Below are 115,343 nucleotides of genomic sequence, written 5' to 3'. Positions count from 1 at the left end.
CCGCCGCGCCGTGGTCGAAGTTGTCGGCGTTGAAGTCGTCGACCCCGACGCCGTTGCCGCCCGCGCCGATAAACGGGTTGGTATAGGTGTCTTTGTCGAAAATGGCCTTGATGGTGGTCATGTTCTGGTAGGCGAAGTTACGCCCCACCACCCCTTCGCCGGTCTCCGGATTGTACGGTTTGCCGATCCCGGAGAGCAGCATCAGGTGCACGTTGTGGAACTGGAAGGCGCCGATAATCACCAGGTCCGCCGGCTGTTCCATTTCGCGCCCCTGGCCGTCGACGTAGGTCACGCCGGTGGCGCGGGATTTGTCGTCGGTCAGGTTGACCTTCAGCACGTTGGCGTTGGTCCGCAGCTCAAAGCGTTTTTCCTGGCGCAGCGCCGGCAGGATGTTCACGTTCGGCGAGGCTTTGGAGTACATGTAGCAGGCGTAGCCGCTGCAGAAACCGCAGAAGTTGCACGGGCCCATCTGCGCGCCGTAGGGGTTGGTATAGGAGTCGGAAGTGTTGGCCGACGGCAGGTTATAGGGGTGATACCCCACTTCCAGCGCCGCTTTTTCAAACAGCTGCGCCGACCAGGTGTTTTTCTGCGCCGGCAGCGGGAAGTCGTCTGAGCGGTCCGGGGCGAAGGCGTTGCCGCCGCGGCCTTTGCCGACCACCTTGCCTTTGATCGACCAGGCGGTCCCTGAGGTGCCGAACACTTTTTCCGCTTTATCGAAGAACGGCTCCAGCTCGTCGTAGGTGACACCGAAATCCTGGATGATCATATCCTGGGGAATGAAGTTTTTGCCGTAGCGTTCTTCATAGTGGCTGCGCATCCGCAGTTCGATGGGATCGACGCGGAAATGGACGCCGGACCAGTGCAGCCCGGCCCCGCCCACGCCGGTACCCGGCAGGAAGGCCGCCAGCTGGCGATACGGCACCGCCTGCTGGCTGGTGTTATGCCGGATGGTGACAGTGCTTTTCGACAGATCCTGGAACAGCTTGCGGCGGATGTTGTAGGTCAGCTCGTCAATCACCTGCGGATAGGCGCCATCCGGCCAGGTGTCGCGCATCGGGCCGCGCTCCAGCGCGACGACGTTGAGCCCGGCTTCGGTCAGCTCTTTGGCCATGATCGCCCCAACCCAGCCGAAGCCGACGATCGCGACATCGGTTTTTTTCAATACGGTGGCCATGATTACGCCCTCTCCCCATTAATTGATACCGGCGGGAAGGGGTAGCGTTCGCCCCGTTCAACCCAGTCCATAAAGTCGGCGCGCGCGCCGGGAAAATTAATCAGCGTCCAGCCGACCATGCCTTTATTGCCGCCATGGATCGGGTCGCTGAAGAACCCTTCGCGGGTGTTCTGTAGCAGATAGGTGAAGAACAGCGAGGCCGGCAGCTGTTTGAACTCGGCTTTGCCGGATTCCCACAGGCCGAGCGCCTCGTCCTGCTGCTCGCTGCTCAGTTCAGCGAAGGTTTTATGATATTTGTCCTGGCACCACGCCTCGGCATCAGCGATCCCGAGGTTATAGATCTGTTTAGGCACCAGCGGCAGCTGATAACCCATCTCTTTCGGCACGTCGGGGTTGAAGGGCCCCTGCATATACCAGATGGAGCCGGTGGCGTAGGGGGTATTGAGCTGGCGATCGATAAACTCCGGGACGCCGGCCTCTTTGGCGCCGGGACCGAGTTCATCCGCCGGGATTAAGCGAGCGACGGCGGCGTTGATAAACACCCACTCACGATCGTTGAAGAACTGCGGCTTCCAGTCGCTGGCCGCCGCCGTGTTCCCGGAAGCAGGCTCAGACGCGGGGGCCGCCTGCGCGGTCGCGCTGGTGGCCACGCCAATGGCCCCTGCTCCCGCGCCGCCGATCACCACCGTCGGGATCAGCGCCATCGATTTCACCAGGAAATCACGCCTGGAATTGTTGGTTTTCTCGCTCGACATCATCACATTCCTGTCATTGAAAATTACTGTTTTTGTCGCAGACAAACCCAGTGAATGTCGTGCTGGAACCGATACCATTGCGCTTTCAAACCGCTTAGCGTCTGGCCCGGCCCGGCAAGTCGGATAAAACATCGCCAGAGGCGATATCATTTATAGGGTTATCGTTTGGATAGTAGACGATTCTCAACGAAACGCGGGAAATCGGAGAGAAATTCACCGGAATGTCATCGTGAGAAGGGTGCTGCCATAACCTTGAGGCGGTAAACCAGCGGCATTCACACCGCGCTGAGCTTACCCATGCGCCATAAAAGAGTGACTTGTATCACAAATGTTATTTTTTGTTTATGGTACATGGCAGATTAAACGTCTGTAAATACTCGTATTAGGAATAATTAAACATTTTGAGCTGTTAAAAAAGTTAATAACCGTTGTTAACTATTTTGCATCTATTTCCCGGCTAACGCGTTCAGCTGGCGATCCCCATCCACAGGAGAAGAGAAGATATGTTCGATCATGTGAAATTCGGCGCTAGCGACTATGCCGCCAGCAAAACGTTCTTTTTACAGGCCCTGGCCCCGCTTGGCGTAACGCTGGTTGGCGAAGGCGAGCCGACCTACGGCGCAGAGCTGGCCGGCAGCGGCGATGTTTCTCTATGCCTCTATCAAAGTGCGGAAAAACCAGCGCCGCTGCACATTGCCTTTCGCGCCGACAGCCGCGAGCAGGTCGATGCCTTCTGGCAGGCGGCGCTGGCCGCCGGAGGAAAGGACAACGGCGCGCCGGGGGTACGGCCAAACTACCACGCCAGTTACTACGCCGCCTTTGTGATTGCGCCAGACGGACACAATATTGAAGCCGTGTGCCATCTGGCGGGGTAAGCCGAGCGGAAAAAAATTCCCACGTCCGTGGGAAACGCTGAAGGTATGGATGTCTCGGATTCAGCTGACCGACTCAATGAGGGCGGACAACAGTCCGGTGAAGTGGGTATGTGACTCAATGACATAATCCGAGGAGACTTTATCGCGGATTTCGAAACGGTCATCTGTGAAGCTGTAGACAATCACGGACATGCCCTCTTCACCAATCACTACTTTGTCATTGAGGTTCGGATCGACATAGATTTCGTTAATACGCGTATCAAAGTTTCGAACAAAGATATTCGACCATGCAGGTTCACCGTTCTCTGCCTGCACCAGGCTGTACAATGTCATGCCATTGTACTCACCCCCATCCATAATATTGAACATATCCGCGTAGTCCGGCCGACTAATCAATAGTCGTTGAATATCCTCATAGACCCTTCTTTTCTTGTCCTCCCATTCAACAGGCGCGACTTTGTGCATTAAATCTGCCATGACATCTGGGTCTACAGGGTCGGCTACGGGATAATTACCTTCCACCATCAGCGACTTCAGGTTACCAATCGTGAAATAGCGCTTTAGCTGGGCGGGGAATAAAACTGGCATTGCGATTGTTTTTCCTTTCTCGTCGCAAAACTCGACCAGATAGCCAGTTGTTGGCGTATTAAAAACCATAACAATCGTACCAAGCGTTCCTTTTACCAGCCCTTCATTCGGTAAATCCTCACCTAAAACCACAACGTCTAATTCGGCTCTTTTCATTTTAATTTCCTTATCAAACGAAAACAGGCCCCACACGTGTGGTGAAGACCCGAACAGGGAACCGGAGAGTTTTTCTTTTTTAGACACACCCCCACACACGTGGGGAAGACAGTCCATATACTCTGACAAAACCATGCTTAACAGAAACACCCCCACGCATGTGGGGAAGACGATGTCATCACGCTAAATGATGTCCCGCTGCAGGAAACACCCCCACGCATGTGGGGAAGACACCAGCATATTGTGTTTAGCGGCGTATTAAAACACCAGATTTACGATAATTGCACTCCGCAGGGTTTCCGCATCAGCATCAACCTTTATCAAACGAAAAAGTATGTCCCCATATCACCACCGTCGACTTGCTGCTGACCTGGGCCGGCCTACCCTACTGGCCTGCCCGATCCATAGCCAGGCGCCAAACGCTTTTGTCATCCCCAGAATATAGCGCGACGTCTTGACGTTTGCCTTCCGTGGCTTCGCGTAGTTACCGCTGCGGAAAAATCCACACATCCTCCGCCGGGAGCGTCAGATGGCAGTGTTCGGCATCGCGCAGCGCCGTTCCGTAGGCGCGCAGCGGAAAGTCGTCGCCTTCGGTACGGAACAGGTACTCCCAGCGGTCGCCGAGGTACATGCTGGTCAGCAGCGGGAGCTGGAGGCTATTATCCTGCGCTGCGCCGTCGAGACGCAGGCGCTCGACGCGGATCACCGCCGTCGCCGGCTGGCCAACGCTGACCCCCTCGCCCGCTCGACCCCACAGCGTCCAGCTGGCGCCTTCAACCCTCGCACGACCGTTTTCCAGCGCCGTCACCTTACCGTGCAGACGGTTATTGCTGCCCATAAACTCGGCGGCGAACAGCGTCGCCGGGCTGCCGTACATCTCCTGCGGCGTCCCCTGCTGCTCAATGACGCCATTGTTCAGCAGCAGAATACGATCGGAGATGGCCATTGCTTCATTCTGATCGTGGGTGACCATCAGCGCCGACAGGCCCAGCTTGATGATCAGCTCGCGCAGAAACACCCGCGCCTCTTCGCGCAGTTTGGCGTCAAGGTTGGAGAGCGGTTCATCCAGCAGGATCACCGGCGGGTTGTAGACCAGCGCCCGGCCGATGGCCACCCGCTGCTGCTGGCCACCGGAGAGCTGGTGCGGATGGCGGTTGCCGAGGTGCCCCAGCCCCAGTTGATCCAGTACGCGCTGCACCCGCTCTTTTATCTCCCCCGCAGCCACTTTACGCAGCTTCAGCGGATAGGCCACGTTGTGGAACACCGTTTTGTGCGGCCACAGGGCATAGGACTGAAAGACCAGGCCCAGGTTACGCTCTTCGGCCGGGATCTCGCTGCGCGGCGTGCCGTCGTACACCGTGCGGTTGCCGATGGCGATCCGTCCGCTCGTCGGTTTTTCCAGCCCGGCCACCGCCCGCAGTAGCGTGGTTTTGCCGCTTCCCGAAGGCCCCAGCAGCGACACCACCTCTCCCCGGCCAAGCGTCATGGAAACCCCCTTCAGCACCGGGTTGTCGCCATAGGTGAGATGCAGATTTTCTACCGATAACTCAATCATGTAATTTCACTCCAAAGCGCAGGGCGATACCAAGGCCAATCACCACCAGCAGAATATTGATAAAGGAGAGCGCCGCGACGATATCGATGGCCCCCGCCGCCCACAGCGACACCAGCATCGAGCCGATGGTTTCGGTACCCGGCGACAGCAGATAGACGCCGGTGGAATACTCACGCTCAAAGATAAGGAACATCAGCAGCCAGGAGCCAATCAGCCCATAGCGCGACAGCGGGACAGTCACGTGGCGGGTGATCTGCCCCCGGGAAGCGCCGGTGCTGCGCGCCGCCTCCTCCAGCTCCGGGCCCACCTGCAGCAGCGTCGAAGAGATGAGCCGCAGGCCGTAAGCCATCCATACCACGGTGTAGGCCAGCCAGACGCTGAAGATAGTGTTGCGCAGGGCACGCAGTTGCACGATAAGGTGTTCGCGCAGCCAGTCGGCCACCGGCAGCGCCGAGAGCCAGCCGTGCTTCAGCGACTGATCGAGCCACATCGGCACAAACAGGAACACCCACAGGAAGGCCAGCCCGGCCAGCAGCCCCGGCACCGCACGCGGGACCAGCACGCTGTAGTCGAGAAAGCGGGTGACGTTGTCCGCTTTGCGGTGCATGGCGATGCCGACAAACAGATAGCAGATCACCGCCAGCGCGCCGCCGACGATGCCGATAGCCATCGAGTTGACGATTGCCCGCAGCAGGTTGGGCTGCTGCCAGATATTGTGGAACGTCGCCAGCGACAGCTCATCCCACAGCGACACCCCGACGCCCCAGTTGGAGATAAAGGCGCGCAGCGCCACGCCGAGCAGCGGCACGCCGATGGTCACCGTCAGCCAGGCCACCACCACCGCCCCGGCCACCCAGCGCCATTTGCCCAGCGGCAGCGCCCGCGCCTGCGACGCCTTGCCCTTCATGGTGACAAAGCGGTTGGCGGTGCGCATCAGTCGCCGCTGGAGCATCACCAGCGGGATGGTAATGCAGATCAGCACCACCGCCACCGCCGCCATCAGATGGTAGGAGGGGGTGCCGAGCTTGTTGGTCAGCTTATAAAGATAGGTCGCCAGCACCATGTTGCCCTCGGGGTCGCCCAGCACCAGCATCAGACCGAAAACCTCCAGACCGAGGAAGAAGAGCAGCACGCAGGCGTAAAGGATGGATGGCCGCACCATCGGCAGACTCACCGAGGTCATCACCTGCAGCGGGGTAGCGCCGACGGTGCGCGCCGCCTCTTCCACGTCGGAACCGACGCTGCGCAGCGCCGAAGAGATATAGAGATAGGCGTGCGGAACGTGGGTTAAGCCGGCGATGACCACAATGCTGAACATCGAGTAGATATTCCACGGCACAAAGCCGATCAGCTGCTGCGCCCACTGGGAAAAGAAGCCTACCGGCCCGGCGGCCACCACGTAGCCAAAGCCCAGCACCATCGGCGAGACGAAGATCGGCACCAGGATCAGCGGCTCAATGATCCGCCGGCCGGGTAAATCGGTGCGCACCATCAGAAACGCCAAAATACCGCCCAGCGGAATGGCAATAATCACCAGGCCAAAGGCCAGAATAAAACCTGACCTTAATGCCAGATAAAAATCCGGGTCGGTAAAAATAAAGGCGAACGCTTCCAGACTCCACGATTTGGAGCGGGAAAAGAATGGCGCGGAGAGAAAACTCTGCACCACAATAAATAACAGTGGGACATAAATCACCAGCGCCGTGATGCACACCACCACGCCGCGCGGCAGCCCCTGCCACTTTCTGAGTAATACATTCATGGTTCATCCCTTTGGTCAGGAGAAAAAACCCGCCGGGTGTGAATAAGGGGCATCGGCGATGCCCCGAAGGAGGATTATTTCGCGGCGGCGCTGCGCCATTGTTTAATAAACTGCAGACGTTTTTGCGGCTGTAAATAATCGAGCAGCGTTTCGTTGACCGGGATCGGTTTTAACGCTTTGCCCAACAGCGCGGTCATACCATCGATATCATTTTTACCTTCAATATCGCGACGAATAGAGGGAATATCCGCCTGGCTGGCGAGGATCTGCTGGCCTTTTTCCGACAAGACATAGTCGAGCCACAATTTTGCCGCATTGGGATGTTCGCTCTCCTGGCTAATAAACGAGACGCGGGAGAGCACCAGCACGTAATCTTTCGGATAGGCAATGCCTAAAGAGGGATCGTTTTTCGCCCGTGCTTCGGCATAGGAGCCAAGGATGTTATAGCCGATCAGGTTTTCACCAGAGGAGACGCGCTCCATCATCGTGCCGGTGGAAGACTGCACCGTCAGGCCGCCTTTGGCGATATTCGCCAGGTCGGTAAAATAGTTCGCGTCGGCCTGGCTGTCCTGCACCGCCAGCATAAAGCCGAGGCCCGATTTTTCGATGTCGTAGGTGGTGACTTTGCCTTTAAATTTATCGGCCTGGCTGGCGATCAGTTTTGCCAGCGCGGTATGCGAATCCGGAACCTCATTCTGCGGGATCAGCCTTTTGTTATAAATAAACACCACCGGCTCGTAGGTGGTGCCATAGGCTTTCTGCTGCCAGACCGCCCAGTCGGGTAATTGCTTCACCTCCGGCGAGGCATATTGTTCCGCGTATTCGGTAGCTAATTTCAGCGCGGTATCCATCGACGAGCTCCACACCACGTCCCCGCTGCCGCCCCCGGCGGCCTGCTCGCTGATATAACGGTTATACAGCTCGGTGCTGTTCATGTCGTTATATTCGACTTTTACACCCGGATATTGCGCTTCAAATCCTTTAATTAAAGGCCCGGCCGCTTTGGTATCGGTGGTGGAATAAATAACCACCTTGCCCTCTTTTACGGCGGCATCCACCGTTTTTTGATAATCCGCGGGATAGCCCGCAGGCACCTCCGCCCAGGCGGCACAGGCGAAAACGGCCGTCAGTGAAACCACTAAACCACTTATTTTCTTATACATGATACCAACCTTTAATCATCAATTAATAAACACAAATTTAACATATAGTGGTATCAGCTCCCCTTGCAACGCCGGGGATGGCTTTTTTCTGGCTTTTGTGACACTGGCAGAATTTAAAAATGTGGTGTTTATGGCGTTAATTAAAACGCGATCCCGGCCCCGTTTTTTATCGCCTGTCGCCTGACGCAGACGCAGACGCAGTGACATTCCGCCGGGAGATGCCGCCCTTGACCTTCTGCGCCGGGCGGCGCAGCATAAAACGGCAAACATAACAAAATAACAACAGACTACAGGAGAGAATCAGTGCCTACAGGACACCGCTTTCTGGCGACGGATCTGCATCAGTTTGTCGTCTCACTGTTTACCCATCTCGGCAGTACCCAGGGGAAGCCACCCTCGTCGCAGACCATCTGATCGCCGCCAATCTTGCCGGGCATGACTCCCACGGCGTCGGGATGATCCCAAGCTACGTGAAATCCCACGCCGGTGGTTTTCTGCAGCTCAACCGCCACGCCACGGTGACCAAAGACGCCGGCGCCGTGGTCACCCTCGACGGCAACGCCGGCTTCGGCCAGGTGGTCGCCCACGAAGCGATGCAGTTAGGCATTGAAAAGGCGAAGCAGCATGGTATGGCGGCAATCGCCCTGCGCAATGCGCATCACGTCGGGCGCATCGGCTACTGGGCCGAGCAGTGCGCCGCCGCCGGGCTGATCTCCATCCACTTCGTCAGCGTGATTGGCGACCCGATGGTCGCCCCGTTCCGCGGGAAGGACAGCCGCTTCGGCACTAACCCGCTGTGCGTGGTGTTCCCCCGCGAGGGCCATCCGCCGCTGCTGCTGGACTACGCCACCAGCGCCATCGCCTTTGGTAAAACCCGCGTCGCCTGGCATAAAGGCGAAGCCGTGGCCCCCGGCTGCCTGATCGACGCCAAAGGGCTCCCCACCACCGACCCGGCGGTGATGCAGACTTCGCCGCTGGGCGCCCTGCTCACCTTCGCCCAGCACAAAGGCTATGCCCTGGCGACGCTGTGCGAAGTGCTCGGCGGTGCGCTCTCCGGGGGGCAAACCACCCATCAGGAGAGCCTGCAGACCAGCGTCGACGCCATCTTTAACTGCATGACCACGGTGATCCTGAGCCCGGACGCGTTCGATGCCCCGGACAGCCAGGCGCAGACGGAGGCCTTTATCGCATGGTGCAAGCAGTCGCCGCACGATGCCGATGCCCCGGTGCTGGCGCCCGGCGAATGGGAGGCCGCCAACCGCGAAGCGCGGCTGGCGCAGGGGATCCCGCTGGATGCCGGCAGCTGGCATGCTATCTGCGCCGCCGCGCGCGACGTCGGCCTGAGCGAATCGCACTTCGACCGCTGCCGCCCTCTCGCCTAGCCACGTTTACCCCCGCAGAGCGTCTGACGTCGGCGCTCTGCGTCATCGTCATTAGTGACGAGGTCACGTTCCCGTCATCACACCATTTTAATTTTCACATGTAAATCAATAAATTAAATTCTGGCACAAGACCTGCATAGCGCAGCAGGCCTGCGTCTGCATCACGACCAGGCGTTACCGCGATCGTTGCCCGTCGGGCCCGGCGCGACAGCGATCCTCTGTTCACTGTTAACAGGTCTGTTACTGATGAAAAAAATCACGAGCGTGTGCCCCTACTGCGGGGCGGGTTGCAAACTTAAACTGGTTGTCGACAACAATAAAATCATTCGCGCGGAAGCCGCCGACGGCGTCACCAACCAGAACCAGCTGTGTCTGAAAGGCTATTACGGCTGGGATTTTCTGAACGATACGCAGCTCCTGACGCCCCGTCTCAAACAACCGATGATCCGCTACCAGAAAGGCGGCGCCTTCACGCCGGTCAGCTGGCAGGAGGCGATTCGCTATACCGCCAGCAAGCTCAGGGAGATCAAAGAGAAGCATGGCCCGCGCGCCATCATGACCACCGGCTCCTCGCGCGGCACCGGCAACGAAACCAACTATGTGATGCAAAAGTTCGCCCGCGCGGTGCTGAACACCAATAACGTCGACTGCTGCGCCCGCGTCTGCCACGGCCCCTCTGTCGCCGGGCTGCAGCAGGCGCTGGGCAACGGGGCGATGAGCAACTCGATCAGCGACATCGAAAACTCGAAATGCCTGCTGGTCTTTGGCTACAACTGCGCCGACTCCCATCCAATCGTCGCCCGCCGGGTGATCAAAGCCCGGGAAAACGGCGCCAAAATCATCGTCTGCGATCCGCGGCGCATTGAAACCGCGCGCATTGCCGACCGTCATCTGCAGCTCAACAACGGCAGCAACATGGCGCTGGTGAATGCCTTCGGCTATGTACTGCTGGAGGAGGAGCTGTACAACAAAGCCTATGTCGAACGCTATACCGAAGGGCTGGATGCTTACCGCGAAGCGGTGAAGGATTATGCCCCGGAAGCGGTGGAAGCGATTGTCGGGGTCAGCGCGCAGGCGATCCGTGAGGCGATGCGCATCTTCGCCGCCGCCCCTTCCGCCACTATTATGTGGGGCATGGGCGTCACCCAGTTTGGCCAGGCGGTGGACGTGGTGCGCGGTCTGGCAAGCCTGGCGCTGCTCACCGGCAACCTGGGGCGGGCGAACGTCGGCGTGGGCCCGGTCCGCGGGCAAAACAACGTGCAGGGCGCCTGCGATATGGGCGTGCTGCCGAACCTGTTCCCGGGTTATCAGGAGGTCACCGACCCCGCCGTGCGGGAGAAATTCGCCGCCGCCTGGGGTGTCGACCCGGCGCTGATGGATGACCAGGTCGGCACCCGCATCACCGAGGTGCCGCATAAAGCGCTGACTGGCGAGATCAAAGCCTACTACATCATGGGTGAAGATCCGCTGCAGACTGAAGCCGACCTCGGCCTGGTGCGCAAAGGCATCGAGGCGCTGGACTTTGTGGTGGTGCAGGACATCTTCATGACCAAAACGGCGGAAATTGCCGATGTCCTGCTGCCGGCCACCTCCTGGGGCGAGCACGGCGGCGTATTCACCTGCGCCGACCGTGGGTTCCAGCGGTTTGAACAGGCGATCCCTCCGGCGGGGAATGTGAAGCGCGACTGGGAGATCATTAGCCTGCTGGCCAGCGAAATGGGTTATCCGATGCACTATGAGAACAACCAGCAGATCTGGGACGAGATGCGCGAACTCTGCCCGCTGTTCTACGGCGTGACCTGGGAGAAAATGGGCGATATGGGCCATGTCCAGTGGCCATGCCCGACCCTCGACCACCCCGGCACGCCGTGGCTGTATAAAGACAACCGCTTCGATACCCCATCGGGCAAAGGACAGCTGTTCGCCACCGCCTGGCGCGCGCCGGCGGAGCGCCCGGATGACGAGTGGCCGCTGGTGCTCTGCACCGTGCGGGAGGTGGGGCATTACTCCTGCCGCTCAATGACCGGCAACTGTGCCGCGCTGCAGTCGCTGGCCGACGAGCCGGGACGGGTGCAGATGAATCCGTTGGATGCGCAACGACTGGGGATCGCTGACAAACAGCTGGTGTGGGTCAGCTCCCGACGCGGGAAGGTGATCACCCGCGCCGACCTCAGCGATCGCATCAATCCGGGGGCGGTCTATATGACCTATCAGTGGTGGGTGGGCGCCTGCAATGAGCTGACCCAGGATAACCTCGATCCGATCTCCAAAACACCGGAAACCAAATACTGTGCGGTGAAAGTGGAAGCGATAGCCGACCAGCAATGGGCGGAGCGCTACGCCTGGACGGCCTACAGCGATATGAAGGCGCGACTGAAAGCCGCCGCCGACGTCTGACCTCAGGGAGCGCGCCGCGCTCCCTCTGCCGCTGCCGGTGGGTTACGCCGCCGGCAGCTGTTTCTCCACCAGCGCCACCCACATGGCCACCCCGGGACTAATCAGCGCATCGTTAAAGTCATAGCTGGCGTTATGTAGCGGCTTCGACGGGGTTTCGCCGTCGGTGCCTATCCAGAAATAGGCTCCCGGACAGACCTCCAGCATGCAGGCAAAATCTTCGGAGGCCATCGACGGCGCCTGGTTCCAGCGCACGGCTTCCGCGCCGAGGGTGGCGACGGCCACCTCGCGCACCTGCTGCGCCTGCTGCGCATGGTTTTTGGTCACCGGATAGCCCGGGAACCAGCTAATCTCACCCTGCACATCGGACACCTGCGGCTGGGTCGCCACATAGCTTTCGATAAGCTCACGCACGCGGGCGCGAACGCGATTGCTCAGACAGCGGAAGGTACCGCGCAGCACCACGGTGTCCGGCAGGACGTTGATCGCCTCGCCGCCGTTTATCTGGGTGATACTGACCACCGCGGAATCCTGCGGCGACAGGCGGCGGGAAGGAATGGTCTGCAGCGCCATAATCAGCTGCGCCGCCGCGACGATCGGATCGGCCCCGCTCTCCGGCATCGCCGCATGACAGCTCTTTCCGCGCAGGGTGATCTCGAAGGCGTCCAGCGAGGCCATCATCGCGCCATCGCTGAGCGCCACTTCACCAAGGGGGATCCCCGGCCAGTTATGCAGCGCGTAGATGGCGTCCATCGGGAAGCGCTCGAACAACCCCTCTTCCACCATTTTGCGCGCGCCGCCGAGGTTCTCTTCCGCCGGCTGGAAGACAAAGTGGACGGTGCCGCTGAACTGGCGGGTCTGCGCCAGATGGGCGGCCGCCGCCAGCAGCATCGCGGTGTGACCATCGTGGCCGCAGGCGTGCATCACCCCGGGACGGCGCGAGCGATAGCTGACGCTCCCCAGCTCGGTGATCGGCAGGGCGTCCATATCGGCGCGCAGGCCGATGACCGGCCCGGGACCGTTTTCCAGCGTCGCCACGACGCCGGTGCCGGCCAGCCCGCGGTGTACCTGCAGCCCAAACGAGGCCAGCAGCTCCGCAACGCGGCGCGAGGTCTCCTGCTCCTGATATCCGAGCTCAGGCGCGGCGTGAAATTCACGTCGCCAGCCAACGGCTTCGGCGATCAGTGACGGCGATACGGCCATGTATTACTCCTTTCCTGCATAGCGTAATGCTGAATAATCGGTCATGCGTCGCGTTTTTTCCCCGTCGCTCACCGACGTCGGGTCGCTGCCGCTCCCTCCGTTATATCCTGTCGTTAACACGCTGACAACGTCACGAAATGCGGCGGCGGCGCGGCGTACAGCCCTGTCGCCGCCCGGCGGTCCTTTTTTGGTAGTGATTTCAACGGTGACAACGGCCAGGCGATTAATTATTATGCAACTCAGGACGGCAATTTGCCGAAGGATCCACTACTGACCTCTCCTTCATCGGAAATAAAATGTTTAACCCAGACCAGAATCGTCTTGCCCCCACGCTGGCGATGATCATGGCCGCGTCGCTCGTGGGATTTATCACCGGCTATACGGTGCCGTTAATCAGTCTTGAGCTGGCGCAGCAGCAGATCGCGCCGCTGTACGTCGGCCTGCTGGCCGCCCTGCCGCCCGCCGGCATGATGATCTCCTCTTTCCTCTCTCCTGCGCTGTGCCGGCGCGTTGAAATGGGCGTGCTGCTGAGCGGCAGTCTGATCCTGCTGGCGCTGGCGACCATCGCCTCATGCATGACCACCGATATGACGCTGCTTTTGCTGCCGCGCCTGCTGACCGGCCTGGCCTCCGGGGTCATTATCGTGCTGGGCGAAAGCTGGATCACCGGCGGCGCGGCGGGCAGCCAGCGCGCCACCCTCACCGGCATCTACGCCTCGGCCTTTACCGGCTGCCAACTGGCCGGGCCGTTACTGATCTCCGTCGGCCCCGCCTGGCAGGCCTCGGCGCTGATGGCGATCGTCGCGGTCACCGCCGTCTGCCTGCTGATGCTGCGCCATCTGCCCACTGGCACCCGCGAAAGCCTCGGGGAGCGCGCCAGCTGGCGCAGCCTCGGCGCTTTCCTGCCGGTACTGGCCTCCGGGGTGTTCTGCTTCGCCTTCTTCGACGCCAGCATCCTCGCCCTGCTGCCGCTGTACGGCATGGACAAAGGGCTGAATGAAGGGATGGCGGTGCTGCTGGTCACCGTGGTGCTCACCGGGGATGCGATGTTCCAGACCCCGCTCGGCTGGCTGGCCGACCGGGTCGGCATTCGCCGCGTGCATCTGTCCTGCGCGGTAGTCTTCAGTCTGTCGCTGCTGGCCCTGCCGCTGATGCTCGGCTCGCGCATTCAGCTGATGGCCATTTGCCTGCTGCTGGGCGCCGCCGCGGGCGCGCTTTATACCCTGTCGCTGGTGCGGGCGGGGAAAACCTTCAATGGGCAGAAGCTGATTATGATTAACGCCCTGTTCGGCTTTTTCTGGTCCGCCGGCAGCGTCGCCGGGCCGGTAGTCAGCGGCATGCTGATCGGCATCACCGGTTACGATGGCCTGATCGTCACCCTGGTGGCCAGCGGCGTGCTGTTCCTGTTGATTCAATGTCTATGCAAAAACGAGAAAACCCTGCTTGCCAGTGAGCAGGAAGAGGAGATGGACGAGGCGACGGAGTCCGCACGGTAGTTTTGAGGGTGGGTGCGATGGAACGATGGTGTCAATCGAACATGTTGTAGAGCTGCATGCCCTCACCCTGCGCCAGGGAGAAGGTGCTCTGGTCACCGACCGCAGTATGCCGACGGGGTTGCCAGAGTCTGCGAAAGAGAGCGGAATTCGCCGTGAATACGGTAACAAGCTTGTCGGTAAAAAGATCCCCAACGAGCCTTTGAGTACAGCCGTTTTTGATACCATCACTTACCTCTTAGACAAGAGGTAAGATTTTTCTGGCCTTCTCAACGTCGTCCACGTATGGAGTAGTCAACGGTACCTTGCAAATTATGTCAGGTCGGTCATTTCCTGCCTTACCGTCGCAACTCTAGCATGGTATATCAATCGTTTACTGCTGTTGGGGCGGTGTGCAGAGCCACTGCACACTAAAATACCTCATGCATCGATAACAATATCACTCGCCGGTACAGACTGGCAGGCAAGGCACAGGCCGTCGTCGGAAACTGTTTGTTCGGTGAATGAACCAATAGCGCCTTCTATCACTCTCACAGCGCAGCATTCGCACTGTCCGGCCCGGCACCCACCGGCCATAGGGATCTGGTGTTTTTCCCCCAGCTCCAGCAATGTCCCTGCTGCCGGCGTCCACAGCACCGTCACTCCTGAACGTGCAAAAACTACCTTGTAGCTGTCTTTAAGCGAGGTAATACGTGGCACAGGAGGGGCAAACATTTCTTTAAAGATATCAAAGGCAAATACGCCCCGCTCCCGTAGCCCCCCCTCAAGCGCAGAGACCATCGGACCCGGGCCGCAGAGATAAAAACGCGCACGATTGCTAACCAATTTTTCATCAATAAGCGCAGCGGTGATCATTCCAGTATGCTGATAACTCTTCCCCTGTTCGTCACCAGGTCTCGGATTATCGTAGACATTAACGATGTTAAGCCTCGGAAGTCGTTGTGACAATATCTCAAGTTGTTTCCGGAAAGCGTGGCTCTGGCTGTTGCGGTTACCATAGTATAACCACAGCTCTGGTCCTTCGTGAGTCATGTCCAGCGAGCTTAGATAACTGATGAACGGTGTGATACCTATCCCTCCGGCGATCATTACTACCGGAGCAACGCTGTTGGTTGGGATCACAAAACTGCCATCAGGGGCTGTCAAAGCGACTTCATCACCAACCTGCAGATTTTGATGAATAAAAGACGACATCTCTCCCTGTTGCTGGTGCTTCACTGAGACGGTAAAACATGCTTTGCGCCCAGGCGCGTTACTTAGGGTGTATGCACGGCACATGCTCTCGGGTTTGCCCTTCGGAAAGACCCGCAGGATAACTGCCTGACCAGCCTGCCAGTCCGGCAATTGCGCCCCGTCCACCGGGATAAAACTGACGCTGCGTACATCCGGCGTTTCCTGAACGATATCGCTGACTATAAACCGGCGCTCCCCTTTCCAGGCCAGTGCATCAGCCACCTTACGTACCGAGCAACGCATTGCTCTGAGGGGAACGGAGCCACTTATCCTGTCCACAGCCATATAGTTAATCAGCAGATTATAATTGCTGCTTTCTTCACCTTTTATCGGAAGCTCAGGTTTATTCAAATCAGGACACCCTTGCCACCAACCATATTCAGCGATCACCACGTCGTCATGAATGGCGTTGTCAATTTTGGCTCTGAAACGACCCCGACCAGCAGGGGTAATGATTTCAATCCAGTCTCTATTATCGATATCTGCATTGTCAGCTACTGCCCTGCTGACAATGGCCGTTGGATCCGGTGATTTTCGACGCAGGCTGACCAGGCTACGATGCTGGCTGTGACAAAATAGAGCGTTCTTCATGGTAGTCAGGCGCAGCGGGAAGGCATCCTGATTTGGTGATTCCTCAATATACTGCGGTACCGGCGAATACCCGTGCCGCAGCAAGCGCTCGCTGTAAATTTCTACCTTACCGGTCTCGGTGGCAAAGCCGCGTGGTTTATTGTCCGGACCATCACGCAGGGCATATTTTTTCTCATGATTGACGATATGCGTGGTGATCCCGCCGGGATGTGCACGGAGCATTTCCAATGTGAGGCCGGAGGGCTTAAGGATATGATTAAATCCCGCATCCGTATCGCCGCAAAAGAAATCGTCCCCCATTCCCATTTTACACGCCAGACGAAACACTATCTCGTAATCGGCCAGGGAACCCCCTCGAGGCGTTACCAGTTGCGGACGTAGCTGAATATGAGCATCGGCACGTTCTGAGATTTCAAAACCGATTTTCAGCGCTTCGTGCTCCCAGAGAGTGCTGGCGGGCAACAGGATATCGGCGAAGCTTGATGTAGGGGTAATAAAATGGTCACAGTGAACATGAAACTCAAGCTGCTTCAGTGCGGCGATAGCGGTATCCACATTACCATGGGCAGACAGCATGTTTGAACCAAAGCAGACCAGCCCCCTTACTTTGTAAGGTTTATGTTCCAGGATGGCACGATGTAAATCGGCTGTCGTGACATAACCACTTGCCGGCGGACCCAGTGGACGTTCGCTGAGTCCAAGCGCTTTTTGTCGCTGTGATTCAGGCAATAACGATAACGGATTAACGGCATTGAACGGAGGTTTCGCATAAATTCGGTTGCTGCCGCGGGTATCGAACGCCCCGGTCAGTGCGTACAGGATGGCAATAGCTCGCTCTGTTTGCGTGGCGTTCTGGCTCTGAGCAATCCCTACCCAGGCGTGGTACGCAATGCGTGATGAACGCCGAATTAACGCCATGGCAGCCTGTTGTTTTTTTATAGAGACACCGGTCACTGTCGCCACATGTTCAAGGGTGTATCCGGCAACCGCCTGACGCAAAACCTCCAGTGCCGGGGTACATACCGCCGTTTCACCGTTAGCAAGAGGCAGCGAATAGCGCCCTACCAACGAGGCTCGCTGATAAAAAACCTCATCACCCGCCACTGCATCTGTACAACAACGCGCTATGTTATCCACGCTGTCCCAAAGTAAATAATGGTTGGTTACAGCATCTGAAGTAATGTCCCGCTCACGTAGCAGCCGTCCCGAGTCTTCATTAACCAGCAGAGGCGCATCGGTCCAGGTCCTGACAAACGCCTCGTTATACCCCTCTTCCAGCAACTGACGTATAAACCCCATGGCAAGCACTGCGTCAGTACCTGGGTTGATGTTAAGCCAGACATCAGCGTCGCGAGCAAATTCTGTGTGCCGAGGGTCAATAACCAGCATTCTGGCACCTTTCTTACGCCCTTCACCAATGGCGCTGGCCTGTGCCAGCCATGTGGCGGCCGGATTGTTACCCCACAACATAATCAGTTCCGCATTACTGTAATCGGCAGTCGGCGTTATGCAGCCAAAAGTGAAAGTGTGAGCGGTATCTTTATGCCAGTTACATACTTCAGTGCTGTAGCAGGTATTAGGGCTGCCGTAGTGGCGCACAAAACGTTCAATCCACTCCACACTGTCGATAATTGGGGTCCCACTAGGCGTGGTTACCCCAAACGCTACCGATTCTGCACCACTTTCCGTTTTAAACTGCGTTAGCTTTTCAGCAATCTCTGTCAGAGCCTTATCCCAGGAAATACGTTTCCAGCCGGGATCCGCAGCCCCTTTCTCTCGCGTCCGGCGCAATGGCCATAGAACCCGGGCTTCGCTATAAATCAGTTCCGGGGCCGCTTTACCTTTCAGACAAACCGCGCCTCCAGTAGGGTGATCTTCATCAGGGCAAACAGATACCAGCCGTCCGTCAATGATTTCATTTAAGGTTCCACAACGCGAACGACAGAGCGCACAATACCCTGGGACAAAATGTTCAGACATGCCAATTACCTTTGTATTTGAGTCAACAGCCGGGTAGCCAGGTACAGACATTTGAAATCGTTCTCTGGCAAGGTAGAGCTGTTTCTCCGGAAGTTAAAGTTAATTAATAAATGAATAAATAACGTGCCCATAATGAGCGAAAAAAATAGTCGTTATCAGAAGTTACACTGAACCGATGAATTAATGCCCCCACGACCGGAGAGAAAGCGCCGTCCAGCTTTATGTATTTTCTGTAGTTCTTTCTCTTGTTATCAATCCATTTTTATTGCTTACTACGCAGTTATTCTCTTCTCCTTACCATCGCTATCTTTCCCGGGCACATAGTCCTTGTATTCTCCAACTCTGTCGGAGGAGATTTACCGATAAATAAGACATTCACTCTTAATAAGGTCCAGAATAGAAGTCATCTCTACCAATGATAGCTAATCCCGGTATCCAGCTTGTCCGCGCAATCCACCCCCGCCGCCCTGTCTCGCGCAGTGTTAAATTTATAGTCGACGAAAACCTGCATATTCTTATTAAAATAGTAGCTGAACCCTAGCTCTTCATAATCGAGAATTTGAGTTCGTCTGCCAGCAACTGTTTGAGTCAGTCGAGTATAACTGATATCCGGCTGGAATTTGTTGGTCAACATATATTTTGCCAGTGCTTCATAACTTATGGATGATGTATTGTTATCCCGAACCTGAGGATTGATGGCGTTGTTACTTTGAGTCATCACTGTTGCCAGATACAGTTTTCTGCTGTTGTAGTTTAGCCCTTCCGCGAAGGTGCGGATGTTCTTCTGATAACCTGCATTCTGTTGCTGGTAAAAGGTCGTTGCGGAAGAGGAAGCTGAAAATAGCGCACTTAATTCTGGTGTGAAGTACCAGATCAGAGAAGCGCCATAACCATTGCCATTTTGCTGCTTTATAGTTCGATAGTCATTATTACCCTTAAACTGATACTGCAACGCCATCTTTAATGGATGCTGGAAAAGTGTTATTTCTTTACGCCATGTCATCAGATTAAGAGCACGGCCACGCATAAAGTTGTCGATGTAGTTATAGGACATCTCCCGAAAGAAAGGTGAGCGATCAGTCAACGAAGTCACATCGTACAATACGCCCCAATTGCGGCCAATATCCAGACTTCCCCAGTCGGGATTATCAATACCTATAAATGCCAGTCGAGTGGCGTTTCTGCTGGCATCTGATGCACTCACCGTATATTCCCATTGGGCGTAAGCTTGCCAGCGTCTGGCGAGATCTTTTTTTCCGGTTAACCCAAAGTAGAGATAGCTCCGATCACCATCGTCTTTTACAGTATTGCTGGTAAAACGTCTGGCGATAATTGTGCCGTAAAAATCGAGTTTTTTTCCATCCTGGTTCATAAGGTTAACCGCCAGTACACCTGGTGAGAAAAGTAGTGACAACGCGACAAGACAGTAGCGTGAAAATTGCAATGTCATGATAAATGCCCCAAAAGATGCCTCGGCATCTGAATAGTTGTAGGGAGAAAAATTTACCGGGACATATGCTCAGTGCTTCCTTCCAGTAAAATGTGAGGATATTGTTATGCTGAAACTGTTTGTTTATGACTAAAGTAGCTAACAACGCCGTTAGTAATGGCGGAAGCAATTTTGTGGCGAAATGCAGTAGTGCCCAATAATCTCTCCTCTTCCGGGTTAGTAATAAATGATGTCTCTACCAGGACAGAAGGAATGTAAGGAGATTTAAGAACAACAAAAGCAGCTTGTTCTGTCTGGTTTGAATGCATATGGTGAACTGGTGAGATGTGACGAACAATATGTGAGCCCAGCAGCAGGCTCTCTTTAATTGTCTCTGTCTGTTCAAGATCGAAAATTATCTTGTCCAGATATCTATCTTTATGGATGACGCTCTTACCGGCAACATCATCTGCAGCGTTCTCACTTTTAGACAAGTATTTGGCCATTGCACTACTAGCGCCCCGAGTTGAAAGAGCAAATACAGAGGCGCCGTGAGCCGCTGGGCTAGTGAACCCATCGGCATGGATGGACATAAACAGCGAGGCGTTATGCGCATGAGCAATCTGTACACGCTCATAAAGCGGAATGAACGTATCGTCTGATCGGGTCAGCACCCCCTCAATACCGTATCCTTTTAACAGATTTTTGACATTATTGGCTATTTCCAGCACAACATGTTTTTCCAGTGCCCCCTGATGACCCACGGCACCAGAATCAATACCGCCGTGCCCAGGATCGATCATTACCGTATATTTGCCACGGCCATGTGTTAGGGCTCCCGAATGAGGACTAATAATTGATGAGCGAGATTGTGCATAAGTAAACGGGCTAATGAGCGTATTTGCTGCGAGGGTGGCTAAGCTCGCAAGAAGTAGTTTCCGCCGGGTAATTTCGTAATCCAATGTAATAACCTCATACTGTAAATTTAAGTTATGTTATAACGTAACATTAAGCTCTAAATCGAGGTTTTGTATGTTATATACTGTTGCAGTAGGTTACTTTGTGTTTCCTGTACTCCAGTGAGCGACAGGCAGACAAAAGCTGCAATAAAACCTCAGAAAACAATATGCTGCTTGCGGAAACATCCTGATACACACCCTTTCAAAAGATAATCATTCTCATTTAATGAAGTTATGTTATAACATAATAAATCATTATAAACCCGCTCAGCAGGTCATGATGACCCCATTATTCAATGACGCTTCCTGGGGAGGAATTATGTCTACCGAACTCATTAAAGAAGAAAAACTAAATATTGGTGCCGTGTTAGCAGTTTCACTCAGTACTGTTATAGCAATGTTGGATAGTACGATAGCTAATGTTGCATTACCGGTTATTGCTAAAGATTTTGCCGTTTCCGAATCGTCGTCCATCTTGATCATTAATGCTTATCAGTTTGCAGTGATCGCCTCTCTGCTGGTATTTGCAGCTCTGGGGAGAAAAGTGGGTAACAAGCGCATTTTCATTATGGGGACCATCCTTTTTGCTTTCTCATCGCTGGGCTGTGCTCTCTCTGAGACGCTGAATATGTTGACTGTTTTTCGTGTCGTTCAGGGTTTTGGCGCAGCTGCAATTTTGAGCGTAAACGCGGCACTGATAAAAGATATCTATCCGGCCAGGCTATTAGGCCGCGGATTGGGGATAAATGTCATGGTCGTATCCGTTTCCGCAGCTGCCGGGCCTTCAATAGCCTCTGCAATCCTGTCCATCGCGAACTGGAATTGGTTATTTACAATTAACGTACCCATTGCCTGTATTGCCCTTGTACTGTGCATAGTATCACTGAAACCCAGGCAACGAATGGAAGCTCGGTTTGATAAAGCAGGAGGTGTTCTGGTCTTCCTGACGTTTATTTCGTTCTCGACGATGATGTTAGGCTTAACCAAAAATAATCTGATTGAAGTTGTCTTGAGTGCGATAATACTTATCATTCTGGCATTCATTCTGTATAGGGATCAGCGAAAAAAACAGGATTCGGCTTTGATTCCGGTGGCTATGTTCCGCAGTAAAACCTTTTCCTTGTCATTGTTGATGTCAATGCTGTCATACAGCACGCAACTGCTGGCATTTGTCTCTTTGCCTTTCTATTTCCACAATGTGTTACACCGCAGCGTGATTGAAATAGGTATGCTCTTAACAGCATGGCCACTGGCAACGATGTTGACGTCACTGATATCGGGTGATCTTATAAAAAAACATGATCCCAACCTGGTGGCGCTCTCAGGGTTATCATTATTGCTGGCAGGAACACTACTAATGACATGGCTGCCTGCGGCACCTACAAATTTACAGATCCTTTGGCGAGTAGCAATTTGCGGTTTTGGTTTTGGTCTGTTTCAGGCTCCTAATAATTATCTCATTATGACTTCAGTTTCCCATGAGAATAGCAGTATTGCTAGTGGGCTGTTAGGCAGTTCGCGTCTGGTAGGGCAAATCATTGGTTCGGCATTGGTAGCCATATTCATCAATATTTATGCGAGCCAAGGTACTTCGATTAGTTTGTTCGCTGGGGCATTATTCTCGTTACTGTCTCTGACTGTCAGTTACTTTCGTTATAAATCTGAAAATCAAACTCAAAATTTCAATAAAAAAATTGTATGAGGTTCCCTTTGAAAATCAAATCAATTATGACAGTGTTGTTACTCATGATTTTTTCGGTACTCTCTGGCTGTTCAACCTATAATCCAGTCAGTCTACAAAAGAAAAGCATTGCGCCGGAAACAAATTACTATGAAGTTCACCCTGCGATATATGTCGGCGATCAGCTTAAATATGGTTTACTGAACGGAGAGCATGGCGAACTGACCGTAGCGAAAATTGAACCAACCCGCATAACGGGCGTTAACGGAAAAGTTCTCCCTTTTTCAGAATTAGCATTTCTGGAACGGAAGGAAATTTCAACAGGTAAAACTGCTGCATTAGTCGGGGGTGGAGTAGCAGCGACAACGGTAGTTTTATTTTTAGCCGGTGTCACCATCATTGGTATAGGTACTGCGGCCGCTCTAACCTCATAAACGGAAATTTTAATCTACCGAGGCATTAAATATGGGAAACAATAGAGTTCTATTTGTATCATTTTTATCCATCATGCTTATTTTCCCTGTAGCGGGTTATGCTAAGAGTACATTGCAGGATCAAACAGGAACACGTGCAGAGAACGTCGCGAAGGCACCTGCGTTGAAATTTAACCGTATTGTCATTACCGGTAACTGTCCTTTTGGCGTCATCATGGCAAATAACCTGGCTTATAAGCATGTTGTGGGCGTAGGTCCATGGGCATTTTTGCACTCTAATATGAAAATCCTTAAAGATATGAAGCCGGATATCGCTCGTATCACAACAAACTTTATTAATAAAGACTATGTGGTTAATATGGAATCTTTACTGAATCTGAAGCCAGATATCATTTATTATTATGGTAAAAGTCAGGATGATAATCTTGAGCGAGCTGGTGTCCCTACAGTTAATCTTGATGAAGGTGGTGATACAAAATTCGAACCTGTTGAAACACAGGTCTACTGGGAGAATATGTATAATCAGACTTTGGGGCTTCCGCCAAGCCACAAATTTGCCGATGCCTGGAAGGCAACGCTCGCTATAGCGCAGCCTTATGTAAATAAGATTAAAGGACAGCATATTCGTGCACTTTATCTTGAACAAAGTGATGGCAAGCAACTTAAGGTAAGTGGGCCAAAAACCTATGGTGATACTTATCTCAAAATGGCAGGAATGGACAATGTTGCCAGTAACCTGGTTGTGAAAGGTGATGCCGGGAGATATATCGCTGTTTCGATGGAGCAAATCATTGAATGGAATCCTGATATTATCTTCGTTGTATTTGGTAGCGCTAAAGACATTCTTGACAATAAAAATCCCGGTCAGGACTGGCGTAATGTGAAGGCGTTCAAGAATAAAATGATCTTTTCCACACCGGTGGGGATACACAACTGGGGCGGGTTGACAGCCGAAACTGCTTTATTACCTTTATATATGATTAATAAATTCAACCCCAATTACATTAGTGACGAGAAAATGAAGGAATTTACACGTTTGCATTATAAAAAGATGTTTAACTATGCGATCCCTGATGCATTACTTGATGATGAGCTCAGCCAACATTAAATGTTGTGTTCAATAAAACAAATATTTCGGGATGACGATGCATGCAGAACAAAAAATACTTATTGGTAATGACAGTGTTGTTGGTATTACTCATTATTATATCAATTTCTTCACTTTTCATCGGACGCTATACGTTATCTTTTAGTGATATGCTAAGAGAATTAGTACACTATGATGGCAAGTACGGTCTGAGTACCGGACTTGCTGTTATTTCCAATCTCCGGTTGCCAAGAATAATTGCTGTCATGATGGTTGGAGCCGGGCTATCGGTAGCGGGATGTACCTATCAGGCTGTACTACGCAATGCGCTGGCGAGTCCGGATGTACTTGGCACATCTTCGGCGGCGGCGTTCGGTGCTGCTTTAGGAATTTTGCTCGGCCTCCCCTTGCAGTTAAGCGCGTTTTCTTCGTTCATGTTTGGCGTTGTTAGCCTGTTTTGCGTTATGGGCCTTTGCCATCTCAAAAAAAATCACAGCGAACTAACCACTATTCTATCAGGTATTATTGTTGCTTCTGTATTCATGTCTTTTGTTTCAATTATTAAATACGTGGCCGATCCACAGGATCAATTACCAGCCATCGTATTCTGGTTAATGGGGAGTTTTGCTTCGCTGGTTAAAGGGCAAGTATATGAATTAATACCTCTGTTTGTGATTTGCTACCTGATAATCTACAGGCTCAGATGGAAAATGAATGTTTTATCACTCGGCGATGACGATGCCAGAATTGCCGGAATGAAACCGCAATCGCTAAAGGCCACATTGTTAATCACCGCCTCAATTCTGGTCGCCGCATCCGTCACGATTGCCGGTGTGGTTGGCTGGGTCGGTCTGGTGATCCCGCATCTGGTCCGGACGCTTGTCGGCTATAACCATGGAAAGCTTATCCCTGCATCTGCATTATGTGGAGCTCTGTTTTTACTGGTCATCGACAACCTGGCCAGAACAGTGACCTACGCAGAAATCCCAATTGGCATTCTGACTGCGCTAATTGGTGCTCCTCTATTTGCCGTACTCTTCATTATGAGTAATCGCTATGATCGAAGTAAATAATCTCACGTTTGCATTCAAAGGACGTAGCCCTACATTTGAAAACATCAGTTTCTCTTTGCCGGAGGGGGAAATACTGTGCATTCTGGGCCCGAACGGTGTGGGAAAAACCACGTTGCTTAAAACGATAACGGGACTGTACCAACCCTTAAGCGGCACATGCCATATCGGAGGAATAGACGGTAGAAAGGCCCGTCTGGCACATGTACCGCAGGCAAGGCACATTCAATTTTCCTATAGTGTACTTGATTTTGTTTCATTTGGACGTCCGTTATGCGGTGGTATATTACCCTCTCCCGGAAGCAAGGACCTTGAACAATCTGCACAGATGTTGGCCGATCTTGGTGTTTCATATCTTGAGTCTAAAAACATTAACCAGATTAGCGGCGGTGAACTGCAAATGTGCTATATCGCCAGAGCACTGGTTTCTGAACCAGACATCGTGGTACTTGATGAGCCTGAATCCAATCTGGATTTCAATAACCAGGCACGTATTATTAAGTTATTGCAACAACTATCGCGAGAGAAGAATGTCACTATCATTCTTAACACGCATTTTATAAATCATGCAAACAGTATTGCGGACAAATGTTTGTTGATGAAGAGAAAGGAGTATTTTTTTGGTAATAAAGAGGTGGTTCTCCAGGAGGAGCGTCTTGGTGAATATTTCAATGTCCCCGTAAAACGGTGCTATTTTGAGCATAGAGGTGTGCAAGAGGAGTCATTTGTGATTGCATTATAAATGACAGATAGTGAACCTTAAGAATAACCGTTCTATTACCTCGTTATCATTTTCAGGAATGTTGTTTAACTATGTTTTATATTTTTACATCCACACAAACTCAAACGCAACTGAAACCATTTCAATCAATGGTAGTTTTAAATTGGCTTCAAAAAGATCGCCTTTGTAATAAACAATAGTAACCAATAATATTATTAACTTACGTAATTATTTCAAGGAGCCATGAAATTTAAATTTATTACACTACCTGGCGTTCTAACGACCGGCCCGATTCATTAGCCGAGGTTATCTAATAAATTATTTAACCACCCTTTTATTATCTCTTGATAATATTCCACAAACAATAACATTGAGGTTAAATTATGAAACATAAAATTCTTTTTTATCTGATGCCGGTTATGTTAATACCGGGTGCTGTAAATGCAGCGGAAATCTATAACAAAGACGGAAATAAATTAGATATTTACGGTAAAATTGCCGGCTTACACTACGTCTCTAAAGATAAAAATGCTGATGGCGATCAATCATACGTTCGTAGTGGCTTTAAGGGCGAAACGCAGATCAATAATCAAATCACGGGTTACGGCCAGTGGGAATACAACATTCAGGCAAACAACACCGAGAGTGCCAGCAATCAATCATGGACTCGTCTGGCTTTCGCCGGCCTGAACTTTGGTGACGCCGGATCGTTTGACTATGGACGGAATATTGGCGTGGTCTACGATATAACCTCCTGGACTGACGTCCTTCCCGAGTTCGGCAGTGACGGTAGTAACGGAACCTATGATTCCGATAATTTCATGCAATCCCGTGCGAATGGACTAGCTACATACCGGAATAGTGATTTCTTTGGGCTGATCGATGGTCTTAATTTTGCTCTGCAATATCAGGGAAAAAATGGTAGCACTAGCGGCGAAGATGCTACCAATAATGGTCGGGGAGTACTCAGTCAGAACGGTAACGGATTCGGTACTTCCGTCACCTATGATATCGGAGATGGTTTTAGCGCAGGTGTCGCCTACTCTCATTCCAGACGTACTGATGCTCAGAACAAGCTAGCTGTTGGACGCGGCGATGACGCTGAAACTTATACGGGCGGGCTGAAGTACAATGCGAACAGAGTCTATCTTGCTACACAGTTCACGCAAACCTATAATGCCACTCAGCTGAGGGGGAATGGCGGACAGGATTCCATTAGCGGTTTTGCTAACAAAGCGCAGAACCTGGAAATGGTTGCTCAGTATCAGTTTGACTCGGGCCTGCAACCCTCCATCGCGTACTTACAATCTAAAGGGAAAGATATTGAAGGTTTCGGGGATCAGGATTTATTGAAGTATATAGATGTTGGTACGACATATAACATCAATAAAAATATCTCGACTTATGTTGACTATAAAATAAACCTTCTTAAGGACAACGACTTTACACAACGCGCCGGAATATCAACAGATAACATTGTTGCCGTCGGATTAGCATACCAGTTTTGACACTCTTATCACCCAGTTCAACCTCTTATAGGTTATTATAGGGGTTCGAAAAAGGATAAAAAATGAGAACGCAGAAAAAATGTCTTGCATATGTCTCTATTGTGGTTGATGACTACGATGAGGCTATCGAGTATTACACAGAAAAACTTGGGTTCATGCTTATAGAGGATACACCTCAACCGGGCAAGCGCTGGGTTGTCATTTCACCAAACCCAGAAAGCGATTGTCATTTGTTATTATCAAAAGCATCTAACGAAACGCAGCAGGCCTTTATTGGCAATCAGTGTGGTGGGCGTGTTTTTCTGTTTCTACAAACCGATGATTTTTGGCGGGATTACAACTCAATGAAGGCTGCTGGCGTACATTTCAGTGAAGAGCCGAGAGAAGAAGAATATGGTACCGTAGTGGTCTTTGAAGATCTATACGGTACTCGTTGGGACTTACTGCAAAAAACCTGACAGTAGTCATTCCCAGGCATGGATATTCTCCATGCCTGATCCAAACTTCTACCAGTCGTAGCCAAGGCTGACCGACTCTTCTTCTTTCTCACCGGTGTAGGGGTTGAACTTCGTGGTACCGCTAATACTTATTTTCCCACTTTTCGTCGTATAGGTTTCTTCCTGATAACCCCCGCCGAACATCGATTTCTTTTGCGTGAACTCAGGATAGTTGGCCTTTTCATCATGCCACTTAAGCTGCTTCTCTTTGTATTCAGCAGCAGATGAAGATACTGTACTCGCAGGCTCCGGGCCGCTATAACCATAACGACCGGCAGGAAGTTCGGCCATTGCGTTAACTGCAATAGCAACCAAAATAAAGGGGATGAAAATAGTGAGTGTATATTTTGTAGTATTATGCATATCCGCTTGCCTACCAGAAGACGATAGAATAATCACACAGGATTAATATTGTTATTTACCAACCGAAGCGAGCGACGCTATCAGTACTATTGTCTGTGCGTCCTCTTTCCTGAAGTCGTTGTATACATTGCTGTCTTAAGTATTCTTTTTTCTGCTCTTTACTCATATGACAGATTTTGTTGAGACCATAGGAGGATGCCAAACTATTATATGGATAAACACCATTGCGCTTTCTCATGGTTTCGGAGCAACAGGTCCGGACATCATCAGAATTGCAAGCTGTCAACACAAACAGCGGAATAACCAAAAATCCATTTCTTAAAACTATCAACACCGAAAATCCTTGTCTATTAAGCAATTTATTACGTAAAACCCGTTCTTTCCATTCTCGTTTTTACGATAGTAACACCGCAGAGAGATGATAACAATAATCATTACCATTTTATCACCTCTGCAGATGAGAGGTCTGAACAGTTTACCCTGTTAAAAGGTCATTATTATGTTGAGTCTGACAGCCACTGCTATTCACTATCGCTTTTGATTAAAACCTGGCTTCGTCGCGGCTATTTTCACTACCTCTTCTTCACCCAAGCCCCTTTACCCTTCGATGTCTCCGTTTGTGATCGCCATTCTGATAGCTTCTGCAGTCGCCGCAAGACCTAATCGCTGCCGGGCTGATCGAAGATGGTTTTCGACCGTACGGCGGGAAATTCTCAGCATCGCTGCGATGTCAGCCTGTCTCCGACCGGTTGCAGTCCATGCAAGTACCTCATGCTCATGTCTCGAAAGCGTTCCGCCATTGTGCCCACGAACAAGTCCCATCATTCTGCGCAAACGATAGAAAACCGTAACAGCAACCAGTGGGATCCCTGGTTGCTCCTCTGAGGAGCTGTCGACCTTCTCACCGCCAAAGCTTACCGCCCCCTCCAGCCCCGTGCAGGCCAATCACCGGGGTTTGTAAACCGTGGACGCCACTTTCCTGTGGTTTACGCACAACTCGATACAACTCGCCTGTTTGTTCTGAAAACTTGCTCCAGTAAAATGCTCATCAGTTTCTAATACATGTTGGGTCATCGGGCAACGGCGCATATATGTCTGTTCATCGACGGTTCCACCGTTGTTAAACCAGTCCCCTTCGACCCAGAAAATTCTGTCAATCATGACCACGTGATATGCAGAAGCAGAATAAAAAACATCGCGGCTCTAGCCTAATCATCTCGCAAATTGGCATACGGCAACCTGTATCTCCAGCAGGCTGTTGCTATTTTCGATAGTGATTGCCGTACGAACTGCATTATTTTCCAGCATGTCGTAGTTCTTTACTGACTTCGCTTAATAAAGCTTTCGCGGCAAGTTGACCTAACGCGTTACCGGCCAGCGGGCTATCGCCGGTCAGCATTTTCCTATCCTGACATGTAGCACCGCTGATATCCGTGTTAACTATCTCAAAACCTATCCTTTTTAGCTGCTCGCCAAATTTCCAGGTCAGGTGGCCTGGCATATACCCAATCTCAGGTGTCTGCGCATCCAGTGTATCCGGGAAAGCGCAAATCTTATACCCAGCAAACAGATCGCTACGTTCAACTGAGAGAAATGCAGCTGGGCCATGACAAAGCGAAATGATGAATTTATCGTGGGCGATGGCCCACTCGAGAAGATTTTTCACTTCGATACTAGCAGGAAGTCCGATAAGTGCGCCATGGCCACCGGGAATAAATATGCCAAGATAATCCGAATTGTCCCCCAGTTCAGTGCTGAGGACATCTGCGAGTTTCAGCGGTGATTTAAAGTGCTGATGGTATTTAGAAAACAGCCCCGTAACTTCAATATCCTCAGTTGGCATGGCCCAATACTCGAACTTTACCGGGTTACCGGATAGAGTGGCAATATCGAAACTAAAGCCTGCTTTATCGAGATGATACATGGGCAACAGCGTTTCTACCGGATGGTTTCCCGTGGAGAAGAAACTCCCGTTATCCATTTGCAAATAGCGCTCGTCGGTACATAACATCAGGATCTTCCAACGTCCCCCTGTGTAAGGTGAAGGATAATTGGCGTCGCTAAGATTTGATCGAGCTGATGTAAACTGGCTTAGTGAGTACGGTGAAGGGAAAAAAGCATCATATTCAGCCGGGTCCGCTGTCGGATGTTTGTCATTGGAGGTAGTTGCAGTCATGATATTCTCCTGAGATTAATGATATAGCCTTGTCACTATAGAATGATCAGATTACATGTAAATAAGGGATTTCCCTCAGGTATACGGCGAAATGCTATTTAAGGCAACCATTAACTCATTGTTTAACATTACACTTAGTATTGTTACCTATGGAAATAGATATCAATACTGCTTGTCGTGCTTAGCTCATCCATGAGCCGTATCCGCTCTCCCTAAATTATGCGCATGCGGCGATCCGCTCATTGAGCGTGGTGCTTATCTTCTCAACCAGCGATGAAATACTTTCCTTGGTTCTCTGATTGCGTTTGATATCAATGTCAAAAGTATCTGTGATTGTACTGGGAACTCCCCCCAGTAGACATACCCGGTCCGAAAGCATCACGGCTTCTTCAACGCTGTGTGTCACCAGCAGCATCGAGCGTGTATTAATGACCCGCTCTTCCCATAATTCAATCAGATCCTGGCGAAGCTTATTGCCAGTGAAAATATCCAACGCAGAGAATGGTTCATCCATGAGTAAAAGATCCGGCTCAACTGCCAGTGCACGAGCAAACCCGACGCGCTGGCGCATCCCTCCTGAAAGCTCACGCGGGTAGGCTTTTTCATAGCCAGTCAGGCCAATCAAATCCAGCATATCCATTGTTCTTTTATCCACTTCATCAGACGAAAGCCCCTGCGCCTGAAGGCCAAATGCCACACTGTCAAAAACATTTAACCAAGGGAATAACGCAAATGACTGAAAGACCATGCTGGTATTTTTGCCGGGACCGTTGACAGGCAAATCGCAGCACACAATCGTGCCCAAATCAGGTTCGACCAGACCGGCAGCCATTCTCAACAACGTCGATTTACCTGAGCCGGAACGCCCGAGTAATGCAACAATCTCATTCTCTTTGACCTCAAGATTGATATGCTCCAACACCGTGATTTTTTGCTTCCGGTCTTTTTTATAAAATTTGGAGACATTCTTAACTTCCAATACCAAGTTTGAATTTTTCATATTATGTCCTGATAGCGAACTTTTAATTGTTAATCGAATTTGAAACGATTTTCTGCATAGCGATACAGGGGTTGCCAGACGAAAATAATGCACAGCAGCACCATCAAGCACATCGCCAGACATCCTAATGCTTCCTGCGGATTTTGCCCGGCATCGCTGGCGATAGAGATAAAGGCGCCCAGACCATACGTTTGTAGGGTAATTTTTCCCCAGTTTAATACCTCAGCAGCAATCGCAGTATTCCATGCCCCCCCGGCTGCCGAAATAACGCCTGTGACGATATAAGGGAAGACGGCCGGAAGCGTGAATTTAGTCCACCACAGCCATCCGCGAAGATGAAAAATTTTACTCGCCTCAACCATCTGGCTGGGGATCATTGATGTGCCAGCGATGACGTTAAACAGAACATACCATTGTGTACCGAGCATGATCATTGGGATGGTCCAGCTCCCCAAATTCTGGTGCCACGCCACAATCATAAAAGCAATCAACGGATAAAAGACGTTGGCAGGAACCGCAGCGAAAACCTGAATAATTGGCTGGAAAAAACGAACCAGACCGGGCCGTAGACCAATCCAGACACCAAGCGGCGTAAAGATAATGACGCTAAGTACCATGGCGGCAATGACCCGCCCCGCAGTTAACCCCATCCAGCCCGGAAGTGAAGTCAGATACTCCTTAGGAATAAACAACCACAGCTGATGACCGTAGTAAATGCAGCCAACTACGATTGCCAGATACCACAAGCTTGACCACAGCCAGTTCATTTGGCCCAGAATAGCAAACACGCGATGAAGCCGTAATCCATACCAGATTTTTGGTAATACAAACAACCAGATCCGGGAGAACTGTTTACAAACGTGCTCCAGCCCATGTCCAATCATTGAATGACTCAGACAGTGATAGAACCATGAACTGGGTACTTTTCTGTCACTCACATCCTCATATTTAAACTGATGAGCGTAGCGGACTAACGGGCGAAAGAGTAATTGGTCAAAGATGACGATATTAACGATAAGCGCCAATACCCCGCGAATAACACCAGGAACACTACCATCCTGAAGCGCAATACCGATATAAGAACCAACGCCAGGTAAATTTGTACTCCCATTACCTACTGTCAGCATCTCGGAAGCTATCAATGCAAACCAAGCCGCAGACTGCGATACCATCGTATTCCACAGTAATCCGGGAAATGAGTAGATAAACCCCAGCCGCCAGAATTTCTGCCATGGGTTATAGCGGAATGCATCCGCCGCTTCTACCAGTTCGTTAGGCACCACTCTTAGCGTCTGGTACAGCGTCAACATCATATTCCAGGCTTGCGCGGTAAACACGGCAAATATCGCTAAACCCTCAAGCCCCATAACACTATGTGGGTAAAGTCCCAGGAAAAAGGCGGTAGTGAAAGTCAGGAATCCTACTAACGGTACAGACTCCATAAAGTTGACAAAGGGCAAAATAACTCTTCTCATCGGTGCATATTTTGCTGCCAGAACCGCGAAGACAATTGAAAATAGCATTGAGTAAAAAAGCCCGATAACCAGGCGCATAGTGGTGCGCAGCGTATAATAAGGAAGAACATGATAATCCAGTCTAATCACAGGTAAATCACGCCCATTGAATACGCTATGCATCCCCTGCCAACCGTAGATAAATGAAGCAATACTTGCCATAAAAATGAAACAGACGACTACATCATTAAGCCATGAAGTTGTCTTACTTCTGTGTTCTGTCAATGAATACATAATAAGAGTCTCCGCTCATCAATTCACGCACAGAAAATACCATTCACTGGGCGCAAATGAATAATTTAAGATGGAATTTAAAACTCCAAACAGCCACAGAGGTACCCCGTTTTATCCGATCCTCTGTGGCGTATTATGAATTAAGGCAGCAGCGTATTTATATAATCTATAACAGCACGCTGTCTTTTTTTTGCTAATTTATGCAAGATACGACTAACGAGACTTTTCCTGCCCGGGAAGGTTTTATGAATGAAGAAAGGTGATGAATTCCGCGGTGGTTGGCAGACATTCGCCAACGCTGAAAAAGGAATAGTGCTATCAACATCAATTAAAAACATATAACGTTTGGTTGTGAGCAACATGCTACACCTCATCTAAGTGCATAAAATGAAAGGTCATTCTCGACAGTTTTAAGGCAACTGTAATGACTACCTCCATTGCATCCACCTAATTTCAATGCAGATAGTCAGCCTGTAGCTAGCCCTCTCGATGGAGGCTCATCAGAAATGTTGAGTGTCATATCATGTCTCCTCATGAAGATACTGGATTAATTAAGCGGTATCTGGATATTATTGATAAGCACACCGCACTACCTCAATGCTAATGTTATAGCGCAATCTCATGTTCCAGGTAAGATTGCTTCCCATCGGGACCGGCAAGCAGCGCCAGCAATTTTTCGCTAGTTTGCCTTGTTATTGATTGTAGAGTAACTGCTCAATGTCCGACTCCTGTTTTAAAGATGTCCTATTATAACTATGCATCCTCATTCGTAAATAAAAGAATCACTTCTGGTTATGAACTGTTTAGCTATGACAAAATAATAATCCATGTATCCAAATAATACGACATGTTCATTTTGATATATATATTTCCATTGTCACTGAATAATGGTTGTCGGCTAAATTTAATTACAGGGATAAACGTAATGACACATGATTTCATCGAATATCGAGGAGATAGAAAAGTTAGGTAAAGTTGAAAATAATCGCACAATATCTTACATGATCAGGCTTTATTGCCCGCGGAAACTATCATACTTTTATCCATCAAGGTATTTTAAAGAGGAAATTAACATGACGGATAAAATAAAGATTTCACGCCGGAACTTCTTGTTAGGATCTGGAGCCATTACGGCCGCAACCTTAGTCACCGCACCAGAAACATTAGCAAAGAATTTAGCGCCCTCCCCCGTAGCTGATAATCTCACCCACCAACAAGAGGAGGTATTATCCAAAAATTATCGTTATCATTTTAGTGGAAAGCTGCCTGATCAAATCCCCGAAGGCTACAATATTCTACTTATCACATCAGATCAGGAGCGTTATTTTGATCCATATCCGTTCCCCGTACCTGGACGTGAGCGCTTAATGGCATCAGGCACCACATTCACTAACCATCATATTTGCAGTAGTGTTTGTACGCCATCGCGCTCGGTGTTATATACCGGTTTACATATGCCAGAAACCAAAATGTTCGATAATCCTGGTTTCCCGTGGATGCCGGATAGCCTTGACCCTGAATTAGGCACCATTGGTAATATCATGAGTGACATGGGCTATTATCCTGCCTATAAAGGGAAATGGCACCTAAGTACTTTAATGGAAGATCCAGTAACCAAAAACACTGATGGAAGTACTGATCTCGGCATGATACCCAGGATCAAACTACATGAAATTATGGAAGGATATGGTTTTCACGACTATACCGGAATTGGTGACATTATTGGGCATAGCCATGGCGGTTATTTATACGATGAACTCACTGCTGCAGAAGCGATAAACTGGTTGAGAGATAAAGGTAGTGAAATGCAATCTAATAATAAGCCGTGGTTTCTGGCAGTCAACCTGGTTAACCCTCACGACACGATGTACATAGATACAGACAGTGACACCGATAAAAACCAATGGCACGGCGCTCTGATTCTCAACAGTAACTCTTCAACACCAAATAAAGCACCACAAAATACGATTTATCTGGACTCATGGCCCGAGGTTCCGCTCGCCCCCTCCAGACACCAGGCGTTCAGTGAGCATGGCAGACCACCAGCGCATCTTGAGTATCAACTATGTAATGGTTTAATGGTTGGAAATATTGCCGATCAGGATCGGCGCTGGCGAATTCTCCAGGATTACTATTTTAACTGCATTCGGGATAACGATACTCATTTGGTCAGGATCCTCGATGAACTAGATGCGTTAAATTTAACGAAAAATACTATCATTGTTTATACCGCCGATCATGGTGAGTTATGTGGCGCTCACCAGATGAACGGCAAAGGTACTTGTACCTATAAAGAGCAAGTTCATGTGCCAATGATAATCAGTCACCCTGCATTTCCTGGTGGCAGAAAATGTTCATCGCTCACTTCCCATGTAGATATCGCTCCCACCCTGGTTGGCTTGACGGGCAAAGCAAACAAAGCCAAAAGCCTTACACTGAAAAACCGTAAAGGATATGACTTTAGTACACTTTTATTTAATCCAGAATCATCTCCCATTGATGCTATAAGAAAAGGCATTTTATATTGCTACGACATGCTGTTATTTTCTGATGCGACCTATATTGGCAATATGTTTAAAATCATTAGAAATGAAACGTTAAGTAAAGAAGAAAAGCAACAACGTTTTTCTGTACTGTCCCCTGACCTCAGAAAAAGAGGTGGCGTCCGGATGATCTTCGATGGACGATATAAGTTTACACGCTATTTTTCATTACAGCAGCACCATACGCCTCAGACCCCGGATGCACTTTTTAGCCTTAATGATATTGAGTTATATGACTTGAAGACGGATCCCCATGAAATGAACAATCTGGCAAATAATCACCAAAACGTATCCCTAATTTTGAGCATGAACGAAAAATTGAATGCATTGTTCTCAAACGAAATCACAGGAAAAGACGACGGAAGCTGGATCCCTCCCCTTCATGGTATCCGCTGGGATCTCGATCCTGAAAGAGTTCGTCGTTTAATAAGAGATTAATTTTAATTGAGATGAAAACATCATGTATCGTCAATGTCATGTTATGGCTAAACCCGGTGGTGCGAAATGCAACATCGATTGTAAATATTGCTTCTATCATGAAAAGCAGTCGTTATATCCACAGCGTAAGCAGCACTGGAAAATGTCAGAAGAGACTCTGGAGGAGTATGTTAAGCAGCACATCGCGGCACAACACTCCCATCCGGTGACGTTCTCCTGGCAAGGCGGTGAGCCCTTGCTCTTAGGGCTTCCCTTTTTTAAGCGGGTTGTCGAACTCTGTCAGCGCTATGGTCAAGGGGTGAAGATAACGCACACGTTGCAGACCAACGGGATACTGCTTAACGAAGAGTGGGCAACCTTTCTCGCACAGCACCGTTTTATGGTTGGGCTCTCTGTTGATGGGCCCGAAACTCTCCACGATCGTTACCGCATCAGTCATTCGGGGAAAGGTAGCCATCGATTTGTGATGAAAGCATTATCGCTGCTGCATCGCTTCCAGGTCGATTTCAATACGCTGACGGTAGTGGGACACCATAATGTCGCCCACGCCGGTGAGGTCTATGAGTTTCTTAGGCATAGTGGTTCACGCTACATGCAATTCATTCCGCTGGTTGAACGAGTGAGTACAGAAGCAAACCCACGACTCAAATTGGTAACACCCGACGAACGGAAAGCGCGTCTGGCCCCATGGTCAGTACCTTCGAAGCAGTACGGCGAGTTTCTGAGTCAGGTATTTGACATCTGGATCCGCCGGGATATTGGCCAGATTGCGGTGCAAATGTTTGATGTCGCCATTGCGGCCTGGACTCGACAACCAGCCGTACTATGCGTTCATGCGGAGACCTGTGGACATGCTTTTGCATTAGAGGCGAATGGCGATCTGTACAATTGCGATCACTATGTCTATCCGCAACATCTTCTTGGTAATATCCATCATGATAGTATTGATGCAATCAATAACAGTGAAGCCGCCATGGCGTTTGGTCTGGCCAAAAAGTTAACCCTCACCGATGACTGCAAAGTCTGTCAGTTTCGCTTTGCCTGTCAGGGGGGCTGTCCAAAACATCGCTTTAGCCGGTCGTCATCAGGCACGGCAGGACATAATTATCTGTGCGCGGGTTATCAGCATTTTTTCAAGCATATTCAGCCCGTTATGAACCTGTGGGCTGCGTTGCTGGCTCGAGGCTGTCCCCCTGCGGCTCTGATACAGTATTTGCGCAAGCAGCATCGATTCTCACTTCGTCGAGCGCGGTAAAGAATTGCTGCAATAGTCGAGAGCGAGTTTCCTTGCGGTGGAACATCACCATTGGAATGGTGAGCGTTTCTATCAACGGTATATAGGCTATCCCGGGCATTGAAATCAAACGGGCTGAAGCCGGTGCCACGGTCATTCCGTAACCAGAGGCAATGAGCAGTAGCGCCGAGTCGTACTGCTCTACCTCAATGACTCGCTGAGGTTTCACATCGAGTGAAACCAGTCGTGCCAGTAACTCATCGGCAAGGCTCGGTCTTTTTTGGTTGGTATAAATGATGAATCGTCCCCCGTTAAACGTGGCCAGTGAAACAGCGCAACCGCGTTTGGCCAGGGGATGTGTTTGTGGTAATACGGCGATAAGCTGTTCCTGATACAGCGTGATTTGTTCTATATCATCAGCAACCACATTGATTCTGCCTATACCAATATCAATATGCCCAGCACGTAGCGCTTCCACCTGCTGTATACTGTTCATCTCTACTACCTGAACTTCTACTTCAGGACACAACTGTATGAAACGTCTGACAACTGACGCTAAATGGGCGTGAAAATTGGCTGAGACAAAACCAATTTTGATTACGTTGACTTCCGGATGAAACATGCGCTGCGCGTAGCCTTGCATCTGTTCTGTGCGCTGCAAAATCTCTTTTGCTTGCTGATAAATAAGCGCCCCCGCTACGGTTGTCTTTAATGGCCGGGAACGCCTGTCGATGAGTTCCCCACCCATTTCATTCTCCAGCTCCTGGATCCGCTGGCTTAATGGTGGTTGCGATATACAAAGATGAGCGGCGGCTCTGGAAAATGAGCCTAATTCCACCACGGTGACAAAATACTTTAAACGCCTTAGATCCATCGAGCCCTCCTGGTTGTAAGAAAATGATACAACTCTATATCAAGCTGATATTCTGAAGACCATAATGATATTTCAATAGCGGACTTTTTTAAAACATACTTTGAAGCTCGTTTAATATCAGTATAAATATACGGAAGAGTATTTCAATATGAAAAATAAAATTGCATTAGAGGAACATTTCGCTACTGAGGATACTTTAGAAGACTCCTATGACTCTATCTATCCAGAGAAATGGCATGAAATTAAATATCATATTCAGGCGGTCGGCGAGCAACGTCTACGTCAAATGGATAACGCGGGTATTGAGTTGGCAATAGTGTCATTAAATGCACCTGCTATTCAGCGCATCCACGATCCTGTTCGTGCTATAGAGGTCGCGCATAGAGCCAATGATGCGCTGGCGGAACAGATCGAAAAACATCGCGATCGCTTTCGTGGATTCGCCGCTTTGCCAATGCAAGACCCGGATGCTGCTACGGAAGAAATGACCCGATGTTTTGTGGATTTGGGGTTCGTAGGTGCACTGGTCAACGGTTTTTCTCAACATGAAAGTGAGGATACCGCTCTTTATCTCGACGATGGTCGTTATGATGCGTTCTGGGAGGTGTTTGCCGCCTTCCAGCGCCCTTTTTATCTCCACCCACGTAATCCGCTCCCGTCCCGAGCGCAGGTCTACCAGGGGCATCCCTGGCTACTGGGGTCTGCATGGGCGTTTGGCGTTGAAACAGCCACTCATGCGTTGCGCCTGATGGGTTCAGGATTGTTTGACCGTCATCCCGATCTCCAGCTCGTTCTGGGTCACCTTGGCGAAGGTTTACCTGCCCTTATCTGGCGAATTGATCATCGGGTTGAGAATGAGCCACGAGGGTATCCGTGCAGCCATTCTTTCCAGCACTACTTTAGCCATAATTTTCACGTAACCACCTCTGGAAATTTCCGCAGCTCCGCTCTGCAAGTTGCTCTTCAGGAACTTGGCATTGAACGCATAATGTTCTCTACGGATTTTCCCTTTGAAGAGATGCAATGGGCATCAGACTGGTTTGATACGCTACCGCTCAGTGAAAATGATAAATTGAAAATATCTCGTCACAATGCGCTGAATTTATTTAATCTTCCTCACTAATTAAAAGCCTATGAGGTCTGCGTCAGACCTCATTTTAAGTGCGTCTGTTAACAATTTATTGAATTAATATGTCATACCATGAGATTCACGCGACTTAGGTTTAAAGGATGAACGATGTCAATGATTCGACTGACCGGAGTATTTTTACTTCCCGGGTTATTATTGGGCTGTGGCGATCTGGATCAAATTGACATTCATCCGGAACTGAGGACGACGTTGATTGAACGCCCGCGCCTGGAGGTCGAACAGTGTTTGGGTAAGGCTGCGAAAGTGCATCAGTTGCATTTAGTCCACAGCGGGATTCTTCCCGACAATACCGATAAATTGTTGCTCCAGGGAATTCAGCAAAAGAATATTGCTGAAGTTGAGATCAGTGCGAGGGGAAACGATGTAACAGCAGTTGATTTTTATTACCTGCCACACAGCGTAAACCGTTTTGATGACATTGAAGCAATACTTGCGGCATGCAAAAGGTAACGGCAATCGAATTAATTATGAAACTACTCATCCACTCTATCCTGCTCTCCGCACTTTGTCTCTACGCCACTCAGGTCATGGCCTTTCAGAGCACATCGCCAGAGCTGCCTTTTTCTACTGAACAGCCAGTACGTTCGGAGCAACAGATCCAGCAATATGTCTACTCAGAACAACATGAGCCGTTACAGACAACACCGCTGGGAAACTGTCACGCCAGCCCAGTTCCGGGTTGTAACTATCCCTCTGAAGCAGAGAAGGAATAAAGCGATCATCGTCCGGACGGCTAACCGGCGGTGCTCTTACTGTAACGTCTTCATAGTAATCGGGTGAGTCGTCGGCGGCATATCGTATTTTCCATGTGTGATACCTGTGCCGTTACGCTCAGCCAGCAGAGGGCGGAAATTGATGGCCGTTTTGCTAGTTTCTGCCTCAACCAACGTCTTCCCTTGTATCTCACTGTTGGTCGTGTTTTGCGTATCTCAGCGGGCTGGCCTGGCGCCAGCCCGCTCGGTTTACAGCACCTTGCTGAGGAACGCGGCGGTGCGTGGGTTGCTCGGCGCGCTAAAGATCTGCCCCGGCTTGCCCTCTTCCTGAATCACGCCCTGGTCGATGAAGATCACCCGGTCGGCCACTTCGCGGGCAAAGCCCATTTCATGAGTCACGATCACCATCGTCATCCCCTCGCTGGCGAGGTTTTTCATCACCTCCAGCACGTCGCCCACCAGCTCCGGATCCAGCGCCGAAGTGGGCTCATCGAACAGCATAATCGACGGCTTCATCGCCAGCGCACGGGCGATGGCTACCCGCTGCTGCTGGCCGCCGGACAGGCTCGAGGGCCAGGCGTCGCGCTTATCGCTTAAGCCCACCTTCGCCAGCAAGGCGTCCGCCAGGTCGACCGCCTGCTGGCGCGGCATATTGCGCAGATTCATCGGCGCCATAATCAGGTTTTCCAGCACCGTCATATGCGGGAACAGGTTAAAGCGCTGGAACACCATGCCGACGCTTTCGCGCATCTTGTTGAGGTCGGTGGTCCGGTCGTGGGCGGCAAAGCCGTTAACCACCACCTCGCCTTCGCTGACCGTTTCCAGGGCGTTCATGCAGCGCAGGAAGGTACTTTTTCCCGAGCCGGACGGGCCGATGATGCACACCACTTCCTGCGGTTTAATATCGCAGCTAATGCCGCGCAGCACGTGGCTGTCGCCGAAGCGCTTATGTAAGTTATTAATGTGAATCACTTTTGCCAAACCTCTTTTCCAGACGGTTAACCAGCTGCGCCAGCAGGAAGGTGATCACCCAGTAGACCAGGGAGATGGTCAGGTAGGGTTCCCAGTAGGTGGCGTAGGCGCCGGAGACGGTGCGCGCGGCGTAGGCCAGATCGGCCAGGCCAATCGCCGAAGCCAGCGACGAGTCTTTGACAATGGCGATGGCGTTGTTGCCCAGCGGCGGCAGAATGCGGCGAAACGCCTGCGGCAGGATCACCTTGCGCATGGTTTTCCACCACGGCATGCCCAGCGCGCGGGAGGCCTCCATCTGCCCTTTGTCGATCGACTGGATGCCGGCGCGGAAAATCTCCGACACATAGGCTCCGGCGTTAAGGGTGATCGCCACGATGCAGGAGAGGAACGCCCCGTAGCTGGCGCGCAGCTCGCGGGCAAAGTCAGCGCTCATCAGGCCGCTGGTCACCAGCAGGCCGTCGCGCGGGTTGATAAACAGCGGCACCAGCGCAAAGTGCACCACCATAATCTGCACAAACAGCGGCGTACCGCGGAAGGCGCTAACGTAAAAACGCACCGGAAACTGCACCAGGTAGCGGAGAATATATTTCCACGGCCCGTGCTCGGCCTTCGCCATCCGCCCGAGACCGAGAGTTAACCCCCACAGCGTCCCGAGGATCACGCAGATAATGGTACATTTAATCGTCATCAGGGCGCCGTCCACAAACAGCGGGCCGTACTCCTCGATGATCTCCCAACGGAATCCCGTCATAGTCCTTCCCTAAAAAATACGGCTATCGCCTGGGCGATAGCCGTGGTCACTGAAAAAGGTGGATTATTGCGCTGGCAGCGTCGGCACGTTGTCGTCGAACCAGGTTTTATAGATTTTGGCGTAAGTCCCGTCAGCAACAATCTTTTGCAGCCCGGCGTTGATCTTGCCCAGCAGTTCGCTGTTGCCTTTCGCCACCGCAATACCGAAATACTGACGCTCAAATTTGGCATCCGGCACCAGCTTGAACTGCTTCTCCGGGTGCTGTTTGATGTAGTACTTCACCACCCCGACGTCGCCAACCGCGGCGCTGACGCCGTCCTCAAACAGCTCCTGAAGCATCAGCGGGGTATTGTCGAAACGCTTGATCGCGGTGCTGTTTTTGCCCAGCACCTCAGAAACCACGATATCGCCGGTGCTGGAGTTCACCACCCCGACCTTCTCGTTTTTCAGGGCCGCCAGCGAATCCACCTGCGAGTCCTGGGCGACGACGATAGACTGCTCGGCCGGGAAGTACGGCGCGGAGAAATCGACCATCTGTTTGCGCTTATCGGTGATGGTGATCCCGGAGATGATGATGTCGCGGTCGCCGGTGTTCAGCGTGGCGAAGATGCCTTCCCATGGGGTATTGACCAGCTTGACGTCAAAGCCTTCGGCTTTAGCGATGGCTTTGATGATGTCGATGTCGAAACCTTCCAGCTGTTTCTGGCTGTTTTCAAATTCAAACGGCCGGTAGGTGCCGCCGGAACCGACGGTATAGGTTTCCGCAGCCGCCTGTCCGGCTGCCGTCAGCGCGGCCATCATGAAACACGCCTTGAGCAAATTCTTGACCATGAGATTTCCTTTTTATGCATTTATTTTGCATAAAAATACACACACTGACTTTTATATGCAACCGGAAACCTTCCCGCTGGTGAATTATCTCTTCAACTGCCCCGTTTACCGCCGGATTTACCGATGGCCCGGTGCAGGTCGTTGATTCGTTTCAGGGATTTCACCGTTTTTTGTGGCGTGGTGGAGGCCACCGACAGGACAATCATCTCCAGACAGACCAGCACCGTGCCGTGCAGCGGCATCCGGCTGCTGTCCCCGCCGCGCGGGACGTCGATCACCACCTGCGCCTCCTGGCTGAAGCGCGAGTCCACCGCCTGGGTCAGCAGGATGGTCGGAATACCCAGCCGCTTCGCCTCGCGCAGGGTGGTCATCCCTTCGCGATGGGGGGATTTTTGCCCCATCATGATCAGCACATCGCCGCGCTGCAGGCCGATAAGCTGCTCGGCGAGGCTGAAGCCCGTGCGGTTCATCACATACGCCGGCAGGCCAATGCGGCTGAACAGCCGGGCGGTGTACTCGGCGAGGATCCCCGAGGCGCCGATGCCGAAGATCCCTACCTGGCGCGCGTCGCTGAGCAATGCCACCGCCTGGGCCACCGCCGCGCGGTTGTCGGCTCGCGACAGGACCTCGCAGACCCGCTGATGGCCTTCAAGCACAAAATCAATACTGGAGTTGACGTCGCTGGAGAGCGCCGTGACCGTCGAGCGCATCTTTTCCGCCGAGGTGACCGAGGTGCCGAACCAGCGCTCCATGGTCTGCTTAAGCTCGCGCAGCCCGGCGAAACCCAGCGCCTGGATGGCGCGTACCACCGTGGCGTCGGAGGTCTGGGTCGCCGTGGCGATCTCCATCGCCGTATGCTCCAGCACCACCTCGCGGTTGTCGTTGATATAGCTGACCACGGCCCGCAGCCGGGGGGAAAGCTGGTGCGCCCGGGCGCGATAGCGTTCGCCGAACAGATCGACTTTGCCCTTCTCTTTTTTTACCGCGCTTTTCATTTGGCCTCCGCCGGGATGGGCCTGCCGGCAATATGCGACTGCACCTGGGCCACCATCAGAGACAGCGCGGCGTAGGAGTTAGAGATCACCTCTTCCCGCGGCAGCAAAATATAGTGCCCGGTGCGGCAGGCACGCAAAAAGTCACACCAGCCGGGCATCACGCCTTCCATCGCCTGCAGCTCATCCTGCGGCTTACCGCCGGTATCCGACCGCCAGGTGGCGAAGACAAAATCGGCGTCCAGCTCCGGCAACTGTTCAGCGCTGACGTCAATGCGCTGACCGTCGGGGATCCGCTCAATCAGCGGCGGAAAGCGGAACCCGGCATCGCGCAGCACCCGGCCCAGCGCATGATACGAATGATGCACCGTGACCTTGCCGTTGTTCGCCTGGATCACGGAGACGCTGTACTGCGGTGGATTGACCATCGCTTTCAGCTGTTTGATTTGTTCCTGATAGCGGCGCTCAAGGATCGCCAGCCGCGGCTGGGTGCCGGTCAGCTGCGCCAGCTTGCGGTAAATCTCCGGGGCGCTACCCTGCAGATGGTCGATGCTCACCGTCGGGGCAATCTTCTCCAGTTGCTCCACTGACACATGGCGGCTGGGCTCGGTGATAATCAGATCCGGCTTTGCGGCGGCTACCGCTTCCAGATCGATATCGGCGGTGCCAATAAAGCGGATATCGCTGTTGTCGAAATCGACACCGGTGAGCTGGGCGCTGGCGCGCAGATAGTGGCTGCCGTCCGGGCGCGTCCGGCCGTGGCTGGCGATCGGCGGCACCCCGAGCTCAATCAACGGAATGGTAATATCGAGATCGTGCATCGAAACAATGCGCTGCGGATGCAGCGGGACGGTGACCGTGCGGCCTAAATCATCGGTGAAAGTTTGAGTTTGTGGGGCGGCGGCGCTGACGGCCCCCGTCAGCAACAGCAGCAATGAGACGAACCAACGCATACTACCTTCCTGGTTAAAGGGCATCACGGCGACGCCAGAGCAAGACAACAAAGAATGGGCAGCCCACCAGGGCAATGACAATCCCCGCCGGGATCTGCAGCGGGGCAAACGCCAGCCGGCCAAGGGTATCGGTTACCAGCACCAGCAAGGCGCCAATCAGCGCGCTGCCGCACAGCAGCGATACCTGGCCGCCGCGCAGCACAAAACGCGCCATATGCGGCGCCATCAGGCCCACAAAGCCCAGGCTGCCGACGCAGGAGACGCTGGCCGAGGTCAGCAGCACCGGCGCGAAAAAGCGCAGCATCGTCAGCTGCTGCAGACGTACGCCGAGGCCGATGGCGGTCCGGTCGCCCAGCAGCGCCACGTCCGCCGCACGGGCGGTACAGAACAGGATGATGGCCCCGGGCAGCGCCCAGCAAAAGGCCACCGCCAGCAGCGGCCAGGTGGCGGCCTGCAGGCTGCCCGCCAGCCAGATCATCGCCGTCTGCACGTCGCGAACGTCGGCGGTGGTCATAAAGATGCCGACCGCTGCCGCCAGAGTCCAGGAGACGCCGATGCCAATTAAAATAAAGCGTGGCCGCGAACAGTCGCGCGCCAGCGTCAGGACCAGCAAGGCCACCGCCACACCGCCGACCATCCCCGCCAGCGGCCGCCAGACCAGGCCTACCGCCGGGAAAAACAGCACCAGCGCCAGCACCACGATGCTGGCCCCCTCTTTGACGCCAATCAGCCCCGGGTCGGCCAGCCCGTTACGGGTGATGCTCTGCATCGCCGCGCCGGCCAGCCCCAGCATGGCCCCGCACAGCAGCGCCATCAGGATCCGCGGCAGGCGGATATCAAACAGAATAAAGCGCGGCTGCTCGCCCATATCCTGCGGCGCCAGCAGGGCCCGCGCCAGCGTCGACGCGGGCAACGGAAAGCTGCCGCGGCTGAGGCTGTACAGCCCGAGCGCCAGCAGCATCAGCATCATGATGGCGGCAATGTTGAGCGCCGCCGGGCGCAGCAGCAGCTGGCGGGAGGCGATAACCAGCGGCCGAAAACCGGCCCGGTGAACGGCGCGCGTCATTTAAAAAACCTCGCGGCGATAAAGATAAACAGCGGTGCGCCCACCAGGGCGGTCATCGCCCCGGTCGCCAGCTCCTGCGGCGCGACCAGCGTCCGGGCGGCGATGTCCGCCAGCACCAGCACCAGCGCCCCCACCGGCGCCGCCAGAGGCAGCGCCAGACGGATATCTTCCGTCACCAGACGGCGCACCACGTGCGGCACCACCAGCCCGACAAAACCGATCGGCCCGGCCACCGCCACCGCCGCGCCGCACAGCAGCGCAATCGCCAGCAGACCCAGCAGCCTCGTCTGGACGAGATTAACGCCAAGGCCCAGCGCCACCTTATCCCCCAGCGCCAGCACATTGAGCCGTGGGGCAATGAGCAGCGCGACGCCAAGGCCGATCAGCGCCGGAACCAGCGCCGTCTGCAGCGTGCTCCAGTTCAGTCCGGCCAGGTCGCCGGCCAGCCAGGTACGCATCGCCAGCAGCGTCTGTTCATCGAGGATCAATATCGCCGCCGTCACCGCCGACGCAAACGCTGACAGCGCCACTCCGCACAACGTGATGCGCAGCGGCGTCGCCCCGCCGCGCCCGGCAGAGGCCAGCGCCATCACGCCACCGAACAGCAGCCCCGCGCCGCAGGCGGCGGTCAGCGGGCGCCCGGCGGGGAAAGCGCCGAGAGACAGGCCCAGCGCAGAGGTCGCCACCACCGCCAGCGAAGCGCCGGCGTTAAGGCCGAGAATATGCGGCTCGCCAAGTGGGTTACGGATCACCGTCTGCAGCAGCAGCCCGGCGACGCCGAGCGCCGCGCCGGTCAGCAGCGCTGCCGCCAGCCGCACCAGGCGCAGATCGACGATGATTCGCTGGTCGAAGTTGCGCGGATTGTACTCCAGCAGCGCCTGCAGCACCGTCTGTGGGGCGATCCAGCGGGCGCCTAAGCCAAGATGCACCAGCGAGGCGGCGATAAGCAGCAGCGTTAGCAGCAAGAGCGCCAGTCGGGGGCGGGCATGACGCCGCGCGGCGTACATAACGGCGGCGCTCATGCGTCAACGGCCTGGCGGGCGCGAAACGGCATAAAGAACGGTTTGCCGGTTTGCGGGTTAATCGACATCTGCACGTCAACGTCAAACACGCGTTTAATCAGCTCAGGGCTACAGACATTGTTGTCGCTAATCGTGCCGGCGATGCGCCCCTGTTTGAGGAATACCAGCAGATCGGCGTAGTTAACGGCAAAGTTAAGGTCATGGAGCACCGTCACCACCGTGCGGCCATGTTCGCGGGTGAGAGTCTGGAGCAGCTCGAGGATATCGACCTGATAGCGCAGATCGAGCCAGGTGGTCGGCTCATCGAGCAGAATGGTGGCCGTTTGCTGGGCCAGCGCCATGGCGATCCAGCAGCGCTGACGCTGGCCGCCGGAGAGGCTGTCCACCGGCAGATGGGCGAATTCGGCGGTACCGGTTAAGCGCAGCGCCTCCTCCACCGCCAGCTCATCGGCCTCGGACCACTGGCGCATCAGCCCTTGCCATGGGTAGCGCCCGCGCGAGACCAGCTCGAAAACCGTTAACCCTTCCGGGGTCAGCGGCGATTGCGGGAGGATGCCCAGCTGGCGCGAGACGGCCTTCGTCGGCATCTGGTGAATGGCTTGCCCGTCCAGACGCACGCAGCCGCCGAGCGGTTTCAGCATTCTGGCGATGGTCGAGAGCAGCGTGGATTTACCGGAGCCGTTCGCCCCGGCCAGCACCGTCATTTTGCCGGTGGGAATGGTCAGGTTGATATCGTCAACGATCAGGGTCTGGCCGTATCCGGCCGACAGGGCATCCAGTACGATCCCCTGCTCTGCAGGTTTCACCCGCTGTGGCATAACTCGCTCCTGCGCCGCAGCGTTCCAGGCCATCGCTGAACAGTCTGCAGTCAAACAAAAATAAATCTCATTCTCTTTTGATCATGACGGGGATAGATGTAGTAGTCAATACTCGCCATCGTCATCCGTCCGTCGCGAGCACTACAGCGAGGCTGCGCAACAGTAAAACCAATAAAATCATTTAATATCAATAAAATAACAACACACCACCTCATTGAAAAGACGTGATGACCCCGCCATTCCCCACCGCCAATTTTTTATCTTACATAACATTTACTACTACATCCCTTCATGATTGAATGATTCTCAATTACACATCTGAAGGCGCGTTCAGACGCTAAACAGAGTGCTTTTATTATTCAGGGCAATGATTTTATTGGCTTAATCTGACCGCAAAGGCAGATTCGTTCACGAGAAACAGATAATGACTCAACCCCATGTCGCCTGCAGAGCGTTGCAAGGGCGCGCGCTTTTTTCGCTTCTTTTTTTAGCCTCACCGGGATTAATGGCCGCCGACAATAGCGCGGCGAAAAGTAATAACGACGCGGAAGAGACCATCACCGTGGTGGCCGACGGCGCGCAGCAGAGCGCCACCAGCGGCTATCAGCCACTCAGCTCCGCCACCGCGACGCTGACCTCGATGCCGCTGCTGGATATTCCGCAGGTGGTTAATACCGTCAGCGATCGGGTTCTCGAAGATCAGCACGCCACCTCACTCGATGAGGCGCTGTATAACGTCGCTAACGTGGTGCAGACCAACACCCTCGGCGGTACCCAGGACGCCTTTACCCGCCGCGGCTTCGGCGCCAACCGCGACGGCTCGATCATGACCAACGGTCTGCGCACCGTGCTGCCGCGCAGCTTTAACGCCGCCACCGAACGGGTGGAAGTCCTGAAGGGGCCAGCTTCAACGCTGTACGGTATCCTCGACCCCGGCGGGCTGATCAACGTCATCACCAAACGGCCGGAGCGGCAGTTCTCTGGTTCGGTTTCCGCGACGTCCACCAGCTTTGGCGGCGGTACCGGCAGCTTCGACGTCACCGGCCCCATCGAAGGCACGAATCTGGCGTACCGGCTGATTGGGGAATACCAGAATGAGGATTACTGGCGCAATTTTGGTAAAAACAAAAGCAGCTTTATCGCCCCTTCCCTGACCTGGTTTGGCGAGCGGGCGACGGTGACCGCGTCCTATTCGCACCGCGACTACAGCGCGCCTTTTGACCGCGGCACTATTTTCGATCTGAACACCGGCCATGCGGTGAACGTCGATCGCAAAACCCGCTTCGATGAAGCGTTTAATATTACCGATGGCTATTCCGATCTCGCTCAGCTCAACGCCGAGTATCGCCTTAACGACGCCTGGACCGCGCGCTTCGACTACAGCTACAGCCAGGATAATTACAACGATAACCAGGCGCGGGTGATGGCCTATGATTCGGCGACCGGCAATCTCACCCGCCGGGTCGACGGTACCCACGGTTCAACGCAGAAGATGCACTCCACCCGCGCTGACCTGCAGGGCAACGTGGTGGTAGGCGGCTTTTATAACGAACTGCTGACCGGCGTCGCCTATGAGAATTACGATTTGCTGCGCACGGATATGCTGCGCTGCAAGAACGTGAAAGGCTTTAACATCTATCATCCGGTCTACGGCACCCTCGACACCTGTAATACCGTCTCCGCCTCCGACAGCGATCAGCGTATCCAGCAGGAGAGCTATGCCGCATACGTGCAGGACGCGCTGTACCTGACCGACAACTGGATCGCCGTCGCCGGCGTGCGCTACCAGTACTACACCCAGTACGCCGGTAAAGGCCGACCATTTAACGTCAATACCGACAGCCGCGATGAGAAATGGACGCCGAAAGCCGGCCTGGTCTACAAGGTGACGCCGAACGTCTCCCTGTTCGCCAACGTCGCCCAGTCGTTTATGCCGCAGTCGTCGATCGCCAGCTATATCGGCGAACTGCCGCCGGAAGAGTCCACCTCTTACGAAGTGGGCGCCAAATTCGACCTGTTAAACGGCATTACCGCCAATATCGCGCTGTTTGATATTCATAAGCGTAACGTGCTGTACACCGAGAGCATTGGCGATGAGACAGTGGCCAAAACGGCGGGCAAGGTGCGTTCCCAGGGCGTGGAAGTGGACCTGGCCGGGTCCATCACCGATAACCTCAGCGTGATCGCCAGCTACGGCTACACCGACGCCAAAGTGCTGGAAGATCCGGATTACGCCGGGAAACCGCTGCCAAACGTACCGAAACATACCGGCTCGCTGTTCCTGACCTATGACATTCATAACGTCTATAACAGCAATACCCTGACCGTCGGCGGCGGCGGTCATGCGGTCAGCAAGCGCTCCGGCACCAACGGCGCGGATTATTATCTGCAGGGCTATGCGGTGGCGGATGTGTTCGCCGCCTATAAGATGAAGCTGCAGTATCCGGTGACGCTGCAGGTGAATGTGAAGAACCTGTTTGATAAGACCTATTTCACCTCCTCCATCGGCACCAATAACCTCGGCAACCAGATTGGCGACCCGCGCGAAGTGCAGTTCACGGTGAAGATGGATTTTTAAGCCGGACCATGGCGTCGCGCCGGATGTTCATTGCCGGGCGGCGCTGCGCTTGCACAGGCCTACCTTTCCGTGACATTTGTCGCAGCCGCCACCGGGCAATGCGTTCAGCTTACCAGTCCTCCTCCTGGCCGAGGATGCGCAATATATCCTGACGATGCTGCAGCAGTTGCGGGTTATCGCGATGACGGGGAAAATCCAGCGGCAGCGCGAACTCGGCGATAATCCGCCCTGGACGCGGCGACATCACCAGTACCCGCTCGCACAGCAGCAGCGCCTCTTCGATATCGTGGGTCACCAGCAGGCTGGTATACCCCTGCTGCTGCCAGAGGGCGATCAGCTCCCGCTGCATGCTGATGCGAGTCAGGGAATCCAGCTTACCCAACGGCTCGTCGAGCAGCAGCAGGCGCGGTTCGTTCAACAAGGCGCGCGCCAGCGCCGCACGCTGCGCCATCCCCCCGGACAGCTGCCGCGGCCACGCCTCGCTGAAGGCCTGCAGCCCGATGCGGTCAATCAGCGCGTCGGCCTTCGCCTCCAGCCCCTTTTTGCCCTGCGCCTGCGGGCCCAGCAGCACGTTCTGCCGTACCGTCAGCCATGGGTAGAGCGTCGGATCCTGAAACACAAGGATCCGCTCCGGCCCCGGGGCGCCGGGCGCCGCGCCGTCGATCTGCATCTGTCCGCTCTGCGGCGCTTCCAGCCCCGCCATCAGCCGCAGCAGGGTTGATTTGCCGCAGCCGGAAGGGCCCAGCAGCGCCACGCTTTCCCCTGGGCGCAGCTGCAGACTGATATTCTCCAGCACCGGTACCGTCTGTTTGCCAAGCGTAAACGCATGATGAAGATGGCTGATGGATACCGCCGCGCCGCGCGCTATCGCCGGCGAATCTGGCGTCGCTGTTACCATTGCATTCCTCCTCGCTGCCAGCTCAGCAGCCGGTCACGCAGCATAAATAATCCGCTTATCAGGCCGGAGCATAACAACGCCATTACCAGCAGCGCGGCGTACATATTCGGATAGGCCGCCCAGCCCTGGGCCCACTGGAGGTAAAAGCCGATCCCTGACTTCACCCCGACCATTTCGGCGACAATCAGCACCGAAAACGACGCGCCGAGCCCCATAAACAGGCCGACAAAGACGTTCGGCAGCGCGGCGGGGATCGCCACCCGCAGGATCAGGAAACGCTGGCTGGCGCCGAGGGTCCGCGCCACGTCGTACCACGCCTTATCAATGCCCATCACTCCGGACCAGGTCAGCACCGTGACCGGGAACCAGGTGCTCAGCGCGATCAAAAACACGCTGGCGCCGAAGCTCGAGGGAAAAATAAACAGGCACAGCGGCAGCAGCGCGGTGGACGGCACCGGCCCCAGCAGACGTAACACCGGATGCACCCAGTAGCCAATCCGTTGCGACCAGCCAATGGCCAGACCGGTGATGAACCCGCTGCTGGTGCCCAGCAGCACGCCGAGCCCCAGCAGCCCCAGCGAGTGCAACAGGCTGTCGAGCAGGCGCGGCCAGTCGTCGTGCAGCACCTCGATCAGCGCCTGCGGCGGCGCGAAAAACGGCACCGGCAGCACGGCGCTCTTGGCGGTCAGCCCTTCCCAGACAGCAAACAGCACCGGCAACAGCGCCAGCCACTTGCCGGCATGCCGCACACGCGCGCCGCGCGCTCGCCAGTAGCGATAGCTCAGCGCCAGCAGCAGTAATCCACTGCCGAGGGTGAATTGCGCCAGCGCCCACCCTTCGCTAAACGGCCAGCGCCGCCCGGCATCGGGCCAGGTCAGAGTAAACAGACCGCCCAGCAGCCACAGCGCGGCGGCCAGCAGCCCTTCTCCCCACAGCGGCGCGCGGCCGGTGGGGCGCGCCAGAGCCTGCTCAGGCGAATACGTTGGCATAGATACTCTCCGCGAACTGATGGGGATCGGTACCCGGCTTGATCACCTGCACCCGCTGCAGGTCGACCGCGTACTGCGTCAGCTCTTTCACGAATGCTTCGCCCACCGCATGATGGCCGTGGCCCTGCCCGTGCAGGATGCCGCTCACCTCCGCTTCACTGGTGTTCAGGGCATGGGCGAGGAAGGATTGCGCCACGCTTTCCGGATGCGCAGCGGCATAGCTGTGCGCCTCAAGGATCGCCTGGGTGAGCGCGGCGGCGGCCGGTTTATGGTCCCGCGCCAGGCTCCCGCTCACCCCCAGCACGCAGCAGCTGAGGTTGGCATAATCCCCGGTCATATTGCTGGCGATCAGCTGATACTTGCCGGTCTCCAGCAGACGATAGCTGAATGGCTCGCTGCCGCTGATGGCGGCGATTTCGCGCTTGTCCAGCGCCACGCTGAGCAGATCCGCCGGGTAGACTTTCCACTGCACGTCGCTGATCGGGTCGATACCGTGGCGCTTAAGCAGAATGGCGAAGAAGTTTTTATCCGGCCCGGCCATATCAGTGACGCCGATGGTTTGTCCCTTCAGGCTCTCGAGGCCGCCGAACGGCGAGTCTTTGGCCGTCAGCAGGTTCAGACAGCCGCCGTGGGTTCCGGCGGTGAGCTTGACGTCAAAGCCCTGCTCCAGCGCCTTCAGCCAGCGCAGCGCCATCCCCACCCCGGCGTCGGCCTTACCGGTGGCGATCGCCTCCAGCAGTACATCGGTGGAGTTGCCGAAGTTAACAAACTCAACGTCGAGGTTATATTTACTGAAAATCTTCTGCTGCTCGGCGACGGCGACCGGCGCAAGGCATACCGCGCTTTTATTGATCGCCAGCTTGATCTTGTAGGGCTCTGGCAGGCGCAGCGCCGGATGGGCATCGCCGCTGGCCATGTCCGCCATATCGTGAGCCCACAGCGGCAGAGAGACCCCGGCCAGCGCCAGGCCGCCGCTGAGCTGTAAAAAACGGCGGCGGGAAAAAGTGTTTCTGGTCATGGTGTCACCTCGGCGGCGGGCACGCTAAAGCTGGGGTCAAAGGTCGGCTTCACGTCCAGCCGGGTGCGGATCAGGCCGTTGGCGAGATAAAAGTCCGCCGTTGCCTGCTGCTGGGTCACCGTTTCCTCTGCCAGCGGCTGCCACTGCGACTGGCGGTTGGCAAATTGCGCCCGGGCGATCTCCGCCGGGAAGCGGATGATCTCCCCCAGCGTTTTGCCGTAGCTGTCGAGATTGGCGTAGGCCCAGCGCTCAGCGCCGGCCAGGCGCTGGAGATAATCCTGCAGCGCGGCGCGTTTTTGCGGATCGTTAAGCGCGGAATCCGTTGCCGCGAGGAAGGTATTCCCCGGCAGCAGCCCTTTGCCGCTCACCAGAATCTGCCCCTCGTTGGTCTTCACCATTTGGGTGGTGTAGGGCTCCCAGGTCGCCCAGGCGTCCACCGAACCGTTAAGCAGCGCCACTTTGGCGTCCACCGGGCCGAGGAACACCCACTGCACCTCCTTCGGTGAAATCCCCGCCTGCTCCAGCGCTTTCAGCGCCACGAAATGACCAATCGACCCTTTACCGGTGGCGATGCGTTTGCCTTTTAAATCGGCGCCGCTTTTTAACGTGCTGCCGGGGGAAACCAGCACCGCGGTCCCCGCCGGGTTGCTTTTATCCACGGCAATGGCCTTGACCGGCGCACCGTTGGCCAGGGCAAAGAGCAACGGCGCATCGCCGATGATCCCCGCGTCCACGGCGCCCGCGTTGAGGGCTTCCGCCAGCGGCGCGGCGGCCGGGAACTCGGCCCACTTAATGTCGTAAGGGAGATTTTGCAGGGCGTTGGCCGCCTCCAGCTGCGAACGCATGCCGCCTTTTTGATCGGCGATACGCAGGGTGATCCGCTCCTGCGCTGTCGCGTAGCCGCCCAGCGCCAGCAGCATCAGCGCTGCCGCCACCCGGCCTGAAAATGATAGACGCATCGTGATTATCCTTGTGATTGAAAGACGAAGTTGCCGGCTGCCAGCCAGGCGCTGTCGCTCTGTGGGGTATGTACCCGTCCGCAGAGCACGTTGCGGTAGTGGCGTTCCAGCGGGTTCTGTCGGCTCAGGCCATGATTTCCGGTCAGCTCGAGCGCAATATTCACCGCCTGAATGGCGTTGTCGGTGATGGTGACTTTCGCCAGATTGGCCTCGATAGCGGAAAAGCGCAGCGCGGCGGCCTGCTCCAGCAGGCTGCGGTTGACCAGCAGCAGCCCGGCGATCTGCCCGACTTTCTCCTGCACCCGTGGCAGACGAGAGAGCGGATGACCGAGACCGGCGGGTACCCGTCCCGCCAGCCACCTCACCAGCCAGTCGTGAGCGGCGTGGGCAATGCTGTCATAGATCGCCGCCAGCAGCGCCGTCTGCCGGTTGGCGAACAGGCGAAACGGTTCGGCCTCCGCGGCGGGTGGCGCATCGGCCGGCCAGACATCCACCGCGTGCTCTGCCGCCACCCGCACGTGGTTAAAAATAACTTCATGGCTGCCGGTGGCCCGCATCCCGGCGTGATCCCAGCTTTTCACCACGCTGATACCCGGGCTGTCGCCAGCCACCAGCCAGGTGCCCACCAGCGGCGGGTTATCATCGCTTCTGGCCCACACCGCCAGCCAGCGCAGCCCTTCAATGCCGGTGGTATAAATTTTATGGCCGCTGATGTCCCAGCCCTCCGCGCGACGGGTCGCCACGGTGTCCGGCAGGCCGCCCCGCGCCGGGGATCCCAGCTCCGGCTCGACGCGCAGGCTGTTGATCAGGCCACCGTGTTCGACAGCATCGTGAAAAACCTGCTGGCGCAGCGGCGCGTGCCAGGCGTCGTTTTCCGCCAGCCGCAAATGGTGCAGATACTGCATGCAGACGATCAGCGCTGTCGCCGGCTCTCCCCAGGCGATGGCGGCGATGACCTGCTGCAGCTGGGCCAGAGTGGCGCCCGCGCCGCCGCAGGATGGCGGCACGGCGAGACTTAACCAGCCCCCCGCACGCAGATGGTCGATATTACGCCAGGGAAACTCGCCGCTGGCGTCAAGGCTGGCCGCCTGCTCCGCCATCTGCTGGCGAAGCGCCGTCAGCTGCCGGGCCCAGTCGTCGCGCTCAGGATGGATCACGATGCGCGCTCCGCCACCGCACGCCGGGCGGCTTTTTCCCGGGCGATCGGCAGCAGCGCCCGGCCATAGTCGGCCGCGTCGTTCAGCGGATCGAAGCCGCGGATCAGGAAGTTACGCACCCCGAGGTCGTAGTAATCGAGCAGCGCATCCGCCACCTGCTCCGGGGTGCCCACCAGCGCGGTGGAGTTATGTCCGCCGCCCACCAGCTGGGCGATGCCGGTCCACAGGCGTTTGTCCACCACTCTGCCCTGCGCCGCGGTAGCCCGCAGCCGCTGGGCGCCGATGCTGTCCGGTTTGGCTTTGAACCCCCCTCCGCGCTGTGCCGCCTGCTCGGTGGCGACGTGCAGGATATGCTCGGCTTTCTCCCAGGCTTCGGCTTCGCTGCCGGCGATAATCGGCCGGAACGAGACGCTGAAGCCGATATCACGCTGGTGTTTCGCCGCTTCGGCGCGCACGCGCTGGATGGTCTCTCCGGTTTGCGCCAGCGACTCGCCCCACAGGGCGAAGACGTCGGCATGTTTGCCGGCGACGGCGATGGCCGCTTCCGACGAGCCGCCGAAGTAGATGGGAAGATGCGGTTTTTGCAGCGGGCGAATGGCGGACCAGGCCTGCTCGGCCTGATAAAAATCGTTGTGAATATCCACCGGCTGCTCGCTGGTCCACACCTGGCGCACGGTGTCGAGGAAGGCGTCGGTGCGGGCGTAGCGCTGGTCGTGGTCGAGATAATCGCCATCCCGGCGCTGCTCGGCATCGTTGCCGCCGCTGATGATATGGACCGCCAGCCGGCCCCCCAACAGGTGCTCAAGGGTGGCGAATTTGCGCGCGGCGAGGGTTGGCGAAACAAAACCGGGGCGATGGGCCAGCAGGTAATGGATTTTCTGCGTCGACAGCCCGGCCAGGGCCGTCACCAGAAAGCCGTCGGGTTGATCGGACCAGTGGCCGACCAGCAGACGATCAAACCCGGCGGCTTCATGGGTTTGCGCAAAGCGAACGATATAGTCGCGGTCAAAGATCGGCCCCACCGGGGCAATCGTTTCGGAAGAGAGGCGGTGGCCAATCATGCCGAGAAACTGAATGCTCATGAACAACTCCTTGCGTCAGGGTAATGGAGTGGCCGCGACAGCGGCGCTGGTCATTACCCTATACAGAGTGTGTTAATGAGCAAAATGCATTTTTATCATATCTTAATATGCTGAATTAGCATTAAACAAAAATGCATAGTGCTTTCAGTCGGATACTGTCAGCTGCTGCACCACTTTGCTGGCGAAAAAGGTCAGCGGCGCCTGCAGGTTTGCCAGATACTGGGCGTGGATCAGCCACAGTGAGACCGCAGGCTGAAAATCGCTGAGGCTGAGGACCGCAATCTCGTCCCGCCACGGGCTGCTGGCCAGCGCCGCCCGCGGCACCAGACCCAGCCCCTGTCCCTGCGCCACCAGCGCTATCTGCAGCTGCGCGCCCGCGCTTTCGACATTAAGCTTCAACCGCAATCCCTGACTCTGCAGCTGGCGAATAAGCCCGGCGCGCAGGCCACAGCCGTCGGGGTTAAGGATCCAGCCCTGTTCGGCGCACTCCCGCAGGGATGACGCGCGCAAATTCAAACGCCGGCCGACGATCGGCACCACCTCCAGGGGACACAGCAGCCGTCCGCTGTAGCCCTCGGCGAAGCTTTGCTGGGCGGGCCCCATCGCCAGCATGCCGTCCAGCTCGCCGTTTTCCAGCCGGCGCTGCAGCTGTCCGCTCCAGCCGCAGGTGATCTGCGGCGACAGTCCGGGAAACTGCTGGCTCAGCGTCGACAGCGCCGCCGGCAGGGCAATCTCGCTGAGACTCTGCGGCACGCCGAGACGCAGCGCGCCGCGCGGCTCGCCTTGCGGATCCAACAGGCTGTAGAGTTTTTTCGTCTCACGCTTAATGCTCAGACACTGCTCGTACACCCGGTGTCCGGCGGCGGTCAGGGTCAGCGGACGGGTCTGGCGCTCCAACAGCGTCACGTTCAGCTCCTGTTCCAGACGCTGAAGACGCCGGGTGATGGCCGACTGGGTGATCCCCAGATATTCCGCGGCCTGATTGAGGGAGGAAAACTGCACCGTGGCCAGCAAAGCGTCAATATCGTCAATGCGCATAGGATCCTTATGTGAAATTTGCATATTAATATATGCGTAAATTGCATTTAAATAATATTAACGCCTCTGTTAGCGTTTTGACCAGTCCCTCTGACAGGAACCGCACATGACTGCACCACGACTGGAAAAATTACGCCATTTCATTCATGAGGTAGACCGCCTGCACCGTGAGCACCACCAGACCGCCCCGCTGCTTGACGCCGTGGCGCAGCGACTGGCGGCGCTGGTGCGTTACGACGACTGGCTGCCGGAAGAGTACACCCTGCCGCATCCGCACCATTACCAGCAGTATCTGCTGCATGCCGACTCCGGGGAGCGCTTCTCGATTGTCAGCTTCGTCTGGGGACCGGGGCAAGCGACGCCGATCCATGACCATCGGGTGTGGGGGGCCATTGGTATGCTGCGCGGCGCGGAGGAAAACCAGCGCTACCAGCTGGATGCCGATGGCATCCCGCGCGCGCTGGGCGCCGCCACGCTTCTGGAAGCAGGCCAGGTGGAGAAAGTCTCCGCTGACGATGGCGATATTCATCGCGTCAGCAATGCGCTGGCGGATCGCGTCTCCATCAGCATTCACATCTACGGCGGCAATATCGGCGCGGTGAAGCGCGCCGTGTATACCCCGGAAGGGCAGCAGAAACCGTTTATCTCCGGCTACTCTAACCGCCATTTACCCAATATCTGGGATTTGTCCCGCGAACATCAAGGATAACCACTATGCCCACCTACGCTTATCGCCAGGCCGCCGGGATACGCCAGGCGCTGCTCGACCGTCGTGAACTGGCGCTGATCGACGTCCGTGAAGAGGCCGATTTCGCCACCGCTCATCCGCTGTTTGCCGTCAATCTGCCGCTCAGCAAACTGGAGCTGGAGGTCCGCCGGCGGATACCGCGCTTCACCACCCCGCTCACCGTCTACGACAACGGCGAAGGTCTGGCGGAGATCGCCGTCGAACGGCTACGGGCCTGGGGCTATCAGGATGTGGCCCTGCTGACAGAGGGGCTCGCCGGCTGGCGCCGCAGCGGCGGCGAGCTGTTTCAGGACGTCAACTCCGCCAGCAAAGCCTTTGGTGAACTGGTGGAAAGCGTGCGTCACACGCCGTCGCTCAGCGCCCAGGAGGTTCAGGCGCTCATCGACAGCCGGCAGGAGGTGGTGATCGTCGACGCCCGGCGCTTCGATGAGTACCAGACCATGAGCATCCCCGGCAGCATCAGCGTGCCCGGCGGCGAGCTGGCCCTGCGGGTGGAGAGCCTGACGCCCTCCCCGCAGACGCCGGTTATCGTCAACTGCGCCGGACGCACCCGCAGCATCATCGGCACCCAGTCGCTGATCAACGCCGGCGTGCCAAACCCGGTCCATGCCCTGCGCAATGGCACTATCGGCTGGACGCTGGCCGGCCAGACGCTGGCGCACCAGCAGCAGCGGCAATACGATCCCTCCGCCCGCGCCTCCGGCGTCCGGGCCGCTGAGGTGGCGCATCTTGCCGAACGGGCCGGGGTGGCGGTCATCGATGAGGCCACGCTGCAACGCTGGCTGCAGCAGAGCGACCGCACTACCTTCCTGTTTGATGTCCGCAGCCCTGAGGAGTACGCGGCGGGTCACTATCCCGGCAGCCTGAGCGCGCCAGGCGGCCAGCTGCTGCAGGAGACCGATCACTTCGCCAGCGTACGAGGGGCGCGAATTGTGCTGCTGGATGACGATGGCATCCGGGCGGCGATAACCGGCTCGTGGCTGGCGCAGATGGGCTGGGAGACGGCGCGGCTGAGTGCGCTGTCGGCCAGCCAGTTGAGCGAACGCGGGGTGCCGGCCGCCGAGGTGCCGCCCGGCCCGCAGGCGGAGGAGATAAGCCCGGCGCAGCTGGCGCAACAGCTGGACGAACCCGGTACGGTGGTGCTCGATTTCACCACCAGCGCCAACTTTGTCGCTCGCCATATCCCCGGCGCGTGGTGGCTAACGCGCTCGCAGCTGCGCCAGGCCCTGGATGTGATCCCTCCCGCCCAACGTTACGTGGTGACCTGCGGCAGTAGTCTGCTGGCCCGCTACGCGGTGCCGGAGGTGGCGGCCTTGACCGGTAAACCGGTGCAGCTGCTTACCGGCGGGACGCTGGCGTGGATCGCCGCCGGTCTGCCGCTGGCGCATGGCGACAGCGGCCTCGCCGTCGAGCGCCTTGACCGCTATCGTCGTCCGTACGAAGGAACCGATAATTCCGCCGAGGCCATGCAGGCTTATCTGGAGTGGGAGTATGGCCTGGTGGATCAGCTGGCCCGCGACGGCACCCACGGTTTTCGGGTGCTCTAGCGCGAGCGCGCCTCAGGCCTCGCGCAGGATCCACGAATACTGAAAGCTCTTCGGCGCCGGAAAATGGGTCCGGCGTCGGTAGGAGCCCAGCGACTGCGGGGTGCAGTAGGTGCAACTCCCCAGCCATTCAACGCTCGCCGGCGACACTCCCGCCTCTGCGAAGATCGCTTCGGCAAAGGCGCGCAGATCAAACCACAGATTATCGCTGCCTCGTGCGGCGGCTTTGAGCGGATCGCTGACCGGGCCCGAACGGGAATGAAACAGCCGCTGGCGATGGCGGGCCACCCGATCACCGCCGGGCTGGTCCAGCAGTTGCTGATAAAATCCGGCGGAGACTTCGTAACAGCAAGGGTGAATATGCGGCCCCACGGCGATGACCAGATCGGCCAATGCCACCCCCTGCTGGCGAAAACAGGCCAGACTATTATCGACAATGCCGCTGACCAGCCCCTGCCAGCCGGCATGCACGCTGCAGACGAAGCGACCGTCGCGCGAGGCGATCAGCATCGGCAGACAGTCGGCGGTCACCACCCCCACCTTTTGCCCGGCTACCGCGGTAAACACCGCGTCGGCGTGCGGGCGCGTCGGCAGCGGCTGCTGATAATGATGAACCTCATTACCATGCACCAGCTTCACCGGAGCCAGCTCGGCATAGGGAAAGGCGGCGGTTTCGTGGACATCGAGAAAAGCGTGGCGGATGCCAGGGATAGCATTGAGCAAACGGGAGGTGTAAGCCATAGGGACGATAAGCGTCAGGGAATGATGTCTTACCATAGGCCAGGTGACGCGGACAGGCAAGGCGGCGGCCCGGCATTTTTTTGCCAGACCGCCGGATGCGTCTCAGACAATCGCGGCGCGCTGCTGACGATGCATCAGCCAGAACACCGCCACGCCGGCCAGCACAATGCCGGGCGCCGAGGCCGCCATCACCCCGATGGTGCCGGTGCCGAGGGCCAGCATCTTGCCGGCCAGCAGCGGGCCGCTCATTGCGCCAAGACGGCCCACCGCCACGGCGGTGCCGACCCCGGTGGCGCGGATCGCTGCGGGGTAAAAAAGCGGCGCCAGGGCATAGAGTACGCTCTGGCCGCCGGTGGCGAACAGCCCGGCGACAAACCCCGCCAGCAGCATTCCGTTTAGCGACGACGCGCTGCCCAGCGCCAGCAGGGAAGCCAGAATCCCGCTGTAGATCAGGAGCGACATCCGCAGCGGGGTGAGCTTATCCATTAGCGCTCCCAGCAGCAGCGTGCCGCAGGCGGCGCCGATCTGCAGAGAGAACATCACCCCCGCCGCCTGGCTGGCGCGGAATCCCTGGCCCACCAGCAGCATCGGCAGCCAGTTGATCAGCATATAGACCACCAGCAGGGTGAAAAAATAACCCAGCCACAACAGCAGGGTGGCGGCGGCATGCCCTGGGGCAAACAGGGTGCGCAGCGGCACGCTGGCCTCCGCGCGCTGAAACGCCTGCGACTCCGGTAGCCAGCGCATCAGCAGCGGGATCAGCAGTAACGGGACCACGCCGCCAATCCAGAAAATAGTCTGCCAGGCCGCGGCGAGACCGGAAAAGCCCAGCGCTGCCGCCAGCGCGGCGCCAATGGGTACGCCGCAGTACATCAGGCTTACCGCCCGGCCGCGGAAGCGTGAGCCAGCGGCTTCCGAGGTTAAGGCAATCAGGTTAGGCAATGCCGCCCCGAGCCCGACGCCGGTGAGCAGGCGCGCCAGCAGCAGCGTCGGGAAGCTCCATGCCACCGCGGTGGCCAGCGAGAACAGGCCAAACAGCAGCACCGACCCCAGCAGAATGCGCTTGCGCCCGTGGCGGTCCGCCAGCATGCCGCCCACCAGCGCGCCAGGCAGCAGGCCGAGGATCCCGGCGCTGAAGATCCAGCCCATCTGCATTTTATCCAGCGCAAAGGCCTGCGCCATGCCGACGGCGGCGATCCCCGCCGCCTGCAGATCCAGCCCTTCCATCAGGGCCACCATAAAACAGAGCCCGATGGTAACCACCAGGCGCGAGGGGTTTGCAGTCGTTATCTTGGTCATAGGGTACCTTGGCGATAGCCGAACAAACGGAGCAGGTGACTGGCGGCTGATGCTTTGTCAGCCGCACGTTTTTCGTTATTTATTGCGGTTAAGCAGATCCAGTGCGACGTCGACGATCATATCTTCCTGGCCGCCGACCATCCGCCGCTTGCCCAGCTCGACGAGAATATCCACCGCGCTGAGGCCATAGCGCTCGGCCGCCGCTTCGCTGTGGCGCAGAAAGCTGGAGTAGACCCCGGCGTAGCCCAGCGCCAGCGTTTCACGGTCGACACGCACCGGGCGGTCCTGCAACGGCCGCACCAGATCATCGGCCGCGTTCATCAGGGCGTAGAGATCGGTGCCATGCTGCCAGCCGAGCTTGTCGGCGGCGGCAATAAATACCTCCAGCGGCGCATTGCCCGCCCCCGCCCCCATCCCGGCCAGGCTGGCGTCAATGCGATCGCACCCCTCTTCCACCGCGACGATCGAGTTCGCCACCCCGAGGCTCAGGTTATGGTGGGCATGCATCCCGGTGGCGGTCTCCGGCTTCAGCACCGCCTTCAGGGCACGGAAACGGTCGCGAATGTCGTTCATGTTCATCGCCCCGCCGGAATCCACCACATAGATACAGGTCGCGCCATAAGATTCCATCTTCAGCGCCTGCTGCGCCAGTGCCTGCGGGGAGAGCATATGGCTCATCATCAGAAAACCGACGGTGTCCATTCCCAGCTCGCGGGCAAAGGCAATATGTTGCGCCGCGACGTCTGCTTCGCTGCAGTGGGTGGCGACCCGCACCACCCGCGCTCCGGCCTGATACGCCGCTTTCAGATCGTGCAGCGTGCCGATGCCCGGCAGCAGCAAGGTGGCGATTTTCGCCTGGCTGACCGCCTCCGCCGCCGCTTCAATCCACGCGATGTCGCTGTGAGCGCCAAAGCCGTAGTTGAAGCTGGATCCCTGCAGGCCATCGCCATGGGCCACTTCGATGGAGTCGACCCCAGCCTTATCCAGCGCGCCGGCGATCTGCTGCACCTGCGCCAGGGAATACTGGTGACGAATGGCGTGCATGCCATCGCGCAGCGTCACGTCCGAGATATAAAGTTTTTTACCGTTCATGCTGTCGCTCCCGCCGCGCTGTGCATTGCCCCGGCCATTTGCTCCGCCGTCGCCAGCGCCGCCGAGGTCATAATATCGAGGTTGCCCGCGTACGCTGGCAGATAGTGCGCCGCCCCTTCCACTTCGAGGTAAACCGCGGTTTTCAGGCCGGAAAAACAGCCGACGCCGGGCAGGTTGACCGGCTTATCCTCGGGGATAACCTCAAACTGCACCTGCTGCTTCAGCCGGTAGCCTGGGACGTAAGCCTGCACTGCCGCCGCCATTTCGGCGATCGAGGCGGCAATCGCCTCCTGCGACGCCAGCTCGCTCAGGACGTAGACGGTATCGCGCATCATCAGCGGCGGCTCCGCCGGGTTCAGTACAATAATCGCTTTGCCCTTGCCCGCGCCGCCGACTTTTTCAATCGCCTGCGAGGTGGTTTCGGTAAATTCGTCAATATTGGCCCGCGTGCCCGGTCCGGCGGATTGGCTGGCGATCGAGGCCACGATCTCCGCGTAATGCACCTTCGCCACTCGCGAGACCGCGGCGACCATTGGGATGGTCGCCTGCCCGCCGCAGGTCACCATATTGACGTTGCCCTGATGGAGATTGGCCGCGAGGTTGACCACCGGTACGCAGTACGGGCCAATCGCCGCCGGCGTCAGGTCGATGACGCGGATCCCCGGCTTCGCTTCGCGCAGCGCGGCATCGTTTTTGATGTGCGCCCCGGCGCTGGTGGCGTCAAAAACAAAATCGATGTCGGCAAATTCCGCCATCTGCATCAGGCCGCCCACCCCTTCGTGGGTGGTCGCGACGCCCATGCGCCGGGCGCGGGCCAGGCCATCCGACTGCGGGTCGATGCCGACCATCACCGCCATCTCCAGATGCTGGCCGTGGCGCAGGATTTTAATCATTAAATCGGTGCCGATATTCCCGGAGCCGATAATGGCGACTTTACGTTTACGCATCACGATGTCCTTCTCCGGCGGCGACGAAACGTGCCGCGACTGAGCCAATACCTTCGATATGGGCGACAAAGTTGTCCCCTTCGTTAATCGCCACCATCGGGCCTAACGCCCCGGTCAGCACGATATCCCCCGCCCGCAGCGGTTCGCCGAGACTGGCCAGCTTGCGCGCCAGCCAGACTGCGGCGTTCAGCGGATGTCCCAGACACTCGCTGCCGCGACCGCTGGAGACCAGCTCCTGGTTGCGGGTCATGTGCATGGCGCACTGCTTCAGATCCAGTCCTGCCGGGCGCTGCGCTGGGCCGCCAATGACGTACAGGCCGCAGGAGGCGTTATCGGCGACGGTGTCGACAAAGCCGATTGACCAGTCGCGAATGCGGCTGCCCACCACCTCCAGCGCCGGCAGCACCCATTCGATGGCGTTATACAGCTCATCAAAGGTGGTATCGGCATGCGGCAGATCCTGCTTCAGCACCAGGGCGATCTCGGCTTCCACTTTGGGCTGCAGCACGCGGCCAAACGGCACCTCGGCGTTGTCGCCGTAGCACATGTCGGCAAACAGGGTGCCGAAATCCGGCTGGTTGACTCCCAGCTGCTGCTGCACTTTGGGATGGGTCAGGCCCACCTTGCGGCCCACTACCCGCCGGCCATGGGCCACGTGGTGCTGGACGTTCAGACGCTGGATGGCATAGGCGGCGTCGGCATTGTCGACGCCGAGGATATCGCGCAGCGGGGCGATCGCCTGGCCGGTCTGTTCCGCGTCGCGCAGCTGCCGGGCCAGCGCGTCAAGAGAAAAAGTCATCATTTACTCCTTAAGCCCGTGCGAGGAAATTGAGCACCAGCTGATTAAAACTGTCGGCATGTTCCCACTGCGCCCAGTGGCCGCAGTCGCGGTAAATATGCAGTTCCGAACCGGCGATCCCGGCGAGCAGGCGCAGCCCGGCGTCCATCGGCACGAAGCGGTCGTTGCGTCCCCAGACGATCAGGGTTGGCGCGCTGATTTCGCCCAGCCGCGGGCCAAAGTCAGGAAACTGCTTCGGGTTGGCTTCGAGGCTTTTGACGAAGTTGTCCAGATGGTCGCGGCGCGACAGCATATTGTTGAGACGCGCCTCGAACAGCGCCTCGGTGAGGTCGCGGGTGTCGAAGACGAAGATGCTCATCATCTTTTTGAGGTTTTCAATGGTCGGCTCGCGGTACAGGGCATTCAGCAGCTTGATGCCCTCCGTCGGCATCGGCGTGAACAGGCTCATGCCGCCGGTCCCCCCACCCATTAGCACCAGCTTCGCCACCCGCTCCGGCCAGCTCAGGGTGAAGGCCACCGCGCTATGGCCGCCCATCGAGTTGCCCAGCAGATGGACTTTATCGATCCCCAGCTGATCGACCACGCTTTTCAGAATGCGGGCGTTGAGGTCCGAACGTGAGCCGCTGTTGACGATAGCATCGCTTTTGCCCCACCCCGGACAGTCGAGGAGCAGCACGCGATAGCCCGCCTCGACCAGCGGGTCAATGTTACGGCTGAAGTTGGCCCAGCCGGTGGCCCCCGGCCCGGAGCCGTGCAGCATGACCACGGTCTCTTTCCCGTCGCCGCAGTCATTGATATGGATGCGCAGCGTGCGGCCCCCCTCGTTGACATTGAGGAATCGGCTGGTGGCGGCTTCGGTTTGCGGTTGATAGCTCATGTTAGTCTCCCGGTTAATCAAATCTCGGTGGTGGCGCTCAGCGAGCCGAACCCGGCGATCCACTCGGGGATCGGCCGGTAATAGCGGCCCTCACTGCGCCAACAGCCAAAAGCGGATAGCGCGGCAAAAGCGGCCACCCAGGTCTTAATTTCGTGCGTCGATTTCCCTGCCATCGCCGACAGCTCGTCGTTGCCGATCGCATCCAGCTCCGCCAGCCGCCCCTGCTCCAGCAGGCTCATAAAGCGGTTGTCCCAGACCGGGTTGAGGGGATGGAGCGAGTGCGGGTCTTCGGTAAACCGCCTGGCGGCGTTGATCACCCGCTGCTGGCGCCGTTCGCGTTCGTCCGGCGGCAGCTGTTTGCCACTGCCAAGCAGACGGTCACGCAGATGGGCGTCGGCTTTCGCCAGCTCCGGCACCGGCGGCTGGTGCGAGAGTCCGCCCGAGCCGAGGATCAGCACCCGCTTATTGAGGGTATTGAGGAAGCGGCCCATCGCCTCGCCCAGCAGCCGGGTACGTTGAAAACCCGGCAGCGGCGCGGCGACGCCGTTAATAAACACCGGCAGCACCGGCACACGGTCCAGGCCACCCAGCAGAAACTCCAGCGGCTGGGCGAAGCCATGGTCCACCTGCATGTTGTACGACACCGCCAGGTCGATACCGCTGTTGATCACGGCGTGAGCGCAGGCTTCCGCCAGCTCGGTCGGCACCGGCAGGTCGCCGGCGGCGCTGGCGAAGTCGCCAATGGCGGTGGCGCCGACGCCGAGGCAGAACGGCGGCATCACGTCATAGAAAAAACCGTTGTAGTGATCGGGGGCGAAGAGCACCACCAGCTCGGGATCGAAGGCGGCGATCCGCCGCCGGGCGTCGGCAATCACCCCGTTCACTTCATCAAGGACCGCCTGCTCCGGGTCCACCAATCCCACCAGCGGAGTGTGGGAGAGACAGTGCAAATAGGCATCCATATCAGGCCACCTTCTCTTCAGTGCGGGCGGTATCCCCGGTTGCGAGGGTCATTTTTTCCGCCAGGGCGGTCAGCTGTGCGCCGAGGGTCTGCGGGATGGCGAGAGCGGCGACAAAGCGGTCCGGTCTGACCACGGCAATGGCGGTGTTATGCTGAGCAAACCAGCTCTTCAGGCGATTTTGCGTATCGCCTACCCGCAGCGTGCCGGGGGCGTTATCCTGCTCGCGATGGATCTGCACCGCCGGCACCACCTGGATAAAGCGCACGCCAATCGCGCGCCAGCGGGCGATCTGCCCGGCTTCGAGCCCCCACTGCGGGTTGCAGCCCCAGCCGATAATGGCGAAATTCGCGCCGATAACCTCGTCGAGCAGCACGCTCTCGCCGCTCTCCAGCGTCACCTGCGGTTGAATAAACATTTTGCCCACCGGCGAGGTCTTGCCGGCGGCGTCGATCAGCAGCGCCCCCTCGCGGTACTGCGGCATCGGCTTAAAGCGCATTTCGAGGAAGTAGCGCTTCACCGGCGGCAGGTAGTTCAGCAGCCAGGAGAGACCGTCGCGCACGGCCCCCTGCCAGCGCTTCGGCGGCGCCAGCACGTGGCCGGCGGTGACCGACAGATCAATCATCGCTTTCGCGTGGTCGCGGCGCTCCTGCTGATAGCTGTCGAGCAGCGCCTCTCCCGCTTTACCGTTGACCACCAGCGCCAGCTTCCACGCCAGGTTGAAGGCGTCGCGCATGCCGCTGTTGTATCCCTGCCCCTGCCAGACCGGCATGATGTGCGCCGCGTCGCCGGCCAGCAGCACCCGGTCAATGCGAAAGCGCTCGGCAAGGCGGGCATTATGGGTGTAGACCCGCTGGCGGATCAGCTCGACGCGGTCCGGGTCCGGCAGCACTTTGCTCAGCAGACGACGCATATTGTGCGGCTCGCTGAGCTGGGCTTCGGTTTCTCCGGGCATCACCATAAATTCAAAGCGGCGCACGCCATGGGGCAGCGCGGCGGAAACGTAGGGTCGCACCGGGTCGCAGCACAGGTAAACGTGCGGGGTGGCCAGCGGGTCGTTAGCGATATCGATGACGATCCACTGATTCGGCGCGGTCTTGCCTTCGAAGGGGACGTTCAGCGTACGACGAATAAAGCTGGCGCCGCCGTCGCAGGCCACCAGCCAGTCCGCGCGCACCGTCTCCCGCTCGCCGTCCGGTCCTTTAAGATTTAACGTGACACCGTCACCGTTCTGGCTAAAGGCTTCTACTTCGCGGGAGAAGAGGCAGCGGACCTGCGGGAAACGCTGCAGGCCGTGATACATCACCGCATCGACCTGCGGCTGAATGAAGGCGTTGCGCCGCGACCAGCCAAACTCATCGGTCATCGGCTGGATATCAGCAAAGCAGCGCCCCTTCGGGGTCAGAAAGCGCATGGCGTGCCACGGCGTGGTGTGCGGCAGCACGTCATTCACCAGCCCTACCGCCTGCATCGCCCGCAGGGATTCATCGTCAATGCCGATGGCCCGCGGGTAATCGATCAGTGTGTCGAGCTTTTCCACCAGCAGCACGCTGATGCCCATCTGGCCAAGGTAGTTGGCCATCATCAGGCCAACCGGACCGGCGCCGGCGATGGCGACCTGAGCGGTATGCTGCACGGCGGGTTGAATATCGGGTGTAGATGTTGTCATTTTCAGCGACCTCACGACTCGGAAACTGCCCGGCTGACAGGCAATTTGTTAATCATGTGTAAACGTATTTTTATAATGGGCTGAGTATAGGGCGGGGGTTTTCGGCTACAATCAAAACATCGCCGAATGTGTACCAGGTGCACAACGCTGTTTATAAAGCATTTTAAGGAAGGATTTATGCGTGACGATGGGTCCACTGAGTACAAAACGGTGCGTGGGTTAAGCCGGGGTTTATTGTTATTAAAATTGTTAAATAAATTCGACGGCGGCGCGACGCCGGGCCTGCTGGCGGAGTTTAGCGGCCTGCATCGCACCACCGTGCGCCGGCTGCTGGAGACGCTGCAGGAGGAGGGTTTTGTCCGCCGCAGCCGCTCCGACGACAGCTTCCGGTTGACCATTAACGTCCGCCAGCTGAGCGATGGATTTCGTGACGAACATTGGATTTCTGCCCTCGCCACACCGCTGCTCGGCGAGCTGCTGCGCGAGGTACAGTGGCCCACGGATATCACCACCCTCGACGTCGACGCCATGGTGGTGCGCGAGACTACCCACCGCTTCAGCCGACTGTCGTTTCACCGCGCGATGGTCGGACGGCGGCTGCCGCTGTTGCTCACCGCCTCCGGGCTGACGTGGCTGGCCTTTGCCCCCGACGCGGAGCGCGACGCCATCGTCAGCATGCTGGCCGCCCGTTCGGAAGCTGAGTATCAGCTGGCCCGCGAACCGGAACGGCTGGCGGCGATCCTCGCCCGCACCCGCCAGAACGGCTATGGCGAAAACTTCCGCGGCTGGCAGCAGGAGGAGAAAATCGCCTCCATCGCCGTGCCGGTCAGCAGCCAGCAGCGGGTTATCGGCTGCCTGAATCTGGTCTATATCGCCAGCGCGATGACCATTGAGCAGGCGGCGCAGAAGCATCTTTCCGCCCTGCAGAGGGTGGCGAGGCAGATAGAGGCCCGCATGGAAGAGGAAGAAGTGTGGTACGAAATGCCTTGATCGTGATGAGGGTAAATGCGATCACCCATTGCGCCCGGCTTCGTTATATAATTTAATACATAACGAATTTTTCACGCCATTCGGGCCACACCATGTCAAAACACCCCTTACTGCTGGGCCTGACGCTGCTCAGCGCCAGCCTGTTCACCGGCCAGGCCTTTGCCGACCGCACCGTCACCGACCAGCTGGGTCGCCAGGTCACGCTCCCCGACCACATCACCCGCGTCGTGGTTCTGCAACATCAGACGCTCAACCTGCTGGTGCAACTGCATGCCGCAGAGGATATCGTCGGCGTCTTAAGCAGCTGGCAGAAACAACTCGGGCCGCAGTTCGCCCGCTTTATGCCTGAGATCGGGCAACTGGCGACCCCGGGCGATCTCACCCAGGTCAATATTGAAAGCCTGCTGGCGCTGCGTCCGCAGGTGGTTTTCGTCGCCAACTATGCGCCGCCGGCGATGATCGCGCAGATCCAACAGGCCGGGATCCCGGTGGTGGCCATCTCGCTGCGCCAGGACGCCGCCGGGGAAAAAAATAAAATGAACCCCACCATGGCTGACGAAGAGCAGGCCTATAACGCCGGGCTGGTGGAGGGGATCCGCCTTATCGGCGAGGTCGTCGAGCGCCAGCCCGAGGCCGAGGCGCTGATTCACTACACCTTTGCGGCGCGCAAAAAAGCCAATGCGCCGGTGGCCGATATTCCCCAGAACCAGCGGGTGCGGGTGTATATGGCCAACCCCGATCTGAATACCTACGGCGCCGGTAAATACACCGGGCTGATGATGGCGCACGCCGGGGCGCTGAACGTGGCGGCCGCCAGCGTAAAAGGCGCCCGTCAGGTGTCGCTGGAGCAGGTGCTGGAGTGGAACCCGCAGGTGATCTTCGTCCAGGACCGTTATCCGCAGGTGGTCAAACAGATAGAGAACGACCCGCAGTGGCAGGCGATCGATGCGGTGAAACACCACCGCGTGTGGCTGATGCCGGAGTACGCCAAAGCCTGGGGTTACCCGATGCCGGAGGCCCTGGCGCTGGGCGAGCTGTGGATGGCGAAAAAACTCTATCCTTCGCGCTACCAGAGCATCGATGTGGACAGTAAAGCCAGGGATTACTATCAGCGTTTTTACCGCGTGGCGTGGACGCCAGATGCGCGCTAACCACCATCCCTGGCGGTTGCAGGGTAGCCTGGCGCTGGCGACGCTGGCGATCGCGGTCGCCTCGCTCTGTTTCGGCCAGTACCCGTTAAGCCTGCGCGCCGTTGGGCACACCCTGGTCCATCTGCCGCCAGGTGAAGGGGTGATCGGGCAGATCGTCTGGTCGGTTCGCCTGCCGCGCGTGGTCATGGCCCTGCTGGCCGGGGGCGCGCTGGGGCTGTGCGGCGCCACCTTGCAGGGCGTGTTCCAGAACCCGCTGGTGGACCCGCACATCATCGGGGTGACCGCCGGCTCCGCCTTCGGCGGCACGCTGGCGATCCTGTTGGGCGTCGGCGGTCTGCTGATGATGGCCTCGACCTTTTTCTTCGGCCTCGTCGCGCTGGGGCTGATTTACGCCCTCGCCGCCCTGCAGGGGCGGGACAGCACGCTGGGGCTGATTCTGTCCGGGATCATTCTCAGCGGCTTCTTCGCCGCGCTGGTCAGCCTGATGCAGTACCTCGCCGATAGCGAAGAGACGTTACCGAACATTGTTTTCTGGCTGCTCGGCAGCTTCGCGACCGCCAGCTGGCATAAGGTTCTGCTTATGTCCCTGCCCATGGCGCTAGCCGCCGGGGTGCTGTGGAAGCTGCGCTGGCGTATCAACCTGCTGGCGCTGGAGGAACGCGATGCCCGCAGCCTTGGCGTTCCGGTGGCCGCGCTGCGTCGCGGCGTGCTGGTGTGCTGTGCAGTGCTGGTGGCAGCCCAGGTGGCGGTCAGCGGCAGCATCGCCTGGATGGGGCTGGTGGTCCCGCACCTCGCCCGCCTGCTGGTGGGCGCTGACCATCGTCGCCTGCTGCCCACCGCCTTCTGGCTTGGCGCCGCGCTGATGCTGGTGGTGGACGATCTGGCGCGCACGCTGACCCAGGCGGAAATCCCGATCGGGATCATCACTGCCCTGCTCGGGGCGCCGCTGTTTACCTTTTTACTGGTGCAATCCCGGCGCCGGAGTACCGCCCGATGAACAGCTCATTATCGCTGGAAGCGCTACGCTACGGCCACCATCAGCCGCTCTTCGCCCCGCTCACGCTGACCTGCCGGCCCGGTGAGATCTGGGCGGTGCTGGGCGCCAATGGCCGGGGAAAAAGTACCCTGCTGGACACCCTGACCGGCGTGTTGCCGCCGCTGGGCGGCCAGGTGCAGTGCGAGGGGGGCATCGCCCTGGTCCCGCAGTCGTTTCGTCCCGCTTTTCGCTGGCGCGTGAGCGATGTGGTGCTGATGGGCCGCGCCCGTCATGTGGATCTCTTTGCCCAGCCTGGCGAGGAGGATGCCCGGCGGGTTGAGAACGCGCTGACGCAGCTGGGGATTGCCGCCCTGGCCGGGGATGACTTCGGCGCCCTCTCCGGCGGCCAGCAGCAGCTGGTGCTGATTGCCCGCGCGCTGGTCAGCGCCAGCCAGAATATCCTGCTGGATGAGCCCTGCTCGGCGCTGGACCTCGGTAACCAGCAGGTGGTATTGCAGCTGATCCGCGACCTCGCTCACCGCCAGGCACGCACCGTCCTGTTCACCACCCATGATCCAAACCATGCGCTGCAGGTGGCCAGCCATACGCTGCTGCTTCTGCCGGAGGGCCAGTGGCTGGCAGGCGAGACCGCCGACGTGCTGAGCGAAACGCACCTCCGGCAAGCGTACGGCCTGCCGGTACGTCTGATCCACTATGCCGCCTCCGCGTCCCCTCTGCTGGCGCCGGGGTTTACTCTGCGTCGCTAAACGGCATAAAACCCGCCTGCCGGAGATACCTCTGGCCAACGTCGCCGAGTATAAAGCGATACAGGGCCAGTGCGGCGGGATCCGCCCTGAGGCGCGCCAGCTGGTAATCGCAGCGAATATTCCACGGCGCCGGGATGGTCAGGGTACGCAGATCGTCGCAGGCGGCCAGCGCGGGGCCATAGTGCGCGTAGCCGATAAACAGATCCGCCAGATTCTGGCGAATAAGCCACGCGCCGGCTATCTCGCCCGGCGGCACGCTCAGTGAGTCTCTACCGCCGACCCGCGGCTGCGCCCGCCCGGCTATCGCGTTGCCCAACCCAGGATAGTGCGCCTCAATTCGGGCAAACAGTTGCCAGGTATAATCTCCCGACGGATCGCATCCCGGCGTGGAGGTCGCCAGCCGCAGGCGGGGCGTGCTGAGCAGCGCCAGCCAGTCCAGGCCATCGTTGTCCGGCGACCGCCGGGCGGTCAGCATCAGCTGGTTGCCGGCAAATCCCTGGCATTCCTGCGCCAGACCGGCCTGCAGCAGCGCCTGCGGGTGCGCCGCGTTGGCGGACGCAAAAACCGCGCACGGCGCCCCGGCCTCGATCCGCTCGCGCAGCAGGCCGGCAGGGCCAAACTGCGCATCGACCGCCAGGCCAGTGTGCTGCTGAAAGTGCGCCACCAGCGGTAGGAAAGCGCTTCTCAGGCTTCCCGCCGCCAGCAGCGTGAGAGGAGTGGACATCATAGATAGTCGCTATAAACCGGATAATATAACGCTATATTACCCGGTTTGCCGTCGCGTCAGTAGCGAATTTCCGCCAGCGCGCGCAGCTGCTCGGGGGTGGCTACCGGCAGGTCGAAAAAGCGCAGATAGGCGGGGATCATTTCAAACAACATGTCGGTCCCGCGCTGGATATGGCACTGTCGCGCCTGAGCGGCCCTCAGCAGCGGGGTGTACTCCTGGGTCATCACCACCTCCCCCACCCAGGTGCCTGGCGCCAGACGGTCAACGTCCAGCGGCAGCGGATCGCTGGCCTTCATCCCCAGCGGGGTGGCATTGACCACCAGCTCGTGTCCGACAGGATCGTGCTGCATCAGGGTGATATCGAGCAGCGGATAGTGCTGATGCAGCCGTCCGGCGAGGGCGTGCGCCACCTCGGGCCGGGTATCGTACAGGGTCAGGGCGCTGACTCCCGCCGCGGCGAGGGAGGCGGCGATAGCCGACCCCACCCCGCCGCTGCCGACCACCAGCGCCCGCGTCCCCTGCGGATTAAACCCTTTACGACGCAGGCCCAGCACAAAGCCGTCGCCATCGAACATATCCCCGCTCAGGTTACCGTCGGCCTCGCGACGGATGGCGTTGCAGGCGCCGGCGATGGCCGCCGTCGGGCTCAGGCGCTGGACCAGATCGCAGGTGGCGATTTTATGCGGCATCGTCACCAGCGCGCCGATGATGTTGGTCATCGTAAACAGCGGCGGAATAAACGCGGCGTAGTCCTCCGGCCTGACCCCCATCGGCACCACCTTCACGTCCACCTGCTGGTCGACGAACCACGGGTTATAGATCATCGGCGCCTTAAAACTGGCGGTCGGATAGCCAAGGTGCGCTATCAGCCGCGTATTTCCACTAATCACCATGCCTTGCTCCTTTGCTTACTGCGATAACTCGATACGTTTGACGTCGCCGAGGATAAACAGATAGGCCACCACGCCCAGCAGCGCGGCGCCGCCGATGTAGATCAACGCGTAGAAGAAATTGCCGAACCCGGCAACGATAAAGCCGATCACCAGCGGGGTGAGGATCCCCGCGAGGTTGGCGCAGAAGTTAAACAGGCCGCCGGTCAGGCCGCCTAGCCCCTTCGGGGCAATATCGGAGATCAGCGTCCAGCCAAGCCCCACCATTCCCTGACCAAAAAAGGCAAACGACATCACCAGGATCACCGCCAGGTCGCTCTGCAGCCAGTTGGCGGTGATAATGCAGCTGGCCATCAGCAGACCGGCGACGATCGGCAGCTTACGGCCAAGGTTGGCCGACCCGGTGGCCTTGAGCAGTTTGTCGGAGATCCAGCCGCCAAACATCACCCCGCCCGCGGCGGCGACAAACGGCAGGATGGAGAAGAAGCCCACCTTCAGCCAGGGCATATGCCGCTCGGTGGCCAGCCAGGTCGGGAACCAGGTGAGAAAGAACACCAGCACGGTATTGCCGGCAAACTGGCCGATGCTGGCGCCGATGATCTGCCGTTTGCTCAGCAGTTGGCGGACCAGCGGCCAGCTGAATGCCACCTGCTGGTCCGTCGGGGCGCTCAGGCCGCCGCCGTTTTCGATATGCTCGCGCTCCTGCTGGCTGAGGCGCGGATCTTCATGCGGTTCGCGGTAGCAGCGCCACCACACCAGGGCAAACAGAATACCGACCGCGCCGACGCTAACGAACAGCACCCGCCAGCCAAAGCCGTCCATGATCCAGAACAGCAGCGGCGCAAAGCAGGCCAGCCCGAGGTATTCCCCTACCGTGTACACCGCTGTGGCTTTCGCCCGCTCATGCTGCGGGAACCAGGCGCTGACCACCCGGCTGTTGACCGGAAAGCACGGCGCTTCGCTAATGCCGAGTCCGAAGCGGCACAGCAACAGTGTTTTCAGCCCCACCGCCATGCCGTGGAACAGGGTAAACAGCGACCATAGGGTCAGCGACAGAAAATAGGTCACTTTGTTGCCAAAGCGGTCAAGGAACAGCCCGCCGGGGATCTGCGCCAGGGCATAGGTCCAGGCGAAGGCGGAAAAAAGGATACCCATGATCGCCGGGTCGATCCCCAGCTCACCGGTGAGCTTTGGGGCGGCGATCCCCAGCACGGTGCGATCGAGGTAGTTGATCATGGTACCAATGGCCAACAGCGCAAGGATGCCGATGCGCCGCCGGGAGCGGCGCACGGTGACGGCAGGCTGGGCGGCAGCCGTCGGGTTAGGGCTATATGAGCTCATAGTCAGTTCCTGTCTCGGGTACAGAGGATGTTGTTATTGTGTTTAAAGCATAATGAACCATTTGATTCGGGCTAACAATACTGCATCGCCGCCAGACGGACGGCGGCATTCGCCGCGCCATAGAGCGCGTAACCGGCCCGTCGTTCGGTTAACTCAAAGAAAAAGCGCCCGGCGGTAAAGGGGCGGGTATAAAGATGCAGGAAGGCCCCGCCCTGCGGATCGCGGTCGTAGAGGAGCTGCCGCCGCTGCAGTTGCCCAACGTCCAGCTCGCCGCCGAAGCGCGCCAGCAGATCGTCATAATAATTGGCCGGGATCGGCAGCGCATGGCGGGCAACGTCGGCAAGCTGGTCGCAGGTGGCCGGCAGATCGCGGCAGGCAAAGGCCGCATGCTGCAGCCCTGCCCCCTGGTAGCAGGCGACCGAGCGGGCAATCTGCGTCGCCCGGCTCTGCGAAATATTCAGCGCCAGACGGATATCGCCCTGCGGGCTGCGCACCGCCAGACTGCGCACCAGTCCATACGGGTCCGGCAGCGTCTGCTCATGCTCAAGGGTAAAACCAAACACCGTGCGGAAGAACATCACCCAGTTGTCGCGGCTGTCGGCCTCCATCCCCAGCGCCAGATGGTCGATACCGAGATAATCCTCGCGCACCGTCAGTCCGTCGCGCAGATGAAAATCGCGCTCATAGATCCCTTCCCCGGCCTCGATGAGATAGATAAGGCTACCGTCCGGGGCGCAGATCGCCGGGATCGGCGTTTCGTTCGGCCCGGCATCGCCCTGCCAGGTGGCATACCCCAGCGCCCGGGCGCGGGCCACAATCGGCGCACTGCGATCGACCCGCAGCGCCATGGCGCACAGCGATACGCCGTGGCGTTGATAGAAATGATCGGCCCAGCTGTGGGGCTGATGGTTGATGACGATCCGCGCCCCGCCGTTGCGCCACAGCGTCACCTGTTTGGAGCGGTGGCTTCCCTCGTGCTGAAAACCCAGCGCCTGCAGATGCTGCCCCAGGCGCTGCGCCTCGGCGGCGCTGGCGGCAAACTCGATAAACTCCAGCCCGTGATAGACCGGCAGCGGCGGCGGTGAAAACAGATCGGCATCGCACGTCGGGAGCCGACGGCGGGTTTGCTCCTCCAGCCACAGCAGCGAACGATAACCATCTTTGGCCGTCGCGCCGTTCGGCGAGGCGCGAAAACCGTCATTAAAGATCTCCAGCGACCAGGGGCCGCGATAGCCGCAGCGGGTGACCTGCTCGGCAAACGGCTCCAGCGGCAGCTCGCCCTGCCCGGGGAAGCAGCGGAAATGGCGACTCCATTCCAGGAGATCCATTTTCATGTACGGCGCATCGGCGAGCTGAACAAAGGTGATTTTCTCCACCGGCACCGACGGTAGCGCGTCCAGCGTGTCGCCGCGAGCCAGAATATGGAAGCTGTCGAGCACCAGGCCCAGCGCCGGGCTGTCCACCCGCCGTACCCGCTCCCAGGCCTGCTGCCAGCGGTTCACATGGGTTCCCCAGGCCAGCGCCTCATAGCCGATGGTGATCCCCTCTTCTTCCGCCAGCGTGGCCAGCGCCCGCAGATCCGCGACCTGCAATTCGCTATCCGCCGAGCAGTCCGGCTGCACATTGCTGCACAGCAGCAGCGTGTCGCAGCCCAGCTCGTGCATCAGGGCAAACTTGCGCCGAGCGCGGGCTATATTCGCCGCAAACTGCGCCCGGCTGGCGCCTTCAAAATCGCGAAAGGGTTGAAAAAGCGTGATTTTTAACCCTAAATCGGCGGCAAGCTGGCGGATTTCCGCCGGCGTCCCCGTATAATAGAGCAGATCGTTCTCGAAAATTTCCACACCCTGATAGCCCGCCGCCGCAATAGCGTGCAGCTTCTCAGGCAGGGTGCCGGAAATCGAAACGGTGGCGATAGAGCGCAGCATAAGGTCCTCGGGTCAACAACTGACGTGAGCCTTGAATATGTATCATTTGGTTCATTTGCGCCATACTAGGTTGCTAAATTGTGATCATTATGTGTATTTTTTGTCACCCAAGAAAAAGGAGTTGCCATGACCGTCGTTGCTCATGATGAAGCACAATCCCTGAAGGCGCGGATTTTCAGCGCCGCTATCGCTGTTTTTGCTGAACACGGGCTGTCAGGCGCCCGCATGGAGCAGATCGCCACCGAGGCGCAGACCACCAAGCGCATGGTGGTTTACTACTTCAAAAGCAAAGAGCAGCTCTATCAGGAGGTGCTGCAGTATGTGTATGCGCGGATCCGCGAAACCGAGCAGCAGCTGGGGCTGGAGAATGTGCCACCGGTGGAGGCGCTGGTGCGGCTGGTGCGCTGGAGCGTGCGTTATCACGCCACCCACGCGGACTATATGCGGGTGATTTGCATGGAGAATATGCAGCGCGGCAAGTGGTTACAAACCTCGGGTGAACTGAAACCGCTGAATCGTACCGCCCTGTCGATTCTGGAAGACATTTTACAGCGCGGCCAGCAGCAAGGTGTCTTTCAGGCGGGGCTCGAAGCACGCGATGTGCACCGGTTAATCAGCAGCTTCAGCTTTTATCAGGTGTCGAACTTCTACACCTTCAGCAGCCTGTACCTTGACGATCCGTTGCCCGCCATCGACGACGAAGCGATGGTGGCCCACCACTGTGACATTGCCGTCCGGGCGGTGATCCGCTTCGTGATTTCCTGACCCGCCGGCGAAAGACGTTAATGCCCGGAAAGGGCGTGAATGACTTTCTCCATGGCCTCCACGGTGAGCGCCGAACGCTGAATTTTGGCGTTCGCCAGCGAGGTGCGCAGTACGCCGGCAATGACAATGTGTTTCGGCTCCTGGCCCAGGTCTCGCATTTCCAGCACCACTTTACCCACCACGCGGCACATTTCCTGGTACAGCTCGTCGTCTTTGGCTTTATTTCCCATCTGGTTTTGCTCGCACTTTATTATTATCAATCAATTCATTATTGATAGATTTTTTCCGCAACGCAAATTATCCCCGGCGGAATAGGCCAATGGCGCGTTTTACTGGTTCATCACGCGAGAAAAAGCGCCTTCCGCTGCCCCTTTGCCTGCCCGGTGATGAAAAAATGTGTTGCGTACTTTTATGCATAACGTGCCGGTTTTGTTACGCGTTTTGTCCATAATTTGAAACGAGGTTTTTATTTTCCTTTTTGATTTCGGCAGCGTATAATGCGCTTCGATTCTTTCTTGAATGGTTTCAGCGCATTGGACTGCATGATAAAACGCATAACACCTTGCCACATTTCATGGGCTGAACCGCCAGCACACATTCTTCTGCACGCTCCGGGGTTGTCACCTATCCTTAGGGCGTGGCTTAGCAACTTTCGTAATACAGGTTTGGCTCCCCGGCAGTGCGCCCGCGGAGCGAGAATTCCATATCCTTCACAACTTAAAGACTAAAACTGTCATGAAAAAGACCAAAATTGTTTGCACCATCGGTCCGAAAACCGAATCTGAAGAGATGCTGACCAAAATGCTGGAAGCCGGCATGAACGTGATGCGTCTGAACTTCTCCCACGGTGACTATGCGGAACACGGTCAGCGCATCCAGAACCTGCGCAATGTGATGAGCAAAACCGGTAAGAAAGCCGCTATTCTGCTGGACACCAAAGGCCCGGAAATTCGTACCATCAAGCTGGAAGGCGGCAACGACGTCTCATTGAAAGCAGGCCAGACCTTCACCTTCACCACCGATAAATCCGTCGTCGGCAACAACGAAATCGTTGCTGTGACCTACGAAGGCTTCACGTCTGACCTCACCGTCGGCAACACCGTTCTGGTGGACGATGGCCTGATCGGCATGGAAGTGACGGCTATCGAAGGTAACAAAGTTATCTGTAAAGTGCTGAACAACGGCGACCTTGGCGAGAACAAAGGCGTAAACCTGCCGGGCGTCTCCATCGCCCTGCCGGCGCTGGCTGAGAAAGACAAACAGGATCTGATCTTCGGTTGCGAACAGGGCGTGGACTTTGTCGCGGCCTCCTTCATCCGTAAACGTTCCGACGTCGTCGAGATCCGTGAGCACCTGAAAGCCCACGGCGGCGAAAACATCCAGATCATCTCCAAAATCGAAAACCAGGAAGGCCTGAACAACTTCGACGAAATCCTCGAAGCTTCTGACGGCATCATGGTTGCTCGTGGCGACATGGGCGTTGAGATCCCGGTTGAAGAAGTTATCTTCGCCCAGAAAATGATCATCGAAAAATGTATCCGCGCGCGCAAAGTGGTTATCACCGCGACTCAGATGCTGGACTCCATGATCAAGAACCCGCGTCCGACCCGCGCTGAAGCCGGCGACGTGGCCAACGCCATCCTCGACGGTACCGATGCAGTGATGCTGTCCGGCGAATCCGCGAAAGGTAAATACCCGCTGGAAGCCGTCACCATCATGGCCACCATCTGCGAACGTACTGACCGCGTGATGACCAGCCGTCTGGACTTCAATAACGACAACCGTAAACTGCGCATCACCGAAGCGGTGTGCCGCGGCGCGGTAGAAACCGCTGAGAAACTGGAAGCGCCGCTGATCGTTGTCGCCACCCAGGGCGGTAAATCCGCACGCGCTGTGCGTAAATACTTCCCGGACGCCACCATCCTGGCCCTGACCACCAACGAAACCACCGCTCGCCAGCTGGTGCTGAGCAAAGGCGTTGTGCCGCAGCTGGTGGAAGAGATCGCCTCTACCGATGACTTCTATCATCTGGGCAAAGATCTGGCGCTGAAAAGCGGCCTCGCGCGTAAAGGCGACGTGGTGGTGATGGTTTCCGGCGCATTAGTGCCGAGCGGTACCACTAATACGGCTTCCGTACACGTGCTGTAATAATTTACAGGTTAATTGGTTTTTTTTAATAAAGCGCCTCTCGGGGCGCTTTTTTTATTCATTGATTAGCTCTTCCTATTAAAAATGCAAATCGGAATTTACTATTTAATAAGAGATTATCTAAGATGAATCCGATGGAAGCGCGCTGTTTTCACTCGCCTTTTTCAGCGATTTTGTCCAATTCGATGCTTCTTTGAGCGAACGATCAAAAATAAGTGCGTTCAGGTAAAAAAAATATTCTCATCCCAAAAAACTTTGTGTAATACTTGTAACGCTACATGGAGATTAACTCAATCTAGAGGGTATTAATAATGAATCGTACTAAACTGGTACTGGGCGCGGTAATCCTGGGTTCTACTCTGCTGGCTGGTTGCTCCAGCAATGCTAAAATCGATCAGCTGTCTTCTGACGTTCAGACTCTGAACGCTAAAGTTGACCAGCTGAGCAACGACGTGAACGCAATCCGTTCCGACGTTCAGGCTGCTAAAGACGACGCAGCTCGCGCTAACCAGCGTCTGGACAACCAGGCTCACTCTTACCGTAAGTAAGAGTTCTGGTAATAAAAATGGCGCACTCTGTGCGCCATTTTTTTTGCCCTCAGCATGAGGGCTACTGGGTAAGCAGGCTGTTGTCTGACGGCGTGTTCTGCGCCGACAGCGTAGCTGGCGCACTCCCCGTCCCCGTGGACACCACCACCGGATATCCCGCCCTTCTCGACATCGCTTTTTTCAGCTGTGCATCATCGACCGCTTTATCCTCTGCGAAGGCGTGAAACGCCGCAGGCAGCGTGTAGGCGATGGTCCGGGTGTTTTCCCCTTCCGTCTGCGAAAGCGGCCTGTGGACCTCGACATAGCGTTTACCATCCGGTTCGACGGCAAACTTCACCGGCTGATTGATAATCCGTACCGGCGTCCCGGTTTTCACCTGGTTGAACAGCGCTTTGATGTCATCGGCGTTCATTCGCATACAGCCTGAGCTGACGCGTAAACCGACGCTGTCCGGCGCGTTGGTGCCATGAATCAGATATTCGCCGTTGCCATAGGCCAGACGCAGCGCGTAGCGCCCCAGCGGATTGTACGGCCCGGCCGGGACCACCGCTGGTAACGTCACCCCTTTCTCCAGCGAACGCGCCCGAATGCCCGCGGTGGGCGTCCAGGTCGGGTTGGGGATCTTCTGCCCGATGCGGGTGGTCATCTCAGGCGTTTCCAGCCCTAACTGGCCGATACCCAGCGGATAGACCTGCACCTGATTCTCTCCCGGCGGGAAGTAATACAGCCGCAGTTCCGCAAGGTTGACGACAATCCCCTCTCGCGGTACGTCGGGGAGCAGCATCTGGGAGGGGATCAGGACCTGAGTACCAGGCTTCGGCTGCACTGGCGCGATGGTATCGTTGGCTTCGAGGATCAGCATCGCCGCGGTATCGAAATGGCGGGCGATCGCCTGCAGGTTGCGGTCTCCCTCCTGTACGGTCCAGTACTGGTTCTGGCCAATCAGCCGGCTGTTGGCGGGAGGAAGCGGGTAGTCGACGGCCCAGGCGGCCGAGGAGGCGCCAAGCGCGCTGAGAAGGGCTAAGGTGATCATCGTTTTGCGTTTCATACTGAGATTCCTTCTTTCGCTGATAAAACGCCAGGAGACTGAACGGCGGCAGGAGCAGAACCCCTACCGGACGTAACAGAATGAAATCTACCTGTTTATTCTAGCTAATATTTGCGGCTTTCGCGCGGATCGCACGGATCATGGCTTCAAGCCCTTGCGAGCGGGAAGGCGTCAGGTGTTGGGTAAGCGCCATTTTTTCAAACCACGGGCGCACATCGAACTCGATGATATCCTGGGCGGTCATCCGATCATAAAGGATAAACACCACCGCAATCAGCCCTTTGACGATCGCCGCATCGCTGTCACCGCGCAGGGTGATAACGCCGGAGGGGTCCTGCGCCATCACAATCCACACCTGGCTTTGGCAGCCCTGAATAATGTTCTGCACGCTATGTTCTTCCGGGCTTAGCGGCGCCAGCCGCTGGCCCAGCTCAATGATATAGAGATACTTCTCTTCCCAGTTGGCGCAACGGCTAAAATTGCGCAACAGTTTGTCTTTGTCTGGTAGTGCCGCCATCGTCACGTCCTTTACCCTAATAATTTGTGGATCCGCTGCAGGCCGGCCACCAGGCGGTCCACCTCTTCCGTGGTATTGTACATCGCCAGCGAGGCCCGACACATAGCCGGTACCTGATACCGGGCCATCAGCGGCATGGCGCAGTGGTGCCCGGTTCGCACCGCGATACCGTAGTTGTCGAGGAAGCTGCCGACGTCATAGGCGTGATGCTGGCCGAGGTTAAAGGCGATCACCCCTTTGCGCTGCGCCGGCCCGTAGAGGATCAGATCCGGCACGGCGCGCAGGGCCTCCAGCGCATAGCGCATCAGGGTCTGCTCGTACTCCGCGATCTGCGTCAGCCCCAGCTGGCTGACGTAGGTCAGCGCCGCGCCGAGGCCAATGATCCCCCCGGTATTCGGCGTACCGGCCTCAAAGCGCCACGGCGCCCGGTTCCAGGTGGTGCCTTCCGTCAGGCTGACGGTGGCGATCATCGACCCGCCGCCTTCCCATGGCGCCATCGCCTGCAGTAGCTCGGAACGGCCATAGAGCACGCCGATCCCGGTCGGGCCATACAGCTTGTGTCCGGAGAAGACGTAGAAATCGCAACCCAGCGCCTGCACATCTACCGGGTGGTGCATCACCGCCTGGGCGCCATCCACCAGCACTTTCGCGCCATGCTGATGCGCAAGGGCAATCAGCGCCGCCAGCGGGTTTTCCGTCCCCAGCACGTTGGAGACCTCGGTTATCGCCAGCAGGCGGGTGCGCGTGTCAAACAGTCCCGGGACAACATCCAGTTGCAGGGTGCCGTCCGGGTTCAGGGGGATCACCCGCAGCTCAGCCCCGACGCGGGCGCACAGCATCTGCCACGGCACAATGTTGGCGTGGTGCTCCATTTCGCTGATGATGATGTTATCCCCGGCGCCGACGTTGGCGTTTCCCCAGCTGTTGGCCACCAGGTTGATACCCTCGGTGGTGCCGCGGACGAACACCACTTCCTCCGCCGACCCGGCGTTAAGGAAGGTGGCCGCCTGCTGACGCACGGCTTCCATCCGCGCGGTGGCTTCCGCGCTGAGGATATGGATGCCGCGGTGCACCGCCGCGTAGCCGTGGCGATAGAATTCCGCTTCGGCGCCGATCACCGCCTCCGGCTTCTGGGCACTGGCGGCGCTGTCGAGATAGGCCAGTGGCTGACCGTTGACCTCCCGGTTCAGTACCGGAAAATCGGCGCGAACCCGTTCTACTGAAAATGTCATACAGTGCCTCCCGGCAAACGCTGTCCAATCCGCGCCAGCACCTGCTCTCTGAGCGCATCGCTGCGGATAGCCTCGGTGAGCTCGGCGGCGAAGGCGTAGAGGATCATCTGCTGCGCCGCCTGCTGTTCGATACCGCGCGAGCGCAGATAGAACAGCTGTTCTTCATCAATGCGCCCGACGGTCGCCCCGTGGCTGCATTTCACGTCATCGGCGTAAATCTCCAGCTGCGGTTTGGTATCGACCTCCGCCAGCCGCCCAAGCAGCAGATTGTTGTTGGTCATCTGGCCGTCGGTTTTCAGCGCGTGCGGCGCGACGTTGATCAGCCCGTTAAACACCGCCCGACCCTTATCGCTGACGATGGTTTTGTGCAGCTGGCGGCTGTTGCAGTAGCCGACCTGATGGTCGAGCCAGGTGCGGCTGTCGCAGACCTCATTTTTCACCGGCATCGCCAGCGAATTGAGGCGCAGATTGCTGTTTTCACCGCCCAGGCGGGTGCTGGTGTGATGACGCAGCACCTGCCCGCCGAGCAGGAAACTGCTGCTGAAGGCCGAGGCGTCGCGGCCCAGCAGCAGGTCGTTATGGGCGAAGTGGTAGCTGAGCGCGTTCTCAAACGCCAGCTTGATATGCTGGAGGTGCGCGTTATCGGCCACCGTCATGGTCAGTCGCCCGCCGGTGAAGTGCGGCTGCTCATTAAAGCTGAGGTAATGTTCGACCATGGTCGCCTCCGCCCCGCTTTCCAGCGCCAGGTGATGGCGATAGTGGGCGGTATTCAGCGCATCGCCGGCCAGACCGCGGGTGATATGCATCAGCAGCAGCGGCTTATCCAGGCGGCGGTTGCGCGGTACGCGAAGGCGGGTCACCGTCTGCGCCAGGCTTTCGGTCAGATGGAGAAACACCTCCGGATGCAAAGCATCCGGCAGATGCTGGCGTTGGTTATCGACGCTGACCTCCACGCCGCTGGCGGCGAGATCGTCGCTCAGCTCAGGATGATAGCGGCCATCGATAAACACCAGCCGCCAGGCGTCCAGCGGCAGCGCCAGCGCATCACGCTGTTCAGCGCTGAGCGATGCCCCCTCGTCGGCGACAAAGTGACCGTTCAGTAGCGCATCCAGCGGGGTGTATTTCCAGTCCTCGTGCTTACGTGTCGGCAGCCCCAGGCGCAGCAGCTGCTGCAGATGCTGGGTGGCCTCCGCCGTACGCTGGCCGCCCTGCGCTTCAAACAGGTGGTGCCACTGCTGCAGCGCGTTACTGCTGTTCAGTAAGCCAGCCATAGCCCTGCTCCTCCAGCTGTTTGACGAGGGTGAAATCCCCCGACTTCACAATCCGCCCCTGATACAGAACATGGACGTAGTCCGGCTTGATATAGTCAAGAATGCGCTGATAGTGGGTGACAATGATGAAGGCGCGTTTGCCGTCGCGTAGCGAGTTGACACCTTCCGAGACAATCTTCAGTGCATCAATATCCAGCCCGGAATCTGACTCATCAAGAATGCACAGCTCCGGCTCCAGCACCGCCATTTGCAGAATATCGTTACGCTTTTTCTCACCGCCGGAGAAGCCAACGTTCACCGAGCGGGTCAGCAGATCTGCCGGCATCTGTAGCAGCCTGATTTTCTCTTCCATCAGGTCCTGGAAGTCGAAGCGATCCAGCGGCTCCTGGCCGCGATAGTTGCGCACGGCATTCAGCGCGGTCTGCAGGAAGAACTGGTTGCTGACGCCGGGAATTTCCACCGGATACTGGAAGGCCATAAAGATACCTTCTCCGGCGCGATCTTCCGGGGCAAGTTCCAGCAGGTCTTTACCCTTAAATTCGACGCGGCCGCCGGTCACCTCGTAATCCTCACGCCCGGCCAGGGTGGCCGAAAGCGTACTTTTCCCCGAGCCGTTTGGCCCCATAATGGCGTGGACCTCCCCCGGGCGCACCTCAAGGTTCAGCCCGCGCAGGATCGCTTTATCTTCGACGGCGACGTGTAAATCTTGAATACTTAACATCTTTTTTCCTTAATTATCAGCCGACGCTATGTTCAAGGCTAATGGCCAGCAATTTTTGCGCTTCGACGGCGAACTCCAGCGGCAGTTCGGAGAAGACGTCTTTACAGAAACCGTTGACGATCATCGAGATGGCATCGTCTTCGCTGATCCCGCGCTGCAAACAGTAGAACAGCTGATCTTCGCCAATCCGCGAAGTGGTCGCTTCATGTTCCAGCTGGGCGCTGTTGTTGCGGCATTCCACATACGGGAAGGTATGCGCCCCGCAGTCCGGGCCGATCAGCATCGAATCGCACTGGGTGAAGTTGCGGGCGTTAGTCGCGGTCGGCATGATTTTGACCAGCCCGCGATAGCTGTTTTGGCTGTGTCCGGCGGAGATCCCTTTCGAGATGATGGTCGAGCGGGTGTTCTTGCCGATATGGATCATTTTGGTGCCGGTGTCCGCCTGCTGGTGACCGCTGGTCAGCGCTACCGAGAAGAATTCGCCGATCGAGTTATCGCCGCGCAGAATGCAGCTGGGGTATTTCCAGGTGATGGCCGAGCCGGTTTCCGACTGGGTCCATGACATCTTGCTGTTCTCCCCTTCGCACAGCGCACGCTTGGTGACGAAGTTGAGAATGCCGCCGGTGTTGTTGTCGCCGGGGAACCAGTTCTGCACCGTGGAGTATTTCACTTCCGCATCTTTATGGATGATGACTTCAACGACCGCCGCATGCAGCTGATAGCTGTCGCGCACCGGCGCCGAGCAGCCCTCAATATAGCTGACGTAGCTGCCTTCATCGGCCACCAGAATGGTGCGTTCAAACTGCCCGGTCTTTTCGGCGTTGATGCGGAAATAGGTCGACAGCTCCATCGGGCAGCGGACGCCCTTCGGCACATAGATAAAGGTGCCATCCGAAGCCACTGCGGCGTTCAGCGCGGCGAAGAAGTTGTCATTGCCTGGCACCACGGTACCCAGATACTTTTTCACCAGTTCCGGATGGTCGTGGATCGCCTCGCCGAAAGAACAGAAGATGATCCCCTGCTCCGCCAGCTTTTCGCGGTAGGTGGTCGCCACCGACACCGAGTCGAATATGGCGTCCACCGCCACCTCGCGCCCTTCACGTACCGGCACGCCCAGCTGGTTAAAGGCTTCTTCCACCTCGCTGGTCAGGAAGGTGTTGGCCCCGGTCTGCTGCACCGCGCCCGGCTCTGAAGCGCAGGTCTCATCGCAGTTGCCGCAGGAGGGGGCGGAATAGTAGCTGTAGTCCTGATAATTCAGCTTATCGTAATGCGCCTTCAGCCAGTGCGGCTCCTCCATCTCCAGCCATGCCCGGAAAGCATTGAGCCGAAACTCCAGCATCCACTGCGGCTCATTGCGACGGGCGGAAATGGCCCGGACCACCTCTTCATTAATCCCTTTGGCCAGCTCATCGGTCTGCAGCCGGGTGAAAAAGCCCTCTTTATAATTGAGCGGGCCGCCGGTCCAGGTTTTGACATCGTCAGTTGCTTCAGTATTACGCGACATAGTTACTCCGCCTGCACCCCAAAACTTTCGCCACAGCCGCACTCGTGCTGCGCTTTCGGGTTATGAAATTTAAAGATTTCATTTAAACCTTCCCGGACGTAATCGAGCTCCGTGCCGTCAATGAACGGCATCGCCTGCAGCGGCGCAAACAGCTTCGCCCCGTCATGTTCAAAGAGCAGATCGTCGGCTGCCGGCTCGGCAATCATTTCGAGCACATAGCCAAAACCGGCGCAGCCGCTGGTTTTTATCCCCAGCCGCAGCCCTTTTTTGTCCGGTTGCTTGCGCATCAGATCGCGAATATGCGCGGCAGCGGCCGGCGTCATGGTCAGTCCCTGCCAGCTAAAATCGGCGGGATTAAAGGTTCCTGCTTGTACTTCCATCGATAGACCTCCAGGTTGGCGCCATCAAGGCATACCGCCATGTTAGTGATAATGATTATCACTTCAACCCATCTGCAGCAGGGGTATTGCCCCATTTAGCGCTTTTTATAAGCATAGACCCTCGCCCGGGGATTATCAGGGTATGCAGGGTCAACTTAATCTTTTGATTTATAATATGTTATTCTGAAATCGTTCTATATTCGCACGCAATGGTAAAGATGTATCGAAAATACCGATTTATGCAATAGCAGATGACCCGGTTCCTGTTTATCGCACAGCCTGGAGAAGGAAAAGTGACAGTGTCACCTAAAGGCCAACAAGGCCGAGAAGGCGCAGGTCCGGTGGTCAGGATAAGAAAGCGCCAGTCCGTGACGCTTTCGGAAAGCAACAATCGCCGCTCGCCAGGCCGCGATCCAGGGAATGAAAACTGTGATGAAACGGGTAAATGGATTGCCAGGCAGGGTCGCGGTTGGCTAGGTGCCTTTTCTGACCAGCCGGGCGGCCTGAACAAAAACCTCATCTTCCACCCCGTCCCCCTTCTGTCTGCCCAGTCTCACCAGTTCATCCACGATACTCCCCTGATTAATCTGCTTCTGTGTAGCCACTAAGCTAATGACCGCCGCGCCGATGGCCATGCCAATCAATGCCGTTTGTTCATCTTTATCTTTCATGGTGTCGCTCCGTCTGTCCTCCAGAGAAAGGCTAGCAAAAGATACCACCAGCTCAATTTCAAATTCATCTTCTTTACACCTCCCGGAAAACGCAGGCGCCGCGCTGACCTCTCCTTCCCCCTGGTGGCGATGGCGCAAAGCGCTGCCGCCTCATACCGGGTCTTTATTTTGCCAGCTTCACGTTGCGCGGAAATAAATAAAAATAACGCGCGCGCCGAAGAGTAAAAAAAGGAAATAACAGCCTCAGCGATAAAACCAGATTATTCCAGCAGGGAATAGCTGGGATGCTAATATTTCATTTCCCCACCGGTTTTTAGAAGCCTATAGTTTTTTTGCCTGCAGAACATCCACTTAGGTTAAAAGATATAAGGACATAATAATGATTGTTTCAGCCCCCAGCGATTATCGCGAAGCCGCTCGTCGCCGTCTGCCCCGCTTCCTTTTTGATTATATTGACGGTGGCGCGGTGGCGGAAAATACCATGAACGCCAACGCCACCGAGCTTGCCTCGGTAGCCCTTCGCCAGCGCGTGCTGTGCGGGGCGGGCGAACCGACGCTGGCCACCACGATCCTTGATGCTTCATGGGCGATGCCCGTGGCGCTGGGGCCCGTCGGCGCCACCGGGATGTACGCCCGCCGCGGCGAAGTTCAGGCGGCCCGCGCCGCCTCCCGCGCCGGGATCCCGTACACCCTGTCCACGGTGTCGGTCTGCTCGATTGAAGAGGTGGCGAGCCAGGCCAGCGGCGCACTCTGGTCCCAGCTGTACGTGCTGAAAGATCGCGGCTACATGCGTAATGCGCTGGAGCGCGCGTGGGCCGCCGGCATGAAAACCCTGGTATTCACCGTCGATATGCCGATCCCCGGCTCGCGGTATCGGGATAATCGATCAGGCATGTCCGGGCCGCACGCCACCCTGCGACAGTATCTCCAGGCCTGTACTCATCCACGCTGGGCAATGAGCGTCGGGCTGGCGGGCAGGCCCCTGTCGTTCGGTAATATCGAAGCCTACACCGGCCACAAAATGACCATGGACGACTACATGGGGTTCATCAGCAACAACTTCGACCCGTCCATCGCCTGGCACGATCTGGAGTGGATCCGCGACAGCTGGCAAGGGAAATTAATCATCAAAGGGATCCTCGATACCGACGATGCGCGCAATGCCGTGCGCCTCGGCGCCGATGGCATTGTGGTGTCGAATCATGGCGGCAGACAGCTCGATGGCGCCATCCCCACTGCCCGGGCGCTACCAAGGGTGGTGGATGCGGTTGGCGACGATCTGACGGTGCTTGCTGATTCCGGGGTGCGCTCCGGCGTGGACGTCATTCGCCTGCTGGCCCTCGGCGCGAAGGGCGTGCTGCTCGGACGGGCCTATATTTATGCCCTGGCCGCGGCGGGCGAAGCGGGCGTGGCGCATCTGCTGCGCTTATTTGCCGAGGATATGAAGGTCACCATGACCCTCACCGGCGCGACCTCGCCATCGGCCATCAGCCTCGATTGCCTTGACCGTCTCGAACAGGATCAACATCGCACTCATGCGGTGCCGGTATCCTTACCCGCCTGACGCTGCCCGGGGCCGGGCCTGACCGCGTTTATCGGCCAGGTCCGGCAAGAGGGAATTACCCCTGCGGGTGCAGCGCCGGGTGTTGCACTGCGTCAGCCGGGGGCTGAGGTCGGATGCGGAACCAGATCGCGTACATGGCCGGCAGGAAAATAAGGGTCATGATGGTTCCCCCCAGCGTCCCGCCAATCAGCGTATAGGCGAGCGTTCCCCAGAAGACCGAATGGGTGAGCGGAATGAACGCCAGGATCGCCGCCAGCGCGGTCAGCAGAACCGGGCGGGCGCGCTGTACTGTCGCCTCCACCACCGCGTGGAACGGATCGAGCCCTGCCTGTTCGTTATGGTGGATTTGGCCAATCAGGATCAGCGTATTGCGCATCAGGATCCCCGACAGGGCGATCAGGCCCACAAGAGCATTGATGCCAAACGGCTGATTGAACAGCAGCAGTGTCGGCACCACGCCAATCAGCCCCAGCGGCGCGGTCAGGAAAACCATGACCATCGCCGACAGCGAACGCACCTGCAGGATAATGATCAGCAGCGTGAGGGCGATCATGATGGGAAATAACGGCACCATCGCCCGCGTGGCTTTGCCTGACTCCTCGATCGACCCCGCCGTCTCGATGCGATACCCCGGCGGCAGCGAGTCGATAATGGGCTGCAGCGATTTCATCAGCGCGGTGGAGACATCCGGCGGCTGCAGGTTATCCGCGACATCTCCGCGGACGGTGATGGTCGGCGTGCGATCGCGACGGCGAAGCAGCGGGTCCTCCATTCTGATCGACACGTCGCCAATCTGTGACAAGGGAACCCGCTGCCCGCCGCTGCCCACCAGGGTGAAGTCGGCGATTTTCGCCGGATCCAGACGGATATCGCCCGCCGCGCGGCCGATGACCTGCACGGCGCGAATATCTTCCCGAACAGTGGTGATGGGGATCCCTGACAGCAGGAACTGCAGCTGCTGGGCGACGGACTGGGAGCTGAGTCCGCTCGCCTGCAGCCGGTCCTGATTGAGGCTGAAATGCATCACCGGCACCCGCGAACCCCAGTCGCTATTGACGGTGCGCATCAGCGGACTGGCCTGCAGCACCGATTTAACCCGTTCGGCGATGTCGAGCAAGGTGTGCGGATCGGGCCCCATCACCCGCCAGGCAACCGGATAGGGCGAATAAGGGCCAAAGACCAGCTGAGTGACGCGCACCCGCGCTTCCGGCGCCAGGCCATTGGCCACCGCCTCCCGCAGCCGCCGCTTGAGCGCCTCGCGGGCGTCCTGACCGTCGGTCAACACCACCAGTTTGGCAAAGGAGGGATCGGGCAACTCCGGGGCCATCGCCAGGTAAAAGCGCGGCGCGCCCTGGCCGATATAGCTGGTGACAATCTTCGCCTCCGACTGCTGCTGCAGCCAGTGCTCAATTTTCGCCGTCGCGGCGCTGGTCTGGATAATCGACGACCCGTAAGGCATCTGTACTTCAACCAGTACTTCCGGACGATCGGAGGTGGGGAAAAACTGCTTTTTCACTACGCTCATTCCCAGTATCGCCACCATAAACAGCACCACCACGCTGGCGGCCACGCGCCATTTGCGGGCGATAACCCGGGTCAGCAGCCGACGGAAGCGCTGATAGCGCGGGGTGTCATACAGCGCGGCGTGGCCTGCCGCCGCGGGCTTTCTGTCCGGCAACAGGTGCACCCCCAGCCAGGGGGTAAAAATCACCGCCACAATCCAGGAGGCAATCAGCGCGATACCGACGATCCAGAACACGTTGCTGGCGTACTCCCCGGCGGTGGACTGCGCAAATCCATTGGGCATAAAGCCCACGGCCGTCACCAGGGTACCGGCCAGCATGGGCGCCGCGGTATGGCTCCAGGCATAGGCGGAGGCTTTGAGGCGGTCGTACCCCTCCTCCATTTTGACCACCATCATTTCGATGGCAATGATGGCATCATCCACCAGCAGGCCCAGGGCGAGGATCAGCGAGCCGAGAGTGATGCGGTCGAAGTTTTTGCCGGTCGCCTCCATTACCACAAACACCACGGCCAGGGTTAAAGGCACCGCCGCCGCGACCACCACCCCCACGCGCCACCCCATGCTGACAAAGCACACCGCCATCACCACCAGCAGGGCGACAAAGAATTTGATCATGAACTCATCGACTGCGGCGCTGATATTCACCGACTGATCGGTCACTTTGGTCAACGACATGCCGAGCGGCAGGCTCTGATTGATGCTGGCCGTTTCGGCGTCCAGCGCTTTCCCCAGCGCCAGACCATTCCAGCCCTCGCGCATCACCACCCCCAGCAGCAGCGCCGGTTCGCCCTGATTGCGGATCAGGAAGGTCGCGGGATCTTCATACCCTCGCTCAACCGTGGCGACATCGGCCAGTTTCAGCGTTCTGCCCCCGGCAATAATCGGCGTGTCGCGGATCTGCTGCAGGCGGTCGAACGCCCCGTCGAGGCGGATAAAGATCTGCCCGCCCCGGGTCTCAATGGCCCCGGCGGCGGTCAGCACATTCTGGCTGTTCAGCGCGGCAAAAATCGCCTCTGGCGAAAGGCCCAGGGTGGCGAGACGATCATGAGAAAAGGAGAGATAAATGCGCTCCGCCTGTTCGCCGAGGATATTCACTTTTTTCACCCCGGGTACATGCAGCAGCTGCTGGCGCAGGGCTTCAGCGTCACGCACCAGCTGCCGCGGCGGCTCTCCCCGCGCTTTCAGAGCAAAGAGGGCAAAGGTGACATCGGCGAATTCGTCATTCATCATCGGGCCGGAGACGCCGGCAGGCAGGTTTTTCGCCTCATCCCCGAGCTTTTTGCGCGCCTGATAAAACTGCTCCGGCACCTCGGACGGCGGAGTCTGATCCTGCAGCGACAAGGTGATCAACGCCATACCAGGGCGGGTATAGGTCTCAGTGCGATCGTACCACTTCAGCTCCTGGAGCCGTTTTTCCAGCGGCTCGGCGACCTGATCCTGCATCTCCTGCGCGGTGGCGCCGGGCCAGACGGTAATGACCGTCATTTGCTTGACCGTGAAGGGCGGATCTTCCGCCCGCCCGAGTCCGAAGAACGCCACCAGCCCGGCGACGGAGATGAGGATAATCAAAAACAGGGTCACCGACCGCTCGCGGACGGCCAGCGCGGAGAGATTAAAACGCCCGGCGCTCATGGCTGGCTCCCGGCGGCATTATGCTCGCGTCGTTCCGCCAGACGCACCGCCTCGCCCTGGTGCAGAAGATGGGCGCCCAGGGCGACGATGGGCTCGCCGGGCTTCAGCGGGCCGGTCACCCGCGCCGTTTCATCATTCAGGCCGAGCACGGTCACCGGTTGCCAGGAGACGGTGGCCGGACGCGAGGCAATGCGCCAGACGCCAGGGCCGTTGCCCGGATCGTAGAGCGACGCCAGGGGCACCTCCAGCACCTGGCCTGGCGCCTGGTCGCTGCCGATACGCAGGGTCACGGTAGACCCCAGCGGCGCATTCGCCAGCGCCCCGTTCAGCACATAGCGCGCTTCAAAGGTGCGGGTGGTGGCGTCAGCCGCGTCCGAAAGCAGTCGCAGGGTCGCCGTGACCGGCTGAGATTCGCTGCCATAGCGTGTCGCCAGCGCCTCGCTGCCGACCGCCGGGCGCAGCGTCTCCGGAAGCTGCACCCGCGCTTCGCGCTGCCCCGCCCGCGCCAGGCGGATCACCACCTGTCCGGCGCTGACCACCTGCCCCGGTTCGGCAAGCGTTTCCACCACCACGCCGTCAGCGTCCGCCAGCAGTCCGGCATAGCCGGTGGCGTTTTGCGCCACATTGGCCTGCGCCTGGGCCGCGCTCAGGTCGGCTCTCGCCGCCTCTGCCGCTGCGTTAACCTGGTCGAATTCCGCGGCCGAGACGGCGCCGCTCGCCACCAGGCCGCGATAGCGGGCCAGATCGTTGGTCGCCTTTTTGGCTCGCGCCCGCGCGGCATCCACGGCCCGCTGTTGAGACTGCGCCTGCAAGGTTAAATCAGCCGGATCCAGACGCAGCAGCAGTTGACCGCGCTTGACGCTCTGCCCGGTCTCCACCAGCCGGGCAAGGATTTTTCCCGATACCCGGAAGCCGAGATCGCTTTGGGTACGAGCGACCACCACGCCGGTAAAGGCCCGCGAGCTGGCCTCCGCGCGCTCGACGGTCGCCACCCGGACCAGCGGCGGCCGGGTGCGGGGATCGTCATGATCGGCAGGTTCGCCGCAGCCCGCGAGGGCCAGCGGCAGGAGGCAGACGGCAAGATGGACGGCATTGAGCCTGAGCATGGGTCACCTTAATGAAAAGACCGGACAGTGACCGCATTCTCAGACGAGTGACCAATAAAGTCAATAGTCACTAATCAGGGGGAGAGACTTCTCAGGATCAGGGAGGCAAGCAGCACCGCCGCGGTGGGCGCGGTGTCGAGATTGTATTGCAACTGCACCGGGTTGATGAAAGGACACATCACCATATAGACCGCCAGGGTCGCCTCATCCAGCGGGGTTTTGCGCTCGAACTCACCCGCCTGGCGGCCTTCGACAAGGATTTGACCAATCAGCTGCTGCAGATGACCGGCATACTGTTCCGTTGAAGGCCATCTATCACGCGCCGCGACGGCGGCGATGTCGTACAGTTTGCGATCCTCAAAAAACAGTTCACTGCCGGCCTCGGTCAGTGCCCGGAACAGGCGGCGCAGTTTCTCGCTGGCGGACGGCGCATCGGCGATAGCCGCGCTGACGGCCACCATGATCTTCTCCAGCCGGCTGGCGCAAATCGCCTCGCCAATCGCCTGCTTGGAGTCAAAGAATTTATAGATATAGGCTTTGGAAAAGCCTATCGCTTTGGCGAGATCGGTGACCGTCGTTTTCTCGTAGCCATAGCGACTAAAGTGCGCCATGGCCGCGTCAAGAATCTGGTCCCGAACGCTGTGGTCATGGGGACCACGGCTTGCAGGGGTGGGGGTATTTTTCGTCATCCGTTTAGCTTAATGCGATCGCTATCGTTTGACAACGAGTGACGTTATTATGATTTGGTCACAATAACGTCCGTTCTGTGAACCTCTCGCCGCGTCACGCCTCGCGCACCTCGGTGTTTATCGCGCCGGCGGGCAGACAACCCAGGCCTTGCAGCGTCTGAAGCACCGCGCTGTCGAGTGGGGTATGCGGCTCCGCACCTAAAAAATCAACCAGTTTATCGTTGCGCAGGCGTACCGGCAGACGCCAGAGATAGTGCATCTCGACCATTTCCCGCAGGGTGGCGTTAAAGGGCGCCGCCAGCTTTACCAGCCACCAGGGAAAAGACTTCACTGCCGCTCGGCCGCCATAGCGGGCGACCACCCGCTGGATCGCCTGACTCATTTCGCTGCCATCCGGGTCCCAGTGGCCCTGCATATGAAAACGAGCAAACGGCTCAAGCTCATGCCTGCGGGCCAGCAGCGCGGCGATGGTGTCGGCGACGTCGGGCAGATAAGACCACTGATGCCCGACGCCGATCGCCCCGGGGCGGCTAATGACGCGGGGAAGCTGACCTGGCTTGACCAGCCCCTGAGAAAACCAGTTATTTCCGGCGCGTGGACCAAAAAAATCGCCCGCCCGAACAATCAACGCCCGGCCGCCGCGCTGCACGTAATCCTCCAGCGCCAGCTCCATCTCCACCCGGATGGCACCTTTGCGGGTCACCGGTTGCTGAGGGGCCGCTTCAGCAATCAGCGGAAAGGCATCCGGTCCATAGTTGTAGACCGTGCCGGGCAGAACAACTAACGCCCGCTGTTGTTCGGCGGCCTGCAGGGTGTTGTGCAGCATGGGCAGTACCTGTTGCCGCCAGTGCCGGTAGCCCGGCGGATTGACCGCATGGACGATAACGTCGCAACCGGCAGCCGCCGCCGCAACCTGCCCGGCATTCAGCGCGTCGCCGGCTATCCACTGCATGCCATCTGCGGGACCGCGAATCTGAGCGCCGCGCTTCAGCGCCCGAACCTGCCAGTTGTCCGCCACCAGCCGGCGCGCCACTTCCCCGCCAATCCCCCCGCTTGCTCCCAGAATAAGTACTTTGCCGCTGCTGTTCATCCTCTTTCCCCGTTCGCTAATGGATGCTTGACAGCCTACCTGCCGCTCATATCAAATGAAATTGCATACCATCATCGAGCAGCTATACATTTTTGTATGAATACCTCTATTCCCTGGGAGTGGTACCGAACCTTTCTCGCCGTCCTGCAGGAAGGTTCCTTATCGGGCGCATCGCGCACCCTGAACATCACCCAGCCGACGGCGGGGCGCCATATTGCCGGGCTGGAGGCCGCGCTCGGCCAGGCCTTATTTACCCGCTCGCAGACCGGCCTGCTGGCGACCGACGCGGCGCTGGCGCTGCGGGTGCACGCCGAGGCGATGGACAATACCGCCCGGGCGCTGGAACGCACGGCGGCTAACTTTAGTCGCGACCGAACCGAACTGCGTGGCGTGGTGCGGGTGGCAGCCAGCGAGGTGGTCGGCGCCGAGGTGCTGCCGCCGCTGGTTGCCCGGCTCAGGCAGGCGTGCCCGAATATCGTCATCGAACTGATGCTCTCCAATCGGTTTCAGGATCTGCTTCACCGGGAGGCGGATATTGCGGTGCGGATGGTCGCCCCGCAGCAGGAGCAGCTTATCGCCCGCCGTCTCGGCAGGATCGAGCTTGGGTTACATGCCACCGCCGCCTACCTGACGCGCCAGGGCCTGCCCGCTACCCTCGACGATCTGGCCAGCCACGCGCTGATTGGTTTCGATAGCGCCACCCCACTTGTTCGCCGGGCCCTGCAGGCTTACCCCCGATTTCAGCGCGAAGCGTTCGCGATGCGGACCGATAGCGACCTCGCCCAGTTGAGCCTGATCCGCGCCGGAGCTGGGATCGGCATCTGCCAGGTGCCCCTTGCGGATGGCATTATTCCCCTGCAGCGAGTGCTGGCGGCCGACTTTTCCCTGAATCTCGATACCTGGCTGGTAATGCATGAGGATCTGCGCCACAGCCCAGCCTGTAAGCGGGTATTTGATTTTCTCGCCCAGGGGTTGCAGGCGTATATTCGTGGCCCACTGGCGAGCTGATCCGCCCCATCGCGCGGGCATTTCATTGCCTGCCGAAATAGTCACTCATTGACACTGTAAATATGGCATTGTATAAAACCCCGCCCCAATAATGAGTTTCATTTGCATTACTCCCATTTGCTGGTCATCCACTCGCCTGTTTACAAGGATAGCGTTTAATGAAGAAGGTCCTCTGCGCGTTAGGCTTGATGTTCACCGCCGTCAGTTCCGCGCTGGCAACAACCTACCCCCTGACGATTGAAAATTGTGGCTATCAGGAGACCTTCACCCGGCCGCCGGAGCGCGTGGTCGCGCTGGGGCAAAATACGGTCGAAATTCTGCTGCTGCTCGGGCTGCAAAAGCAGGTGGTCGCCAGCGCCTTCTGGCCGACCAGCGTTTTACCGCAGCTGGCTGAGCAAAACGCGAAGATTAAAACCCTGACGGTGGAAATTCCGAGCCTGGAATCCGTGCTGGCGCAAAATCCCGATTTCGTTCCCGCCCAGTTACCTCTGCTACTGGGGCCGGAAAGCAAAGTCGCTAAGCGTGAAGATCTCGCTACCGTCGGCGTAAACAGCTACGTCTCACCGGGGATGTGCGCCACCAAAAAGGCCACCGGCGATATGTACGGCAGCCGGCAAAAGCTGTGGGATATGACCTGGCTGTATCAGGAAATTAGCGATTTTGCCCGCATTTTCAACGTCGAAGATCGTGGTCAGGCGCTGATTGCCGATTTCAAAAAACGTGAAGCCGACCTGCGCCAGGAGTTTGGTAAAAGCAAAAAGGATCTCTCCTTCGTCTTCTGGTTCTCCAGCGCCTCACCTTCGGCCGATGCCTATGTTGGCGGCAAAAACAGCGCCTCCGGATTTATCGCCAGTGTGCTGGGCGGACATAATGCGATTACCTCCGAAACCGAGTGGCCCACGGTGAGCTGGGAGAGCATTATTGCCGCCAACCCGGATGTGATCGTGGTCTCCAGCCTGGATCGTAACCGCTGGGCGCTGGATAAGGCCGAGGAGAAGATCAAATTCCTCAAAAGCGATCCCGCCGTCAGCCAGCTGGAGGCCGTGAAAAAAGGCCATATCGTGGTCATGGACGGTCAGGCGATGAACCCGACCATCCGCACGCTTTATGGCGCGGAACAGGTGGGCGAGCAGCTGAGAAAAATGGGGCTGAACTGATGAGCGTCGCCGTGCTTCAGACGCGCCGCAGCATGCTGCTCACCGGCTGGTGTTTACTGGCCGTGATCGTGCTGGCGCTGGTGATAGCGGTGGGCGTCAGCGTCGGCGAGCTGGCCATCCCGCTGCAGAATGTCTTTTACGCTATCAGCAACAGAACCGGCTTAACCGCTGAGCCTCTCAACCGTATCTATGAGAGCGTGATCTGGGATTTCCGCCTCAGCCGCGCGCTGGTCGCCGCCTGCTGCGGCGCAGGCCTCGCTATCTGCGGCGTCGTGCTGCAAAGCCTGCTGAAAAATGCCCTCGCGGAACCCTACGTCCTCGGCGTCTCCGCCGGGGCCTCCACCGGCGCGGTGTCGATCGTGGTGTTGGGCCTTGGCGCTGGCGCGATTTCCCTCTCGGCAGGCGCCTTTGCCGGGGCCTTCGCCGCCTTCGCCTTTGTCGCCTTGCTGACTAACGGCGCGCGCGGCGGCAATGAGCGTACGATTCTGGCGGGCGTTGCCGCATCGCAGTTATTTAACGCCATCACGGCTTACACCATCAGCACCTCCGCCAGCGCGCAGCAGGCGCGCGATGTGATGTTCTGGCTGCTGGGCAGCTTCAGCGGCGTCCGCTGGCCCGAATTCCAGCTGGTCATCGTGGTGGTGCTCGCGGGCCTGGCGGTCTGCCTGTGGTATGCCCGGGCGCTGGATGCATTCACCTTCGGCGATGATGCCGCCGCCTCGCTGGGGATTGCCGTGCCACAGGTACGCCTGATCCTCTTCACCACCGCGGCGCTGATCACCGCCACCATCGTCAGTATGGCCGGCTCGATCGGCTTTGTCGGCCTGGTGGTGCCGCACGTGATGCGCTTCTTCTTTGGCCCGCTACACCGGACGTTGCTGATCGCCAGCGCGCTGGCAGGGGCGATCCTGATGGTGCTGGCGGACATTGCGTCGCGCCTGCTGATTGCCCCGCAGAGTCTGCCCGTTGGGGTGGTAACCGCCCTGGTTGGGGTGCCTTTCTTTGCCGTGATTATCTACCGCTCAAGGAATAAGTGATGAGTATTTGCGCTGAAAATATCACCTGGAAGGCAGGCAAAAAGGTCATCGTCAATAATGTCTCGCTGCGGGTGTCGCGCGGCGAAACGGTCGGACTGCTGGGGCCCAACGGCTGCGGCAAATCCTCGCTGCTGCGCGTTCTGGCGGGCCTGCGCCGCCCGGATGCGGGTCGCGTCACCCTCGACGGCCAGGACATCACCCGGATGGCGAAAAAGCAGCTCGCCAGCCGCGTGGCTTTCGTCGAGCAACACGGCATGACCGAGGCCAATATGCGGGTGCGCGACGTCGTGCGCCTGGGGCGCATTCCCCACCACTCCCCGTTTTCAAACTGGAGCGCTCAGGATGATGAGGCGATCACCGCCGCGCTGCAGCGGGTAGCGATGCTGGAGAAAAGCGAGCAGGGATGGTTAAGCCTCTCCGGCGGCGAGCGGCAGCGGGTGCATATCGCCCGCGCGCTGGCGCAGAGCCCGAGCGAAATCCTGCTGGATGAGCCTACCAACCATCTGGATATACACCATCAGATGCAGTTAATGCAGTTGATCAGCGAGCTGCCGGTGACCAGCATTGTGGCCATTCACGATCTTAACCATGCCGCGATGTTCTGCGATTCGCTGATCGTGATGCAGCAGGGGCAGATCCTCGCCAGCGGGACGCCGGAGGAGATTTTGTCCGAAGCGCTGCTGTGGGACGTTTTCCGGGTGAAAACCAAAATCGAGATCTCCCCTTACCACGGTAAAAAACACATTCATTTCATCGTTTAGGTTGGGCGGATATGCCTCTCTTCTCCCTGCGCCCTGCGGCAACCCTCTGGCCTCCCGTGTTACTGGGAAGTCAGTTCGTTTTTAATATTGGCTTTTACGCGGTCGTTCCTTTCCTCGCCCTCTTCCTGCGCGACGACATGCTGCTCTCGGGGGGACTTATCGGCCTGATCCTCGGGCTGCGCACCTTCTCTCAGCAGGGCATGTTTATCATCGGCGGGACGCTGGCCGACCGCTATGGCGCTAAGGCCATCATCCTCGCCGGCTGCGTCGTTCGCGTCGCCGGTTATCTGCTGCTGGCGTGCGCTACGTCGCTGTGGCCCATTATCCTCGGCGCCTGCCTGACCGGCGTCGGCGGCGCTCTGTTTTCCCCGTCGATCGAGGCCCTGCTGGCGCGGACCGGTACCCACAGCCAGGCCAACGGGAAACGCAGCCGCGCCGAGTGGTTTGCGCTGTTTGCGGTGTGCGGTGAGCTGGGGGCGGTTATCGGCCCGGTGGCCGGATGGCTGCTGAGCGGGATCGGCTTTCGGCATATCGCCCTCGCCGGCGCGGGAATCTTTCTCCTGGCGCTGCTGGTGCTCTTTTTCTGTCTGCCCGCCGACGGGCACACGACAACAACGCGCAGACGAGTCCCATGGTGGATGCCTTTGCGCCAGCCGCGCTTTGTCGCGTTTATTCTCGCCTACAGCTCCTGGCTGTTGAGCTACAACCAGCTGTACCTCGCCCTGCCGGTGGAGATCCAACGTTCCGGCGGTCGTGAGCAGGATCTGGCGCCGCTCTTTATGCTGGCCTCGCTGTTGATTATCACCCTGCAGCTCCCTCTCGCCCGCTTCGCCCGACGAATTGGCGCCGTGCGCATCCTGCCGGTGGGCTTTCTGCTGCTGTCGGCTTCTTTTGTCAGCGTGGCGTTATTTGCCGCCACCCCGCCCGCCGAAGGCTGGCTGCGATTATTGCCGTCGGCCTGCTTTGTCACGCTGCTCACCCTCGGCCAGATGTTGCTGGTGCCCTCAGCCAAGGATCTGATCCCGCTGTTCGCCGATGAGTCGACGCTGGGCGCCCACTACGGGGCGCTCGCCACCGCGGGGGGTTGCGCGGTGTTAGCCGGAAATTTACTGCTCGGTCATTTGCTTGACCAGGCGCTCACCCCCTCGCCGCAGGCGGTTTATCCCTGGCTTCTGCTGGCGCTGTTTCCGCTGTGCAGTGCCGTCGCCCTGCGGACGATCTGCCGCCCGCTGGCGGCAACATGACGCTGAGCGGGCAACAGCCCGCTCAGGAGGTGAACCGGCGATGAGTGACACCGCCAGGGGAAGATAACGGGAATGCGCCCCGCCTTACTTTGCCGCCAGCTCGCGGCGAACGATCTCGGCGCCGGCGCTCAGGGCATGCAGTTTGCCGGTCGCGACATGGCGCGGCAGCGGCGCCATACCGCAGTTGGTGGACGGGTAGAGTTTGTCGGCATCGACGAACGCCAGCGCCTTGCGCAGGGTTTCAGCCACTTCTTCCGGGGTTTCGATAGCATGACTGGCGACATCGATCGCCCCGACCATCACCTTTTTACCGCGGATCAGTTCCAGCAGATCCATCGGCACCCGCGAGTTGTGGCACTCGAGAGAGATAATATCGAGGGAGGATTTCTGCAGCTGCGGGAAGGCCTCCTCATACTGTCGCCACTCAGAACCCAGCGTTTTTTTCCAGTCGGTATTCGCCTTGATGCCGTAGCCGTAGCAGATATGCACCGCCGTTTCACACTTCAGCCCTTCGGTCGCTCTTTCTAAGGCGGCGATCCCCCAGTCGTTGACTTCATCAAAGAAGACGTTGAAGGCCGGCTCATCGAACTGAATAATATCGACCCCGGCGGCCTCTAACTCTTTCGCTTCCTGATTAAGGATTTTGGCGAACTCCCAGGCCAGCTTTTCCCGGCTTTTATAGTGGTTGTCATACAGCGTGTCGATCATGGTCATTGGGCCTGGCAGCGCCCATTTGATCGGCTGACTGGTGAGCTGACGCAGATAGCGCGCGTCCTCCACGAAGACCGGTTTCTGGCGCTCCACGGCGCCCACCACGGTTGGAACACTGGCCTCATAGCGGTTACGAATTTTCACGATCTCGCGTTTGGCAAAATCAACGCCGCTGAGGTGCTCAATAAAGGTGGTGACAAAGTGCTGCCGCGTTTGCTCGCCGTCGCTGACAATATCGATCCCGGCACGCAGCTGGTCGTCGAGGGACAAACGCAGGGCATCGCGCTTGCCGGCCAGTAATTCCTCGCTGGACAGTTTCCAGGGCGACCACAGGGTCTCTGGCTGCGCCAGCCAGGACGGTTTCGGTAAACTGCCGGCGGTCGATGTCGGAAGCCATGTTTTCATAATAAGTAGCCTTTTATTTTGGTTTAGCAAAGCGCGAAGTTAGCAGACCATTGCTCAAGCAACGTCTTGTGCGGGTTGATAAAATGTTGTTGTGTAAATTTACCCTGCTCTATCGCCAACAGGCTGCGCTCTTCCCGGTCATAAACAATTTTTGTTAATGAATGATCCAGGTGGTTGAGATTGGGTTGATAGTATTGCCCCGCCGCGGAATTGGCATTGTAGATCTCCGGGCGGTATATTTTCTGGAACGTCTCCATCGTGCTGATGGTCGCGATCAGCTCCAGGCTGGTGTAATCGCTAAGCAGATCGCCGGTAAAATAAAAGGCTAACGGCGCGACACTGTGCTTCGGCATAAAATAGCGCACCTGCAGGCCCATTTTGCTGAAATAGCGCTCCGTCAGCGACACGCCTTCCTGAGCATATTCAATGCCGAGGACCGGATGTTCATTACCGGTACGCCGGTAAACATCTTTGCTGGAGACGCTCAGGCAAATCACCGGCGCCTTGCTGAAGCTGGCCTTATAGGCGCTGGATTGCACGAAATCCTTAAAGATATTGCCATGCAGCTCGCCAAAGTTATCGGGCACGCTAAAGCTACCCCGGTTTTTATTATGTTCCAGCAGCAGCACGCTAAAATCATAATCCCGCACATAGGAGGAGAAGTTATTACCGGCGATACCGGCATGGCGCTCTCCGCTCTTTTTATCGACAATATGCGTTTGCAGGATCTCTATCACCGGGAAGCTGGCGCCATCCTGAGCAATATTCATCTCGACAGAAATAATATCCAGTTCCACCGCATAGCGATCGTTATGAGGATTATCCCAGTGCGCCAGGGTATTAAACCGGTTATTCATCATGATTAACGTATTGCGCAGATTTTCCTGACGGTTCTCCCCTCTGGCTAAATTGGCAAAGTTGGTGGTAATACGCGTATTTTCCGCGGGGTTATAGTTTTCATCAAAACGACTGCGCTTAATCGTATAGGTAAATTCGTTAGTCATGGCGATTGTCCATTCTGGTGTTGGGTATGAAGCTGAATGAGCAGATTGCCATTCCACAAGCAACGCGGGGTCAGGCCTGGCGCGCTTCAACCGATAAATGTTGTTGATTCGTTAATGAGTCTATTTTTGCCAGAGTCGGCGGTGGAGGGAAAGCGACTTAAATTCATTGCAACATGAGCCATCCTCATGTTGCTCCGCTGAACGCTGGTTGCAAGGTGTGGAACCGGTCGTGGTCATGGCGCTATGGTCAGGCGCGGGCAACGTCTGGCGAATAATCATTTGTCCAGTGAATATATGCCAGGGTACAATCTTTAACCACTATAATACGTGCTTTGACGTCGCCGCCGTGCCGTACCCGTTTGCTGGAGCTTTTGTCGTAAAGAATGATTGTTGATATCAGTATTATGTCGATGTGCATGGCCGTGCTGCTGATTATGAGCGTACTGCTGAACTAAAATGCTTCCCCAATGACACAAGCTCTCATCTGACCTTCACATTCGCGAAGAAAAAAGGAGATTCAGAGGATTCGCGTCGCATGGGATTGTCCCGCCTGCCGCCGCCCTCTACTCTTTTGGTACTTGCTAATCGAGGAATACCAGATGAAAAAAGCTTTGACTGCCCTGTTCGCCATCGCCGCGGTTGCCGCCGCCAGCGCCTTTGCGGCCGATAAAACCGACGTCCCGGCGCCCGCCGTTGATAACGGGGCCCGCCCCCCGCTGGAGATGGGCCGTGGCCCCCTGCCGCCGTTCCCGCCGCAGCTTCCGCCGCACAGACCGGTGCTGTTTTCGGCCACGGTAGCGACCGATACGCCGGCAGAAACCATTAACAAACTGACCGCGCTGATCCCGGCCAGCCCGGCGAAGCACTACGAAGTTCACGTTGAGGTGGTGCCCGTTACCGGGGATGCCGACGGGCAATAGCCCTTGCGCGGGTCGCCTGACCTGGGCACTGCAATAAAAAAAGCTGCCGCTTATCGCGGCAGCTTTGTTAACGAGAATGAAACAGAATGGCAGAGATTTAACTGCGCACTTTCCGGTAGATAAACAGCACGACCAGCGCGCCGATTACCGCGACCACAAAGCTGCCGAAATTAAACCCGTCGACCTTGCCAAAACCAAACAGGGTACTGATCCAGCCGCCAACCACGGCGCCGATGATCCCCAGAATAACGGTCACAATAAACCCGCCGCCGTCTTTCCCCGGCATAATCCACTTGGCTAAAATACCGGCAATAAGTCCAAAAATGATCCAGGAAAGAATACCCATGGTTAACCGTCCTCTTGTTACCTTTAAGCATTTAGTATTGAAAAGAGTAGCATATATAACGCGAGTGGATCGGCAATAATATATTTATTAGATAATTCCTTGCCGCTGCAGGGTGGTCCGTGCGACAAAATCTCTGGTCCTGACAAACCCGTTACCGTTTATTACCCTGAAAAAAGGGAGGCTATTCGCCTCCCGGTCATGGCTTATATTACTGCGGTGGTTAGCCGCGATGAACAGCATAATCGCGACTGTTCGTCGAAGATTTCGATTTGCCAGACCTGATGACGAGTGCCGACATGCAGCGCTTTACAGACCCCCCGCACCCGGCCCCCGCGCGCCGAACGAATGTGGTTGGCGTTAACCTCCAGCCCCACCACCTTCTGTTCGCCTTCGCTGCACAGATAACCCGCTACCGACCCCAGGGTCTCCGCCAGCACCACCGAGGCCCCGCCGTGCAGCAGGCCAAACGGCTGCTGCGTACGGCTATCCACCGGCATCGTGGCCTCCAGCGTATCGTCGGTAAAGGTCTCAAAGCGAATATCGAGCAGCCCTACCATGTTTCCCTCACCGAGCCGGTTGAGCTGCTCCAGCGTGGCCTGACGTTTCCAAATCATCCTATTATCTCCAGTAACGCCTGCAGCGGATGGCGAACGCCGCTGCCTTCAATGCGCTTCACCTGACTGCGGCAGGAGTAGCCCGTCACCAGACAGCGGTTACGCGGCAGCCGCTGCATCGCCTGCTGCCAGGAGAGCGCGTAAATGGCCAGCGAGTTGGCATGGTTTTTCACTTCATGGCCATAGGTCCCTGCCATCCCGCAACACCCAACGCTGACGTTTTCCAGTTTCGCGCCAAAGTGGGCAAAAATCTCTGCCCACTGTTTTGTCGCCGCCGGTAGCGCGGTCACTTCCGTACAGTGACCGAACAGGTACCAGGGCTCGCCTCCCTGTTCGGGACGGGCGGCGGTCGTCAACGCCTTCGGCAACCACTCATGGACTAACAGCACCTGGAAATCGCCGCGCTTATCGCCAAGGGTTTGCTTATACTCATCGCGGTAGCAGAGCACCAGCGCCGGATCGACGCCGACCAGCGGCATGCCAAGCTGCGCCACGCGATTGAGGAAGTCAGCCGTCTTCTGCGCGGTGCGAGCAAAGCGGGTGAGGAACCCTTTGATATGCTGCGCTTTGCCGTTCGGCGAGAATGGCAGCAGCACCGGCTGATAGCCTAGCGCTTCGACGAGGCGAATAAAGTCAGCCACCACCTGGGCGTCGTAGTAGCTGGTGAACGGATCCTGCACCACCAGCACCATCTTCGCTTTCTGCTCAGCGCTCAGCGCTTCGAGCTGCTCCAGCGTCATGTTGGCAGAGCGGTGGCCGGCCATCTGCTGCTTCAGCGACGGCGCCGAAAGCAGCGGCAGATCGACCATCCCGATGTGCTTCTCCGACAGCTTTTTCAGCCACGGCTGGTTAATAAAAAAGTTAAAGGTCTTCGGCGCCTGCGCCATCAGCGGCGCATAGGATTCGACCGAGGCCACCAGATGGTCGCGTACCGGGCGCAGGTAGCGGCTGTGATACAGCTGCAGGAAGCGCGAACGGAACTCGGGCACATCGATTTTGATCGGGCACTGGGTCGAACAGGCTTTGCAGGCCAGACAGCCGGACATCGCCTCTTTGACCTCGTGCGAGAAGTCATATTCCCCTTTACGCGCATGCCAGCTGTTCCGCGTGCGCGCCACCAGCGAACGCAGGCTGACGCCCTGCTCCGGCAGCGCCTTCTCCAGCTGGTTGGGATCGACGCCGCGGTCGGCCAGCAGGCGCAGCCATTCACGCACCAGCGTCGCGCGCCCTTTCGGCGAGTGGATGCGCTGGTTGCTGACTTTCATCGACGGACACATCGGACTCTTGACGTCAAAGTTGAAGCACAACCCGTTGCCATTACACTCCATCGCCCCGCGCCAGCTGCTGCGCACCGCGATGGGGATCTGCCGATCCCAGGTGCCGCGCTTCACCGCATCGACTTTCATCATCGGCGCGTCGACCTCTTCCGGAGGACAGATTTTCCCTGGGTTCAGGCGGTTATCGGGATCGAAGACTGCTTTGATCTTCCTAAGTTCGCCGTACAGCGCCTCGCCAAAGAAGGCCGGGCTGTACTCCGCGCGGAAGCCTTTGCCGTGTTCGCCCCACAGCAGGCCGCCATACTTCGCCGTCAGCGCCACCACGTCATCGGAGATCTGCTTCATCAGCACCTCCTGCTGCGGATCGCACATATCCAGCGCCGGGCGCACGTGCAGCACCCCGGCATCAACGTGGCCAAACATGCCGTAGCTCAGGCCGTGGCTGTCGAGCAGCGCGCGGAACTCGACGATGTAATCCGCCAGATGCTCAGGCGGTACGCAAGTGTCTTCAGCGAAAGGAATAGGCTTGGCGGCGCCTTTGGCATTGCCCAACAGGCCGACGGCCTTCTTGCGCATGGCGTAGATCCGCTCTACGCCATCGAGATCGTGACAGACCTGCCAGCCGATGACGCCCGCCTCGCTGCCGGCCATCAGCTCATCCAGCCGCTGGCACAGGGTAGTGACCTGCTGGTCAATCAGCGTAGCGTCATCCCCGGCGAATTCGACGATATTGAGCCCGAGCATCTCTTTATCCGGCACGTCGGTGATCAGTTCGCTTACCGAGTGCCAGACGATATCCTCGCGCGCCAGATTCAGTACCTTGGAGTCGACAGTCTCCACCGACAGCGCTTTCGCCTGCACCATAAATGGCGCATTACGCAACGCGGAGTCAAAGGAGTCATATTTAACGTTGACCAGACGGCGCACCTTCGGCAGGCGGGTGATATCCAGCCGCGCTTCGGTAATAAACGCCAGCGTGCCTTCCGAACCGGTTAAAACACGGGTCAGATCGAACTCGCTCATCTCATCGTTAAAGACATGGCGCAGATCGTACCCGGTGAGGAAGCGGTTAAGTTTAGGAAACTTATCAATGATCAGTTCACGCTGCGTCTTGCAGCGCTGGTAGACCGTGTTATAGATCCGGCCAATCGTCGATGGGGTGTTGCCCAGCGTCTCCGCCAGCGCTACTGGCACCGCCTGGGTGTCGAGGATATCGCCGCCCATCAGCACAGCTCGCAGACCGAGCACGTGATCCGACGTTTTACCGTACACCAGCGATCCCTGTCCGGACGCGTCGGTGTTTATCATCCCGCCCAGCGTGGCGCGGTTGCTGGTGGAAAGCTCAGGTGCAAAGAAGTAACCATAGGGTTTAAGAAACTGGTTCAGCTGATCTTTGATGACCCCGGCTTCAACGCGCACCCAGCCCTCTTCGGGGTTAATCTCGATGATGCGATTCATATAGCGGGACATATCGACAATAATCCCGCCGTTCAGCGCCTGGCCGTTGGTGCCGGTGCCGCCGCCGCGCGGCGTGAAGACCAGCGATGTAAAGCGCGGTTCGGCGGCGACGCGCGCCAGCAAGGCCACGTCCGCCGTAGAACGCGGGAAAAGGACCGCATCCGGCAGCAGCTGATAGACGCTGTTGTCGGTGGCCATCGTCAGCCTGTCGGCATAGCTGGTGGCGGTATCGCCGGTAAAACCCTGTTGCTCCAGTACCTGCAAAAAATTCAGCACCAGCTGAACTACCCCTGGTGCCTGAGAAATTTGTGGGATCATCACACTTGACCCTGCCTGACTATGTTGTGTTTGAAAATATTGTGTTGGTGCTAACTAAACGTTTGCGTAGCGCATTCAACTTTTTATCACATTTTTTTCATATGCGCCCACGTGTTTTCTGTGCAAAATCAGCCCGGCAATATTATTGATATTATTATCAGTACATGGATTTACGCGGCGCCAGCTTTTTGGCGCGACTGGAAAGGTAAAATTTCTCTATGATAAACCCCCATCAGCCTCGGGACATTCCGCAAATACTGCTGTCGGTGCTGTTCCTGGCCCTGATTATCATATCCTGCCTGTGGGTTGTGCAGCCGTTTATTCTGTCCTTCGCCTGGGCCGGTACGGTGGTGATCGCCACCTGGCCGGTGCTGCTGCGTCTGCAGCGCGTGCTGTTTGGCAAACGACTGCTGGCGGTGCTGGCGATGACCCTGCTGCTGTTTTTGTTATTCGTTATTCCTATTGCTCTGCTGGTCAACAGCCTGGTGGATAACAGCGTCCCGCTGATCAAACTTATCAGCAGTGGAAATGTGACGCTGCCGGATTTCGCCTGGCTGAACAGCGTGCCGCTGGTCGGCGATAAGCTGTATTCCGCCTGGCATGGCCTGCTGGATATGGGCGGCTCGGCGATTATGGCCAAGGTTCGCCCCTATATTGGCACTACCACCAGCTGGTTTGTCGGGCAAGCGGCGCACATCGGCAAGCTGCTGGTCTACTGCGGTCTGATGCTGTTGTTCAGCGCGCTGCTCTACTGGCGCGGCGAGCAGGTGGCCTATGGTTTCCGCTACTTCGCTACACGCCTCGCAGCCAAACGCGGCGATGCGGCGGTGCTGCTGGCCGGCCAGGCCGTGCGCGCCGTGGCGCTGGGCGTGGTGGTGACGGCCCTTACTCAGGCGGTGCTGGGCGGGATCGGCCTTGCCATCTCCGGCGTGCCCTACGCCGCTCTGCTGACCGTGGTGATGATCTTTACCTGTCTGGTCCAGCTCGGCCCTTTGCTGGTTCTGGTGCCGTCGATTATCTGGCTTTACTGGAGCGGGGACACCACCTGGGGGACCGTGCTGCTGGTGTGGAGCTGCGTGGTTGGCACCATGGACAACGTCATTCGTCCGGTGCTTATCCGTATGGGCGCCGACCTGCCGATGATCCTCATCCTTACCGGCGTCATTGGCGGACTGATCGCCTTCGGCATGATCGGTCTGTTTATCGGTCCAGTGCTGCTGGCCGTCTCCTGGCGTCTGTATGACGCCTGGGTACACGAAGTGCCGCCGCCGCCGAAAGACCCCGATGTCGTCCTCGAAGAGCTTAGCGAGCTGGAGGCTGGGCGCAAGTAATGCCTTGGCAGGCGGGGAGACCCGCCTGTTTCCTTGCCCGCCTATTGTTAAGCAAAATTTATTGATCGCCGGCAACGCGCTGGCCCTGAGCGCCATTCCCCTCGCTTTCCTCCCCCGGTCCTTCACAACAATTTAACTATTGAGAGGAATCTGATCGACGGCAAAGGCCCCGCTGCCTACTATTAGCTCACGGTTATAAATCAACACCTTGATTTATAAGCATGGAAATCCCCTGAGTGAAACAACGAATTGCTGTGTGTAGTCTTTGCCCATCTCCCACGATGGGCTTTTTTTTGTCCTGCGCATCGCCACACCGGACAGCCTGCAACAGGCAAAAAAAATCCCCGGCATCGCTGCCGGGGATCGGTGCTGTCAGGGCGAACTTATTTTTTCAGTTCCGCCAGACCTAACCAGGTTTGCACCACAGTATCCGGGTTGAGGGACAGACTGTCGATCCCTTCTTCCATCAGCCAGGCGGCAAAATCTTCATGGTCAGACGGCCCCTGGCCGCAGATGCCGACGTATTTTCCCTGTTTTTTCGCTGCGCGGATCGCCATCGACAGCAGGGCTTTCACCGCGTCGTTGCGCTCATCAAACAGCTCAGAGACCACGCCGGAGTCGCGATCCAGACCGAGCGCCAGCTGGGTCATGTCGTTCGAACCGATGGAGAAGCCGTCGAAGTACTCGAGGAACTGCTCGGCCAGCAAGGCGTTCGATGGGATCTCACACATCATAATGATCTTCAGCCCGTTCTCGCCGCGCTTCAGCCCCTGACGCTCCAGCTCTTCGACCACCGCTTTCGCCTGGGCGACGGTACGCACAAACGGCACCATCACTTCAACGTTGGTCAGCCCCATGTCGTTACGCACGCGCTTCATCGCTTCACACTCCAGCGCGAAGCAGTCGCGGAAGCTTTCGGAAACGTAGCGTCCGGCGCCGCGGAAGCCGAGCATCGGGTTCTCTTCTTCCGGCTCATAGCGCTCGCCGCCCACCAGGTTGGCGTACTCATTCGATTTGAAGTCCGACAAACGCACGATGACGCGTTTCGGGTAGAAGGCGGCGCCAAGGGTAGCGATCCCTTCGGTCAGACGGCCGACGTAGAACTCTCTCGGCGAATCGTAGCCTTTCATCAGCTCGCGGATTTCGTTCTGCAGGCCCGGCTCCTGGTCGTCAAACTCCAGCAGCGCGCGCGGGTGAACGCCAATCATGCGGTTGATGATAAATTCCAGCCGCGCCAGACCCACGCCTTCGTTCGGCAGGCAGGCAAAGTCAAACGCACGATCCGGGTTGCCGACGTTCATCATCACCTTCAGCGGCAGATCCGGCATCTCGCCAACGCTGGAGCTCTTGACGCTGAAGTCCAGCAGCTCGGCGTAAACGTAGCCGGTGTCGCCTTCGGCGCAGGAGACGGTCACGTTCTGGTTTTCCTGAATGCGATCGGTGGCATCGCCGCAACCGACCACCGCCGGGATCCCCAGCTCACGGGCGATAATCGCCGCGTGGCAGGTACGTCCGCCGCGGTTGGTGACGATCGCCGAGGCTTTCTTCATGATCGGTTCCCAGTCCGGGTCGGTCATGTCGGTGACCAGCACGTCGCCAGGTTCGATGCGGTTCATCTCGCTGATATCGTGGATCACCTTCACCGGGCCGGCGCCAATGCGGTGGCCGATGGCGCGCCCTTCGGCGATGATCTGCCCCTGAGCGTGGAGGGTATAACGCTCCATCACCTGGCCGCGGGAACGCACGGTTTCCGGACGCGCCTGAACGATAAACAGCTTACCGGTGTGGCCATCTTTCGCCCACTCGATATCCATCGGACGGCCGTAGTGCTTCTCGATCTGCACCGCCTGCTTCGCCAGCTCCTGCACCTCCTCGTTGGTTAACGAGAAAACATCGCGCTGCGCCTGCGGCACATCTTCGATACGCACCTGCTTGCCGTGCTCCTGAGTCGGCGCGTATACCATGCGGATCTTTTTCGACCCCATGGTGCGGCGCACGATGGCCGGGCGGCCAGCGGCCAGCGTCGGCTTGTGGACGTAGAATTCATCCGGGTTCACCGCGCCCTGCACCACCATCTCGCCGAGGCCCCACGCCGAGGTGATAAACACCACCTGGTCAAAACCGGACTCGGTATCGATAGAGAACATGACGCCGGAGGAGGCCAGATCGGAGCGGACCATCCTCTGCACCCCGGCGGAAAGCGCCACGCCGCGGTGATCGTAACCCTGATGCACGCGATAGGAGATCGCGCGATCGTTAAACAGTGAGGCAAACACGTGCTTCACGGCAACGAGCACGGCGTCAAAGCCCTGCACGTTGAGGAATGTCTCTTGCTGCCCGGCGAAGGAGGCGTCCGGCATATCTTCCGCAGTAGCGGAAGAGCGCACGGCAAATGAGGCCTCGGCGTCATCGGCGGACAGCAGGTCATAAGCATCGCGAATCGCGTTTTCCAGTTCGCTCTGGAAAGGGGTGTCGATGATCCACTGACGGATCTGCGCGCCCGCTTTCGCTAATGCGGAAACGTCGTCAATGTCGGTTTCATCCAGCAGTGCATAAATGCGCTGGTTAACACCGCTTTGGTCCAGGAACTGATCAAAAGCATCAGCGGTGGTGGCAAACCCGTTAGGCACGGAAACACCCATACCGGACAGGTTTGTAATCATTTCACCAAGGGAGGCATTTTTGCCCCCAACTCTGTCTACATCATTCATGCCGAGTTGGTTATACCAAAGCACCAGCGGTGACGAGCCATTGTTGGACATCGAGACAATCCTTTTGTGATTTAATACCAGTGAAAAAAATTTCACGATCGACTGCAGGATTATCCTGACATATTTATGGGGCTGAAAAAAACGGTGAATCGTTCAAGCAAATTATTTTTTCATTTTTCGGACTGTTCCCGCGATATAGCTAACTTAATGATTTTTAGGAATTATGACGAAAAACGCTGGAAATAACGGCAAAAAGTAGAAAATGAACCACCCTTTTCATAAAAAACAAAAATAGCGTTTCAATTTTAACAAGAGACAAATCAAACAGGGATATGCTTAAATTTAATATCCGTATTCAGGCAATTAAACTCATTATACCGGATGGTCAAAATGGAAAGTGCTGTAGATCGCCACGTATTTTATATTTCTGACGGTACCGCCATTACGGCAGAAGTGCTGGGGCATGCCGTGATGTCGCAATTCCCGGTTGCCATCAGCAGCGTGACTCTGCCGTTTGTCGAAAACATCAGCCGCGCGCGGGCGGTAAAGGAGCAGATCGACGCCATCTATCAGCAAACGGGTATTCGCCCGCTGGTGTTCTATTCCATCGTCATCCCGGAAATCCGCGACATTATTCTGCAAAGTGAAGGTTTTTGTCAGGACATCGTGCAGGCGCTGGTGGCCCCGCTGCAGCAGGAGCTCAACCTCGACCCGACGCCAGTGGCCCACCGTACTCACGGCCTGAACCCCGGGAACCTGATCAAATACGATGCGCGTATCGCCGCCATCGATTACACCCTCGCCCACGACGATGGCATCTCCCTGCGTAACCTCGATCAGGCCCAGGTGATCCTCCTCGGTGTGTCGCGCTGCGGCAAGACGCCCACCAGTCTGTACCTCGCCATGCAGTACGGCATTCGCGCCGCCAATTATCCGTTTATCGCCGACGATATGGACAATCTGGTGCTGCCGGCGTCGCTGAAGCCCCTGCAACATAAGATGTTCGGCCTGACCATCAACCCCGAACGGCTGGCGGCCATCCGCGAAGAGCGTCGGGAAAACAGCCGCTACGCCTCTCTGCGTCAGTGTCGGATGGAGGTGACCGAAGTGGAGGCCCTGTATCGCAAAAATAAAATCCCGTGCCTGAACAGTACCAATTATTCTGTTGAGGAAATTGCCACCAAAATCATGGACATCATGGGGCTGAATCGCAGAATGTACTAACACACTAGTACATTATTAAAAATTTGTTTATGCTATCACCCGTGGCCTATACAGGATCATGCCCTGCTCTTGCAATAAGCAGGGATTGGTTTATCGTGATGCGCATCACTTCCCGGCATTTTCGCCGCGGAAGAAACAGATTTTTGAGACCCCAATGAATAAAACAGACGAATTGCGTACCGCGCGCATTGAAAGCCTGGTAACGCCCGCGGAACTGGCCCAGCGCCATCCCGTCACGGCCGACGTGGCCGCCCACGTTTCGGCCTCCCGCCGCCGAATTGAAAAAATCCTCAACGGCGAAGACCGCCGCCTGCTGGTGATTATCGGCCCCTGCTCCATTCACGATACCGATGCGGCGCTGGAGTATGCCCGCCGCCTGCAGGGCATGCGCGAGCGCTACCAGCCGCAGCTGGAGATCGTGATGCGCACCTACTTTGAAAAACCGCGTACCGTGGTGGGCTGGAAAGGCTTAATCTCCGATCCGGACCTCAACGGCAGCTACCGGGTCAACCACGGAATCGAGCTGGCGCGGCGCCTGCTGCTGCAGGTAAATGAGCTGGGGGTACCGACGGCCACCGAGTTTCTCGATATGGTGACCGGTCAGTTTATCGCCGATCTCATCAGCTGGGGTGCCATCGGGGCGCGCACCACGGAAAGCCAGATCCACCGTGAGATGGCCTCAGCGCTCTCCTGCCCGGTCGGGTTTAAAAACGGCACCGATGGCAATACGCGCATCGCGGTGGACGCCATCCGCGCCTCCCGTGCCAGCCATATGTTCCTCTCCCCGGACAAGCAGGGGCAGATGACGATTTACCAGACCAGCGGCAACCCGTACGGGCATATCATTATGCGCGGCGGCAAACAGCCAAACTATCATGCCGAGGATATCGCTGCCGCCGGCGAGGCGCTGCGTGAATTCGATCTGCCGGAACAGCTAGTCGTTGATTTCAGCCATGGCAACTGCCAGAAGCAGCACCGCCGTCAGCTGGAGGTGTGCGCCGATATCTGTCAGCAAATTCGCGCGGGCTCCACCGCCATCGCCGGGATTATGGCAGAGAGCTTCCTGCAGGAAGGCACCCAGAAAGTGGTCCCCGGCCAGCCGCTGACCTGGGGCCAGTCGATCACCGACCCCTGCCTGAGCTGGGATGACAGCGAAAGGTTATTGAGCGAGCTGGCCGCCGCCACCGCTACCCGTCTGTAACCGCTCCGCCCGTCGCGCCTGCGGCGGGCAATTTCCTTCGGTGACTCCCCTACCAAATCCGGTAACACGATAAATAACGCTTGCCGTCAAAAACAACATTATTGATAATGATTATCATTGTTGCTTTGATTTTTATTTTGAGAGCTATGACGCGTATGGATAACACTGCCACAGCTGAAAAACCAAAAGACAATGCCCCCTATCCCGTGGCGACGGACAGGCAGATTAGCAGTCGGGTGCTGTTAGGTAGCGAAGGACGGGTAGTCATCGAACATGGCGGCCAGCGCTATCTGCTGCGCCAGACCAACGCCGGGAAGTTAATTCTGACCAAGTAAGCGCCCCGCTGAGCGCGGGGCGAGGCGAGTTAGCTCGAGCAGCTGACTTCCAGACGTTTCCCCCAGTCCGGTGGGCGGCGGACGTAGTCGTCCTCGCGATCGGTAAAGGGGTCTGCCAGCGCGGCATGCAGGCGCTCCAGCTCGCCCATATCGCCCGCCTCGGCCTGCTCTATCGCCCGCTGCGCCAGCCAGTTGCGTAACACCAGCGCCGGATTTACGCCCTGCATCCGCTGCTGGCGCTGCGCGTCATCCACCTGTTCATCACGCAGGCGCGCACGATACCCGGCAAACCAGATGTCGAAAGCCGCCCGATCGATAAACTCGTCGCGCAGCGGCGAGGCGGCGCTGAGCTGTTCGCTGTGGCTCAGCAGGCGGAACGTTCGGGTATAGTCGCTCTTCTCACGGATCATCAGGGCAAACAGCCCGTCCAGCAGGTCGTTATCCCCTTTCTGCTGGCTGAACAGGCCGAGTTTATCGCGCATCCGCTGGCCATAAGCGGTCAGCAAGGCGTGCTGATACTCATCCAGCGCCGCGTTTAACGCTTCAGCGCTGATAAACGGCGACAGCGATTGGGCGAGACGCTGCAGATTCCACAGCCCCACCGCCGGCTGGTTTTCAAAACTGTAGCGCCCCTGATAATCGGAGTGGTTGCAGATGAAGTCCGGTTGAAAATCGTCAAGGAAGCCATACGGGCCGTAGTCGATGGTCAGACCGAGAATCGACATGTTGTCGGTATTCATCACCCCATGGGCAAAGCCCACGGTTTGCCAGCTGGCGATGGTCTGCGCGGTGCGCGTGACAACGTCACGGAACCATAACAGATACTTGTCTGCCTCATCCTGCAGCTGCGGCCAGTGGTGGCGAATAACATAGTCGGCCAGTTGCTGGACGTTCTGCGGCTCGCGACGATAGTAAAAATGTTCGAAATGGCCGAAGCGGACATGGCTCTCGGCCACCCGCATCAGCATCGCGCCAGGCTCCACGCGCTCGCGGTAGATCGGGGTATCGCTGGTCACCATCGCCAGGGCGCGCGTCGTCGGGATCCCCAGGGCGTGCATCGCCTCCGACGCCAGGCTTTCCCGGATCGTCGAGCGCAGTACAGCGCGCCCGTCCCCCATCCGCGAATAGGGGGTCAGGCCAGCGCCTTTCAGATGCCAGTCGTAACGGCGACCATCCGCCAGCTGCTGCTCACCGAGCAGGATCCCGCGTCCGTCGCCCAGCTGACCAGCCCAGGCGCCAAACTGATGGCCGCTGTATACTTGCGCCAGCGGCGACATGCCCGGAAGCAGCGCTTCTCCGCCCCAGACACCGGCTCCATTTTCAGGCGCGAACAGGGCGTCGGGCACCCCCAACTGTTGCGCCAGCGGGGCGTTAC

100 protein-coding genes, 1 other RNA gene and 3 pseudogenes (2 of these 104 only partly in view) are annotated in these 115,343 nt (G+C 57.4%); 40 read left to right on the top strand and 64 right to left on the bottom strand.

The window, feature by feature from the left end:
- Positions 1-1,174 carry the 5' portion of a GMC family oxidoreductase gene (locus tag DTA24_RS12470; RefSeq protein WP_002908285.1) on the bottom strand. The gene continues 611 nt to the left of window position 1, outside the view, so only the first 1,174 of its 1,785 coding nucleotides appear in the window; it begins with the start codon at positions 1,172-1,174; the stop codon falls past the left edge of the window.
- Positions 1,175-1,176: 2 nt separating this feature from the next.
- Positions 1,177-1,932 (bottom strand): gluconate 2-dehydrogenase subunit 3 family protein, encoded by a 756-nt coding sequence (locus tag DTA24_RS12465; RefSeq protein ID WP_162550797.1) that lies wholly within the window; start codon positions 1,930-1,932, stop codon positions 1,177-1,179.
- 500 nt (positions 1,933-2,432) lie between these two features.
- On the opposite strand from DTA24_RS12465, the gene DTA24_RS12460 reads away from it, so the two are divergent.
- The gene (locus tag DTA24_RS12460; protein WP_064165832.1) at positions 2,433-2,804 is read left to right on the top strand and encodes a VOC family protein; all 372 of its coding nucleotides are present in this window, start codon (positions 2,433-2,435) and stop codon (positions 2,802-2,804) included.
- A 60-nt stretch (positions 2,805-2,864) separates the two neighbouring features.
- Here the strand turns inward: DTA24_RS12460 and DTA24_RS12455 are convergent, their stop codons facing one another.
- The 4 genes from DTA24_RS12455 to DTA24_RS12440 form a co-directional block, all read right to left on the bottom strand.
- A complete protein-coding gene (locus tag DTA24_RS12455) occupies positions 2,865-3,548 on the bottom strand; it encodes a YrhA family protein (RefSeq protein ID WP_123837176.1) in 684 nt (227 codons plus the stop codon).
- A gap of 484 nt (positions 3,549-4,032) precedes the next feature.
- On the bottom strand, positions 4,033-5,103 hold the full coding sequence (locus DTA24_RS12450) for an ABC transporter ATP-binding protein (protein WP_123836850.1): 1,071 nt from the start codon (positions 5,101-5,103) through the stop codon (positions 4,033-4,035).
- Complete coding sequence (locus tag DTA24_RS12445; RefSeq protein WP_123836849.1) at positions 5,096-6,865, bottom strand: ABC transporter permease; 1,770 nt, start codon at positions 6,863-6,865, stop codon at positions 5,096-5,098. The genes DTA24_RS12450 and DTA24_RS12445 overlap by 8 nt, the downstream gene beginning before the upstream one ends.
- Before the next feature lie 74 nt (positions 6,866-6,939).
- The gene (locus DTA24_RS12440) at positions 6,940-8,028 is read right to left on the bottom strand and encodes an ABC transporter substrate-binding protein (RefSeq protein ID WP_004203017.1); all 1,089 of its coding nucleotides are present in this window, start codon (positions 8,026-8,028) and stop codon (positions 6,940-6,942) included.
- Positions 8,029-8,331: 303 nt separating this feature from the next.
- Between DTA24_RS12440 and DTA24_RS12430 the strand changes: the two are divergent.
- A pseudogene (locus tag DTA24_RS12430) lies at positions 8,332-9,410 on the top strand (malate/lactate/ureidoglycolate dehydrogenase).
- Between the two features lie 246 nt (positions 9,411-9,656).
- Positions 9,657-11,807: a formate dehydrogenase subunit alpha gene (gene fdhF, locus DTA24_RS12425; RefSeq protein WP_012967957.1), complete on the top strand. Its 2,151-nt coding sequence runs from the start codon at positions 9,657-9,659 to the stop codon at positions 11,805-11,807.
- A 42-nt stretch (positions 11,808-11,849) separates the two neighbouring features.
- On the opposite strand, the gene DTA24_RS12420 is transcribed toward fdhF, so the two are convergent.
- Positions 11,850-13,007 carry a M20 aminoacylase family protein gene (locus tag DTA24_RS12420; RefSeq protein WP_012541438.1) on the bottom strand — a complete coding sequence of 386 codons (1,158 nt, stop codon included), beginning with the start codon at positions 13,005-13,007 and terminating at the stop codon, positions 11,850-11,852.
- A gap of 296 nt (positions 13,008-13,303) precedes the next feature.
- On the opposite strand from DTA24_RS12420, the gene DTA24_RS12415 reads away from it, so the two are divergent.
- Both DTA24_RS12415 and DTA24_RS12410 read left to right on the top strand, forming a co-directional pair.
- Positions 13,304-14,503, top strand: coding sequence for an MFS transporter (locus tag DTA24_RS12415; RefSeq protein WP_012541437.1), 1,200 nt, complete (start codon positions 13,304-13,306; stop codon positions 14,501-14,503).
- Between the two features lie 25 nt (positions 14,504-14,528).
- Entirely contained in the window at positions 14,529-14,753 is a 225-nt protein-coding gene (locus DTA24_RS12410) for a hypothetical protein (RefSeq protein WP_123836848.1), read from the top strand.
- 167 nt (positions 14,754-14,920) lie between these two features.
- Here the strand turns inward: DTA24_RS12410 and DTA24_RS12405 are convergent, their stop codons facing one another.
- The 3 genes from DTA24_RS12405 to amiA all read right to left on the bottom strand — a co-directional run bounded on the left by DTA24_RS12405 (position 14,921) and on the right by amiA (position 20,695).
- Entirely contained in the window at positions 14,921-18,304 is a 3,384-nt protein-coding gene (locus tag DTA24_RS12405) for a molybdopterin-dependent oxidoreductase (RefSeq protein WP_117116142.1), read from the bottom strand.
- A 409-nt stretch (positions 18,305-18,713) separates the two neighbouring features.
- Complete coding sequence (locus tag DTA24_RS12400; RefSeq protein WP_123836847.1) at positions 18,714-19,754, bottom strand: porin; 1,041 nt, start codon at positions 19,752-19,754, stop codon at positions 18,714-18,716.
- Between the two features lie 104 nt (positions 19,755-19,858).
- Complete coding sequence (amiA, locus tag DTA24_RS12395) at positions 19,859-20,695, bottom strand: N-acetylmuramoyl-L-alanine amidase AmiA (RefSeq protein ID WP_176600875.1); 837 nt, start codon at positions 20,693-20,695, stop codon at positions 19,859-19,861.
- 316 nt (positions 20,696-21,011) lie between these two features.
- On the opposite strand from amiA, the gene DTA24_RS12390 reads away from it, so the two are divergent.
- The 7 genes from DTA24_RS12390 to DTA24_RS12360 all read left to right on the top strand — a co-directional run bounded on the left by DTA24_RS12390 (position 21,012) and on the right by DTA24_RS12360 (position 27,651).
- A complete protein-coding gene (locus DTA24_RS12390; protein ID WP_052145557.1) occupies positions 21,012-22,394 on the top strand; it encodes an MFS transporter in 1,383 nt (460 codons plus the stop codon).
- 8 nt (positions 22,395-22,402) lie between these two features.
- Entirely contained in the window at positions 22,403-22,807 is a 405-nt protein-coding gene (locus DTA24_RS12385) for a hypothetical protein (protein ID WP_032736176.1), read from the top strand.
- Positions 22,808-22,838: 31 nt separating this feature from the next.
- Positions 22,839-23,915, top strand: a complete 1,077-nt coding sequence (locus DTA24_RS12380) for an ABC transporter substrate-binding protein (RefSeq protein ID WP_023322801.1) — start codon at positions 22,839-22,841, stop codon at positions 23,913-23,915.
- A gap of 41 nt (positions 23,916-23,956) precedes the next feature.
- The gene (locus DTA24_RS12375) at positions 23,957-24,967 is read left to right on the top strand and encodes a FecCD family ABC transporter permease (protein ID WP_023340318.1); all 1,011 of its coding nucleotides are present in this window, start codon (positions 23,957-23,959) and stop codon (positions 24,965-24,967) included.
- Positions 24,951-25,706, top strand: coding sequence for an ABC transporter ATP-binding protein (locus DTA24_RS12370; RefSeq protein WP_032735846.1), 756 nt, complete (start codon positions 24,951-24,953; stop codon positions 25,704-25,706). Before DTA24_RS12375 ends, DTA24_RS12370 begins: the two co-directional genes overlap by 17 nt.
- 362 nt (positions 25,707-26,068) lie before the next feature.
- Complete coding sequence (ompC, locus tag DTA24_RS12365; protein ID WP_123836846.1) at positions 26,069-27,193, top strand: porin OmpC; 1,125 nt, start codon at positions 26,069-26,071, stop codon at positions 27,191-27,193.
- 62 nt (positions 27,194-27,255) lie between these two features.
- Entirely contained in the window at positions 27,256-27,651 is a 396-nt protein-coding gene (locus DTA24_RS12360) for a VOC family protein (protein WP_023322805.1), read from the top strand.
- Between the two features lie 48 nt (positions 27,652-27,699).
- On the opposite strand, the gene DTA24_RS12355 is transcribed toward DTA24_RS12360, so the two are convergent.
- From DTA24_RS12355 to DTA24_RS12335, 5 genes are all read right to left on the bottom strand, one after another.
- Complete coding sequence (locus tag DTA24_RS12355) at positions 27,700-28,053, bottom strand: hypothetical protein (RefSeq protein WP_023322806.1); 354 nt, start codon at positions 28,051-28,053, stop codon at positions 27,700-27,702.
- Between the two features lie 597 nt (positions 28,054-28,650).
- Complete coding sequence (locus tag DTA24_RS28830; RefSeq protein ID WP_223168512.1) at positions 28,651-28,875, bottom strand: LuxR C-terminal-related transcriptional regulator; 225 nt, start codon at positions 28,873-28,875, stop codon at positions 28,651-28,653.
- 472 nt (positions 28,876-29,347) lie between these two features.
- On the bottom strand, positions 29,348-30,229 hold the full coding sequence (gene hchA, locus DTA24_RS12345; RefSeq protein WP_047666644.1) for a glyoxalase III HchA: 882 nt from the start codon (positions 30,227-30,229) through the stop codon (positions 29,348-29,350).
- Positions 30,230-30,446: 217 nt separating this feature from the next.
- Entirely contained in the window at positions 30,447-31,229 is a 783-nt protein-coding gene (locus DTA24_RS12340) for an ABC transporter ATP-binding protein (protein ID WP_123836845.1), read from the bottom strand.
- 29 nt (positions 31,230-31,258) lie between these two features.
- Positions 31,259-32,977 carry an ABC transporter permease gene (locus DTA24_RS12335; RefSeq protein WP_032735847.1) on the bottom strand — a complete coding sequence of 573 codons (1,719 nt, stop codon included), beginning with the start codon at positions 32,975-32,977 and terminating at the stop codon, positions 31,259-31,261.
- Between the two features lie 1,067 nt (positions 32,978-34,044).
- On the opposite strand from DTA24_RS12335, the gene DTA24_RS12330 reads away from it, so the two are divergent.
- Together DTA24_RS12330 and DTA24_RS12325 are read left to right on the top strand one after the other, a co-directional pair.
- Positions 34,045-35,958, top strand: a complete 1,914-nt coding sequence (locus DTA24_RS12330; RefSeq protein ID WP_086070306.1) for a sulfatase-like hydrolase/transferase — start codon at positions 34,045-34,047, stop codon at positions 35,956-35,958.
- A gap of 22 nt (positions 35,959-35,980) precedes the next feature.
- Positions 35,981-37,213: an anaerobic sulfatase maturase gene (locus tag DTA24_RS12325; RefSeq protein WP_023322811.1), complete on the top strand. Its 1,233-nt coding sequence runs from the start codon at positions 35,981-35,983 to the stop codon at positions 37,211-37,213.
- Here the strand turns inward: DTA24_RS12325 and DTA24_RS12320 are convergent.
- Positions 37,110-38,066: a LysR family transcriptional regulator gene (locus DTA24_RS12320; protein WP_052524828.1), complete on the bottom strand. Its 957-nt coding sequence runs from the start codon at positions 38,064-38,066 to the stop codon at positions 37,110-37,112. The two genes, DTA24_RS12325 and DTA24_RS12320, sit on opposite strands and share 104 nt — an antisense overlap.
- 148 nt (positions 38,067-38,214) lie before the next feature.
- Between DTA24_RS12320 and DTA24_RS12315 the strand changes: the two genes are divergently transcribed.
- The 3 genes from DTA24_RS12315 to DTA24_RS12305 all read left to right on the top strand — a co-directional run bounded on the left by DTA24_RS12315 (position 38,215) and on the right by DTA24_RS12305 (position 39,929).
- The gene (locus DTA24_RS12315; protein ID WP_023322813.1) at positions 38,215-39,189 is read left to right on the top strand and encodes an amidohydrolase family protein; all 975 of its coding nucleotides are present in this window, start codon (positions 38,215-38,217) and stop codon (positions 39,187-39,189) included.
- Positions 39,190-39,303: 114 nt separating this feature from the next.
- Complete coding sequence (locus tag DTA24_RS12310) at positions 39,304-39,666, top strand: hypothetical protein (protein WP_032735853.1); 363 nt, start codon at positions 39,304-39,306, stop codon at positions 39,664-39,666.
- A gap of 17 nt (positions 39,667-39,683) precedes the next feature.
- Positions 39,684-39,929: a hypothetical protein gene (locus DTA24_RS12305; RefSeq protein WP_123836844.1), complete on the top strand. Its 246-nt coding sequence runs from the start codon at positions 39,684-39,686 to the stop codon at positions 39,927-39,929.
- 249 nt (positions 39,930-40,178) lie between these two features.
- Here the strand turns inward: DTA24_RS12305 and DTA24_RS12300 are convergent, their stop codons facing one another.
- The 8 genes and pseudogenes from DTA24_RS12300 to DTA24_RS12265 all read right to left on the bottom strand — a co-directional run bounded on the left by DTA24_RS12300 (position 40,179) and on the right by DTA24_RS12265 (position 47,334).
- On the bottom strand, positions 40,179-40,901 hold the full coding sequence (locus tag DTA24_RS12300) for an amino acid ABC transporter ATP-binding protein (protein WP_012967953.1): 723 nt from the start codon (positions 40,899-40,901) through the stop codon (positions 40,179-40,181).
- Entirely contained in the window at positions 40,888-41,652 is a 765-nt protein-coding gene (locus DTA24_RS12295) for an amino acid ABC transporter permease (RefSeq protein WP_004151161.1), read from the bottom strand. The genes DTA24_RS12300 and DTA24_RS12295 overlap by 14 nt, the downstream gene beginning before the upstream one ends.
- Positions 41,653-41,715: 63 nt before the next feature.
- A complete protein-coding gene (locus tag DTA24_RS12290; RefSeq protein WP_008804504.1) occupies positions 41,716-42,483 on the bottom strand; it encodes a basic amino acid ABC transporter substrate-binding protein in 768 nt (255 codons plus the stop codon).
- Positions 42,484-42,575: 92 nt separating this feature from the next.
- Positions 42,576-43,509: pseudogene (locus DTA24_RS12285) on the bottom strand (MurR/RpiR family transcriptional regulator).
- Entirely contained in the window at positions 43,475-44,452 is a 978-nt protein-coding gene (locus DTA24_RS12280) for an iron-siderophore ABC transporter substrate-binding protein (RefSeq protein ID WP_074456603.1), read from the bottom strand. Before DTA24_RS12280 ends, DTA24_RS12285 begins: the two are co-directional and overlap by 35 nt.
- Complete coding sequence (locus DTA24_RS12275) at positions 44,442-45,494, bottom strand: FecCD family ABC transporter permease (protein ID WP_008804502.1); 1,053 nt, start codon at positions 45,492-45,494, stop codon at positions 44,442-44,444. The genes DTA24_RS12280 and DTA24_RS12275 overlap by 11 nt, the downstream gene beginning before the upstream one ends.
- Positions 45,491-46,516 (bottom strand): FecCD family ABC transporter permease, encoded by a 1,026-nt coding sequence (locus DTA24_RS12270; protein ID WP_016161272.1) that lies wholly within the window; start codon positions 46,514-46,516, stop codon positions 45,491-45,493. The genes DTA24_RS12275 and DTA24_RS12270 overlap by 4 nt, the downstream gene beginning before the upstream one ends.
- Positions 46,513-47,334: an ABC transporter ATP-binding protein gene (locus tag DTA24_RS12265; protein ID WP_012967950.1), complete on the bottom strand. Its 822-nt coding sequence runs from the start codon at positions 47,332-47,334 to the stop codon at positions 46,513-46,515. Before DTA24_RS12265 ends, DTA24_RS12270 begins: the two co-directional genes overlap by 4 nt.
- Positions 47,335-47,839: 505 nt before the next feature.
- Here DTA24_RS12265 and DTA24_RS12260 point away from each other — a divergent pair.
- Positions 47,840-49,912: a TonB-dependent siderophore receptor gene (locus DTA24_RS12260; RefSeq protein WP_123836843.1), complete on the top strand. Its 2,073-nt coding sequence runs from the start codon at positions 47,840-47,842 to the stop codon at positions 49,910-49,912.
- Positions 49,913-50,021: 109 nt separating this feature from the next.
- Here DTA24_RS12260 and DTA24_RS12255 read toward each other — a convergent pair whose 3' ends face one another.
- The 7 genes and pseudogenes from DTA24_RS12255 to DTA24_RS12225 all read right to left on the bottom strand — a co-directional run bounded on the left by DTA24_RS12255 (position 50,022) and on the right by DTA24_RS12225 (position 57,053).
- On the bottom strand, positions 50,022-50,810 hold the full coding sequence (locus tag DTA24_RS12255) for an ABC transporter ATP-binding protein (protein ID WP_123836842.1): 789 nt from the start codon (positions 50,808-50,810) through the stop codon (positions 50,022-50,024).
- On the bottom strand, positions 50,804-51,799 hold the full coding sequence (locus DTA24_RS12250) for an ABC transporter permease (protein ID WP_012541421.1): 996 nt from the start codon (positions 51,797-51,799) through the stop codon (positions 50,804-50,806). The genes DTA24_RS12255 and DTA24_RS12250 overlap by 7 nt, the downstream gene beginning before the upstream one ends.
- Positions 51,780-52,817, bottom strand: a complete 1,038-nt coding sequence (locus DTA24_RS12245; RefSeq protein WP_032733194.1) for an ABC transporter substrate-binding protein — start codon at positions 52,815-52,817, stop codon at positions 51,780-51,782. Before DTA24_RS12245 ends, DTA24_RS12250 begins: the two co-directional genes overlap by 20 nt.
- Complete coding sequence (locus tag DTA24_RS12240; RefSeq protein WP_008804495.1) at positions 52,814-53,776, bottom strand: ABC transporter substrate-binding protein; 963 nt, start codon at positions 53,774-53,776, stop codon at positions 52,814-52,816. The genes DTA24_RS12245 and DTA24_RS12240 overlap by 4 nt, the downstream gene beginning before the upstream one ends.
- A gap of 5 nt (positions 53,777-53,781) precedes the next feature.
- Positions 53,782-54,933, bottom strand: coding sequence for an acyl-CoA dehydrogenase family protein (locus DTA24_RS12235; RefSeq protein WP_023340332.1), 1,152 nt, complete (start codon positions 54,931-54,933; stop codon positions 53,782-53,784).
- Positions 54,920-56,015 (bottom strand): annotated as a pseudogene (locus DTA24_RS12230) (LLM class flavin-dependent oxidoreductase). The gene DTA24_RS12235 and the pseudogene DTA24_RS12230 overlap by 14 nt, the downstream one beginning before the upstream one ends.
- 144 nt (positions 56,016-56,159) lie before the next feature.
- Complete coding sequence (locus DTA24_RS12225) at positions 56,160-57,053, bottom strand: LysR family transcriptional regulator (RefSeq protein WP_110244788.1); 894 nt, start codon at positions 57,051-57,053, stop codon at positions 56,160-56,162.
- A gap of 106 nt (positions 57,054-57,159) precedes the next feature.
- Here DTA24_RS12225 and DTA24_RS12220 point away from each other — a divergent pair, with 106 nt between their 5' ends.
- Together DTA24_RS12220 and DTA24_RS12215 are read left to right on the top strand one after the other, a co-directional pair.
- A complete protein-coding gene (locus tag DTA24_RS12220) occupies positions 57,160-57,762 on the top strand; it encodes a cysteine dioxygenase (protein ID WP_008804491.1) in 603 nt (200 codons plus the stop codon).
- Positions 57,763-57,767: 5 nt separating this feature from the next.
- Positions 57,768-59,348 carry a rhodanese homology domain-containing protein gene (locus tag DTA24_RS12215; protein WP_049138517.1) on the top strand — a complete coding sequence of 527 codons (1,581 nt, stop codon included), beginning with the start codon at positions 57,768-57,770 and terminating at the stop codon, positions 59,346-59,348.
- Positions 59,349-59,360: 12 nt separating this feature from the next.
- Here the strand turns inward: DTA24_RS12215 and DTA24_RS12210 are convergent, their stop codons facing one another.
- From DTA24_RS12210 to DTA24_RS12175, 8 genes are all read right to left on the bottom strand, one after another.
- Positions 59,361-60,086 carry a polyphenol oxidase family protein gene (locus tag DTA24_RS12210; RefSeq protein WP_023297809.1) on the bottom strand — a complete coding sequence of 242 codons (726 nt, stop codon included), beginning with the start codon at positions 60,084-60,086 and terminating at the stop codon, positions 59,361-59,363.
- Positions 60,087-60,188: 102 nt separating this feature from the next.
- Entirely contained in the window at positions 60,189-61,385 is a 1,197-nt protein-coding gene (gene mhpT / locus DTA24_RS12205; protein ID WP_040968611.1) for a 3-(3-hydroxy-phenyl)propionate transporter MhpT, read from the bottom strand.
- A gap of 75 nt (positions 61,386-61,460) precedes the next feature.
- Positions 61,461-62,477, bottom strand: a complete 1,017-nt coding sequence (gene mhpE / locus DTA24_RS12200; protein WP_043875125.1) for a 4-hydroxy-2-oxovalerate aldolase — start codon at positions 62,475-62,477, stop codon at positions 61,461-61,463.
- Positions 62,474-63,424, bottom strand: coding sequence for an acetaldehyde dehydrogenase (mhpF, locus tag DTA24_RS12195; RefSeq protein WP_023297812.1), 951 nt, complete (start codon positions 63,422-63,424; stop codon positions 62,474-62,476). Before mhpF ends, mhpE begins: the two co-directional genes overlap by 4 nt.
- On the bottom strand, positions 63,417-64,223 hold the full coding sequence (gene mhpD, locus DTA24_RS12190; protein WP_071582938.1) for a 2-keto-4-pentenoate hydratase: 807 nt from the start codon (positions 64,221-64,223) through the stop codon (positions 63,417-63,419). Before mhpD ends, mhpF begins: the two co-directional genes overlap by 8 nt.
- Before the next feature lie 10 nt (positions 64,224-64,233).
- Positions 64,234-65,100: a 2-hydroxy-6-oxonona-2,4-dienedioate hydrolase gene (mhpC, locus tag DTA24_RS12185; protein WP_009486092.1), complete on the bottom strand. Its 867-nt coding sequence runs from the start codon at positions 65,098-65,100 to the stop codon at positions 64,234-64,236.
- Positions 65,101-65,117: 17 nt separating this feature from the next.
- Complete coding sequence (gene mhpB / locus DTA24_RS12180) at positions 65,118-66,062, bottom strand: 2,3-dihydroxyphenylpropionate/2,3-dihydroxicinnamic acid 1,2-dioxygenase (protein WP_123836841.1); 945 nt, start codon at positions 66,060-66,062, stop codon at positions 65,118-65,120.
- Between the two features lies 1 nt (position 66,063).
- Positions 66,064-67,728: a bifunctional 3-(3-hydroxy-phenyl)propionate/3-hydroxycinnamic acid hydroxylase gene (locus DTA24_RS12175; protein ID WP_123836840.1), complete on the bottom strand. Its 1,665-nt coding sequence runs from the start codon at positions 67,726-67,728 to the stop codon at positions 66,064-66,066.
- A gap of 177 nt (positions 67,729-67,905) precedes the next feature.
- Here DTA24_RS12175 and DTA24_RS12170 point away from each other — a divergent pair, with 177 nt between their 5' ends.
- The 4 genes from DTA24_RS12170 to DTA24_RS12155 all read left to right on the top strand — a co-directional run bounded on the left by DTA24_RS12170 (position 67,906) and on the right by DTA24_RS12155 (position 71,612).
- A complete protein-coding gene (locus DTA24_RS12170) occupies positions 67,906-68,718 on the top strand; it encodes a DNA-binding transcriptional regulator (RefSeq protein ID WP_123836839.1) in 813 nt (270 codons plus the stop codon).
- 92 nt (positions 68,719-68,810) lie between these two features.
- A complete protein-coding gene (locus DTA24_RS12165; protein WP_032754661.1) occupies positions 68,811-69,869 on the top strand; it encodes an ABC transporter substrate-binding protein in 1,059 nt (352 codons plus the stop codon).
- Positions 69,859-70,866, top strand: coding sequence for a FecCD family ABC transporter permease (locus DTA24_RS12160; RefSeq protein WP_123836838.1), 1,008 nt, complete (start codon positions 69,859-69,861; stop codon positions 70,864-70,866). Before DTA24_RS12165 ends, DTA24_RS12160 begins: the two co-directional genes overlap by 11 nt.
- Positions 70,863-71,612: an ABC transporter ATP-binding protein gene (locus DTA24_RS12155; RefSeq protein ID WP_123836837.1), complete on the top strand. Its 750-nt coding sequence runs from the start codon at positions 70,863-70,865 to the stop codon at positions 71,610-71,612. The genes DTA24_RS12160 and DTA24_RS12155 overlap by 4 nt, the downstream gene beginning before the upstream one ends.
- Here DTA24_RS12155 and DTA24_RS12150 read toward each other — a convergent pair.
- From DTA24_RS12150 to DTA24_RS12135, 4 genes are all read right to left on the bottom strand, one after another.
- Entirely contained in the window at positions 71,596-72,339 is a 744-nt protein-coding gene (locus DTA24_RS12150; RefSeq protein ID WP_023340342.1) for a substrate-binding domain-containing protein, read from the bottom strand. The two genes, DTA24_RS12155 and DTA24_RS12150, sit on opposite strands and share 17 nt — an antisense overlap.
- A gap of 56 nt (positions 72,340-72,395) precedes the next feature.
- Entirely contained in the window at positions 72,396-73,232 is an 837-nt protein-coding gene (locus DTA24_RS12145; RefSeq protein WP_023297820.1) for a shikimate dehydrogenase family protein, read from the bottom strand.
- Positions 73,233-73,247: 15 nt separating this feature from the next.
- Positions 73,248-74,570, bottom strand: coding sequence for an MFS transporter (locus DTA24_RS12140; RefSeq protein ID WP_012541401.1), 1,323 nt, complete (start codon positions 74,568-74,570; stop codon positions 73,248-73,250).
- Between the two features lie 71 nt (positions 74,571-74,641).
- The gene (locus tag DTA24_RS12135; RefSeq protein WP_012967932.1) at positions 74,642-76,495 is read right to left on the bottom strand and encodes a bifunctional sugar phosphate isomerase/epimerase/4-hydroxyphenylpyruvate dioxygenase family protein; all 1,854 of its coding nucleotides are present in this window, start codon (positions 76,493-76,495) and stop codon (positions 74,642-74,644) included.
- Positions 76,496-76,621: 126 nt separating this feature from the next.
- On the opposite strand from DTA24_RS12135, the gene DTA24_RS12130 reads away from it, so the two are divergent.
- Positions 76,622-77,260, top strand: a complete 639-nt coding sequence (locus DTA24_RS12130; protein WP_008804472.1) for a TetR/AcrR family transcriptional regulator — start codon at positions 76,622-76,624, stop codon at positions 77,258-77,260.
- Between the two features lie 17 nt (positions 77,261-77,277).
- On the opposite strand, the gene fumD is transcribed toward DTA24_RS12130, so the two are convergent.
- Positions 77,278-77,490, bottom strand: a complete 213-nt coding sequence (gene fumD, locus DTA24_RS12125; RefSeq protein WP_012541399.1) for a fumarate hydratase FumD — start codon at positions 77,488-77,490, stop codon at positions 77,278-77,280.
- Positions 77,491-77,726: 236 nt separating this feature from the next.
- Positions 77,727-77,858 (bottom strand): hypothetical protein, encoded by a 132-nt coding sequence (locus DTA24_RS28135; protein ID WP_004217210.1) that lies wholly within the window; start codon positions 77,856-77,858, stop codon positions 77,727-77,729.
- Positions 77,859-77,995: 137 nt separating this feature from the next.
- On the opposite strand from DTA24_RS28135, the gene pykF reads away from it, so the two are divergent.
- Positions 77,996-79,408, top strand: coding sequence for a pyruvate kinase PykF (gene pykF, locus DTA24_RS12115; RefSeq protein ID WP_012541397.1), 1,413 nt, complete (start codon positions 77,996-77,998; stop codon positions 79,406-79,408).
- A 311-nt stretch (positions 79,409-79,719) separates the two neighbouring features.
- Positions 79,720-79,956 (top strand): major outer membrane lipoprotein, encoded by a 237-nt coding sequence (locus DTA24_RS12110; RefSeq protein ID WP_007374746.1) that lies wholly within the window; start codon positions 79,720-79,722, stop codon positions 79,954-79,956.
- Positions 79,957-80,017: 61 nt separating this feature from the next.
- Here DTA24_RS12110 and ldtE read toward each other — a convergent pair whose 3' ends face one another.
- The 8 genes from ldtE to DTA24_RS12070 form a co-directional block, all read right to left on the bottom strand.
- Positions 80,018-81,004: a L,D-transpeptidase LdtE gene (ldtE, locus tag DTA24_RS12105; RefSeq protein ID WP_012541396.1), complete on the bottom strand. Its 987-nt coding sequence runs from the start codon at positions 81,002-81,004 to the stop codon at positions 80,018-80,020.
- Positions 81,005-81,104: 100 nt separating this feature from the next.
- Positions 81,105-81,521, bottom strand: a complete 417-nt coding sequence (gene sufE, locus DTA24_RS12100; RefSeq protein WP_008804468.1) for a cysteine desulfuration protein SufE — start codon at positions 81,519-81,521, stop codon at positions 81,105-81,107.
- An 11-nt stretch (positions 81,522-81,532) separates the two neighbouring features.
- Entirely contained in the window at positions 81,533-82,753 is a 1,221-nt protein-coding gene (gene sufS / locus DTA24_RS12095; RefSeq protein ID WP_123836836.1) for a cysteine desulfurase SufS, read from the bottom strand.
- Positions 82,750-84,024, bottom strand: a complete 1,275-nt coding sequence (gene sufD, locus DTA24_RS12090) for a Fe-S cluster assembly protein SufD (protein ID WP_123836835.1) — start codon at positions 84,022-84,024, stop codon at positions 82,750-82,752. The genes sufS and sufD overlap by 4 nt, the downstream gene beginning before the upstream one ends.
- Entirely contained in the window at positions 83,999-84,745 is a 747-nt protein-coding gene (gene sufC / locus DTA24_RS12085; RefSeq protein ID WP_004184415.1) for a Fe-S cluster assembly ATPase SufC, read from the bottom strand. Before sufC ends, sufD begins: the two co-directional genes overlap by 26 nt.
- A 16-nt stretch (positions 84,746-84,761) precedes the next feature.
- Entirely contained in the window at positions 84,762-86,249 is a 1,488-nt protein-coding gene (sufB, locus tag DTA24_RS12080; protein WP_008804465.1) for a Fe-S cluster assembly protein SufB, read from the bottom strand.
- Positions 86,250-86,251: 2 nt separating this feature from the next.
- On the bottom strand, positions 86,252-86,629 hold the full coding sequence (gene sufA / locus DTA24_RS12075; RefSeq protein ID WP_039103820.1) for a Fe-S cluster assembly scaffold SufA: 378 nt from the start codon (positions 86,627-86,629) through the stop codon (positions 86,252-86,254).
- Between the two features lie 473 nt (positions 86,630-87,102).
- On the bottom strand, positions 87,103-87,300 hold the full coding sequence (locus DTA24_RS12070; RefSeq protein WP_004203090.1) for a hypothetical protein: 198 nt from the start codon (positions 87,298-87,300) through the stop codon (positions 87,103-87,105).
- A gap of 379 nt (positions 87,301-87,679) precedes the next feature.
- Between DTA24_RS12070 and lldD the strand changes: the two genes are divergently transcribed.
- Positions 87,680-88,864, top strand: a complete 1,185-nt coding sequence (lldD, locus tag DTA24_RS12060; protein ID WP_064171091.1) for an FMN-dependent L-lactate dehydrogenase LldD — start codon at positions 87,680-87,682, stop codon at positions 88,862-88,864.
- Positions 88,865-88,919: 55 nt separating this feature from the next.
- Here lldD and DTA24_RS12055 read toward each other — a convergent pair whose 3' ends face one another.
- The 4 genes from DTA24_RS12055 to DTA24_RS12040 form a co-directional block, all read right to left on the bottom strand.
- Positions 88,920-92,021, bottom strand: a complete 3,102-nt coding sequence (locus DTA24_RS12055) for an efflux RND transporter permease subunit (protein ID WP_072122346.1) — start codon at positions 92,019-92,021, stop codon at positions 88,920-88,922.
- Positions 92,018-93,127: an efflux RND transporter periplasmic adaptor subunit gene (locus tag DTA24_RS12050; RefSeq protein ID WP_032730648.1), complete on the bottom strand. Its 1,110-nt coding sequence runs from the start codon at positions 93,125-93,127 to the stop codon at positions 92,018-92,020. Before DTA24_RS12050 ends, DTA24_RS12055 begins: the two co-directional genes overlap by 4 nt.
- A 74-nt stretch (positions 93,128-93,201) precedes the next feature.
- Positions 93,202-93,816, bottom strand: a complete 615-nt coding sequence (locus DTA24_RS12045; protein WP_012541387.1) for a TetR/AcrR family transcriptional regulator — start codon at positions 93,814-93,816, stop codon at positions 93,202-93,204.
- Between the two features lie 94 nt (positions 93,817-93,910).
- Positions 93,911-94,906, bottom strand: a complete 996-nt coding sequence (locus DTA24_RS12040; protein WP_032735932.1) for an NAD-dependent epimerase/dehydratase family protein — start codon at positions 94,904-94,906, stop codon at positions 93,911-93,913.
- A gap of 96 nt (positions 94,907-95,002) precedes the next feature.
- Between DTA24_RS12040 and DTA24_RS12035 the strand changes: the two genes are divergently transcribed.
- The 5 genes from DTA24_RS12035 (at position 95,003) to DTA24_RS12015 (ending at position 100,113) form a co-directional block, all read left to right on the top strand.
- The gene (locus tag DTA24_RS12035) at positions 95,003-95,914 is read left to right on the top strand and encodes a LysR family transcriptional regulator (RefSeq protein ID WP_012541385.1); all 912 of its coding nucleotides are present in this window, start codon (positions 95,003-95,005) and stop codon (positions 95,912-95,914) included.
- A gap of 158 nt (positions 95,915-96,072) precedes the next feature.
- Positions 96,073-97,071, top strand: coding sequence for an ABC transporter substrate-binding protein (locus DTA24_RS12030; protein WP_012967850.1), 999 nt, complete (start codon positions 96,073-96,075; stop codon positions 97,069-97,071).
- A complete protein-coding gene (locus DTA24_RS12025; RefSeq protein WP_012541383.1) occupies positions 97,071-98,108 on the top strand; it encodes a FecCD family ABC transporter permease in 1,038 nt (345 codons plus the stop codon). Before DTA24_RS12030 ends, DTA24_RS12025 begins: the two co-directional genes overlap by 1 nt.
- Positions 98,108-98,869 carry an ABC transporter ATP-binding protein gene (locus DTA24_RS12020; RefSeq protein WP_110196289.1) on the top strand — a complete coding sequence of 254 codons (762 nt, stop codon included), beginning with the start codon at positions 98,108-98,110 and terminating at the stop codon, positions 98,867-98,869. Before DTA24_RS12025 ends, DTA24_RS12020 begins: the two co-directional genes overlap by 1 nt.
- 56 nt (positions 98,870-98,925) lie before the next feature.
- Complete coding sequence (locus DTA24_RS12015) at positions 98,926-100,113, top strand: MFS transporter (RefSeq protein WP_164481365.1); 1,188 nt, start codon at positions 98,926-98,928, stop codon at positions 100,111-100,113.
- A gap of 84 nt (positions 100,114-100,197) precedes the next feature.
- Here DTA24_RS12015 and DTA24_RS12010 read toward each other — a convergent pair whose 3' ends face one another.
- Both DTA24_RS12010 and DTA24_RS12005 read right to left on the bottom strand, forming a co-directional pair.
- Complete coding sequence (locus DTA24_RS12010) at positions 100,198-101,229, bottom strand: methionine synthase (RefSeq protein ID WP_008804453.1); 1,032 nt, start codon at positions 101,227-101,229, stop codon at positions 100,198-100,200.
- 23 nt (positions 101,230-101,252) lie between these two features.
- A complete protein-coding gene (locus DTA24_RS12005) occupies positions 101,253-102,233 on the bottom strand; it encodes a DUF1852 domain-containing protein (protein WP_008804452.1) in 981 nt (326 codons plus the stop codon).
- A 599-nt stretch (positions 102,234-102,832) separates the two neighbouring features.
- Between DTA24_RS12005 and DTA24_RS11995 the strand changes: the two genes are divergently transcribed.
- Positions 102,833-103,153, top strand: coding sequence for a hypothetical protein (locus DTA24_RS11995; RefSeq protein WP_012967847.1), 321 nt, complete (start codon positions 102,833-102,835; stop codon positions 103,151-103,153).
- Between the two features lie 97 nt (positions 103,154-103,250).
- On the opposite strand, the gene DTA24_RS11990 is transcribed toward DTA24_RS11995, so the two are convergent.
- The 3 genes from DTA24_RS11990 to DTA24_RS11980 all read right to left on the bottom strand — a co-directional run bounded on the left by DTA24_RS11990 (position 103,251) and on the right by DTA24_RS11980 (position 107,166).
- Positions 103,251-103,499 (bottom strand): GlsB/YeaQ/YmgE family stress response membrane protein, encoded by a 249-nt coding sequence (locus tag DTA24_RS11990; RefSeq protein ID WP_002909014.1) that lies wholly within the window; start codon positions 103,497-103,499, stop codon positions 103,251-103,253.
- Between the two features lie 203 nt (positions 103,500-103,702).
- On the bottom strand, positions 103,703-104,113 hold the full coding sequence (gene menI / locus DTA24_RS11985; protein ID WP_008804450.1) for a 1,4-dihydroxy-2-naphthoyl-CoA hydrolase: 411 nt from the start codon (positions 104,111-104,113) through the stop codon (positions 103,703-103,705).
- Positions 104,110-107,166: an FAD-binding and (Fe-S)-binding domain-containing protein gene (locus DTA24_RS11980; protein ID WP_110226700.1), complete on the bottom strand. Its 3,057-nt coding sequence runs from the start codon at positions 107,164-107,166 to the stop codon at positions 104,110-104,112. Before DTA24_RS11980 ends, menI begins: the two co-directional genes overlap by 4 nt.
- Before the next feature lie 218 nt (positions 107,167-107,384).
- Here DTA24_RS11980 and ydiK point away from each other — a divergent pair, with 218 nt between their 5' ends.
- Positions 107,385-108,497 carry an AI-2E family transporter YdiK gene (gene ydiK / locus DTA24_RS11975; protein WP_023322844.1) on the top strand — a complete coding sequence of 371 codons (1,113 nt, stop codon included), beginning with the start codon at positions 107,385-107,387 and terminating at the stop codon, positions 108,495-108,497.
- A gap of 189 nt (positions 108,498-108,686) precedes the next feature.
- Positions 108,687-108,794: antisense sRNA RprA (gene rprA / locus DTA24_RS11970), an RNA gene on the top strand.
- A gap of 86 nt (positions 108,795-108,880) precedes the next feature.
- On the opposite strand, the gene ppsA is transcribed toward rprA, so the two are convergent.
- A complete protein-coding gene (gene ppsA, locus DTA24_RS11965; RefSeq protein WP_012541376.1) occupies positions 108,881-111,259 on the bottom strand; it encodes a phosphoenolpyruvate synthase in 2,379 nt (792 codons plus the stop codon).
- 75 nt (positions 111,260-111,334) lie between these two features.
- Between ppsA and DTA24_RS28130 the strand changes: the two genes are divergently transcribed.
- The 4 genes from DTA24_RS28130 (at position 111,335) to hemP (ending at position 113,968) form a co-directional block, all read left to right on the top strand.
- Positions 111,335-111,454 (top strand): hypothetical protein, encoded by a 120-nt coding sequence (locus tag DTA24_RS28130; RefSeq protein ID WP_012541375.1) that lies wholly within the window; start codon positions 111,335-111,337, stop codon positions 111,452-111,454.
- 144 nt (positions 111,455-111,598) lie between these two features.
- Entirely contained in the window at positions 111,599-112,432 is an 834-nt protein-coding gene (locus DTA24_RS11960) for a pyruvate, water dikinase regulatory protein (RefSeq protein ID WP_002909061.1), read from the top strand.
- Between the two features lie 154 nt (positions 112,433-112,586).
- A complete protein-coding gene (aroH, locus tag DTA24_RS11955; RefSeq protein WP_008804446.1) occupies positions 112,587-113,633 on the top strand; it encodes a 3-deoxy-7-phosphoheptulonate synthase AroH in 1,047 nt (348 codons plus the stop codon).
- A gap of 155 nt (positions 113,634-113,788) precedes the next feature.
- Positions 113,789-113,968, top strand: coding sequence for a hemin uptake protein HemP (hemP, locus tag DTA24_RS11950; protein WP_012967843.1), 180 nt, complete (start codon positions 113,789-113,791; stop codon positions 113,966-113,968).
- A gap of 29 nt (positions 113,969-113,997) precedes the next feature.
- Here the strand turns inward: hemP and selO are convergent, their stop codons facing one another.
- Positions 113,998-115,343, bottom strand: partial view of a protein adenylyltransferase SelO gene (gene selO / locus DTA24_RS11945; RefSeq protein WP_110196294.1) — the 3' portion only. The gene runs 97 nt beyond the window's last position; only the last 1,346 of its 1,443 coding nucleotides appear in the window; its start codon lies beyond the right edge, outside the window; it ends in the stop codon at positions 113,998-114,000.

The sequence above is a fragment of the Klebsiella sp. P1CD1 genome, assembly GCF_003790505.1.
GTDB lineage: Bacteria > Pseudomonadota > Gammaproteobacteria > Enterobacterales > Enterobacteriaceae > Klebsiella > Klebsiella variicola.
Note: the sequence above shows the minus strand (reverse complement) of the source record. Positions and strands in the feature narration are given on the sequence as shown.

Bases quoted from the DNA above. Each gene is read 5' to 3' on its own strand.
- fumD (WP_012541399.1), bottom strand. From the start codon at position 77,490: ATGGGAAATAAAGCCAAAGACGACGAGCTGTACCAGGAAATGTGCCGC.
- DTA24_RS12140 (WP_012541401.1), bottom strand. From the start codon at position 74,570: ATGAGCTCATATAGCCCTAACCCGACGGCTGCCGCCCAGCCTGCCGTC.
- menI (WP_008804450.1), bottom strand. From the start codon at position 104,113: ATGATTTGGAAACGTCAGGCCACGCTGGAGCAGCTCAACCGGCTCGGT.
- DTA24_RS12295 (WP_004151161.1), bottom strand. From the start codon at position 41,652: ATGACGGGATTCCGTTGGGAGATCATCGAGGAGTACGGCCCGCTGTTT.
- DTA24_RS12110 (WP_007374746.1), top strand. From the start codon at position 79,720: ATGAATCGTACTAAACTGGTACTGGGCGCGGTAATCCTGGGTTCTACT.
- DTA24_RS12380 (WP_023322801.1), top strand. From the start codon at position 22,839: ATGGGAAACAATAGAGTTCTATTTGTATCATTTTTATCCATCATGCTT.
- sufA (WP_039103820.1), bottom strand. From the start codon at position 86,629: ATGGAAGTACAAGCAGGAACCTTTAATCCCGCCGATTTTAGCTGGCAG.
- DTA24_RS12420 (WP_012541438.1), bottom strand. From the start codon at position 13,007: ATGGCCGTATCGCCGTCACTGATCGCCGAAGCCGTTGGCTGGCGACGT.
- DTA24_RS12320 (WP_052524828.1), bottom strand. From the start codon at position 38,066: ATGGATCTAAGGCGTTTAAAGTATTTTGTCACCGTGGTGGAATTAGGC.
- DTA24_RS12040 (WP_032735932.1), bottom strand. From the start codon at position 94,906: ATGAACAGCAGCGGCAAAGTACTTATTCTGGGAGCAAGCGGGGGGATT.
- DTA24_RS12035 (WP_012541385.1), top strand. From the start codon at position 95,003: ATGAATACCTCTATTCCCTGGGAGTGGTACCGAACCTTTCTCGCCGTC.
- DTA24_RS12045 (WP_012541387.1), bottom strand. From the start codon at position 93,816: ATGACGAAAAATACCCCCACCCCTGCAAGCCGTGGTCCCCATGACCAC.
- DTA24_RS12440 (WP_004203017.1), bottom strand. From the start codon at position 8,028: ATGTATAAGAAAATAAGTGGTTTAGTGGTTTCACTGACGGCCGTTTTC.
- DTA24_RS12265 (WP_012967950.1), bottom strand. From the start codon at position 47,334: ATGCCACAGCGGGTGAAACCTGCAGAGCAGGGGATCGTACTGGATGCC.
- DTA24_RS12415 (WP_012541437.1), top strand. From the start codon at position 13,304: ATGTTTAACCCAGACCAGAATCGTCTTGCCCCCACGCTGGCGATGATC.
- DTA24_RS12135 (WP_012967932.1), bottom strand. From the start codon at position 76,495: ATGCTGCGCTCTATCGCCACCGTTTCGATTTCCGGCACCCTGCCTGAG.
- hchA (WP_047666644.1), bottom strand. From the start codon at position 30,229: ATGACTGCAACTACCTCCAATGACAAACATCCGACAGCGGACCCGGCT.
- DTA24_RS12310 (WP_032735853.1), top strand. From the start codon at position 39,304: ATGTCAATGATTCGACTGACCGGAGTATTTTTACTTCCCGGGTTATTA.
- DTA24_RS12455 (WP_123837176.1), bottom strand. From the start codon at position 3,548: ATGAAAAGAGCCGAATTAGACGTTGTGGTTTTAGGTGAGGATTTACCG.
- DTA24_RS12050 (WP_032730648.1), bottom strand. From the start codon at position 93,127: ATGCTCAGGCTCAATGCCGTCCATCTTGCCGTCTGCCTCCTGCCGCTG.
- DTA24_RS12165 (WP_032754661.1), top strand. From the start codon at position 68,811: ATGTCAAAACACCCCTTACTGCTGGGCCTGACGCTGCTCAGCGCCAGC.
- DTA24_RS11990 (WP_002909014.1), bottom strand. From the start codon at position 103,499: ATGGGTATTCTTTCCTGGATCATTTTTGGACTTATTGCCGGTATTTTA.
- DTA24_RS12375 (WP_023340318.1), top strand. From the start codon at position 23,957: ATGCAGAACAAAAAATACTTATTGGTAATGACAGTGTTGTTGGTATTA.
- DTA24_RS12460 (WP_064165832.1), top strand. From the start codon at position 2,433: ATGTTCGATCATGTGAAATTCGGCGCTAGCGACTATGCCGCCAGCAAA.
- sufC (WP_004184415.1), bottom strand. From the start codon at position 84,745: ATGTTAAGTATTCAAGATTTACACGTCGCCGTCGAAGATAAAGCGATC.
- DTA24_RS12215 (WP_049138517.1), top strand. From the start codon at position 57,768: ATGCCCACCTACGCTTATCGCCAGGCCGCCGGGATACGCCAGGCGCTG.
- DTA24_RS12405 (WP_117116142.1), bottom strand. From the start codon at position 18,304: ATGTCTGAACATTTTGTCCCAGGGTATTGTGCGCTCTGTCGTTCGCGT.
- ldtE (WP_012541396.1), bottom strand. From the start codon at position 81,004: ATGAAACGCAAAACGATGATCACCTTAGCCCTTCTCAGCGCGCTTGGC.
- sufE (WP_008804468.1), bottom strand. From the start codon at position 81,521: ATGGCGGCACTACCAGACAAAGACAAACTGTTGCGCAATTTTAGCCGT.
- DTA24_RS12400 (WP_123836847.1), bottom strand. From the start codon at position 19,754: ATGACATTGCAATTTTCACGCTACTGTCTTGTCGCGTTGTCACTACTT.
- DTA24_RS12355 (WP_023322806.1), bottom strand. From the start codon at position 28,053: ATGCATAATACTACAAAATATACACTCACTATTTTCATCCCCTTTATT.
- mhpT (WP_040968611.1), bottom strand. From the start codon at position 61,385: ATGACCAAGATAACGACTGCAAACCCCTCGCGCCTGGTGGTTACCATC.
- DTA24_RS12030 (WP_012967850.1), top strand. From the start codon at position 96,073: ATGAAGAAGGTCCTCTGCGCGTTAGGCTTGATGTTCACCGCCGTCAGT.
- DTA24_RS12305 (WP_123836844.1), top strand. From the start codon at position 39,684: ATGAAACTACTCATCCACTCTATCCTGCTCTCCGCACTTTGTCTCTAC.
- DTA24_RS12335 (WP_032735847.1), bottom strand. From the start codon at position 32,977: ATGTATTCATTGACAGAACACAGAAGTAAGACAACTTCATGGCTTAAT.
- DTA24_RS12155 (WP_123836837.1), top strand. From the start codon at position 70,863: ATGAACAGCTCATTATCGCTGGAAGCGCTACGCTACGGCCACCATCAG.
- DTA24_RS12315 (WP_023322813.1), top strand. From the start codon at position 38,215: ATGAAAAATAAAATTGCATTAGAGGAACATTTCGCTACTGAGGATACT.
- DTA24_RS28135 (WP_004217210.1), bottom strand. From the start codon at position 77,858: ATGTGTGCTGGCGGTTCAGCCCATGAAATGTGGCAAGGTGTTATGCGT.
- DTA24_RS12340 (WP_123836845.1), bottom strand. From the start codon at position 31,229: ATGAAAAATTCAAACTTGGTATTGGAAGTTAAGAATGTCTCCAAATTT.
- mhpD (WP_071582938.1), bottom strand. From the start codon at position 64,223: ATGACTTTTTCTCTTGACGCGCTGGCCCGGCAGCTGCGCGACGCGGAA.
- DTA24_RS12145 (WP_023297820.1), bottom strand. From the start codon at position 73,232: ATGGTGATTAGTGGAAATACGCGGCTGATAGCGCACCTTGGCTATCCG.
- DTA24_RS12025 (WP_012541383.1), top strand. From the start codon at position 97,071: ATGAGCGTCGCCGTGCTTCAGACGCGCCGCAGCATGCTGCTCACCGGC.
- DTA24_RS12270 (WP_016161272.1), bottom strand. From the start codon at position 46,516: ATGAGCGCCGCCGTTATGTACGCCGCGCGGCGTCATGCCCGCCCCCGA.
- fdhF (WP_012967957.1), top strand. From the start codon at position 9,657: ATGAAAAAAATCACGAGCGTGTGCCCCTACTGCGGGGCGGGTTGCAAA.
- DTA24_RS12360 (WP_023322805.1), top strand. From the start codon at position 27,256: ATGAGAACGCAGAAAAAATGTCTTGCATATGTCTCTATTGTGGTTGAT.
- DTA24_RS12280 (WP_074456603.1), bottom strand. From the start codon at position 44,452: ATGCCCTTTAACCAGGAAGGTAGTATGCGTTGGTTCGTCTCATTGCTG.
- DTA24_RS12225 (WP_110244788.1), bottom strand. From the start codon at position 57,053: ATGCGCATTGACGATATTGACGCTTTGCTGGCCACGGTGCAGTTTTCC.
- DTA24_RS11980 (WP_110226700.1), bottom strand. From the start codon at position 107,166: ATGATCCCACAAATTTCTCAGGCACCAGGGGTAGTTCAGCTGGTGCTG.
- mhpF (WP_023297812.1), bottom strand. From the start codon at position 63,424: ATGCGTAAACGTAAAGTCGCCATTATCGGCTCCGGGAATATCGGCACC.
- sufB (WP_008804465.1), bottom strand. From the start codon at position 86,249: ATGTCGCGTAATACTGAAGCAACTGACGATGTCAAAACCTGGACCGGC.
- DTA24_RS12370 (WP_032735846.1), top strand. From the start codon at position 24,951: ATGATCGAAGTAAATAATCTCACGTTTGCATTCAAAGGACGTAGCCCT.
- DTA24_RS12175 (WP_123836840.1), bottom strand. From the start codon at position 67,728: ATGACAACATCTACACCCGATATTCAACCCGCCGTGCAGCATACCGCT.
- mhpB (WP_123836841.1), bottom strand. From the start codon at position 66,062: ATGGATGCCTATTTGCACTGTCTCTCCCACACTCCGCTGGTGGGATTG.
- sufS (WP_123836836.1), bottom strand. From the start codon at position 82,753: ATGACATTTTCAGTAGAACGGGTTCGCGCCGATTTTCCGGTACTGAAC.
- DTA24_RS11995 (WP_012967847.1), top strand. From the start codon at position 102,833: ATGAAAAAAGCTTTGACTGCCCTGTTCGCCATCGCCGCGGTTGCCGCC.
- DTA24_RS12445 (WP_123836849.1), bottom strand. From the start codon at position 6,865: ATGAATGTATTACTCAGAAAGTGGCAGGGGCTGCCGCGCGGCGTGGTG.
- hemP (WP_012967843.1), top strand. From the start codon at position 113,789: ATGGATAACACTGCCACAGCTGAAAAACCAAAAGACAATGCCCCCTAT.
- DTA24_RS12005 (WP_008804452.1), bottom strand. From the start codon at position 102,233: ATGACTAACGAATTTACCTATACGATTAAGCGCAGTCGTTTTGATGAA.
- DTA24_RS11960 (WP_002909061.1), top strand. From the start codon at position 111,599: ATGGAAAGTGCTGTAGATCGCCACGTATTTTATATTTCTGACGGTACC.
- lldD (WP_064171091.1), top strand. From the start codon at position 87,680: ATGATTGTTTCAGCCCCCAGCGATTATCGCGAAGCCGCTCGTCGCCGT.
- sufD (WP_123836835.1), bottom strand. From the start codon at position 84,024: ATGGCTGGCTTACTGAACAGCAGTAACGCGCTGCAGCAGTGGCACCAC.
- DTA24_RS12210 (WP_023297809.1), bottom strand. From the start codon at position 60,086: ATGGCTTACACCTCCCGTTTGCTCAATGCTATCCCTGGCATCCGCCAC.
- DTA24_RS12260 (WP_123836843.1), top strand. From the start codon at position 47,840: ATGGCCGCCGACAATAGCGCGGCGAAAAGTAATAACGACGCGGAAGAG.
- DTA24_RS12170 (WP_123836839.1), top strand. From the start codon at position 67,906: ATGCGTGACGATGGGTCCACTGAGTACAAAACGGTGCGTGGGTTAAGC.
- DTA24_RS12275 (WP_008804502.1), bottom strand. From the start codon at position 45,494: ATGACGCGCGCCGTTCACCGGGCCGGTTTTCGGCCGCTGGTTATCGCC.
- DTA24_RS12465 (WP_162550797.1), bottom strand. From the start codon at position 1,932: ATGATGTCGAGCGAGAAAACCAACAATTCCAGGCGTGATTTCCTGGTG.
- DTA24_RS12255 (WP_123836842.1), bottom strand. From the start codon at position 50,810: ATGGTAACAGCGACGCCAGATTCGCCGGCGATAGCGCGCGGCGCGGCG.
- DTA24_RS12325 (WP_023322811.1), top strand. From the start codon at position 35,981: ATGTATCGTCAATGTCATGTTATGGCTAAACCCGGTGGTGCGAAATGC.
- DTA24_RS12150 (WP_023340342.1), bottom strand. From the start codon at position 72,339: ATGATGTCCACTCCTCTCACGCTGCTGGCGGCGGGAAGCCTGAGAAGC.
- DTA24_RS12250 (WP_012541421.1), bottom strand. From the start codon at position 51,799: ATGCCAACGTATTCGCCTGAGCAGGCTCTGGCGCGCCCCACCGGCCGC.
- DTA24_RS12070 (WP_004203090.1), bottom strand. From the start codon at position 87,300: ATGAAAGATAAAGATGAACAAACGGCATTGATTGGCATGGCCATCGGC.
- ydiK (WP_023322844.1), top strand. From the start codon at position 107,385: ATGATAAACCCCCATCAGCCTCGGGACATTCCGCAAATACTGCTGTCG.
- DTA24_RS28130 (WP_012541375.1), top strand. From the start codon at position 111,335: ATGGGGCTGAAAAAAACGGTGAATCGTTCAAGCAAATTATTTTTTCAT.
- ppsA (WP_012541376.1), bottom strand. From the start codon at position 111,259: ATGTCCAACAATGGCTCGTCACCGCTGGTGCTTTGGTATAACCAACTC.
- mhpE (WP_043875125.1), bottom strand. From the start codon at position 62,477: ATGAACGGTAAAAAACTTTATATCTCGGACGTGACGCTGCGCGATGGC.
- DTA24_RS12055 (WP_072122346.1), bottom strand. From the start codon at position 92,021: ATGAGCGCCGGGCGTTTTAATCTCTCCGCGCTGGCCGTCCGCGAGCGG.
- mhpC (WP_009486092.1), bottom strand. From the start codon at position 65,100: ATGAGCTATCAACCGCAAACCGAAGCCGCCACCAGCCGATTCCTCAAT.
- ompC (WP_123836846.1), top strand. From the start codon at position 26,069: ATGAAACATAAAATTCTTTTTTATCTGATGCCGGTTATGTTAATACCG.
- DTA24_RS12245 (WP_032733194.1), bottom strand. From the start codon at position 52,817: ATGACCAGAAACACTTTTTCCCGCCGCCGTTTTTTACAGCTCAGCGGC.
- DTA24_RS12010 (WP_008804453.1), bottom strand. From the start codon at position 101,229: ATGAAAACATGGCTTCCGACATCGACCGCCGGCAGTTTACCGAAACCG.
- DTA24_RS12130 (WP_008804472.1), top strand. From the start codon at position 76,622: ATGACCGTCGTTGCTCATGATGAAGCACAATCCCTGAAGGCGCGGATT.
- pykF (WP_012541397.1), top strand. From the start codon at position 77,996: ATGAAAAAGACCAAAATTGTTTGCACCATCGGTCCGAAAACCGAATCT.
- DTA24_RS28830 (WP_223168512.1), bottom strand. From the start codon at position 28,875: ATGGGACTTGTTCGTGGGCACAATGGCGGAACGCTTTCGAGACATGAG.
- DTA24_RS12450 (WP_123836850.1), bottom strand. From the start codon at position 5,103: ATGATTGAGTTATCGGTAGAAAATCTGCATCTCACCTATGGCGACAAC.
- DTA24_RS12240 (WP_008804495.1), bottom strand. From the start codon at position 53,776: ATGCGTCTATCATTTTCAGGCCGGGTGGCGGCAGCGCTGATGCTGCTG.
- DTA24_RS12160 (WP_123836838.1), top strand. From the start codon at position 69,859: ATGCGCGCTAACCACCATCCCTGGCGGTTGCAGGGTAGCCTGGCGCTG.
- DTA24_RS12410 (WP_123836848.1), top strand. From the start codon at position 14,529: ATGGTGTCAATCGAACATGTTGTAGAGCTGCATGCCCTCACCCTGCGC.
- DTA24_RS12220 (WP_008804491.1), top strand. From the start codon at position 57,160: ATGACTGCACCACGACTGGAAAAATTACGCCATTTCATTCATGAGGTA.
- DTA24_RS12390 (WP_052145557.1), top strand. From the start codon at position 21,012: ATGTCTACCGAACTCATTAAAGAAGAAAAACTAAATATTGGTGCCGTG.
- DTA24_RS12290 (WP_008804504.1), bottom strand. From the start codon at position 42,483: ATGGTCAAGAATTTGCTCAAGGCGTGTTTCATGATGGCCGCGCTGACG.
- aroH (WP_008804446.1), top strand. From the start codon at position 112,587: ATGAATAAAACAGACGAATTGCGTACCGCGCGCATTGAAAGCCTGGTA.
- DTA24_RS12020 (WP_110196289.1), top strand. From the start codon at position 98,108: ATGAGTATTTGCGCTGAAAATATCACCTGGAAGGCAGGCAAAAAGGTC.